Below are 115343 nucleotides of genomic sequence, written 5' to 3' on the forward strand. Positions count from 1 at the left end.
GAGATTGGACTCCCACCAAGACGGATTTCTTCTTACGCAACACCTACTATAGAGATGGGCGTCTGATCTTCTTTCAAAATCAACACATGCCCTCTGCGGGATCAGCCCTTACTACGGCGCACACGCATTCTGTTGATCACGTTCCCGCACTGCTTTGCCTTTGCCTCATACTCCGCTTCGGATATGGCCTGGGTGATAAATCCAAACTCTCCCTCCACGTCCTCTAAAACCACTGGCTGTACGGTTCCAAAGATCTCCTGAACTCTGTCCAGATCCGCACTGGGATCTCCTTTCATGCGCACAAAGAACTTTCTTCTGGAGTTGCTGATGTCCGTCAGCTCCAGCTTGCTGCTGCTCCAGAAAGACATAATGCTGCGGTGCAGATGCTTTGCCTCGTCTACAACATCGGAAACCACCGCGCTGGCTGTTGGCAGCTTGCCGGCTCCGCTTCCGTAGAACATGGCATCGCCCAGCACATTGCCGTGCACAAAGATAGCATTGAACACACCGTTTACACTGTAAAGGGGATCAGATGGCCCTAAGAGCTCGGGGGCAACCATGGCATAAAAGCTCTCCCCCACCTTGCGGCTGAATGCCAGCAGCTTGATGGTCTTGCCCATTGCCTTGGCATACTTGATATCCGTGGCTGTGATCTTTGTGATTCCCTCTGTGTAGATATCCTCAAAATCCACCTGCTGTCCAAATGCCAGGGAGGATAAAATGGCGATCTTGCGGCAAGCGTCATAGCCCTCCACGTCCGCCTCCGGGTTGCGCTCCGCGTATCCCTTTTCCTGCGCATCCTTCAGTACATCGCCAAATTCAGAGCCCTTTTCAATCATCTCTGTGAGAATGTAGTTGGTGGTACCGTTTAAGATACCGGTAATCTCATCAATCTCATCCGCAGTCAGAGAAGAGTTCAGGGGACGGATGATCGGAATACCGCCGCCGCAGCTGGCCTCAAAGAGGTAGTTGATATTTCTTTCCCTTGCGATCTGCAGAAGCTCAGCCCCATGTCTGGCAACCAGCTCCTTGTTGGATGTGCAGACACTCTTGCCTGCCAGCAGAGCTTTCTTTGTAAAGGTGTAGGCCGGTTCCACGCCTCCCATAACCTCCACCACGATCCGGATCTCCGGATCATTCAGTATCACATCAAAGTCATGAACTATCTTATCCTGGATGGGGTCTCCCGGAAAATCTCTTAAGTCCAGCACATACTTAATGTTGATCTCATCCCCCGCTTTTTTGTTAATGCTGCTGTGGTTGGTGTTGATAACCTCCACCACACCGCTTCCCACAGTGCCATAGCCTAATACTGCAATCTGAATCATTTTTCTCCTCCATTTCTATTCTCTTCCTAATATCTTCAAATACATAACGCCTTTTTTGGTCTCTATCTCCTCAATCATCTTGGATACATCACCGGTAGTCGGAAGAATATCCACGCTTAATGTCAGGGAAGCAACCCCGTTGATTGGGATACTCTGATGTATGGTCAAAATATTGGCATGATAGTCTGCTATTACATGCAGTACATCAGAAAGCAAGCCCGGCTCATCATCCATCTGAATGACAAAGGTAATGGTCTTTCCCTTTGCGTTGTCGTGAAATGGAAAGATATCATCCTTATACTTATAGAAAGAACTGCGGCTGATACCCACCCGGTCAGTGGCTTCCTGCACCGTCACCACCCGCTCGGACTCCAGAAGACGCTTGGCCTCCACTACTTTCTGCAGTACCTCAGGAACAGCTTTTTGTTTTACAACAAAGTACTGACTTTTTTCTGTCATAAGCCCCTCCTCATATCTGTTCGCACATATCCCTGATTTCCCCTCCGGTATGTACGCGTTTCAACTACATTTGTGCTCACAAGGAAGATATTAGCACATTTATCCAAAACGTGCAACTCTTTTTATCTTGTTTCCATCCACGCTTGGTGATAAGAGGTAGTAGGTTGCCACCCGGACGTCACCCGGGCGTTGGCAGCTCTCACGCAAACACGTGCAACGCTCTGGGGAACTAACCGTTAACTGCAACTAAGACGCTCAGGAAAGCCTTCGCGTCTAAGTTTCCGTAAACGGTGGATTTCCCCGCCGCTAAAAACGCACGTAAATTGTTTGCTTAGAGAGCTGCCAACGCCCGTGTGACTGCCTTCTGGAACCGTGAATTTCCCTAAAGCTTGTTTGAAATCGCCTGGCTGGCACCACCTCTCGCCTAAGAGAAACAGCTTCCTCCGGCGCAGGGCTATGCTTCGTGGACAATTGGCGTGCGTTTTTAATGGAGATGAAATCCTCTGGTTACGGAAATTTAGACGCTAAGGCTTTCCTGAGCGACTTAGTTGCAGTTACCAGATAGTTCATCGGAATGCTGCACGCGTCCACGAAGCATAGCCCTGCGCCGGAGGAAGCGTCCCCCATCTAAATTGTTACGATAAAACTCCGCGCAATAGCGCCGGGAATCATATCCCGGCGCAAAATTTTGTTAAACATAGTCTTTTTAAAAACCTCTGCCGCCTCCCCCGAAGCTGCCGCCTCCGCTGGAGGTATGTACCGTGGTGCCGCCACCTCCGCCACCTCCTCCGCTGGAGGGCGGCGGACTCTTGGGAATGTGTCTGGTTGTCACAATCTGGTTGGTAAACCGGTCATTTTTCCTGGTGAGCTTCAGGCTGCACTTTTCCTGATAGGGATATTTGTAGGTTCCCCACTTGAGCTGATACCGCCCCGCCACACCGAAGCAGACTGCTGCTGCCGCGGCAAGGGCTATGGCTGCGGCGATCCCGGCTTCCATAGGTGTAATGCTCCGGTACCGGACAATCTCACCGGTCTCCTCATTGTAGGTATACTGGTCCGCAGGAATACCCTCTTCAATCCACTGGGCAGTCCTCTCCAGCATCCTGCACACAGCCTGGTAGTAGTTTCCGGCCTTTATCTCACCGTAACCCGCGTCGATCACATCCTCCACCCTTGCATCCGTCAGGTAGTACTGCATATCACCCGCTGTGGAAATCCATACCTTCCGGTTGTCCATGTCAATGAGAAACTGGGCTCCGCCCTTCTCCTCATTGCCGTAAAAACCGTTGTCCATATAGAAGTCATCTCCATAGTCCTGTGCGTCCTTCCCCTGTGCATCGTCTGTGGTGACCACAACCATATTCATATTGTACTGCTCTCTCAGCAAATCCGTCCGTTCTCTTAAATCTGCATTCTGTGAAGAATCAAAGAGGCCCGCCTGGTCAAACACCTGGCCCTGTGCAGCCAGAACACTCAACTGACACAGCAAAGCCAGAAGAAGGATGAGCACAGCCCCTATAAAAGGTTTCCTATTTCTCATATGAAATAACCTCCCAACAGGCCCAGCATCAAGACCGGAATGAATATTGCCAGGAACAGGATAGCGATCTTCCCATAATCAATGGGAAACTTGCCGCAGACTTTTCCTGTAGCCCCGTTCATGGCATAGTAGAACAGCTTCCCGTCCTTACCTCTGTAGGTCAGGGTCCACACCGGCAGCAGAACATAATCCCACTCCTCAGAGTCCACGCTGATTCGGGCGTCCTTGGTGGTCACAGTTGCATAGCCGTGAATACTGTCGCGCAGCAACTTTTTGGCATACCCTTCAGACTCCTGAACCACCTCGCCTTGCAGATCCTTCTTCTCCAGATCTCTCTTCTCCGCCTGAAAACCGGACAGATATCCCATGGAAAACGCACAGCCATCCTGCAGCGGAAAGGGAAGTACTCCCTCCACCAGCTCGCGGTTGGCCTTCTGCAAAGCATTTCTGGTGAGCTCCTCCAAATATATATTTCCTGCGCGCTCCACATCGTAAAATTTGGTCTCCGTATACTCTATCTCTCCGGCGCGCCAGATCCGTACATTGGTAGCAGTGGCCCTCAGTTCCCCCTGCATCTCCTCCCGGCATACCCAGTAGGGAAAGTAGACACCCGTCAGTTTTTCCACCTGTTTCTGGTTAAAGAAAGCGCCCGGAACGAACTTTTTCTTTTTCACATAGTCTAAAAACTGTTTGAGGGCGGATTCCCGGTCTATTTGAAAGGGTATCACCTTCTCCGGCAGATACTCCCCTTCCAGGCGCCCCTTTAATACAACGGGGTTGTGGCAATAGTAGCAGAAGGTGGCTGCCGTGGTCTCATCCGTCACTACCTCCGCTCCGCAGCTGGGACAGGAGTACACCATGGCATGGCTCTCCTCTGCCCCTTCCTGTGCAGTCCCTGCTTTCGCCTGGGGATTGGTATCTTCCAGTTCCTCCTGGTTAAACAGGGATACGCAGAATTCACATTTGTACTTCTGAGACTGTGGATCAAAACGAAGATCCCCTCCGCAGTTTGGACATTTGTAGCTAATCACTGACATACGTTCTCTCCTGTACTAAGGGCGGGGTTGGCCGCACTCGGAACAGAATTTCCCCGTATTTACTGCTCCGCAGCCGCAGGTCCAGTTTCCCACAGGAGCCGGCTTGCCGCACTCCGAACAGAATTTCCCTGTGTTCACAGCACCGCACTGGCAGGTCCACTGTTTTGTAGGAGCCGGTTGGCCGCACTCCGAACAAAATCTCCCCGTATTCACTGCTCCGCAGCCGCAGGTCCAGTTTCCCGTCTTTACAGCCGCTTCTTTTGCCTGCTCCTTGTTGATCTGCATCTGCTTCATATTGGCAGCGGACGCATTGGCCATAAAGCCGCCGCCTGTCTGCATGCCCACGCCCATTCCCATGAACCCGGCCATGCTGCCGCTGGCATTGGAGCCGGCTGCTTCCATCCCCCTGGCTACAGAGCCCTGCACATATCCTTCTCTTACCGCGGGATCCCCCAGCATAGCTCCCTGGTTGCGCATGTTGATAAGCTTCTGGGATTCCTCGTCATAGGAGATGCTGGCAATCCCAACGGATTGAATCTCCATCCCCCTTGCCTGGCTCCACTCCTCATCCAGCACGCCCGCCATATATTTGCCCAGTTCCCTCTGTTTTGAGGACACAAAGGAAATCCTGGTGCCATCTGCAGACATCTGGTTGATGGCTGTCTGAAGAGCCTCCAGAAATTCTGACAGATATTGTTCATTGATCTCATTGATATCCACTCTGGCCCTGTTCCTGGGAACTGCCTCCATATAAAACTTTATGGGGTCTGTGATTTTGATTGAATACGTTCCATGCGCTCTCAAAAAGAGCTCTGCATTGTAAAAATTGTCAAAATAATTGATGGGGTTGCGGGTGCCGAACTTGATACCCTTGATCTCCTGAAGGTTGATATAATAAACCTTCTGGGCAGTGGGCGTGCTGCCTCCAAACTTAAACCTGCTGAAGGTCTCCCGCACCGCCTCCTCCATCTCCCCGCTGAACAAGGAGGGCATGGAAGAATTATCCACGGTATAATATCCTGGTTCCGCAGTGTAGTCAATGATCTTTCCGCCGTCCACCAGCATCATAAACTGGTTGTCGTACACATGGACTACCGAACCGTTGGAGATGGTATCCTCTGTTCCTTTTCGGTTACTTCCCTTCCGTGTTTTCACCCCGTATGTGAATACGGTCTGGTCTCCCATATCGTCTGGTTCAATGATTTCCAGCCACTGATCTGCCAAACCGCCTTTGATAGAATCTACTGCTGCTCTTATAATTCCCATTCGTAACCCTCCTTGTGGCTTCCGCATCGTAACAGTTCAGCCAAGCTGCACTGTCAGCAGACATTTTCGTTACTCCATATCTGTGCCGGTATCCCCTGCGCTCTCGCCCAGGCTCACCCACCGCAGATATGCATTCATAAACAAGTCAATGCTTCCATCCAGTACACTGTCCACATTTCCTGTCTCCGCTCCGGTCCGGTGGTCCTTGACCATAGTGTAGGGCTGAAGTACGTAAGAACGGATCTGATTTCCCCAGCCAATCTCCTTCACCTCACCGCGGATACCTGAAATCTTCTCCGCATTTTCCTGCTGCTTCAGCAGGTACAGCTTTGCCTTCAGCATCTGCATAGCCTTGTCCTTATTCTGGAACTGGGAACGCTCATTTTGACACTGCACTACGATATTGGTAGGCAGATGCGTGATCCGGATGGCGGAGGATGTCTTGTTGATATGCTGTCCTCCGGCCCCGCTGGAGCGGTAGGTGTCAATGCGCAGATCCTCGTCCCGTATCTCAATGTCAATATCATCCTCGATATCCGGCATTACATCGCAGGATACAAAGGAGGTCTGACGCTTTCCGGCTGCATTGAAGGGTGATATGCGCACCAGCCGGTGCACTCCCTTTTCGGATTTCAGATACCCGAATGCATTCTCTCCGTTTACCTGGAAGGTGACAGATTTGATTCCCGCCTCCTCGCCGTCCAGATAGTCCAGCACTTCCACGGAATATCCCTTTTTATCCGCCCAGCGGCAGTACATGCGGTACAGCATGCTGGACCAATCGCAGGATTCCGTGCCGCCTGCTCCTGCGTGCAGAGTCACTATGGCGTTGTCTTTATCATACTCTCCGGAGAGCAGAGTCTTTACACGGATGGCCTCATAACACTGGATAAACCCATCCAGGCTCTCCTGTATCTCCGGAATAAGGGAAGCGTCATTCTCCTCATCCGCCATCTCAATCAGAGTCTCGATCTCCTCATACTGCTCCTGCAGGGAGTCATAAGTTTCAATGTCGCTCTTTAAGTCTTTCAGTGTCTTCATGGAAACCTGAGATTTCTCCGGATTGTCCCAGAAGTCAGGCGCCTCCATCTCTCTCTCTAATTCCTCGATCCGCTTTGCCTTGTTAGCCAGGTCAAAGTGAATCCCTCACTTCCACTAATGGTTTATCATACGTGTGCAACGTATATTTGAACTGATCTAATTCAACCACAGTTTCACCTTCTTTCATTTTTTTAATTCAAGTACGCTTCAGCGTACTTGCTGCAATCTGCCGGAGGCTTTATCTTGGGAGTCTTATCTACTTGCAAGATATAAATACGGAGCCAGACAATTCTGAATGCACGTTCCCACCCGAAATCGTCCAGCTCCGATACTGCCTAATTTACTTTCTGCCGCAGCACTGTTTATACTTTTTGCCGCTGCCGCAAGGACACGGATCATTGGGATATACCTTATCCGCAGATCTTCTCTTTGGCTCTTTAATGCCGCTGTCATCCTTGTTTGTCCCGGTTACCTTAGCAACCTCTTCTCTCTCCACCTTCTGCTCAACCCGTACATGGTAGAGCAGACGCAGTGTATCTTCCTGAATGCTGGCTGACATGGCATCGAACATCTCGTAGCCGTTCATCTTGTACTCCACCAGCGGATCTCTCTGGCCATAAGCCTGCAGGCCAATTCCCTGGCGAAGCTGATCCATATCGTCAATGTGGTCCATCCACTTGCGGTCAATGACTTTGAGAAGGATCACACGCTCCAGCTCACGCAGCTGTTCCGGTTCTGGAAACTCTGCCTCCTTCATCTCATAGAGCTTAACAGCCTGTTCCTTCAGGTACTGCTTCAGCTCATTCTTCTTCATCTTTTCCTTGATCTGAATCTTTAAAGGAATAATGGGTACTAGCAGGCTGCTCAGCTCTACCAGGTTCCAATCCGCGCTGTCCTGGTCATCGGAGATACACATGTCTACCGTATTGTCCACTGTATCGGTGATCATCTTGTAGATGGAATCCCTCATACTCTCCCCGTCGAGAACTCTTCTTCTTTCTTTGTAGATGATCTCACGCTGCTCATTGTTCACCTGGTCATACTCAAGCAGATTCTTACGGATTCCATAGTTATTGCTCTCGATCTTCATCTGGGCCTTCTCAATGGCGCTTGAAAGCATCTTGTGCTCAATCTGCTCATTTTCAGCAACACCCAGGGACTTAAACACGTTCATCAGCCGCTCAGATCCGAACAGCCTCATCAGATCATCCTCGAGTGAGATGTAGAACCTGGACTCTCCCGGGTCTCCCTGACGTCCGGAACGGCCTCGCAGCTGGTTGTCAATACGCCTGGACTCGTGGCGCTCCGTACCGATGATCTTCAGACCTCCGGCCTCCTTGGCCTCATCGTCCAGCTTAATATCCGTACCACGGCCGGCCATGTTGGTGGCTATGGTTACTGCTCTGTGCCTTCCGGCTTCCGCCACAATCTCCGCCTCCAGCTCATGGAACTTGGCGTTCAGGACTTTATGGGTAATGCCCTGTCTCTTTAAAAGACCGCTGATCAGCTCCGAAGTCTCGATGGTGATCGTACCCACCAGAACGGGCTGTCCCTTCTCATACGCCTCCTTGATGGCTTCAATGACAGCGCTGAATTTCTCCTTTTTGGTCATATACACCGCGTCGTCCAAATCCTTGCGGATTACCGGTCTGTTGGTGGGTATCTCAATAACATCCATTCCGTAAATATCCCGGAACTCTTTCTCCTCTGTGAGGGCAGTACCCGTCATACCTGCCTTCTTTGTATATTTATTGAAAAAGTTCTGGAAGGTGATGGTAGCCAGGGTCTTGCTCTCCCTCTTTACCTTCACATGCTCCTTGGCCTCAATAGCCTGGTGAAGGCCATCGGAATATCTTCTTCCCGGCATAATACGGCCGGTAAATTCATCTACGATCAGCACCTCGTCATCTTTTACCACATAGTCCTGGTCCCTGTGCATCAGGCTGTGAGCCCGCAGCGCCAGGTTTACGTTGTGCTGGATTTCCAGGTTCTCCGGATCAGCCAGGTTCTCAATCTGGAAGAATTTCTCAACCTTCTTGACACCCTGCTCCGTCAGGTTAACCACTTTGTCCTTCTCATTTACCACATAGTCCCCGGTCTCAATAATCTCCTCGCCCATGATGGCGGACATCTTGGTGACCTCGCCGCTGGCCTCACCGCGCTCCAGCTGTTTTGCCAGAATATCGCAGACTTCATAGAGCTTTGTAGACTTGCCGCTCTGTCCGGAGATGATCAGCGGAGTACGTGCCTCATCAATCAGAACGGAGTCAACCTCATCGATGATCGCATAGTGCAGGTCTCTCTGTACCAGCTGCTCTTTGTAAATCACCATGTTGTCTCTCAGGTAGTCAAAACCCAGCTCGTTGTTTGTGACATAAGTGATATCGCAGGAGTACTGCTTGCGGCGCTCATCGTTGTCCATATCATTAAGCACACAGCCCACCGTCAGGCCCAGGAATTCGTGGATCTTTCCCATCCACTCCGCATCACGGTGTGCCAGGTAGTCGTTGACGGTCACGATGTGAACGCCTTTTCCCTCCAGGGCATTTAAGTAAGCCGGCAGAGTAGATACCAGGGTCTTACCTTCACCGGTCTTCATCTCCGCGATACGCCCCTGATGGAGAATAATACCTCCCACCAGCTGCACCCGGTAGTGCTCCATGTTCAGTACACGCTTGCCCGCTTCCCGGACTGTGGCAAAGGCTTCGGGCAGAAGATCGTCCAGAGTGGCGCCCTCTTCCAGCCTCTTTTTATATTCCTTTGTCTTGCCCCGCAGCTCCTCGTCAGACAATGCCTGCATGGTGGGTCTCAGACTCTCAATCTTGTCCACCAGAGGTGTGATCAGCTTTACCTCACGTTCACTGTGAGTTCCGAAAACTTTTTGAATCAGATTCATTTTCTTTCTCCTATACTTTCATCCGTTACTAGATGCAGAGGTTTCCATATCTCTAAATTCTCCGCATACCGCAGCCTTCTCATGCGTTTACACACATTGACCGCCAGGGATTGCCGCTTTTTCTTCGGCAAACTACTGTATATTTTACCACTTTCCACCTGGAGAAACAATAAAATTTTTATGAATAAGCTATGAACACCAAATTTTAACAAAAGCTTAACCAAGGACTGTTCTCATCCGGCCCGGTAGCTCTGGCCTTTATCTCCCTGAAGCTGCTTCTCAATATCCGGATAGGATGTCTTTACCTCCCTTATGTTTCCATAGTTGTCAGTCAGACGATTCACCACAACCACCTCACTCCCATCATGACAATCCTTAAGTACCCCTTCCAGATTGGTATAGTTCATGGATGTCCCATACATGGCGACTTCTTCCTCCGGCTCTTGGTAGGGGTTTAGATCACTGATAGAAGCCTTTAGTACTTCCTCACCGTCCACATAAACCGATACCTCACCGCTCACCGGATAATTGAGGGTAATTGGGCGCTCTGCTTCTGTTTCTCTGTATGCTGGGGTGTGCACAGTTACTGCCGTTCCCTGAATTTTATATTCCCCTTGTACTTTGGTAAAGGACAGGTCGTTTTCCTGGTTTACAGACATTACCCATTCGTTGACATTCACGCCGTCCAGCATTTGGGTCTGTGTCTCTTTGCCCTGGGTAAAGTGCACAGAAAAGTCCAGGAAGGCTTCCTCCAGCGAAACTGAAAACTCAGCCCGAAAACTACCTTTGTCAAAAACACCCAGAGCAGTATAGGTTTCCTTCCCCTCTAGTATCAGCTCCGCTTCCATCCCCTCTTTCCAGACGGCAGGTGTTACACGAGCGGACAGCTCCAGCATACCACCTCTGACGGACTCTACACTAGGTTCAATCCGGCAGTCCGCCACAAGGCTGTTCTGCTCCTTTAACTGTTCCGCGATCTCCGAGATCCTGGAATCCATATTGTCATAGATACTGCCCACCTGTCCCTCCAGCATCTGAACACTGTATTCCATATCCCGTATCCGATTAAACAGAGTCACAAACAGGACTGTGAGCAAAACCGCTGCTGTGCAAATGCACAGAATAGATACTATGTGGAGAGCTCTTTTTTTCTTGAGTCCTCTGATCTCCTCCTCATACTCTGCGATACGTTCATCCTCTGTGGCCTGTGCATCTGTGCCCAGCAGCTCCGCCATAGTAATGTCAAGGGCGTCTGCAAGATCCTGCAGCCTATCCATCCCCGGGTTGGCTGCTCCATTCTCCCACTTAGAGATCGTCTGTCTGGATACCCCCAATTTTTCCGCCAGCTTTTCCTGGGACCAGCCAGCCTTCTTTCTCAACATCTGAATCCGTTCATACAGCTTCATCTTGTCATCCCCTTTGCTCACTTAATACGTCTCCACTATAGCGCTTCCTCCCTATGACTACTATCAACTGCCGGTTGCAGAGTGTCACTTTTGCGTTGCACACCGCACACATCCTGCTTTTTAACGAAAAGACAGCCCCAGCCCGCAGGAATGCAAGCATCCCTGACCGTCTGAGACTGTCCTCTTTTCTCGCAAGGTAATGACTAAAACTCCGGTTCAATGAGTCCGTATGTATTGCCTTTGCGCTTATATACCACGTTTACTTCTCCTGTCTCCGCATTGCTGAATACAAAGAAGTTGTGTCCCAGCAGCTCCATCTGAATGCAGGCATCCTCCGGGAACATGGGCTTGATTCCAAAATGTTTTGTGCGGATGATCTTGATCTCCTCATCATCTACAACTTCTTTTTCAATAAACTCTTTCTTTAAATTTCCGCCGCCCTGATGTTTCTCAACGATCTTGTTTTTATATTTGCGAAGCTGTCTCTCAATCACTTCCTCCACCAGATCGATGGACACGTACATATCGTTGCTCACCTGCTCGGAGCGGATAATATTTCCTTTCATTGGAATGGTAACTTCAATTTTCTGTCTTTCTTTTTCCACACTCAGGGTTACGATAATCTCTGTCTCAGGAGTAAAGTACCTTTCCAGCTTTCCAAGCTTGTCCGTGATGGCGCTTCTCAAGCCTTCAGTAACCTCAATATTCTTTCCACTAATCGTAAAACGCATGATGTCCAACTCCTTTATTCTATATTTATAACACGGTTAAATATCACCTCTGTGCTATATGCTCATTATACCATATTTCGGGTGTTTTACAAGGAGCGAATTCAACTTTGCAGTGCTTAATTAAAGGTTATAGTTAAAGCACTCTCATGCTTTATTCATGTAACTGATAGGATTTTCAAAAACGTTTTGTGCAGCAATCACCCCTGCTCCAATCATAATCGGGTTATACTCTAACTGATCTAGTTCTATTGTAAGATTCTCCCACACTAGAGGGCGCACGATTTCCTTTACCTTTTGGCGTACAATTTTAAGAAGCATGGAAGGATTTACTTTCGTCAGGATATCTCCAATGATCACATCGCTGGGATTGATCTGATTGACCATATTAACTACTCCCACCGCTAATAATTCACATGCTCTTCCATACTCCTCCCGTGCCATCAAATCTCCCTGGCGAACGGCTTCCTGGAATTCCTCAAAGGTGGCATCTGGTCCCAGTATGGAGTACTCGCCTGTTTCCAGCCTGTCCCTGATACGCTGCATGATGGCAATACTGGAGCAATATTTTTCGAGACATCCCCTGTTTCCACACTCACATCTCGGCCCCATAAAGTTAATAGAGGTATGTCCTATTTCGCCTGCTATGCCAAGGCTCCCTCTTTGAAGTTCTCCGTTCAAAATCATGCCGCATCCGATACCCTGACCAGCCACAATATATGCAATATTTTGCTGATCCGTTTTCCTTTTCCGAAACCAATACTGTGCACATACCCCCGCATTAGCATCATTTTCAATGAATACCGGAATATCAAAGTCCTGTTTCATACACATGGAAATCTCTAATTCGTCCCATCCCACAAGATTAGTGACAAAAATCATTTTATCATCTTCCACCTTATAAGGCCCTGGAACGGCAAATCCAATTGCTAACACCTTACCCTCTTTTTCCTTTTCTATCATAGATCGAATATTGGACTTTATTGCCTTCAGCATTGCTTTGGCATTCATTCCCCCATTCATCCTGTGGATTTGTGTTTGATACACTTCCCCGGAGATCCCCATCATGCCAATACTATAGTACTGCCGTGTCACCATGACTCCTATGGTTCTGTATTTCTGTCCATTAATACGGATTCCTATAGACCGCCTTCCCTTTGCGCCGTCCAGGATTCCATCCTCCACTACAAGTTCATGTTCCATAAATTCATTAATAATATTCGTAATGGTAGCTCTCTTTAAGCCAGATAGATTCGCCAAATCCGCCCGGGAACACAACTTTTCCTGTCGCAGAAGATCAATCACTAGAGATCTGTTAATATGCTGTTGTTTTTCCTGGTTTACACTGGCATATTTATTATTTTCCTGCATCATTCTCCTTCTTTCGTTTATGAACTCAATTTATTTTAGCATAGCATTGTATGTTTCCTATGTCAATTTTTAACACAGGATATTATAGACTCCCCCAAACAAGGGGCTGTACATTATGATATTGGAATGTACAGCCCCCGAATTGTTATACAATTATTTTATTTTCACACTCTTTTTCTGTCCTCTTCCTTTGAATATTTTCTTGTAGGCTTTCTTCCTGCTATCAGGAACTTCAATCACTGCCTTCGATGAAATTCCTTTTAATGCCTGCTTTTCTACTTTTTTTAGCTTTTTACTCTTGACATATATCTTCTTTAGTTTCTTATCTCCCAAAAAGGCCTTTTTCCCAACAGAGGTAACATTCTTACCTATGGTTACCTTAGTCAGCTTTGTCATGTTAGAAAAGGCTCTGTCAGAAACTGCTGTCACTCTGCATTTGATCCCCTTGACTTCAATATCCGCAGCTATTTTGATTGTTCTGGCCTTTTTGCTTACCGGTGCATATGCCTCAGCCTGCCCTAAGGCTGCATTTGTCACCCGATATCTGACCCCTTCCTCATTCTTCAAATCTCCATCTTTTAAGGTCATGGAAGCTTTCAGTCTTTCTAATTCCGTATTCGCTTTGTCGGCATTCTCTTTTGCTTTTACTGCTTCTTCCCAAGCTTCTTTTTGGGCTTTTTCAGCTTCTGCTTTTGCCTGCTCCAGTTCCTCTTTTGCCGTCTTTGCTTCTTTTTTTATCTGCTCCGTCTGTGCAATGGCCTCTGCTACCTCATTTTTAAGATTTTCATTCTCCTCCTTCAAAGTATTTACTCTGTTTTGTGTCTCTGCAAGTTCGTCTTCCAAGCCGTGAACCTCATCCTGAGCGGCATTAAGTTGAGCTCCCAATTTTGCAGCCTTTTCTTCTAACTCCTGAATTTTCTCTTCTTGGTTTTGGCTGCTATTTTTTAATTCCTCAATTTTACCGTTTGCTTCCGTCAGACTCGCCGTGAGCTTTTCTACTTCTTCTTTCTTATCCTGAATTTTCTGGGATAACTCAGCCGCCTGCTCCAATGCAGCTTTCAGCTCTTTTTCTTTTCCTGCAAGCTCTGATTCTTTCGTATAAAGCTCTTCTTCTTTTTTCTTTAACTCGGCTAAAAGTGCCTGATATTCTTCTTCGCTGCGGGTCTTCTCCCTCACGGAGGTCAAAATTAATACATCCTTATCCGGCATTTCAAAGTAATAGGACCCATCTGCTCTCTTCTTGACCGTTATTATATTTATCCCTGCAATAACATTTATATCGCCCAACTCTTTTTCACTATCGTTTACAGTGACCGTAAAGGATATCGTTTCTCCTACCACTGCTTGTCCTTTATCCACAGTAACTACGGCGCCTTCTGTTTCCTGTGCGCTGATTATATGAGGCTTCATATAATCAAACTGCAGCCAATTTATGTTTATACCATCTGAAAGATAGTATAGCTTTAACTTATGTTCTCCTTTTTCCAGATAAACCTGCTTAGCATCCATCGTTTTCCATGAACTCCAGCCTCCTGTACCCCCAAGCTGCATGAAAGTAGTCAATGGTTTGGCATCCAGTTCCAAGCCAAATGAAAGCTGATACAATTCATCTCTTGCACTTGAGATACGTGGACGGATATTATAATATCCTGTCTCTTCTATATCAATAGTATAGAGCGCCCATTCCCCTGGTGCCGAATATCCCATGGACAGTCCGCCATCCTCATCGCTGCAGCTTTCTGCCTTCAGCTCTGAAGATTTATTGAAAAAGTCTTCTGCAACTTTTATCCTGCTTTGCTCATCTTTTCTTACCTTTACGACTTTTGCGGCTGCCTCCTCTTTCATGGTAAAGCGTACATAATCATAACTGGTTTTGATGGAAGGGATATCTGTTTTTCCTGTTCCATTTGCAGCTACAAGCGTATACTTAGGCTGCGAATAATTTACAGTGTATCCCTCTTTAATTGTTACATAATTCTCTCCGTCAGCACTAATATAGAAATTGTATGTCTGACCGTTTTTCATCACTTTCATATAATACGTATTATCTTTGATGCTTCCGGCAAATGTTGTATTTCGGACTATCTCCGTACTCTTTGCCGCTTTTTCTTCATTCAGGCGTACTGCTATCCCTGCATTCTTATCCAGTTGTTCCAGACGAAAGTACAGGTAATTGTCCTCATCCTGCATGATCTTAACGCCAATCTGGTGATAAATCTGACTTGGCATATTATCTAACTGAATTTTGGTAACAGATTCCCAGTCTCCCTGTGCCGGCTGACTGATGTAGTTCTTTAAGTCTTTTACATTCTGGTAGAGGTCGCCATCCTCAGTTTCAATATGAAGTGCACCGTCTGACACATAGGCCTTCGAAGTGGGGGCATGATTTGTCCAGAATTCCTTCAAAGTATCTCCATCGAATTCATCGCTCTGTGGCCCCTGTGCAAACGTGATACTGTAGGTAACTGCGTGATGTGCCGACTCAGCAAGCACCTTTGCACCGCTGTTGTCGTCCAGATACGTAATTGTAGTCTCTACCCCCTCTTTTTCAGCCACAGTAATTTCCGGTCTTGTACCAGTTACCACCTCATACTCATATATAGAACTGTAGAATCCCGGAATCGCTTCGCCGTCCAGATAGATGTTATCCAGATAAGCATAAACCGGATCTTCTACAACCGGCGTCATATCCATTCCATACTCAAAGGTAATGCGATAGATGTTGGCTACCCCGTTTTCCTCCGCCTTCACCTCAGCCACAGGTCGTTCATTCGTAGCCTGACTAATCTGGACATCCACTCCCTCCGGTGCTGTTACGGTGATCTCCGGAATGGGGTCAGAAGGTTTATGAAATACGGAATATTCCTGTACCAACGGATTGAATATTACCAGTTTCCGGCCTCCCACTTCTATAGAAGATAACCTTGCAGACTCTCCATCTACCTTATCTCCTCCTGTCACCTGAAAATAAGTTTCCGGCTTTGCATATTGATGATATTCCAAGGCATTCTCACGTGCAAATTTAGGTGTCAATAAAACACAGTTTAATATATTTTTAGCAGATCTCTGAAGTTCGCCCAGAGTCAGTCCCTTGCCAAGAGCATTTTTTATGGACGCATTAGAAAAATCGCCTGGCATATACAGATCCAACTGAGCCTGTACCCGGTATGCATTGTCCTTTACATTCTCGTTAAATGGAGATTGTGCAGACTGCATGCTCCAGTCCGTCATCAGCATCCCGTTATATCCCCATTGGTCTCTTAAAATCGTAGTCATCAGTTCATAATTGTAGCAGCACCATACACCGTTTAATTTGTTATATCCTGACATTACTGTAAATGGATCTGATGTCTTAACTGCAATCTCAAAACCCCTTAAGTAAATTTCTCTAAGCGCTCTTTCTGAGAGTCTGGAATCGGTCTTCTTTCGATTGGTCTCCTGGTTATTTCCTGCAAAATGCTTTAGGCATGCTCCTGCCCCGGATGCCTGTACGCCACGCGTTGTAGCCGCTCCCATCATTCCTGTTATAAGCGGATCCTCTGAAAAGTATTCAAAATTACGTCCGCATAGAGGATCTCTTTGAAGATTCATGCCCGGCGCGAGAAGAATATCCACCCCGTTTATAATCATTTCCTCTCCCAGCAGCGAGTAGAGATATTCCACCAGCTCATTATTCCATGTACAGGCTAACAGCGACCCGATAGGCAGCAGAGAACTGGAGTCAGTATCCCGCAGTCTCAGACCGGATGGGCCATCATGTGTGCTTACCGGAACGATACCCAAATCCCTCAGGGATGTCTCCACACCTCCAAATACGCCAGCATTTCCTCCTGACCCAAGTGAGCTCTGCATCCCCCCTGCACCGCGGGCAATTCTAGCAAGATCATCCTCAGACATCTGAGCTATAAACTCATCCATGGTAACTTTTCCCTGATAGACATCCAACAGCTGATGCCCTTTATTTCCTGTATAAGCAATTTCATCCGGAAGGTGATCCTGAATCCTTTTTTCCAAATCCACCGTTCTTGTTGACACTGGTTCTGTACTGCGCACTATGGTTCCGCCACTCCCCTCAGATGCAGTCATAATCTCAAATGACTGTTCCGGAGCCGCAGCCTCCTCCAGTTGTTCCGTCACTGCAAGTTTCTGCTGAATATATGTACCTTCTTTCCTGGCTGCTCTTACAGAATTCCCCACATAGATGGGATATTCCCCCGCTTCCAAAACAAATGCCGACTTATGTCCAGTCTTTCCGGAATCATCATAGGAGGCCATGGATGAAATCTGGAAGCTGAGAGTCATCTCCTGACTCGTTCCCGGCTCTAAAAGCGGTGTTTTTGCATATGCAGCAAGTGATTTTGCTGCTTTTCCCAACGTTCCCTGAGGTGCTCCATAGTATATCTGAACGACCTCTTTACCGGAGCGTTCCCCGGTATTCGTCACGTTTACAGTGACCTGAACCTGATCCTCATCGCTGGTAACGCCAAGGGTATCAATTTGAAAATCTGTATAACTCAAACCATATCCAAAAGGATACATCACCTTATCTTTCGCATCTTCAAAAGTTTCAAAATACCGGTATCCGACAAAGATATCCTCTGCATAATTATTATATTGGCTCTTTCCAAAATTGCTGGAAGATGGATAATCCTGATATTTTTTTGCAATCGTGGATGCCAGTTTTCCTGACGGATTGACCTCGCCGGAGAGTATGTCTGCAACGGCTTTTCCTGTCTGCATACCTCCCTGCCATATATTCAGGACGGCTTTCACGTTTTGATAGTCATTCTTCCAACTCATGTCAATCAGATTGCCAATGTTTAAAAGAACAATGACCTGCTCAAAGTTTTCATTTACCTGGCTGAGCAGTTTTTTCTCATCGTTTGTCAGATAATAGCTTCCTGCCTCTAATTTACATTCTCTGTCTTCGCCTGCTCCCCGCCCAATAATCACAATGGCTTTCTGTGATCTCTGAGAAGCTTCTGCCACCTTACTATCATCCAGCGGCATCTCCGGATGATAGTAGGGCCATTTTGCCCATCCCGCATCATTCCCTTTTGCCGGGTTCGCTTTACACCATGTTTCATAAATGTGTGCTAAATCTTCATTCACTTTGACATCCGGATTCGCCCTTAAACCGTTTAAGATATTAACTTTTTGCGATGGATACACATACCCTCCTGAACCATATCCACAAAAAAATGTGTCCACCTGAACTCTTCCAAAAACAGAAACCTCTTCCCCTTCCTTTAGAGGCAGAACCTGGTCTTGATTTTCAAGTAATACAATCCCTTCTGACGCAGCTTTTCGTGCGGCATCTCCCAGACCCGGCAGTTCCTCCGCCTGTACCTGCATAAAGTTACCAGGTAAAGTTACTGTATTAACGATCGTCAGTACAAATAACATTAACCAAGCCACCACTCTTTTTCTTTTCGAAATCCCCATAATCTCTTCCCTTTCATTAATTAGATTTATTTATTAATTAGATTAACAATTAAATTGTAGCATATTATATTTTTTTCGTCAATCCTTTTTAATTTTTAGGAGTTTTCTATATTTTTATATCTTATCCACCATAGCTTTTCGTAATTTTATGGTTATTTTGCATAAATATCACCATTAAAAAGGCATCCCCACTGAAAATATCATTCTGGCAGGACATTAATTCCAGTGGAGATGCTCTTAATTTAAATATGCAGTTGAGATCATACTAATTTTAGATCTTCAATCACGATCTGAACAACAACGCTTTAATACCTCCTTATATGGTAGATTACCTCCGAACAGATCCAGCGCGCTCCCGATGGTCACATCGATGTGTCCCTGTCCCAGTTCCCGCAGTTTTACCAGGTCTTCAAAGCTTGCCACACCCCCGGCGTAGGTGATCGGAAGCTTTCCCCACCTGCCCAATTCCGCGGCCAGTTTTTCCTCAATTCCCCTGGCTTTCCCCTCCACATCCACCGCGTGAATCAGAAATTCATCACAGTAGGAGGACAAACCATCCAGAGTCCTCTCATCCAGCATGACCTCCGTAAATTTCTGCCACCTGTCTGTGACTATGTAGTACGCTCCATCCCTCCTGCGACAGCTTAAGTCCAGCACCAAGTGTTCTCGTCCCACAGCGCTCACTATCTTTTCCAGATTGCGGTAATTAAGCTCCCCGTTTTGAAAGACAAAGCTGGTGACAATTACATGGGAGGCTCCGGCTTTTAGATACTCCCCGGCATTTTCATCATTGATTCCTCCCCCCACCTGCAGACCGCCGGGATATGCCGCAAGCGCCTGCAGCGCCTGCTCTTTCGTGGCCTCATAGAACGGGGAGGAAACCGGATTCAGGAGAATAATATGACCTCCTGCAAGCCCGTCTTTGCGGTAGAAATCTGCATAGAAGGCTGCATCCTTCTCGGATACAAAATTCTCCGCTGCCTGATCTCCCCTGTCAGATAGGGTCCCTCCAACAATCTGTTTTACTTTTCCGTTATGTATATCAATGCATGGTCTGAATCTCATGGCATTTTCTCCTCTTCCGGTACAAATGTCTATATTTTATAATGTACTCATTATAGAAGAAAACGCGGCAGGATTCAACTCTTTCCGGCGCAGCGATGGGATTTTATGCATAAATGCGCACACTGCCTGAACTGTTACGCGAAGATTGCTGTCTACCCTAAAGAGTAATGTCAGATATGGAAGAAGCGGCTCAGCCCCTGGCTGCACCGCTCCTGTATATATCATCTGTATTTTAATCTGCTCACTTACTGTGCCTTGTTTGACTCCGTGGTATTGGTTTTGTTATCCTTTGTGTTCTTATTGGCATTGTTGTCTGTGTTGTTGTCCGCATTGTTTCCATCCAGGTCATCCCCGATATCCTCAACGCCGTCTTTGATGTCATCGCCAATCTCTCCTGCCACGCCGTTGCTTTCCTGGCCAGTGGTTGCATCGTTTACATTCTTAGTGTCCTTTGTGTTGTCTGTGTTGGCTGTGCTGTTACTCTCTGTCATTGCCTCTGTTGCCTTTGTGCTCTCGGTTGTCTTTGTGCTCTCCGTAGTCTGGGTTGTATCCTTTGAGTTGGACTTATTATCGCCGCAGGCAGACAGTCCAAGGACACAGATCGCCAGGAATGCTCCCAGCATACATTTCTTCAACTGTTTCATAATAATTCTCCTTTTCTGTTTGGTGTATTTGAATAAGATTACTCTTCATCAGTAATATGCACCTTTTGTCTGCTGTTTATTCATGTTCGAAGTGAATTCTCTTGCGTAAAAGTCTTCTTGACAATTGTTTTCCGTCAAAGGGAATCAAGGGGTACAGATAACTCTTCCCGGATACCGTACGGTTGGTGGCAATAAAGAGTACGGTCAGCAGCAGTCCTCCGACAAACCCATACACGTCAAACAGCGCTGTGAGAATTAAGATGATGATTCTCATAAATTTAAAAGCATATCCCAGTTCATAGCTGGCCTGGGTATAGTTAGCGATGGCCACAAAAGCCATGTAGAGCATGGTCTCAGAGTTAAACCAACCGGAGTTAACCGCAAACTCCCCCACCACCAGTGCCGCGATGACGCTTAGCGGAGTGGTGAGCATATTGGGGGTGTTGATGGAGGCCAGCTTCAGCCCGTCAATAGCTAGTTCCAGGATCAGAAGCTGGGCCAAAATGGGAATATTCACCACATCCTTTACCTTGATAAAGTCCAGGGCCTCCGGAATCCATTGGGGATTCTGCATAAGCAGCATCCACAGTGGTGTCAAAAAGATGGTGAGCAGGCCAATGATAAACCTGGAAAGCCTCAAATACGTTCCTGTGACCGGAGGAAAGTAAAAGTCATCCGCCTCCTCCAACACGTCAAATATGGAGACAGGAAGGATCAGCGCAGACGGGGAATTATCCACCAGCACGGCAATCTTTCCTTCCAATATGCTGGCTGCTGTGGCATCCGGGCGCTCTGAATATTTAAACTTTGGAAACGGATTGTACCACTTTCTCCTGTAAAGACACTCTGCCAGGCTCTCCTGGTTCATGGTGAGGGCATCCACCTTCAGATTTGTAATCCGTTTCCTCACCTCCTGAAGAAACTCCTGATCTACCCGGTCCTCCATATAGCTCAGGACAATGTCCGAGCGGGAGCGCTCCCCGGCACTTAGCATTTCCATCACCAGCTTAGGACTTCGGATTCTTCTGCGCACCAGAGCAGTATTGAAGACCACAGTTTCCACAAAGCCGTCCCTGGACCCTCTGAGCACCTTGTCTTTCTCCGGCTCCGCCACGCTCCGCATGGGATAGGTACGGCAGTCAATGGCAAAGCACTTGTCATACCCGTCAATAAACAGACAGACCACCCCTGAGAGGATATTGGTGACAATCTTCTCCTTCTGATCCAGCAAATCCACCTCCACATAGGGCATATAGTCATGGGACAGATCTCTGCTCTCTTCCGGCAGATCTTCCGGGGCGATGGAATAGAAAAACTCCATCAGCTTTTCCATAATATCATCCTTAACAAATCCATCCACAAAATAAATGCAGGCCTGCCGGTCCGCTACCATGGTCATGCGGTAAATAATGTCAAAATTTTTCTTTACCCCCAGCTTTTCATGGAAGTATTTCATGTTTTCCATCAAATCGGCCGTTATTTTCTGGTCCATATCCATCTCCTTCTCACGTTTTTCGTGTAAATACGCCTATACGTATTCCTGACAGCTGACTGCAGACGCAATCGTTCTGTTTTATGTATTAACCTTTCCCAAAGACTGAGAAAATATGTTATACTTTTAAAAAGATGTAACTGTGAAGGTAGGAAACAGTTGCAAGAAAATAACAGGAGTGAAATATATGGAATTTTTAGAATTGCTGGCAAAAATACGAACCCCTTTTTTGGATGCTTTTTTTCAATTCTGCACTTATCTGGGACAGGATATCCCGGTGCTGGTGGTCATCTGTATTCTTTTCTGGTGTGTAAACAAAAAGCTGGGCTACCAGATCGGCCTCACCTTTTTTGCCTCCGGCCTTCTTTTGCAGAACTTAAAGATCACCTTCCGCGTTGAGCGGCCCTGGGTGCTCAACCCAGAGTTTCAGGCCGTAGAGTCCGCCATACCGGCTGCCACCGGATATTCCTTCCCCAGCGGCCACACTCAGACTGCCACTGCCCTGTACTCATCTCTGGCTCTGTACACGAAAAAAAAGAGCCTGAAGATACTGCTCTTCCTGCTCTTTCCATTGGTAGGCTTTTCCCGCATGTACCTGGGATGTCACACACCCAAAGATGTGCTGACAGCCATTGGAATCACTCTGGCTGTCTCCATCCCAGTTTATCTGTTCAGTAAAAAGTTAAAAAATACGGACAAAGAAAATGCCCTACTCTGCCTGATTCTGTCCGTGCTCTCTATGCTCACCTTCTGCTATGCCGCGGTTCTGGCCTTGCGCGGAACCATAAGCACAGAAAATGCTATGGACTGCTGTAAAGCCGGGGGCGCAGGCCTCGCTTTTGGGATCTCCTGGTATCTGGAGCACCGGTTCATAAACTTTTCCACGGACGGCAGCTTTAAGGGAAAGACACTGCGCTTCCTCTTCGGCATCGCGGTAACAGCCCTGCTCCACGCAGGTCTCAAGGTTCTTATGCCTGCGACTTTGGTCTCTGCTGCGGTGCAGTACTTTCTCCTGGTCCTGTGGATCGTATGTCTCTATCCCCTGATCATCAAGTGGAAACAGACTTAGTCATCCTCCAGCACAAATTCCATCACCACCGGATTGTGATCTGAGTACAGAAATTGGGCGTCCCTGTTCCAAGCTTTCACGGTCACATTGTCTGACACAATAAAGCCATCCACAATCACCGTGTAGGTGACGCCCTCCTCATAGGGAATATCCGCTCCCCGGCAGGTGGGCACCTGACTGGCATTCTCAGCTCTCACAAAGGACAGTCCCTGTGACAGATCCTCGTCTGAGAGCTGGTATACCCATTCGGGTATCTCCTGCTGTGACGGGAACTGTTCAATGGAGCCCGCGATATCATGGTTAAAATCTCCACCCGCAATCACATAATTTCCCTTCTTCTGTTCTTCACTGAGTACTTCATTCAGAAGCTTCAGCTGACTGGCCCTTATCTTTCCACCCTCATCATAGGCACTCAGATGCACCTGCACAAGCACCAGCTCCCTGCCGTTTTCTAAGGGGCACCTGCTCACCAGAAAGCATCTGTCCAGGTCCGTAAACTTTGTGATAAAAGCGTCCGATACCGGAAACTGACGCCGGATATTTTCTGAGATTTGGTATTTACTCAGTGTCAGCATTCCCGCCTCCACAGAACCGTGGGGCTCAGTGAAAGGGTAGAACAGGTAAGCGCTGTGAAAATTGTTGGCAAACACAGACCCATAGCCATCCATCTCCTCCAGGATCATATCCCTCTGATTCACCTGATAGCTTCTGGTAGCCTTCACATCCACCTCCTGTAAAAACACAAAGTCTGCATCCTCCTGCTTCACCAGTCCAATACTACCCTGGGTGTTTTTTTGTTCCTCCTCTTTTGACCTGGCCCTGGAATGCTTTCCCACAGTCTCAGTCCCGTCCTGCATCCTGCCGGTATCCATGAAAAAGGAATAGTCCTGGGAGTATGCCCCAAAGCCAATATTGTAAGTCATGATTCGGTAGGCTGTATTGGTCTTTAACAGCTTGTCCCGGGGGGCTGCTGTCTCGATTTTTGTGTAATCCTCAATTCGGTAATATTGGCTCTGCATGTAAATGACATAGCCCCCTGCCAGCACGATCACCAGGACTACCAGTGCAAGGACAATCTTTAAAATCTTCTTCATCGTATTCTCACCGTTCTCCTCTCCTCCCTCCGCATCCGAAAGAAATACACCGGAATCAGGGGAATCAGCGCGCTTACCCACGCCGCAGGGTCTGAAAAGCAGATCCCGGTAAAGCCAAAGGGCCCTGCCAGCAGTACAATGGCTCCCACCCTGGCAATCAGTTCAAACACTCCTCCCAGCATGGGAACCAATCCATCCCCCAGGCCCTGAAGAGCGTTGCGGAACAGGAAGATCGCCCCCAGCGGGGGATAAAACCACGCAACAATATGAAACATCTGTCTTGCAATCCCACGGATCTCCCCGGTGGGGTCCTGTACAAACAGCCGAATAAAGAAATCTCCGGCAAAATATACAAAAACTGCCGCCGCCACACTGAAAACCAGTTCCAGTACCAGGGAATGGCGCACCCCCTGGCGTATTCTCCGGTAATTTCCAGCCCCCACATTCTGTCCTACATAGGTTGCCAGCGTAACCCCCAGGGATGGAAAAAGCTGGGTGACAATATTCTGGATCTTATTGACAGCGGACACCGCTGCAATGTAGGAGGCCCCTAGCAGGTTTAGGGATGCCTGTACCACCATGGTCCCCAGACCCGTAATGGAAAACTGCAGGGCCATGGGGATTCCGATCCCCAACAGCTGTCCTGCGCTGCGAGCGGAAAATGCCCTGTCTTCCCTGGTAATACGCAGCACCTCATACCTCTTACGGATGTAACAAAAGCACAAAACCGCAGAAACGGTCTGTGCGATCACCGTGGCATATCCCGCGCCTGCAACCCCTAAAGGCAGTACCGCTACCAGAAGAAGATCCAGCAGAATATTGAGCGCTGAGGAGAGTACCAGAAAGTACAGGGGTGTCCTGCTGTCTCCCAAAGCCCTGGAGATGCCAGCCAGCATATTGTAGGCAAAGGTGGCAGCCAATCCAGCATAGATCACGCCCACGTAGGAGGCGCTGTCCCCCAGGATCTCCTGGGGCGTGTTCATCACCTGCAGTATACTCTCATTGGCAACCAAAAGGCCTCCTGTCATTACCACAGCCATAGCTGCGCAGAGATACACCGACATTACAACACAGTGGCGCAGACGCTTATCATCGCCTGCGCCAAAGCTCTGCGCAATCAAAATTGAAAAACCGCTGGTCATCCCATTGACCCAGCCCAGCACCAAAAACATCAGCGATCCGGTGCCTCCAACCGCTGCAAGGGCATTGACGCCCAGAAACTGGCCTACAATCACGGAATCCACCAGATTGTAAAAAGTCTGGAACAGATTTCCAACAAATACCGGTATGGTAAACAGTAAAATCAATCGAAAGGGGTTCCCCTTAGTCATGTCCTGAATCATGGTCTCTCCATCCTACCGGTAATCGCCCATATAAAACAGCGCGAGCGTTCCGGGGCCCGAGTGCGCTCCTATGGTGGGGCCAACAGGATTGATCAGAAATTCCTGGATGCCAAACCGCTCCCGGATCATATCCGCCATTAACTTTGCATCCTCCTCGCAGTCCCCGTGACTAATAAAAACAATGTCATTTTTATCCCGAAAGCTGCCAATCTGCTTCTCCATGTTGTCTACCAACGCTGCGATAGACTTCTTTCTTCCCCTCACCTTGGAAACAGGAATCAGATGGCCCTCATCGTCCACGTGGAGTACTGGCTTTAAATTAATCATAGTGCCTAACACAGCCGCTGCCTTAGAGACACGTCCCCCTCGATAGAGATGAAAGAGGTCATCCACTGTAAAATTGTGTACAAGATTCAGCTTATGGTCTTCCAGCCATTTTACCAGCTCCTCGTACTCCATACCCTCCTCCATGCGCTTCACCGCCTGATGTACAAAAAGTCCTTCCCCCAGAGACGCACAGAGAGAATCAATCACTGTAATCTGGCAGGAGGGATCTTCCTCCATCAACTCTTCCGCTGCAATTCGGACACTGTTGTAGCTCCCGCTTAACCCGCTTGAGAATGCAATGTGTATAATCCTTTTACACTTCTTGAGAAATTCTCTCAATTCCTCCTTGGCCTCCTCGGGATTCACCTGGGATGTGGTGGGCATGGAACCAGCTCGCATCTTTGCGTAGAACTCCTTGTAAGGAAGCTCATTCTTCTTTGTATAGCTTTTCCCATCTATCATATAAGTAAGGGACATCATCCCAAGGCCATGCTTTTCAACATATTCATTTGGTAAATCGGTCATATTGTCAGTTGTGATTACATAATCAACCATCCTCACACCTCCATCAAATTTTTAATTAATCATAGCACTTTTATAGGAAATTTGCAATGAAATAAAGATTCGTCTCAGGTTAGAGAATAACTGAATGAATTTACTATAAGAAATATCTGCCAAATTTTCTATACAGTAAAAAACAGGTCCAGGCATATATCCCGTCCCGCTGCAATACAATATAAAAAAGCCAATGGTTAGGAGGACTGCAGATGGGTTCAAAGACAAAAATAATGGTATTACGTATGAGGGAGTTGATTTACACCGGGATTTTTATTGCGCTGGGGATTGTCCTGATTATTTTACTCATATTTATGTTTAAACCTAAAAAAACTGCCGCGCCTGATACTGCTCCATCCACAAACCAGACCAGTACATCCGACGCAAAGTACATCCCGGGAGTTTACACAACACCAATCACCTTGAATAACAGTGCGCTTGATGTGGAAGTGACCGTAGATGCGGATCATATCAACTCGATCCGCCTGGTTAATCTAAGTGAGACCGTTACTACGATGTATCCTCTCGTGCAGCCCGCGCTGGAGGAGATCGCAGATCAGATATATGAGGCCCAGTCCACAGAGAACATTACATACTCCGAGGATAGCAAGTATACTTCCCAGATTCTGCTGGATGCCGTAGAGGACGCTCTTGCGCTGGCTGCAAATAATACCACTTCCGAATAAAAGAGTTCCGCTGATGCAATACAAAACTGCGCGGCATGCTGCAGCCGCGCAGTTTTATACTTTATTATATGTTTATTATTTCACCTTCACAGTCAATTTTGCCCTCTTCCCATTTACCGTCTTTATGGTGATCACTGCAGACCCTTTCTTTTTGGCCCTAACCACCCCTTTTGCGTTCACAGATGCCACCTTTTTTCTGTTGGAAGCGTACTTCAGTTTATCGTAAACAGTAGCTGGAGATACCGTGGCTTTGATCTTGTAGGTCTTCCCCTTTTTCAGAGTTATCCTCTTCTTCTTCAGGGTAACCTGTCTGGGCTTTTCCAGGTAGGAATAGTTCACATCCGTCTCCCCCTGCACGTTGCCTGCTCCACTTACTTCAGCCGAATTGGTATACTGCCACATATGATATATCCCCGAGTAAGAGGGCTTTTTCACCCCGTAATGAGCCACCCACACCTTCACATTCTTCAGCCTGCTCCATTTAAAATCTTTGCTTAGATGGCTGGAGGAGGAATAGATCATGGGGGTATAACCCGCCTTACGGATACGGTCACAGAATGCCTTCGCCATAGCAGTGGTGTTGCTCTTGCCTCCCGCAAAGTTTCCCGGCATCTCCATATCATAAGCCACCGGATATTCCAGCTTCCTGCCGTTTAGGATCTTCAGGCAATACTCCGCCTCTGCGATCGCTCCCTCCACGGTCCTGGTACAGCAGACATGGTAGACACCCCGCTTGAGGCCAACAGCACCCGCGCCTTCATAGTTGGACTCAAACTGCGCGTCCACGTCCGAATAAAAATCTTCAGGCGCCTGTCCATCCCCTGTCTTTATCATGGCGTAGGTGTAGCCCTGATTTTTCACAGATTCCCAGTCCACGATGCCGTTGTTCACGGATACATCAATTCCTTTGACTTTGGAGGCTGCCTCCGTCTTCATATGTACACCCAGGCACAGGCAGAATGCCAGCGCCAGGACTCCAATCTTCCATTTTTCTAAGTTCAAATTTCCACTCCTTTTCTGTGTTTCCCGGAATATAAGTTACAAAGTATCAGTAACAATATACCTCCAGATTGTGACAAAAATATGTGCACCGGGATATTCTAATCTGTACCCAACTTATCTAAGTCCTCAATCCACAACCGTACGCAGGCATCGCTTGGCATCCGCAGATCACCTCTCGGAGACAGGGCCACTGAGCCAACCTTGGGCCCGTCCGGAAGACAGGATCGTTTAAACTGTTGAGTGAAAAACCGCCAATAAAACTTCTTCAGCCACTTCAGAATCGTCTCGTTCTCATAGGTCCCCGCAAAAGCGATCTTGGCGATCCGGTATATTTTTCTGGGCTCATAGCCAAACCGGAGTACATAGTACAAAAAGAAATCATGGAGCTCATAAGGGCCCACCAAATCCTCTGTCTTCTGTGAAATCTCCCCGTCCCTGGGAGGAAGCAGTTCCGGACTCACAGGAGTGTCCAACACATCCAGAAGGATATCTGCCAGTCTTGCATCCCCACAGCTCTGCGCATAGTAACGGACAAGGTGGCGCACCAGGGTCTTGGGTACGGAGGCGTTTACCCCATACATAGACATGTGGTCTCCATTATAGGTGGCCCACCCAAGGGCCAGCTCAGACATGTCGCCGGTACCGATCACCATCCCCTGGGTCTGATTGGCGATGTCCATCAGGATCTGTGTCCGCTCCCTGGCCTGACTGTTCTCGTAGGTCACATCGTGGTTCCCCTCATCGTGGCCGATATCTCTGAAATGAATCCTGACTGCCTCCCTGATATCCACCTCCCGCAGGGTGGCTCCCAGTGTTTTTGTGAGTTCACAGGCATTTGTGAATGTCCGGTCTGTGGTGCCGAAGCAGGGCATGGTCACAGCAGTAATCTGCTCTCTTGGGATCTGCAGCATATCAAAGGCTTTGGCTGTCACCAGAAGCGCGAGGGTAGAATCCAATCCTCCGGAGATGCCTACCACCGCACTTGCGCATCCTGTGTGCTCAAGTCTTTTTTTCAACCCCATGGCCTGTATGGATAAGATCTCCTCACAGCGTCTGTCCCGGTCTTCTTTGATTCCGGGCACAAAGGGCGCTGGATCAAAGCTGCGTTCCAGTCTCGTGGTCACGCTCTGCAGATGAAAGGCGACCCTCTCGTAATCCTGTTTATCGCAGATATCAAAGGTGGTCATCCTTCTTCTCTCTGATGTCAGACGTTTGATATCCAAGTCCCCGTATGCTGTCTCGTTGCAAAATCGCTTTGTCTGGGACAGCAACACTCCATTTTCCGCGATCAGACTGTGGCCGCCAAACACCAGATCCGTAGTGGACTCGCCCTCCCCGGCACTTGCATAGAGGTAGGCGCAGAGGAGTCTGGCCGACTGTCCAGTTACCAGGGCTTCCCGGTAGATGTTCTTTCCGGTGGTCTCATCACTGGCAGACAGATTTACGATCACAGTGGCTCCCGCCATGGCGTGACGTGTGCTGGGCGGGTCCGGAGCCCAGACATCCTCACAGATCTCCGCCGCCACCTGAAGTCCCGGAACCTCCCTGCAGGAAAACAGCAGGTTCATGCCAAAAGGCACAGGTGTACCCTCATAGTCCACCCACTCCACCTTTGCCTCACCCGGGTGAAAGTGACGGGCTTCATAGAATTCGCCGTAGTTGGGGAGGTGGCGTTTTGGTACGATACCCAGCAGTTTCCCGTCAGACAGCACTGCCGCCACATTGTAGAGCTTGCCGTCTTTCTCCCAGGGAAGTCCCACAAACACCAGGGCATCCTTGCCCCTGCTTCGGAAAATCACCTGATGCAGCGCATGCTTTGCCTGGTCAAGCAACAGGTCCTGCCAAAACAAGTCCTCACAGGTGTAACCAGTGATACACAGTTCGGGAAACACAATAATCTTTGCGCCCAGGGCTTGGGCCTCCTCCATCCTCCCGGAAATTTCTCCGGCATTGTACTTACAATCCGCTACTTTTATTCTCGGTGTCACCACAGCCGTCTTGATAAATCCGTCTAACATGTCTTCCTCCGTTTACCTGCTTTTTTGATAGAGATCTTTTAGCTCCTCCACCGTAAACCCATAGTTTGTATTGCAGAAATGGCAGTTCACTTCAATGGTTTTTCCGTCTTCTATCATCTCTTTTAAGTCTTTCTTACCCACGCTGACCAAAGCCTTTGCCACCCGCCCTTTGTCGCAGTTGCAGTAAAACTCTGTGGGAATCCGGTCCGTAATCTCCAGACCAAACTCCCCTAAGAGTTCCTCCAGGATCTGTTCCGGTGTCATTCCGGCGTCCAGCATGGATGTCACGCTGGTCACTGTGGATAGCTTTTCCTCCAGCGCGCTTATAATCTTCTCATCCGTAAATGGCATCAGCTGTATGATAAATCCTCCTGCCTGCTTCACTGTGTTGTCATGCTCCATCAAAACCCCCAGGCCCACTGAGGAGGGCACCTGCTCTGAGGTGGCAAAATAGTAGGTCAGATCCTCCGCGATTTCGCTTGTCTGAAGTACAGTCTGCCCCACATATGGCTCTTTTAAACCCATGTCCTTGATGACATTTAAAATTCCCACACCCACTGCCCCTGCCACATCCAGCTTTCCCTTGCTGTTCGGCGGCAGCATGACTGCGGGATTGTTTACATATCCCTTTACCCTGGCCCGGCTGTCCGCTGTGACGGTCATTCCACCAAGAGGTCCCCCTGCTTTGATCTGAAGCGTCAGCAAGTCCTGCTTCCCCTTCATCATGGTTCCCATCATGGCTCCTGCACTAAGCAGGCGGCCCAGAGCGGCTGTTGCCACCGGACTGGTGTTGTGGGCAGCTCTGGCCTGTTCCACCAGATTCCTTGTGGTTGCGGCAAACGCTCTGATCTGACTGTCCGCTGCAGTTGCTCTCACAATATAATCTGACATATTCTATTCCTTTCCATGCTCTCTTGCAATCACATAAATTCTCTCACTGTCTACTCTGGCCGGCTCTCTGGTAAATGCATCATAGACGGCTTCCAATTCCATCCCCGCCTTCCGGATGAGCCCTTTAATGATATCTAAACTGTATGCCCGCTGATAGTGGGTCTCCTGATATCTTCGATAGAGGTCCCCTTCCTCCCTGACAAAGATAGTCAGGTCGTACTCATTGGCCCCTTCCTCCTCATACCAGGTATTCTCCCAGATAAAGCTGCATTCCCTGCGGTTCTCCGCAATGGTCGTATCCCCCAAAAGTTCCCGGTACTTATAGGCAGTGTTCAGATCAAAGACAAAGATTCCCCCTGGGTCCAGATAGTTATTCACCAGCTTCAGCACACAGAGAAACTCCTCCTCAGACATCAGGTAATTCATGGAGTCGCAGACGCTCACAACTGCCCTCACCGTACCGTAGAGTTCAAAGTCCCTCATATCCTGATGCAGATACAGGATGTCATGACCCGATGCCAACTTTTTCTCCTGCGCTATCTCCAGCATTTCCTCGGAAAAATCCACCCCGATCATATCATATCCCATCTCTGCCAGCTGCTCCGTCATACTCCCTGTACCGCACCCGAGGTCCAGAACCAGACCGTCTTCTATTCCATACCCTGTCAGCAGTTCCCCCAGGTAGGCGCTCCACTCTCTGTAGGGCACATTGTCCATGAAGGTGTCGTACACATAGGCAAATCCTGTGTATGCTTCCATTTCGCAGCCTCCGTTCCTTCGTTTTTATCTATCACTTTTTCATGTAGCGCCGCAAAAAGGCCAGCAGTTCATCCATCTCCTGATCCGTTCCAATGGTCACCCTCAGATAATTGTCGATCCTGGGCTTATTAAAATAGCGCACGTAAATCTTTTTTATCTTCAGCGCCTCAAAAAGCTCCCTGGCCGCAAACTCCGGGTGTGTGATAAAGAGAAAATTGGCCTGGGAATCCGCAAAGGTAAAGCCCATTCCCCGCAGCTCTCTCTTCACCCGCTCCCTGGTGGCCGTAATCTTTCCCACCGTCTCCTTAAAGTATGCCTCATCCTCCAAAGCCACCGCCGCTGCCACAAGGGTTGGGGCATTCATGGTGTAGGAATTGAAGGAATATTTTACATCATTCAGATACTTGATCAGTGTCCTGCTGCCAAAGGCGCATCCCACCCGCATTCCCGCCATGGAGCGGGATTTGGAAAAGGTCTGGACCACCAGCAGGTTCTCATATTGATCCAGCAGTTCCAGGGCAGACCTGCCTCCGAAATCAATGTAGGCTTCATCCACAATCACCACTACATCCTGGTTGTTACGAATAATATCCTCCACGTCTTCCAAATCCTGACACACCCCTGTGGGAGCGTTGGGATTTGGGAAAATCACGCCCCCATTATCCCTGTAGTAGTCCTCCTTTACAATCTCAAATTCCTCATTCAGCGGTTGGCACACATAGGGAATGCGGAACACATCGGCCCACACATCGTAAAAAGAATATGTAATGTCCGGAAACAGCACCGGCTTTCTGGAGTTGAAAAAAGTGAGAAAACACATGGCCAGCACATCGTCCGAACCCACGCCTACAAAAATCTGCTCCTTTGCCACATGATAAGTCTTTGCCAATTTGGACACCAGCGCATCCGCGGCCGGATCGGGGTATCTGCGGAGGCTGTCCGCATCCATATTCTTTAAGGCCTCCATCACGCCGGGGGCCGGCGGATAGGGGTTTTCATTAGTATTTAATTTGATCATTCCGATCTGGTTGGGCTGCTCTCCGGGCACATAGGGTACCACGGTTCTCACATTTTTTTCCCAGGCTCTCATCATTTCCTCCTCTTGTTCTTCACCTTAATCCACGCAAATATCACAGATATTGCTTCATCAATTCCTCAAACTTCGGAAGCGCCCGGCAGATGGTCTCATAGGCCACGCAATATGCCAGACGTACATATCCAGGGCATCCAAAGGAGCTGCCAGGCACCATGAGAATATGGTACTTCTTTGCCTTAGCACAGAACTGGGTTTCATCCTCCTCCGGAGATTTCACAAAAAGGTAGAAGGCTCCCTGAGGCTTAACACACTTAAGCCCCACTCTTCTTAGCCCCTGGTAGAGCGCTTCCCGGTTCCTGTCATAGTACTCCACATCCACCTTCGCATCCAGGCATCTGGCCACCACTTTTTGGAATAGGGAAGGGGCATTGACATAGCCCAGAATCCGCGTAGCCACATTGGCTGCCTCCCTGATCTGTTCTGAATCGTCCAGCTCATCCGGGAGCACCAGATAACCTATTCGCTCCCCTGGCAGAGAAAGAGATTTGCTGAAGGAGTAGCCGACAACGGTGTTCTCATAGTATTTCGTCAGGTAGGGTACCTCTATCTCATCGTACGCCAGCTCACGGTAGGGCTCGTCTGCTACCAGATAAATGCTGGTCTGAAACTCTTCCTGCTTCTCTCTCAGGATACCGGCCATTCTTTTGATTGTCTCCTCAGAATAGACCACTCCTGTGGGGTTGTTCGGCGTATTGACAATCACTGCCTTTGTCCTGGCGTTAACCATCTTTTCAAAGGCATCCAGGTTGGGCTGGAAAGTTTCAGTATCCGGCTCCACAGCCTTCAAAATCCCGTCGTAGTTTGTCACATAAGCCCGGTATTCCCCAAAATAGGGCGCAAAGGTGAGTACCTCATCCCCGGGATTCAGCAACGTCTTCATGACTACATTCAGTCCACCGGCCGCTCCCACCGTCATCACAATATTATCCATCCCAAACCGGGTACCAAAGCGGGCGTTCAGAGATTCCGCCACCGCCCTTCTCACATCCTCATACCCGGAATTGCTGGTGGTGTATCCATGTACCTGCAGAGAGTCCTCCTGGCTTAAGATGTCCAGCACCGCCTCTTTTACCTCGGCAGGCGCCGGTACATTGGGATTTCCAATGCTGAAATCAAACACATTTTCCGCACCGTAGAGGTCGCCTAAGCGTTTCCCTTCCTCAAACATAGCTCTTATGGCCGAGCTGTTTTTGACATACCCTGTCATTTTTTCCGATATCATCCCACATTCCCCTTTCTGTCCCTATCCCGTTTTCGTAACGGTTCAGTACCTCATTCTGCGTCTATTCTGGTCACGAATCCTTTCTCCACCATAAATACAGGATGATAGGAAAGCTTTGCCTGGCGCAGTCCCTCCGCCCCGGTATCCTCTTCGCGGTTGATGTATGTGTAGCCCTCCGTCTCATGTAGGACAAACTGCTGATTGATCATGGGATAAGCCCCCGGCACATCCGCATAAGCCTTCTCGATATGCACCACCATGGTGTCATCGCACACTGGCTCCCCGATGGAAAAGGCCACCACCTCTCCCGCGGCCCGCAGCAGTCCGCCCCTCATCTCCAGCTCCCGAAACAGGCGCAGGAAATTTAAGGTTACACACATCTCCGCATTTTTTTCCGGATCATCCTCACACCCGTTGATCCTTCTCCAGTTCAGAGCCATCTGAAAGCATTCCTCCGCATTCTGTTCCGTAATGCTCTCATACGTCCAGTCAGGATAGGTTTTCTTAAATTTATTGATGTGATTCTTCTTGCCATGGTATTTCTTGCCGGACAGGTTCGCCAGCTTCTCCCTCTCATACACGTAGTCCGCGCTGTCCCTGTTGTATGCGATTTGAAACTCTTCCGGATAAAGCTGGTTTAGACAGGCATACTGCCCCTCTGTTACCAGGTGCATCTGAAAAGGCTTTCCCAGTTCCCTACAGTATTCCATCAGGGCTTTTAAAGCCGGCTTTATCTTTTGGGATTCCCCGATGGGAAAGGTAAAGCTGGGCTTCTCCCCCTTTGCCATATACACCAGTGTATCCTCCACAATGGCATACTCCACGCCGTAATGCCTGGACCATAGGTAAGTATTGGCAAAAGTAAACTCACAGCTTCTCGTCTTCTGCCTGCGCAGATACTCATTTATCAGGTCTCTATCTTCTAATTCTGGTCTTTTAAATGTAATCATATGTTCCTCTCTTTTTGTATTTCTCCGTAACGGTTCTGTAACTTCACATCCAAATTTTTGTTACTATTCACGGCCGGGGCCGCCCATAGCAATAAATTTTCCTGTCTCACTGGCGGTACAGTGCGGCGTAAGCGCCGTTTCTCTCCAGCAGTTCCTTGTGTGTGCCCTCCTCTTCAATCCCCTTTTCTGTCAGCACCAGTATCCTTTGGGCGTTTCGGATGGTTGTCAGCCTGTGGGCAATCACAAAGGTGGTTCGGTTCTTTGCCAGCTCCTCTAAGGAATTTTGGACAATTTTTTCACTCTCATTGTCCAGGGCCGAGGTGGCTTCATCAAAAATTAGTATTGGCGGATTTTTCAAAAATACACGCGCAATGGAAAGACGCTGTTTCTGTCCTCCTGAGAGCTTGACGCCCCTCTGTCCGATATCTGTATAGTATCCGTCCGGCAGCACTGCGATGAAGTCGTGGGCATTGGCCCGCTTGGCTGCTTCCACCACTTCCTCATCCGTGGCATCCGGCCTGCCGTATCGAATGTTCTCCATAATATTTTCAGCAAAAAGATACACGTCCTGCTGTACAATCCCGATGTGGTCACGCAGGCTCTTTAACTGTATGCTGCGGACATCCCTGCCGTCCAGCAGAATCTGTCCCTTCGCCACATCGTAAAATCTGGGAATCAGGCTGCACATGGTGGTCTTTCCTCCTCCGGAGCTTCCCACCACAGCCAGATAATCTCCTGCACTCACCTTGAGATTGATATGGCTTAAAACCGTCTCATTTCCATCTTTATATTGAAAGGACACATCCCGAAACTCTATGTCCCCCTTTACCTCTTCAAGCTCCACAGCCCCAGGGGCATCTGCGATGTCCGGTTCCACATCCAGGATCTCCAGAAACCGCTCATACCCGGCATATCCATTTTGAAACTGCTCAGTAAAGTTGATCAGCTTTTTGACAGGCTCCGTGAAATTATTGATGTATAAAAAGAAAGTGATGAGATCCGCCACTGCCATGGTCTTATTGGTAATCATCACAGCTCCCACCGCCAGTACCGCTATGGTAACCATGGTGGTGAGGGCTCCAAGGCCTGAGTTGTACCCGCCCATATACCAGTAGCTCTTCTTCTTGCTCTCCACAAACCGGCTGTTTCCCCTGCGGAACTTATTCATCTCCACATCCTCATTGGCAAAGGATTTCACCACCCGGATGCCGGAGAGGCTGTCCTCTATCTGGCTGTTGATATCCGCGATCTTCGCCCTGTTCTCCTTAAATGCTTTTTTCATCCGCGTGTTAAAGTAGAAGGCATAGACAGCCATCACGGGCACAAAGGCAAAGGCCACAAGGGTCAGCTTTTGGTTGATGGAAAACAGAATGATAAAAGATCCGATAAACTTGATCAGAGAGATCACCAGGTCCTCCGGGCCGTGGTGAAGCAGCTCACTGATGTCAAACAGGTCCGTAGTCACGCGCGACAAAAGCTGACCTACCTTCTGGTTGTTGAAGAAGGTAAAGGACAGCTTCTGATAATGGGAAAAAATCTCGTTGCGCATATCATGTTCTATGCTAGCCCCCATGATATGTCCCTGGTAAGCAATATAGAAGTTGCATATAAACTCCAGGACAACCAGCCCCAGCATCAGAGCTCCCAGCTTTAGGATTTGATGCAGCGGCTCATTTCCCGGCAGATACACCACCTCGTTTGTAATATAGCGCACAATCAGGGGGATGACCAGCGTTACGCCGGCCCCCATGATTGCGAAAAACATGTCAGACCAAAGCAATCCCTTATAGGGTTTGTAGTAGCCAAATAATTTTCTCCATTTGTGTTCCATAATATTTAACCTATGTAACTGTTCAGTGCATTCACAGTTACTTACAGAAATCCATTTAAAATCGCCTTCGATGATGGGATTTTTGCACTCCTGAATCATTTTCTTACAGTCTGCGCAGTAGATGCGCAGACCTGTTAAATAGTTACTAATCTACAATTAAGCCCTGTGCCTGCATCACGTCCACCACCTGGTTTACGTACTTCTCACAGAGCGCATCCTCAGAGGCCTCCACCATCACGCGGATCACAGGCTCTGTACCGCTCTCACGAACCAGAATACGTCCGTCGTCGCCCAGTGTCTCTGCAACGTCTTCCACAGCCTTTACCACTTCCGGATTCTCCCTGGCCACTTTTTTGTCCGCCACCCTCACATTTTTCAGAAGCTGGGGATAAATCCGCACTTCACCTGCAAGGGTTGCCAGACTTTGTTTTTTCTCCAGAAGAACCTCCATCACCATCAGGGAGGTCAGGATACCGTCTCCCGTGGTGGCGTGCTTGCTGAAAATAATGTGTCCGGACTGTTCTCCCCCCAGGCAGTGCCCGTTGGTTACCATATTTTCATACACATACTTGTCACCCACTGCGGTCTTCTCATAGCGGATTCCCGCCCGGTCACAGGCTTTATACAGTCCCAGGTTGGACATAATGGTGGTTACAATGGTATCGTTGTTCAGCCTGCCTTCCTCCTTCAGATATTTGCCGCAGATATAGAGGATCAAGTCACCGTCTACCACATTACCGTTCTCATCCACAGCGATGCAGCGGTCCGCATCACCGTCGTAGGCAAAGCCGATGTTCAATCCGTTCTTTTTCACAAACTCCTGCAGCACTTCGATATGGGTGGAACCGCAGTTGGTGTTGATATTTGTCCCATTGGGTTCATTGTTGATCACATAGGTCTTGGCTCCCAGGGCGTCAAACACGCTCTTGGCAATTGAAGAGGCGCTGCCGTTGGAGCAGTCCAGTCCGACCTTCATATTCTTAAAGGAGCGGGTAGCCAGGGAAATCAGATAGCCGATATAGCGGTTCCGCCCAGCCACAAAATCCACTGTGCGTCCGATATTCTCCTTGACAGCCAGAGGAAGCTCCTCTATCTCTCCATCCAGATACTCTTCAATCTTATCCTCCACCTCAGCTTCCAGCTTGTGGCCCATGCCGTTGATGACTTTGATGCCATTGTCATAGAAGGGATTGTGGCTGGCTGAAATCATGATCCCGCAGTCAAATCCTTCTGTGCGCACTACATAGGAGACGCTGGGGGTAGTGGTCACATGAAGCAGATAGGCATCCGCTCCGGATGCGGTGAGTCCCGCTACCAGAGAATACTCAAACATATAGCTGCTTCTTCTGGTGTCTTTTCCTATGACAATCTTGGCCTTGTGGTCACGCCCGTAGTACCAGCCCAGAAATCTGCCCACTTTAAAGGCATGCTCTACCGTCAGATTCACATTTGCCTCTCCGCGGAAACCGTCTGTTCCAAAATACTTACCCATAATTAATGTCCTCCATGAATGGTCTTTTCTCACTTTCGCTTCTAGGTTGCATTCAATACCCGGTATTTGGGCATTTTCTATACTAGTATACTCCGCAAAATCTCAAAAAACAACTGCGGAATCGATTCTGCCTATTCCTGGTCATTCATATTCGCCAGCTTTGCCGCCTGGTCTGCCGCGATCAGACTGTCGATGATCTCTTCCAGGTCCCCGTTCATCACCGCATCCAGTCTGTGCAGTGTCAGCTTGATCCTGTGGTCCGTCACTCGTCCCTGCGGAAAATTGTAGGTGCGGATTTTCTCCGACCGGTCCCCTGTCCCCACCTGGCTTCTCCTGGCCTCGGACTCCGCATCGTGCTGCTTCTGCAGTTCCATCTCATACAGCCTGGAGCGCAGGACTTTTAACGCCTTATCTTTGTTCTTTAGCTGAGATTTCTCATCCTGGCAGGAAATCACAATTCCCGTGGGGATGTGGGTCAGACGGACTGCGGAGTCCGTGGTATTTACACACTGTCCGCCGTTTCCCGAAGCCCGGAATACATCAAACTTACAATCATTTAAGTCCAGATGGAAGTCAATTTCCTCCGCCTCAGGCATGATCGCCACAGTGATGGTGGAGGTATGGATTCTTCCTCCTGACTCTGTCTCCGGCACACGCTGAACCCGGTGCACGCCGCTCTCATATTTCAGCCTGGAGTAAGCGCCCTGACCGTTCAGCATAAAGGTGACTTCCTTAAACCCTCCTATTCCGTTTTCGTTCAGGCTCATCATCTCCGTTTTCCACCTGCGTCCCTCCGCGTATTTTACATACATGCGGTAGATCTCCGCAGCAAACAGGGCGGCTTCGTCCCCGCCGGCACCCGCGCGGATTTCCACGATAACGTTTTTGTCGTCATTGGGGTCCTTGGGCAACAGCAGAATCTTCAGCTCATGTTCCAATTCCTCGATCCTTGCCTTTGCCTCATTGAGCTCTTCCTTGAGCATCTCCCGCATCTCCTCGTCAGACTCCTCTTCCAGCATGGACAGGCTGTCTTCCACAGTCCCCTTACATGCTTTGTATTCTTTGTAGGCATCCACAATGGGCTGCAGATCGCTCTGCTCCTTCATCAATTTTTGAAAGCGGGACTGATCATTTGTCACAGTGGGTTCATTTAGCTCGCTCAAGATCTCCTCAAAGCGGATCAGCAAATCCTCTAATTTATCAAACATCTCTTTTCCTCCTAACTTTTTCGACCTTTCACTACTCTGTCCAACCCAGAAAGGTCTTTTATAATCTGAACGCCGGACAGTCCGGCACTTGTCATCATCTGAGCCACCTCAGGCCCTTGGTCATATCCGATTTCCACCATAAGCCATCCCCCCTGCTTCAAAAAGGAAACGCTCTCCTGTGTGATCTTCCGGTAAAAATAAAGCCCGTCCTCCCGGCCATCCAGCGCACCTCTGGGATCAAAGCAGCGGACCTCCTCCATCAAACGGTCGATCTCCCCTGTGGGAATATACGGCGGATTGGAGACAATCAGGTCAAAGCTTCCATCAATACAGGAGAACAGGTCTCCCTGGCGAAAATCCACGCAGACGCCCTGGCGTCTGGCATTCTCCCCGGCCACCTCCAGGGCAGTCGCAGACACATCTGAGGCAGTACCCAGAAGGCCCGGGGCATGTTTCATCAGGCTGATCACTATGCAGCCTGACCCGGTGCACAAGTCCAAAACCTGCATTCCCGCCTGACAGACCTTCAATGCCTCCTCACAGAGCAGCTCCGTATCCTGTCTGGGCACCAGCACTTTATCATTGACCAGAAAGGGGATTCCCATAAACTCCTGCTCCCCTGTGATGTGCTGCAGAGGAACACGCGTCCCCCTCTCCCTCAGCAGTGATTCATATCTGGCATACTGGGCAGGAGGTATATCCTCCTCACAGTGAAGAAGGTACCAGGTACGGTCTATCCGGTTGCCATAGCTGTCTTTTAAGGCATACTCCATCAGATACCATGCATCCACTGGCGCATCTGGAACCTGCCTCTCCCTTAAGTAGGCTTCCCCATTTGCCAAAGCCTCCCTCAGTTTCATGCTGCGCCCTCCGGTTCCTCATACTTTTTACCGTAGTTCTCCGCCAGGTAGGCCTTCCAGTCAAACACCGCTTCCACGGAAGCGATGGCAACCTCAGCCATGGATTCATCCGGCTCCCTGGTGGTGAGATTCTGCATCCACATACCCGGGCGGCTCAAAATATCCACAATCTTACTCTCGCTCCTGCCTGCCAGCCTGATAAACTCATAGGATACACCCGCGATCACCGGAACCAGAAGAAGGCGGATGACTACCCGGAGCACCGGAGAGTCCACCCGTATAAACAGGAACAGGACAACACTTATAATCATGACAATCAGAAGGAAACTGGTTCCGCATCTTTTGTGCTGTTTTGAACTCTTCATCACATTTTCCACTGTCAGATCCAGTCCATGTTCTATACAGTTGATACATTTGTGTTCCGCACCGTGATACATAAACACCCTCTGTATATCCTTCATCCTGGAGATCAGCAGGATATAACCTATAAACAGGGTCAGACGCACCACGCCCTCAGCCACGGCAATCACCATGTCCGAGTCTGTGAACCGGTGAAACAGCAGGGAAATAAAATAAGGCAAAATCATAAAAAGCCCCACTGCCAAAACCACAGAGAAGGCCACCGTTATTCCCATGAGCATAGAGTCTCTTTTTTCCTGCTTAGCCTTATCCACCGGCTTTTTTTCTCTTTTCTTTGATTCCTGTTCCGTCTCTTCCTCTTCCATAAAGAAACTGGCCGAGTAAGTCAGGGTCTTCATTCCCAAAACAAGAGAGTCTATAAAATTAAATACGCCGCGTATAACGGGCAGCGAGAGTACTTTCCTATTCTTAATAAAACTGCTGTAATCCTCTGTTTTTACCACAATTTCCTGATTTTCCTTGCGGACGGCCACGGCGTACTTGTCACCGTTTTTCATCATGACTCCCTCCATGACTGCCTGTCCTCCGATGTTGGATGACTTCATATTTTGTATCCCTTCTTTTCTGTATTCGGGTTAATCGGTATTCGCTGTCCGGGACTTTTATAGTAAAATGGGTTGAGATTTTCCAACCTCAACCCTATCTTTACACATCCTATTTGTTTGCATTAATACCATATTTTCTGTTGAACTTGTCAATACGTCCGCGTGCTGCCGCTGCTTTCTGCTGTCCTGTATAGAATGAGTGACATTTGGAGCAGATTTCTACGTGGATATCTTTCTTTGTAGAACCTGTTGTAAATGTGTTTCCGCAGTTGCAGGTTACAGTTGCCTGATGGTACTCTGGATGGATTCCTTCTTTCATGATTTTCACCTCGTTTTTCTTTTATGTGAACTGCTTACCGACACTTGCCCCGAAAGAACCATTTCCTCCGGCATGACGGCCCATTCCCGGCCAATGCTGCTCCTGTGTTTCCACAGCAAGATATCCCGGGCTACCCCTGTAAGTCCCTACAGTTTCTAAAATAGCTATTGAATTATAGCATAGCTTCCCTGAAAATGCAACTATTTTTAACAAGAATCTGCAAATGTATAATGGCTATAAGTAAGCATTCAGACGGGTCAGGCCTGTTACTTGTGTTGACGCCCGGGTGACTGTGTTCTGGAATCTAGAGCTCCCCCTCAATCTTGTGTGCAAATCGCCTGAGTACACCATCTCCCGCCTATGGGAAACAGCTTCCTGCTGAACTGTTACCCTCACTTTCTACAATCCACCTTACCATATTGCCTTTTTAATATTTTTTTGCTAAAATACAGTAAAAAAGAAAAGCCAAATGCTATTAGAAAGTGTAAAACATCATGCGTATGTGGAAGGAAAAAAAAGGATTTTTCCTTATTTTAATTGTAATTTTTATTTTGGCAGCCGCCTGCTCCATGGCTGTGTGGCAGTACCTGAACTCCGGCGCCGGAACAGTGGCTAAAATATTTCAAAACGGGGAGCTCATCCGTGAAGTGGATCTCACTCATGTTGACTCCCCCTATTCTTTTACCGTCCAGGCAGCTGACGGAGGCTTTAATACGATTCAGGTGGAACAGGGAAAGATAGGAATCATCGATGCGGACTGCCCTGATAAGATATGTCAAAACATGGGCATGGTTTCCAGTACCGCCTATCCCATCAGCTGTCTGCCTCACAGACTGATGATCCGCATTGAAAAGGACAAAAGGGAATCTAAAGGACCAGACGCTTTTACCGGCTGATCTTCACCTCCGGCTTGGGGCAGACATAAACAGACATGCCGCTGACCGGGATGCCACCGCATAGGAACAGGAGGAGTACAAAATCATTATGAATATCAAGCGTATGACTCTGCTGGCCATGTATACCACCATTGCCCTGACTATCTTTGTGGTGGAATCCGCAATCCCTCCTTTGGCCCCCATTCCGGGTATAAAGCTGGGCTTGGCCAATGTAATTACCCTGTGGCTGCTGATCTATGCAACCTGGAGGGACGCCCTGACTGCCCTGCTGATGCGGATTTTCATCGCAAGTATGGTAACCGGACAACTGGTCTCCTTTTTCTACAGCCTCTGCGGAGGCCTGCTCTGCTTTCTGGCCATGGCCCTTTTATACAGGCTGCTGGGACGCAGGTACATTGTGTTTGTGAGCATTATCGGCGCATTATTTCACAACGTGGGGCAGATTGGAATTGCCATGGTGCTTTTGGATTCTCTCAGCGCAGCCGCATATCTGCCTGTTCTTCTGATCAGTGGTGTGATTACCGGTACCTTCACAGGTCTGTGCGCTTATTTTGCTTCCAGGCGCCTGCCCCGCCATGTGGTGTGGCCCCTGCCCTGAAGGTTTGATGTTCACTGTAGTACTAAGGGATTCTCCTCCCCTCCTCAGCGGGACGGATGGTGCGGTCCACCAGAAGTTCCGGGAGATCAATGTTACCAAAGTCCATGAGGTTATTCAGAGGAAAACTCTTGGACGCTGTCTGTAAAATGCCCCCCAGGCCCTCCTCAATCAACTCTTTTCCGGGTGTTTCATCAAAAAGCACCTGTATCTCATCCAGGCTTTTGAAAATAATTTTAAGCCTGCGCCTCACCGCTTCCTCCAGAAATGCGATATCCAGCTTCAGTACCAACTGTCCATCCTCATTTTGGGCAAACGCCCCTTTTGTACTGATCAGATAGGGTTCCCTGTGAATACAGATCTGGCCTGACGCTGCTTTGTCAAAGCCAATCTCTATCTCCAAAAGGTCCTCTCCCTCCTGGAGAATCAAGAAATGCTTACCCCTCTCAGAGATAAATCCAAGCTTCTCTATGCCGTCCGTAAAATTATTGTGAAACACCTGCATGACCAGGGGGAAAATTCCTGCCCGCCTGCTTTTCAACAGATAGCTTTTCCCGCTGATCTGATCAAAGGTGCGTTCGGGTGTTCTCTGATCTTGTTTTGCAATCCGCCTCCCAGGTCTTCTCCACCCGCCTTTGCGGATAGCTGCGGGAAGTTCCCTGCTCAGTCTAAGCTTCCTGGCTGTCTCTTCCAGATACTGTTCAGCCACAGGGTCCGCCGGAAGTACATCCGCAGGTGTATAATCTCCCTCAAAGTATTTTCTCACAACACTCATCAGTACACAGTTCTGGAACAGTTCATTGCTGCCCGCGTTGGCTACAATTACCATATTCATATCCGGGTAGACCACCACATTCTGTCCCAGCATTCCGTTGAAATTAAAGCTGCCCTCTCTTCCGCCTGCCCAGATCTGGTAGCCGTACCCAAAGTATCCCATCTCCACCGGTGTCTCCACCTGTTTTTTCACAGATTCCTTTACCCAATCCTCGGGGATAATCTGCTGTTCCTTCCACTTCCCTCCCTGAAGATAGAGCTGACCCAGCTTTGCCGCGTCCTCCTGGCAGAGAAAAAGGCCCCATCCGCCTTTTGTGATCCCTTTTGGACAGCACTCCCAGAATATTCTGGTGATTCCCAAGGGTTCAAACAGTCTGGGCTTTAAATAGTCCGTCATGGTTTCCCCCGTGAGCTCCGTAACAATGGCGGAGAGCATATAGGAATTCATGCTGTTGTACTCAAACTTCTCCCCGGGTGTACCGTTTACGCCCGAGTCCAGATAGCCCTTCACCCAGTCGTCCCCGGATACAATTCCAGATTCATTGAAGGTCACTCTGCTGGTCATGGTCAAAAGATGACGGACAGTAATGTTCTTCTGACGCATATTTCCCAGAAAACTGCGTTTTGTAAAGATCTTCACAATCCGGTCATCTAAGGATAGCTTTCCCTCTGAGATCAGCAGGCCTATGGCCATTCCGGTTATACTTTTACACATGGAATGCCCAATATGCCAGACTCCTGCCTTGTAAGGCGCAAAGGCGTATTCCCCGATCACATAGCCATTTCTCAGGACCATGACCCCGTGAATGTCTGTCTCCTCCTTATTCACCAGATCCCGGATAAAGGATGCCAGGTGTCTGGAGGAAACCCCCTGCTCCTCTGGCGTGCTGCGCGCAAGAGGCTGCTGCTCCTTCTCCTCTATAGGGAAGGCAGGTTTTTGTGGTGTATAGGTAACCTTGCTGATGTGACCGGTCTTTCCCTTTATCATGTCACGCAGTAATTCGTAAACCGCTAGCTGATCTTTGAGCATACATCATCATCTCCTATCAATGGTTCAGCCATTGTCATTTCAGTCTGTTTTTCAGGACACAAAACATTTTTGCAATCCTTTTACTTTTTTCCCTCCTGTGGTCATCATCACCACCTGGAAGTTCTTTGTCTTATTCCCCAGATATTTACTAATATACAGCCAATTGCCGCAGGCCTGCACTTTGTTCAGGCCCTTACCGGTATAAATTTTCGTTACCTTGCCTGTGTTTACATTTTTCTTATATACTGCACACTTTCCCGGCATTTTATGATCCAGCCTTACCGTATAGTACAATTCAGCTCCCTGGACGCTGGCTCCGCTCACCCCGCCTGCCACAAACTCGCTGCCGTAGGAACTCATACGCTTTCTGTAAATATTAGACCCGCCTGCCACATATTTACTGTAGTACAGCCATCCGTTCTCCACTCCCAGAGGATTCACATAACCAGTGACCTCTGTTCTGAAATCACTTCCATTGTTTTTCATGGAATAGATGGTTCCGGCTTCATAGTAGTAAACCCTTCCACTATAAACAGACAACTGGCTGGCACTTGACACCTTCCGCAGCACTTTTTTCCCTGATCCGTTCAGATTCATCCTGCAGATGGCAACTGTGCTGTCACTCTGCCAGCTAGGGTTGTACTTTGTCTGAATGTAGTAGATATTGCCGTCCACCACCATACAGTTACACCCCTTCGCCAGCCTCCTTGCACCGCTGCCGCTCTGATTTATCCGGTAAATATGGTCAATGTCACCGCCTGTGCCCCGAAAACTGTTTACTGTCAGATAAATCTTTTTATTGTAGACATTAATTGCACTTAAAGAAAAGCCCTTGAACTTTTTGATGAGCTTCGCTTTCCGTTGGGATGTGTCAAAACGGTACAGCTTGTTGTACACACTGTAATAAATGTACTTGCCCGAACGGCAGGGATTTCCCACATAGGAGTTCGACAGGACATTCCCAGTGGAGTTTCCAGACTTTGCCTTTGCGGTCAGACTAAAAGAACACAACACCAGCAGCGCCAGAAAGGCCAAGCCTGTCCTTTTTAAATACTTTTTCATACTCACTCCCCGCTTTCTAGATAAATTTCTGCCTTCTCACCAACTGCACAAATTCTCTGTTGCTCTTGGTACGCACAAACATATTCAGAATATTCTCCACTGCTTCATCGGACTTCATGCTGTTTAAAGCTTTGCGCATAATGTAAACTGCCTCCTGCTCTTCCCGATCCAGCAAAAGATCCTCTCTCCTGGTTCCTGATTTTTGAATATCGATTGCTGGGAAAATGCGCCTCTCTGAGAGCTTTCGGTCCAGAACAAGCTCCATATTTCCAGTTCCCTTAAACTCCTCGTAAACCACATCATCCATCTTGCTGCCTGTGTCCACCAGCGCTGTGGCCAGCACGGTCAGGCTGCCGCCTTCACGCATATTTCTGGCCGCTCCGAAGAAACGCTTGGGCATGTGAAGAGCCGCAGGGTCCAAACCTCCGGACAGTGTCCTTCCGCTGGGGGGAACGGTAAGATTGTAAGCCCTGGCCAGACGGGTGATGCTGTCCAGAAGAATGGTCACATCCTTACGGTGCTCCACCAGACGTTTCGCCCTCTCAATCACCATCTCGGAGACGCGTTTGTGGTGTTCCGGCAGCTCGTCAAAGGTGGAGTAGATGACCTCCACATTCTCGCCTACAATGGCCTCCTTGATATCCGTCACCTCCTCCGGGCGCTCATCTATCAAAAGAATGATCAGATGCATGTCCCGGTTGTTACTGAGTATGGACTTGGCTACCTCCTTTAGAAGTGTTGTCTTTCCTGCCTTTGGAGGAGATACGATCATTCCTCTCTGCCCCTTGCCGATGGGAGAGATCATATCCACCACTCGCATGGCAATCCCTCTTGTATCCCGCTCCATGCGCATCCTCTCATTTGGAAAAATAGGAGTCATGTCCTCAAAATTATACCTTTTCACTGCTTCCGAGGGGTGGAACCCATTGATGGTCTTTAGATACAGCAGAGCGCTGAACTTCTCCTGCTGGGTCTTGATCCTGGTATTTCCTGTGATGATATCACCGGTCTTCAGATTAAAGCGCCGGATCTGGGACGGGGAGACGTACACATCATTCTCACCCGGAAGATAATTGGCACAGCGTATAAAACCATATCCATCCGGCAGCACCTCCAGGATTCCCGATGCCAGCTGACCGCTGTCCAGTTCCGCCAGGTCAGCAGACGGCCTGTCGTCTGAACTGCGGCTGTCGCTGCGAGGTGTCTGAACCGAGTCGCTGCTGCGCCCGTTATGTTGATCATTCGTTCTGGTAAAGTTGTATCTGTTATTCTCTGTTCTCTGAAAATCGTTTCTGGAAGTGTCATTCCTGGTGAACTCCTGTCTGGAATTCCCATTTCTAGCAGCAATCTGCCTGGTGCCCTCCGTCCTGCTGTTCTCCTGCCTGGAAATCCCCTCTCTGCCGTTCTGTTTCCCTGCGTCCTCCGCAGCCTCTTTTGCCTCTTCCCTGACATATGATAATTCATTGGATGCTGGACCAGACGGTTCTTCTTTTCCTGAACCCCCCTGACTTTCTGCTGTCGGAATCTTGGTTTCTGCTGTCTGAGGAGCCGTTCCCTGCTCCTTGGCATCCTCAGCCAGCATTCTCTCGATTACCTCTCTTTTCTTTAACGCAGATATATGCCTTATTCCGCGGTTCTTCGCAATCTCTTTTAAGGCTACCACTGATAATGCCTCATATTGTTCTCTTGTCATATATTTATAATCCTTTCTACTGTATCTATTTTCATTTTTCGCTTCATATTTTGGAGTTTCTTGTCGAAATGACGTGATACGTATAGACGAGTATACTATAACATATTATTTTAAAAAAATCCAGAAAATTCCTTGTCAGGACAACATTCCGCCCAGCATCCCGCCCCCTACGCATAGCAGAGCCGTGGTAACCATCTGTGCTGCCTGGGTCTGGATCCCGTGACCCGCGATCATGGAAATCAAAAGAAGCAACACAAAATAGATTGCACCGATCAACAGACCCCACAGAAACTTTCTGCTGCCACCGCCCCTGCCCGCGAGCCATCCCCCGATAAAGCTGGACAAGAGATACACCACAATTACGCCTATGGAAACCTTACTCTCATTCAGTTCGAACTTGAACAAAAGCAACGCCAAAAGCAGCAGCAGCAGAGCCGTCACTATGTATGATACAACCAAAGCTTTCAATATTACAGCCGGTTTCGATTTTCCGGCAGCTATATTTTCCATACAATCCCCTCCTTTACCAAAATATATGTAAAAGCATAGGGAAATATACCGAAATTTTTTTATTTTTTCTGATAGGCAATCCGTTCACTGCCATCCTCCACAAAAATGTTTCCACAGAGGGTAAACCCGTTTTTCTCCAACAACTTCTGCATTACCAGATTATCTCTGTGTGTATCTATTTTCAGATTCCCGCACTGTTCATAGGCCCATTGAATACACTGTGAAGCCGCTCCCTTTACCGTACCATCAGAGACAATGCGGTGGACCACCCCGTAAGGCGAACAATTCAGCCACTGGCCCCCATAGATTTTGCCATAGGTGGGATCATCGCCTGTCTGATAAAAAAAGACAGACACGATCTCCCCATCCTGTTCACCCACATAGAGATTTCCCTCCTGTATATCGCGTTCTACCAGCTCTCTGGGGGGATAGCTGTCTCCCCATTGATCCGGATTTCCATGCACGCGCATGAAGTCTCTGGCCTGCTTATACTTTTCCAGAATCTTTTCCAGTTCCGCCTGTTTTGCCCCTCTTATTTTCATTATCATTCCCCTCTCCACCTGGACTGCCACCCAAAATACAACCTCAACATAAAGAAAATCTGCCACCGGCAGAACCTCCTTCTGCAAAAGCATTAGAAAAGGTCTGCTGCAAAAACAGCGCCGCTGTTTTGTAACAGACCCAACTGGGGAGCCTTATTTATTCGTATATAACTGTTCAGTGCTAAATGCGCAGATCTGTCAAATAGTTACTTTCGTTTCTTTTTTAATACAATTGTACCTGCAAGAACCAGGAGTGCAACCACAGCTGCGACTACTAGAGGCCATACCTCTGTGGTATCTCCGGTATTTACCGCCACATTAGCCGTTGATCCCGAACTTACGGAACTGCTGTAACTGTTGTTTCCCTGTCCACTGCTTCCCGTACTGCCTGAAGAACTGCCTGAAGAACTGCCTGAACTGCTGCCTGAGCTGCTTCCCCCCGACGTACTGCCGCCGGTGGAGGTACCGCTGCCTGAACTGCCTACCCCCGAGCTTACACCCACACCTGTGATTACGGTGCTTCCTGCCACACTGAAGGGACTGAAGGAACTTGTCTCAAAGCTCATAAGGTTTCCTCTGATCACTGGCTTGATTGTCTCAACAGATCCATCTGATTTATAATGAAAGATCGTAAACTCTCCATCTATCTCCACATCCGGAATGGGCATAGTCACTGTCACACTTTCCCCTTCCGGAAGCGCATAGGCCTCATCGGTGTAAAGATTCCACAGCTTCAATTCATAGGGGACCAGAACTTTGAGTCCCTGCTCCTCGTCCGCACTCACATCCACCAGAGAAACCCGAAACTGCACATACCATGGCAGATTCCCGTACACAGTGACTCCCAACTGTGTGTGATTGTACGCTGCCGCCATCTCCTGGGCTGACTGGAGCAATTTCATTGTGTCAGGCGCAATTGCCGCCTTCTCTGCCTCGCTGAGCGCCTCATAAGCCTTGGTAACCTGTACAACGGAATCTATGTCATCTCTGGAGTGTACGCTCAGTGCAATCACTGCCCTGTCCAGTGCAATGACTTCCTGGCTCATCACAGCCATTGACGGGGATTCGCTTTGTCCGTCTTGGCTGCCCGATCCTTTTCCTGACTCCGGCTCTTTCGTGACACCGCCACCGCTCTGGGAGTTCCCGTTTCCATCCTTTCCGGTCTCCGGCTGGCTGGTCTCACTCTGATTTGTCTGCGGCTGGCCATTTCCATCTTTTCCTGTTTCCGGCTGGCTGGTCTCATTCTGCCCCATCTGGCCCTGACCGGCTCCATCTTTACCGGTCTCTGGCTGGCTGGTCTCGCTCTGACCGTTTCCGTCTTTTCCGGTCTCTGGCTGGCTGGTCTCGCTCTGATTTGTCTGCGGCTGACCGGTCTCACCTTTTCCCGTCTCAGACTGGCCGGTCTCACTCTGACTTGTCTGCGGCTGGTCATTCTCACCTTTTCCCGTCTCGGACTGGCCGGTCTCGCTCTGACCTGTCTGGGACGGATTGTCATGGTCTTTTCCGGTCTCGCTTTGACTGGTTTCACTCTGACCGTTTCCATCTTTTCCTGTCTCTGTCTGACCTGTACCGCTTTGACTGGTTTCGGACTGGCCGGTCTCATCTTTGTTGGAATCTTCACTCTCTGTCTTTGGTTTTTCCGCAGCTCCAGCCACCAGGTTTCCATCCAGATAGGTGGAACCCTGACCGCCTGTGTAGACGCATCCCACTCCCGTGGAACTTCCCTCCACCTGAAGGGACACGCTGCTGTCCAGCTTCAGAACGCCATTGTTTGAAATCAGGGTACTGTTGTGCCCCACAATTACAATATTATTAAGCGTTAGCTCTCCGCCCTGCGCAACTTCAAACACAGGGCCTTCTAAATCCTCCGCTGCTTTTAAAACAATTCCGCTGTTCAGGGAATAGCTTCTCTCCCCTGACACATAAATGGTACTGGTCACCACAATCGTACCGCCCTCCGGCAGCATGTCCTGCGCCGCGTAAAGTGAACTCAAAGGACTGGCACTGTCTCCGCTCCCCCCGCTAGTGCCGTTCCCTCCTGCAAATACCGTATTCGCAGCGCTCCCCACTGCCTGTGAAGGTACATTCGGTATGCCGGATAACACAAGAGCGCCAATCATTGCACAAGCCAACAGCCTGGATCTCTTTCTCATAATCTGTCTCCTCCTAATTTTTTTATACAACCCTTTATTCCCGCGAGGGTCAGCACCCCCGCGGCCCTTCAAATTTGATGCCTTGCTGCTTACAGCGGGGGGTGCTGACTATGTAATGCGGCAGCGATCTCCCTGCCGCTGACGCAAAATCTCCAAGTGGAATTTATTATAACACAATTCTACAAATACTGACAAGTATTTATTACAGAAATGTTAAGATTTATTTGCATTATTTTTGACTTCTTGCATTTGTACAGGAAATATTGTATATTCATCCATATATAGGATACCGGGGTCAAAATACCTTTTGACCCCAACATCACATATATCCTCAGTATACAGGAGGACACACACCAATTGATTAGGAGATGATGTATTTTTGGATTCAGGGGTCGCCATACAGTTTGGCATATTAATTATTTTGATCCTTCTGTCCGCATTTTTTTCGTCGGCAGAGACAGCACTGACAACAATAAACAAAATTAAAATAATGGGTTTGGCTGAGGAGGGCAGCAAAAGGGCAAAAACGGTTTTAAAAGTTACAGAGGACTCTGGCAAAATGTTAAGTGCCATTCTAATTGGTAACAATATTGTAAATCTTTCTGCAGCCTCTCTGACTACAACCATCGCCTTAGATATCTGGGGGAATGCTGCCATAGCCATTGCCAGTGGTGTGCTCACAGTCTTGATTCTGATTTTTGGTGAGATTACGCCCAAGACTTTGGCTACCATTCACTCAGAGAAACTCTCGCTCACCTACGCAGGTGTTATCCTCTTCTTAATGAGGGTCCTCACCCCTGTTATCTTTATCATCAACCAGCTTTCCATGCTGGTGCTCAGAGCGATGAGGGTAGATCCCTCCGCAAAGCTCAGCACCATGACAGAGCATGAGCTTCGCACCCTAGTGGATGTCAGTCACGAGGACGGAGTCATTGAGAGCGAAGAACGCCAGATGATTTACAACGTGTTTGACTTTGGCGATTCACAGGCCAGGGATATTATGGTTCCCAGAGTGGACATGGTATCTATTGATGTGAACAGTACTTATGAGAAAATCATTGACATCTTCAAACAGGAAAAGTTCACCCGGCTTCCCGTCTACGAGGGCAGCACAGACAATGTGATCGGGGTGATCAATGTGAAAGACCTGCTCTTTCACAATTCTGCTGAAGACTTTTCCGTCCGCAGCATAATGAGAGAACCTTACTTTACGTATGAATATAAAAAGACCTCCGAACTTATGGTGGAGATGCGCCAGGATTCCATCAACTTTACCATTGTCCTGGACGAATACGGCGCCACAGCCGGACTAATCACTCTGGAGGATCTTCTGGAGGAGATCGTCGGTGAGATCCGGGATGAGTATGACAAGGACGAAGAGGAACTGATCCGCCAGCTCAATGATAGGGAAGTAATTGTGGAAGGTTCCCTGAAGCTGGACGATTTAAACGATGCCCTTGGGCTGGATCTGGACTCTGAGGATTACGACTCCGTAGGTGGATATGTAATCGAACGGCTGGACCATCTGCCAAAGGCCGGGGAATTTATCGTTGATGACAACGGAATTCGCATGGTCGTGGATTCTGTAGACAAAAACCGAATCGACAAGGTACACCTCTATTTACCAGAAACCAGCGCCAAAGCTGACTCCAGCATGAAAGAGGCAGACATCTGATCCCAAAACATACCAAAACGACCGGGTCATTTTTCAAAAATGACCCGGTCGTTTTGGACATACAATATGTTACATGTGTAGTTTGGGATCTCTACAGTCCTGCAGGCTGGTTCAGTTTTTTCACGAAATCTGCCATAGCATCTGCAATTCCCAGCTGCTGAGGACAGACTGCCTCACAGCTTCTGCATCCCACACAGGCGCCGGGGCGCTTTTCTTCCTGGAGCGCATCCACTGCCATATGGGTGATCAGTCCATTTGCGAAGCGGGTTTCATTGTAGAGAGCCAGCAGGGTGGGGATATCCAGCCCCTGGGGACAGTGGGTGACACAGTAACGGCAGGCAGTACACGGCAGGATATCGAGCATACTGTCTGTTACTTCCATGAGTGCCTCCATCTCTTTGCCGTACACTGGCTTCTCCTCTGAAAACGTTGCTATATTCTCTTTCATCTGTTCAAGGTTGGACATGCCCGAGAGTACCATTGTGACACCGGGGACAGCCTGTAGAAAGCGAAATGCCCATGCCGGTATACCTTCTTCGGGACGCAGAGCTTTTAATTTCTCTTCATTCTCCTTGGAAAGTGATGCCAGGCTTCCCCCTCTCAATGGTTCCATCACCCAGATTGGAATTTTATACTCATTGAGCAGATCCACCTTTGCCCTGGCATCCTGCAGCTTCCAGTCCAGGTAATTCAGCTGAATCTGACAGAATTCCATATGCTCCCCGTAGGCTTCCAGGAATCGTTTCATAGTGTCATACCGGCCATGTGCGGAGAAGCCCAGATGACGGATTCTTCCCGCCTCTTTCTGCTTCATCAGATAGTCCATAATGCCGTACTTTTCATCCAAATAAGGATCGATGTTCTTCTCATAGACGTTGTGGAACAGATAAAAATCAAAATATTCCACTCCGCATTTCTTCAGCTGTTCCTCAAAGATCGCTTCGGCCTTATCCATATTTGACAAATCATAGCCCGGAAATTTTGTAGCCAGATAGTAGCTGTCCCTGGGATACCTGGACAACACCTTTCCGATCACAACCTCCGACTGCCCGTCATGATAACCATAGGCAGTGTCAAAGTAGTTAACTCCGTTATCCAGCGCGCAGGCAACCATCTCTGCTGTCTTCTCTTCGTCAATAAGGGCGTCCGGTCCGCTCTCCGCCAGCGGCAGGCGCATGGTTCCAAATCCCAATGCAGATAATTCTAAATCCTGAAACTTTTTATATACCATATCCGTTCCTCCTAAATACTGTCACTTTCCCAGTATGTGCGTTTTCATGGTTCCAGGATATTATATTCCTTGGAGTGAACTCCATGTCAAGTTCAATCGCTGCGCGCTGTATAAAACAAGACACACGCCCCTCCGCCTGCCGCATTTTTTATCTTTACATCCCCTCCCAGCAACTCTGCCAACTGCTTAACAATATGCAGGCCAAGTCCGGAGTGTCCGCCTTTGGTTTGCCGCGCCTCATCCCCCCGGTAAAACTTTTCAAATGCTTTTTCCATATCTTTTGCGCTGAACCCCATGCCTGTATCACAAATAGAATAATAGAGATACCTCTCATCTGACTTTACAGCAATGTCAATCCTGCCACCAGCCGGCGTATACTGCAGACTATTTTCCACAATGTTGTCAAGTATTCTTTCCACCTTATCAATATCCGTAAGAACCGGCACCGGTATACTGTCTGCTACTGAGAGAGTCACCTCTATTCCCTTTTGTTTTGCCTGCAATGCATATCCACAGGCTTTCCGCCCCAGGAATCCCTTTAAATCCACATGCTGGCGCACTACGCTGACGCTGGAATTATCCAGGTCCGTGGTATACTGCATTTGCTGAACCAGGGAGACACTTTTTTCAATATTTTCTTCTATCACAGAGAGATATTGGCGCTGTTCGTCATCCACTTGGGTATCATCCGACAGCGCTTCTGCGTATACCTTGATAATGGAAATAGGAGATTTTAAATCATGGGCCAGTGCTTCCACCATTTCAACACGCTCCTGTTCCAACCGCCATTGTGCAGACAGTGATTTCTGAAGTTCTTCCTTCATCTCCGAAAAAGCAGTGCAGAGTTCCCCCAGTTCATTGTCGGAGTGGTAATTAATCTCAAAATCAAGATTTTTCTTTTTGATCTGATGTGAACCATCCACTAAGATTTTCAGCGGATACGTGATTTTTTTCGCAAAAATATTGGAAAACAAAACCGTAAAGATGATTAAATACAGAAAGGGCGAGAGCAGTGCCGCTATAATTGCGATACTGGTCCACGTCTTTCGCCTATTTGCAGCTGACAAACTCAGCTTATAGATGAATGAAACCGCACCGGCAATTTTCTGATCCTCATCCATTACAGGCACTGCATAAACGTAATACCCTGAAATTAAAAATGTGGTATTAAATCTCTGGAGCATCTGTTCCCCGGTTTCAAATATTTTGTCTTTATATGTGCCATATAAAATATTATTTTGGCTATCCACAACCTGATAAAAAAATTCTTCTCCCTGCATCCTCTTTCTAAGTTCCGCCTCGTAAGAGGCAGATAAAACGGATGCCTTTGCTTCCCGGACAGCTCTTTCAATATGGGGAATCTGCTTTTCATAATAGTTTTCGGGATACACTTTATTCGTATTCAAGGCACGCATAAACAACACAGCAACAACAATATAGGTGATTAGCGAGGCAAGGATACTCGATAGAACGATCAAAGTCAGCATGATACGAAACTGAGTGGCCAGCGGACGATTTTTCATGTCAGTCATCTCCTCTCTTCCATTTGTATCCCACTCCCCAGACAGTGGAAATGTATTGGACACAGGGATTTACCGCTGTAAATTTGGCTCTGATTTTTTTGATGCGTTCAACCACTGTGGTATTATCCCCCGCGCCATCATATCCCCAGACTTTTTCATAGATTTGTTCTTTCGTAAACACCTGTTCCGGGTGCAGGGCAAGAAATTCTACGATATTATATTCGATTTTGGTAAGGGGAATCTCTGTCTCTCCGATTTTCACATTTCGTCCCTGTATATCCAATAACAAGTTTCCAAAATGCAGCTTCGTTCTCTTGTGCTCCAGATTGATATACTGTGAACGTTTTTCACGTCGCAGGTTCGCTTCGATTCTTGCAAGCAGCTCCCTCAGCCCAAAAGGCTTTGTGATATAATCATCGCCTCCCAGCGTAAAGCTTTTGATTTTGTCCGTTTCCGACTGCTTTGCACTCAGGAAAATAATGGGACACTGTACCTCATTCCTTATGGTACGGCACACCTCATATCCATCGGCCCCGGGCATCATAATGTCAAGCAATATTAAGTCCGGCTGTGTTTTGGATAATTCAATGCCTTTTATCCCGTCATATGCCGCCAATACATTGTGCCCCATTGATTTTAATTTTTTCTCCAGTATAGAGACCAGATCCATTTCATCGTCAATCACTAAAATGGTACTCAATTCCTACCTCCTCCGCTATTCGCTGTACTTTCCTCCTTCCCATTTATGAAACCAAAGTATGCCTCCGGTCAAAAACAGGATGAGGGTAAAGATACTCAGAAATATTTCTGTAATAAACTGTGCGGCTGTTTTCCATATTATTTCCCCGGATGAAAGAGAAAATATCATTGGAAACATCGCCATTTTGACAGGCCATGCCCAGGGGACAAACATCCATACCTTGTTGCCCAGACTGGTTGCCCCGATCAGAGCTGCCACTAAGATACCGCACATGCCGATTCCGATAGACGCCCCCATCCCCCACAGAAAGCTGGCCCATAGATGGATAGCCAATATTGGAAGTACACCCATTATCGCAAACAGAGAAGCCAATAAAAAGAGGGAACTATCCCCCCTGTCCGGCATCAGTAAACCCATTCCCAAGCTCAAAACCAGTGCCGAGATCAGGGTACAGGCAGCCATACAAAAAGTCAGCAGGAAAAACTTGCCGAAGTACAGTTTTGTCCTGGAGACTTGAGTATTCAGCAATCCATTGAAACAACCGGCCAGCTCTTCTTCATGTACCAGATATCCTGACAGCAGCCCGGCGCCTAACGGCATAATGATTGCTGTCCAGACCGTGAAAAATCCTTCGTATATAAAATCAGAAGATAAGTCCGTCCGGTACATCATATATGTAATTACGCAACATGCAATGAGTACGGGCAGAAAAAAGGTGATCCAGCGGACCGCCGTACGTTTTGTTTTCATCCACTCTGATAAGAATAACCTCATTTTACTTCCCTCCTGCGAAACCAAACTCCTGTAATGATGGTGGCGGCAAAAAACATAATGACAGATAAAATCATCCCAACAGGTACCACAGAAGTATCACGAAGCGGACTCCCCGCCCCCAGAAAAGTGCCGTTGGGGTGCACGCCTATAATTGGACACATCAGTCTGGTTGCCCAACTCCAGGGAACAGCATACCAGAAATCCGACGGTGCTGCAAGAACACCTGCCATCATTCCCGCAAACGCAAGCCCAATACTCAGGAAGACACCTTTCCATGTAGCAGCCCACAGTTGTATGGGAATAAGTGCAAGGGAAGCCAGCCAGCACACAAAACTTCCCTCAACAATCTGACGAACCGGCATTTTGCCCTTTGAAGTCAAATAGCCTGATATCACCACTGCTGCAATTAAGACCAATGCAGAAAGGAAACTGTAAATGGCCATTGCGGTTACTTTATAGACCCAGATGGTTACCGGCGATACATTATGTGCAAGCAGTGCACGGTAATCCCCTGACTTTTTTTCCTGAGCAGCAACCAAAACAGAAAAAATCCCCATACCCAGCGGTAAAAAAATAAATGGCCACCAGTTAAATACCAAGACAGTCACACCTTCCCAAGACGAAGAAAAGTCTGGTATAGCCAGTCTGATTGCCAGGGAGTACAGGACAAAAAAGAGTGGGATAAAAACAATCAAATTTTTCGTAAATGTCCTTTTATATTTTAGGAGTTCTGATTTCAGTCCATTCATATTTTTTTGCCTCCGTTCAAAATAGTACTTGTAAAAAATGCCTCTAAGTTCTCCTCCGGGGAGGGTACCCCCTGAAAGAGCAATCTCCCGCCGCTGATGATTCCGATTTCATCTATGACCTGTTCCACTTCCGATAAAATATGGCTTGACAAAATCACGGTGATTCCTCTGTCGGGGAATGAAGCGATCAAGTCCCTTAATTCCTGTATTCCAAACGGGTCCAGGCCGTTTGTGGGCTCATCGAAAATCAGCAGCTTAGGATGGTTTAAAAGCGCAATCGCAATCCCCAGCCTCTGTTTCATACCCATTGAAAATTGGGAAGCTTTCTTCTTCCCGGTATCCTTTAAACGGACTATATCCAGTACCTCTGGAATCCTGGACCTGGTAATACCTAGAAGCTTTGTGTGCACCAGCAGATTTTCTTCTGCTGTGAGGTTCCCGTAAAGAGCAGGCGCCTCAATCAGGGAGCCTATCCTTGAAAGCGATTCGCGTTTCCAGGGCTTCCCGTCAAAAAAGATCTGCCCTTCCGTGGGATAAAGCAGTCCGACAATCATTTTTAAAGTCGTTGATTTGCCCGCCCCATTAGGGCCAAGAAGTCCGTAAATGGTATTTCTTTTAATTTGAAGCGAAATATTGTCAACCGCGCGCTGCTTTCCATACTGCTTTGTCAAATTTTTTGTTTCCAAAATAAAATCTCCCATATCTGTTCATCCTCTCTAAAAACGCTAATCTATTCTTACATTGACTATCTTAGCATAAGAAAATAACCATTTCATAACAGGCAATACTATTCAAGATGAGAGTTTTTCTTGTTTTCTTCGTCCGGAAGAAATATAATTCTTAGTGAAAGGCACCAGGAGGCAAAATACCTTCTGACCCCAACATCAACTTATAGGAGTATAAAAAAGGAGTTCTAGATTGAAAAAGATATTGATAATAGAAGACGACACGTTCATCCGCGAGGAGCTGAAGACCCTTTTATCAAATGCCGGCTATTGTGTTGCGTGCATTGTGAACTATCATGATACGCTGCAGCAAATCAAGTCCGTCAGCCCGGATTTGATTCTGCTGGATATCAATCTTCCAGGCCAGGATGGCTTCCGCCTTTGTTCCTCCATCCGCAGTTTTACGTCCACACCTATACTATTCATTTCCGGGCGCAGTACGGCTATGGATGAACTGCAGGCACTGACGCTTGGAGGGGACGACTATATTGCCAAGCCCTATAACATCCCCATCCTGCTTGCCAGAATCAGCCTGCTTCTTAAGAGAAGCGCCCCCCAGTCTCCCGAATCTCTTGAATATAAAAACATTCAGATCCATCCCATCGCAGGAACCATCGCCTATGATGGGAAAGAACTTGAGCTGACCAAAACAGAACTGAAAATCATGTGTTATCTATTTAAGCATCCCGGTGTAATTGTTTCGAGAATGGATTTGATTGAGTATCTGTGGGACCAGGAAATTCATATTGATGACAATACCTTAAGTGTCCATATTATGAGAATACGTGAGAAATTACAGCAATTGGGAATTGATCAGTTGATCCAGACGAAAAGGGGCATGGGATATAAAATATGAACATCACAGACTACATTAATGAAAAAAAGAGGCTTCTGTTGATCTGCCTTTTTGGGGCGTTCTTCTTCTCAATCCTGCTGGTACTGTTTGGACTGGGGATATCGGAACTGGTTTTATTGTGGATCTTCTATGTAATCTTTGTGAGCACATTCCTGCTCTTAGATTACCTTCGCTGCCGGAAACGGATTACCTACCTGCTGTCACTATCTGAATCCTTGAATCCAAAGTATTTACTTGCAGAGGTAGCCAAAAAACCGGACTCTTTTTTGGAACAGCTTTATTTTCGCCTCATGAAAACAGCTCTGAAGTCCATGACGGACGAGGTGGCTCACTCTAATCGGCTCAATACAGAGTATCGGGAATATCTGGAGCAATGGATACACGAAATCAAAGTGCCAATTACAGGTATCAAGCTCATATGTGAGAATAACAAGACGGATGAGATAAGAAAAATCATGACACAAACCGAGCTCATAGAATCCGATGTGGAGAAGATACTTTTTTATGCCCGTCTGGGAAGCGCGGAAAAGGATTATCTGATCCGTGAAATCTCTCTGAAGGATTGTGTCAGGAACGTTTTAGCCCAGAATAAGCAGTTTCTGATTCAAAGCGGTGTTTGCATAAGCACGGAAAAGATTTCCCATGTGGTCTGCTCAGACGATAAGTGGATAGAATTTATGCTCATCCAAATAATAAGCAACAGCGTAAAGTACCGCAGCAGCCGCTCCCCTGTCATAGAAATCACATCAGAGGATAAAGGCCGTTTTGTCTCCTTGTCCGTCAAAGACAATGGCGTTGGAATCCGCCAGAGCGAAATCAGCCGAATTTTTGATAAGGGTTTTGTAGGGAGTAACGGAAGAAGCATCCAGAGCTCCACAGGAATTGGCCTGTATCTGTGCAGACAGCTGTGCGATAAGCTGGGCATGGACATTGATGCCGAATCCGTACCTGGTGAGTCCACAACCGTCATGCTTTGCTTTCCCAAGAGCGATCATCTCAACGTAGCCCATATGTAACTTATGAACATACTGGCACAGTAACGTTCATGACGTTATCTTACAAATCTGTTAGATAAAAGGAAAGGACTTCTATACAAAACCGGAGCCATATAGGATAACATTTTGTTAAATCCTATGTAAATCTTATTTAATGGAGGGACAGCTTCATGAACAGCAGAGAGAAACTTTTACTTCAGGTAGACCACGTGGATAAATACTACGGCAGTCAGGGGATTGTCACCAAGGCGCTTAACCAGGTCAGCTTTCATGTGCAGAAAGGCGAGTACATCAGTATCATGGGGGCTTCCGGCTCGGGAAAGACTACGCTGCTCAATTGCATTTCAACCATCGACAGCGCAAGCTCCGGCCATATTTTTTTGGACGGTATGGACATAACAGACATGAAAGAGGAGGAAATGGCTGACTTTCGGCGCAAAAACCTGGGGTTTGTGTTTCAGGACTTCAATCTTCTGGATACGCTGACCCTGGAAGAAAACATTGCGCTCCCCCTGACGATCAATGAACTCGCTCCAGATGAGATTGAGAAGCGGATTACGGAAATTGCGGGAAAACTGCAGATTTCCGACGCGCTCAAAAAATTTCCTTATCAGGTATCCGGAGGCCAGAGGCAGAGATGCGCATTCGCAAGAGCTGTCGTGTGCAGACCCAAATTAATCATTGCGGACGAGCCTACGGGTTCCCTGGATTCCAAGTCCGCTTTTACTCTCCTGGAAGTTATGGCAAGGATGAACGAGGGATCAGGCGCAACGATCCTGATGGTTACCCATGACGCCTTCTGCGCCAGCTACGCGGACCGCATCCTATTCCTGCAGGACGGCAGCATTTTCAATGAAATCCTGAAAGGCGAAAAGAGTAGAAGCTCTTTTTACCATGAAATTCTGGATGTGTTATCCTTGTTGGGAGGTGACAGACAATGCTGATTAAGCTATCATGGCGAAATGCAAAGCGGCAGTCAAAGGACTATCTGCTATATCTGATTACACTGATTTGCTCGGCCTCCTTCCTGTATGCCTTTAACTCACTGGTATTTTCAGATAGTGTAAAAGACATCTCTGAATTGGAAATACTACCCTATTTAATTATCGCTACCTCTCTGCTGATCATTTTCATTTTAGGGTGGATCGTCAGCTATATGATGAGTTATATGCTCAGAAAGCGCAGCAAAGAGTTAAGTATCTATATGGTATCGGGCCTTCCAAATAAAAAAATCCGCCGAATTTTTTTCTGTGAAAACAGCATAATCGGCGGGATTGCCCTGGGAATCGGAATCCTATTTGGCTTACTCCTTGCCCAGCTGCTGGAAGCCGCTCTGCTTCACGTTTTCAGAGAAACCTTTCATCTGGCATTCCGGATATCCCTGCCTGCGCTGGGTCTGACGGCTGTTTACTTCCTGGGAATTTTTCTTTTTGCACTTCTCAGAAACGGCAGATGGATTCGTAAAGCGGGCTTATATGATATGCTGTACTTTGACAAGCAAAAGGAAGGCGGTGCTGTAACAAACAAAGTACTCATCTTTTCCCTGTTTCTGCTGTCCCTGTCTGCAGGCGCGGGAGGATTTCTTACTCTAATATTAAAGCCTTTCCAATACGCATACAATATGCTGGCCGGATTGACCCTTCTTGTCCTTTTCCTGTTTGGATTCTTTATCAGCGTCCCCTCCATTCTCACGGCCTGGTTTGAAAGTAAGAATCTTTGGAAATATAAGCAAAACCGGCTTTTGGAATTTCGGGGATTCCATGCAAAGATCCGGTCCATGAGTGTGGTCATGGGAGTTCTATCCATTATCTTTATGCTCTCCATGATATTTTTTGGTACCGGAATCGCCGCAGGAAAAGTTGCCAGCCAAAGCATTGACTTGAATGTCTTTGACCTTCTCATTCTGCAGAAGGACGGTTCAGAAAATCTCTCCACATTCAGAGACAGCATAAGCCGGGAAACCCCGGTGCGTTCCAGTTACCAGTACCGGATTCTCACGGGCACTGATAAAACTTTTAAAGACATCCGCGACCTGGCTTCACTGGAATCTGGCCATGACGGTGCATCCATCTATGCGGAATATCAGACCGACACCTACATGATGCAGAGTGATTATCTCTATCTCCGCAAAATGCTTGGATATGATTCTGTTAAGCTTGATAGAAATGCCTATTATCTTCACTGTATCCCGGCACTAAAAACAACATTTGAAAGTTATTTGGAGGAAAACGACTCTCTGAAGCTTGGAGGAGAGGTATACGTTTATGGAGATACCTTTACCGAACCCTTTGGGCAGCACGATGCGTATGGCAATGGCTTTAATTATATTCTCATCGTTCCGGACCGCGCAGCTGCGCATCTGCGTGTATTGTACAGCCTGTTTGCCGTGATGACAGAGACTCCATTAAGCGAATCAAAAATTAGCAGTCTGCTTGAGCACAGTGAAAATCTGGCCATACTGAACAGGGAGCTCCTGGTTTCCGGTACTGCTTATGCAAAGGACTTTGCAACCTCTATCATTAAGCCCGATACGGCCTATATTACCGGAAAATGGGCTACCCAGAAGGAATTCTACACCCTGTATTCGTTTTTGCTCTGCTTATTTTATCTGGCCTTTATTCTGGAGATAACCGGGACAGCAATCCTCGCAACACAGGTGCTGGGAGACAGTGACAAGAAGCAGCGGCAGAACAGACTATTGAGCCAGCTTGGAATGAGCAGTAAACAGATCAAATGCCTGGAAATACGCCAGCTTTTGATTCTGTTTGTTCTGCCGGCTCTTCCTGCAATGGCCATAAGCGTCTGCATAATCCAAAACGCTGCAAATGCGATGCAAGTCTCCGGCTTTCCACTCTTCCCAAACAATCTGTGGATGGTTCAAACCGCAGGCTTTTCCATAGTCTTTTTCGTTATACTGTACAGCCTCTACTATGCGGCCGCCCTGATCACCATTCACAAACAAATTTAAGGAGCTTCTGCCCGCAGCGGGACTCCCCAGCCATGGTACAAAAGCTCCTCTATGTTTTTCCTTACAGCAGTTCTGCCCGCAGCTCCTCTGCCGTCTTCATGGATAGCAGGGCAGGCGCAATATCAAACACGGTCCTGGCGCCGGACTCTCCCCGTTTGGCCAGACGGTATGCAGCCCTGGCGTAGCATACCAGAACGCTGGATGTAAACTCCGGATTGGAATCCAGCTTCAGGGAATACTCTATCACATTCTTATTTCCGTCTCTGCCAGTCTCCCCGCTGCGGATCACAAATCCTCCGTGGGGCATACTGCTGTGCTTCTCTTTTAACTCTTCCTCTGAAATAAAGTGTACTGTTGTATCGTAGTCTGCAAAATAGTTAGGCATATTCTGAATGGTCTCTTCGATTTTTTTCTGGTCTGCGCCCTCCTTGGCTACCACATAGCACTCCCTCAGATGCTTTTCCCGTGTGGACAATTGGGGCCCGCTTCCGCTTCTGACCTCCTCCACTGCCCGATCTATGGGAACGGTATACTGGATCGCATTCTTCACGCCATCCACGCGCCGGATGGCATCGGAATGGCCCTGGCTTACGCCCTTTCCCCAGAACGTATAGGTATCCCCCTGCACCAGGATGGATTCCCCATATATTCTGTTCAGAGAGAACATCCCCGGGTCCCAGCCGACAGAGATAATTCCAATATGGCTGCCCTCTTTTGCCGCAGCGTCCACATTTGCAAAATACTCCGGAATTTTTGCATGGGTATCAAAGCTGTCAATGGTGTTAAAACTTCTGGCAACCTCAGGTCCCAGCACCGGCAGATCCGTGGCAGAACCCCCGCACAGAATCATAACATCAATCTCATCTTTCATAGTCAGCATATCATCCATAGATACCACAGGAACACCCTCTGTGGCAATCTTGACCGTCTCCGGAGCACGGCGGGTAAAAACTGCCTTTAGCTGCATGTCTTCATTTCGCTCTATGGCAAGCTCAACCCCGCGACCGATATTCCCGTAACCAACAATTCCTATTTTGATTTTATCCATTGTCTGATCCTCTCCCTTATCATTCTGTTTATAACAGGAACAGTATATCACACTCTTTTCTAATAGCGCAACACCTTAGGACGCTCAGGAAAGCCTTCGCGTCTAAGTTTCCGTAAGCAGAGGATTCCATCTTCATTAAAAACGCACGCCAATTGTCCCCAAAGCATAGCCCTGCGCCGGAGGAAGCTGCTTCTAATCAACGGCAAAGATCGAGTTGACTTTGGGCCTGCAGCCCGTCTTCTAAACTGGTTTAGGGTACTCTCATTTGCACCACCACCTGTCCAGCCGCATTTGGCTGAAGGACGTACAGTAAATTAATAACAGACAGGGTACTGTGCCGTAAATCTATCTGGGAGGTATCATAATGGATAAAATTTACGACAATTGTTGTGGTTGTTGATGTACACAAAAAACTCATTGTTGCTCATAACCTCAAAGCCACCAAGGAACAGATCGTAGACGACCTGAACGGTGTTATGAGCTCTCTCCAGCGCTGGATGATGGAGAAAGTGCTGCGGCACCTTGGCGAGCTCAACGTCCACGTGAAAGAGTTGGATCATGCAATTGACGATTTTATAATGCCGAAAGAAAAACGGGCATCCAAGGCGATTCAGGATGTGATTGGTATGGGAACCAACAGCACCCAGGCCACCATTGCGGTCATCGGGACCGACATAAGCCATTTTCCTACTGACGGGCATATTTCTTCATGGGCCGGGTCATGCCCTGGTGATAACAAGAGCGCGAAAAAGACAACGTCAGGTAAGACCAGGAAAGGGAATGCACTTTTGCGTGAAACGGTGGATTCCGCCGCTAAAAACCCACGTAAAATGTTTGCTTAGAGAGTTGCCAATGCCCGGGTGACTTTATTCTGGAACATAGAAATTCCCTAGAGCTTGTTTAGAGCTAGCCTGAGAAGTACAATCTTCCGGTAAAAAGAAACAGCTTCCTCCGGCGCAGGGCTATGCTTCGTGGACAATTGGCGTGCGTTTTTAGTGGAGATGAAATCCTCTGGTTACGGAAACTTAGAGACGAAGGTTCTCCTGAGTCTCTTAGTTGTAGTTAGCAGATAGTTCATCGGAACGCTGCACGCGTCCACGAAGCATAGCCCTGCGCCGGAGGAAGCGTCCCCCTCAATCTGAAACGCCCCCCATCTAAACTGTTACGACATAAGCATGCACATGGAATTACATTGTGACGGTTGCGTTCTTCACCAGTCTCTGTACAAACTCCGTCCTAGGGCTTTCCAGAATTGCCTCCGGCTTGTCATACTGCAGAATCTTCCCCTGGTCCATCACAAGGACCATGCTCCCCAGCTTCAAGGCCTCGGAAATATCGTGGGTTACAAACAAAATGGTAATCCCTGTCTGCTCATAGATCCTTCCAAGCTCTGTCTGCAGTTGTTCCCTGGTGATCTCATCCACTGCTCCAAAGGGCTCGTCCATCAGCAAAATCTCGGGAGATGCGGCCAGCGCCCTGGCAATTCCCACCCTCTGCTGCTGTCCTCCGGACAACTCCGAGGGATAACGGCTCCTCAATTCCCTCTCCAGGCCTACTATCTCCATCCACTTTTTCACCGCTTGCTTCGTCTTCTTCCTGTCATTCCTGTTTAGCAGATTGGGCACATAGGAAATATTTTTTTCCACTGTCATGTGGGGGAAAAGCACACTTCCCTGTATGGCGTATCCAATGCTTCTCCTCAACTGGATCATATCCTTATCGCCTATGTTTTCCCCGTTCACATACACCTCGCCCGCTGTGGGCGTGACCAGACCGTTTACCATCTTTAAGACCGTTGTCTTTCCGCAGCCCGAGGAGCCGATCATGGTTACAAACTCTCCGGCCTGGACCGACAGGCTAAAATCCTCAAGCACAGTCTTCTCTCCATAACTTTTCTTGATATTCCGAAATTCAATTGCTGTCTTCATATATCTCCCCCCTATCTGACCAGTCCGCAGGTTCTCAGAAAATCCTCCGCAACGGTTCTAGGTTCTTTGCCCTCTGTTTCCACCTGGTAATTCATCTTTGCCATCTCCTCGTCCGTAAATCTGCCCTCCAGCTTGGCAAAAACATCCCCAAGCTCCGGATGCTCCAAAAGGACATCACTGCGTATCACATTCCCGCAGAGATACGAGGGATAAAAATTCTGATCATCCCTTAAAACCTTTACATCGGAAACGCTCAGCTGCCCGTCTGTTGTGAAAATGACCATTACATCTATTTTCCCCTGGTTGACCGCCTGGTACTTCAAGCCAATGTCCAGGTCCATGGTATTCTTAAAATGCAGATCATAAGCCTTGCACAGAGCATCATATCCGTCCTCCCGCTCAAAGAAATCGTATTCCGCGCCGAATACGAGCATAGGTGCAGCCTCTTTTAAATCCGAGTAAGTCTCCAATCCGTACTGCTCGGCCACCTCATTGCGGACTGCCAGTCCATAGGTATTGTTAAACCCGTACATACCGACCCACTGCATTCCCAGGTCTTCTGTGTACTCCCCCTGCATGTCCTCAAACAAGTCCTCTGTATACAGTCCCTCTTTTTTCAGGACCATATTCCACCCTGTCCCTGTATATTCAGGATATAGGTCGAATTCTCCCTTCTCCATGGCAGGCTGAATGTTGGAGGTGCCGCCCCCCACTCCCTGGGTCAGCTCTACCTTCAGATCCGTGTCCTGCTCAATGAGTATATCCAGCATCTCTCCCAGAATATATTGTTCAGTCATGGGTTTGGTCGCAACGTGAATGGTATCCTTCCCTCCGGTGCCGGCGATGCCCACTGCTCCCAGGACAATACACCCTGCCACAGCCCCGAAAGCCCAGATGCGTCTCGTCCTTCTGCCCCTGGTCCCCATACGGCTCATGCTCTTCTCAAGGACTCCCAAAACAAAGTCTACAACAAGGGCCAGCAGGGCAATCAGAAGACTTCCCACCATGGTCATTGACGTATTGTTGGTAGTGATACCCCGGTAGATTGCAACGCCGAGGCCTCCCGCCCCGATAAAGGAGGCGATACCGGCCAGGGCTATGGTCATGGTCACCATGTTTCGGATACCCGACATAATGACCGGCAATGCCAGGGGCAGTTTTATCTTGTACAGAATCTGTACTCTCGTGCTGCCCATCCCCCTGGCAGCCTCCAATATCCCGGGGTCCACGTTTGTGATACCCGTATACGTATTACGTACCATAGGGAGAAGGGCGTAAACCGTCAGCGCAATCACTGCGGTGGCGTTTCCGACTCCGGAAAAGGGGATCAAAAAGCCCAACATGGAGATGGAAGGTATGGTGTAGAGAAAATTGATGACTCCAAGTGTGAGCTTCGCTGTGCTCTGGTACTCACTGATCAGAATGCCCACAATGCCTCCAAACACTATGGCGATCAGGATCGCGATAACAGATATCTCCAGATGTTCCAGCAGCAGTCCCAAAAAGAACCCCTTCCTCTCCCAAAACATCTGCCATATATCCTGCATACTATTCACCCATCCTTTCCACCGCACCCACAGGGCAGTTCTCATAACACAGTCCGCAGTGCAGACAGTGCACCTCGTTTATTCGGTAAGGCATTCCTTCCTTTATACACTGCTGAGGGCAGACCTGTTGGCATGTCCCGCATCCAATACAGCCGGAGCTGATCTGAAATCCCTTCCTCTGCTCAGGCGCCTGTCCCAACACATAGGATTCCCGGAAAACAGGCATTTTACCCAGATCAAAGAATTCCAGGGTACCGCTTTCAATATAAAATGCCTCCAGAATAGATCTGCTGTCCTTTGGATAAACCTCTTTCATGGATGGGTTCTCCTCAAAGATACGGTCAATCCAATACTTTTGTTCCATTACCCTCCTGGCCCTTCCCCAGAGCCTGACCATCTGATACGCAGAATTCATCCCTGTAACGGCCACCTCCTGTGTGCGGATAAGCTGCCTGTAAAAGTCCTTTCCTCTTGCTGTGCAGAAGTACACTCTGTTCTCCTCCACAAGCATGATGTCAATGATACGCACCTGAGGCTTTCCCTCTTCATCCACTGTGGCAAAGGCCACATCCTTGATATCGCGCAATATCTGTAAACATTCTGATCCTGTCACTGTACCTCACCGTCCTTTCTTTTACTCTTTCTCCCATTATAAACACTGCAGACCATTCTGTAAATCAGGCACTCAAAAGTGGGTTCGTATACAAAAGGACTATCCAACCGGCATCAAAATGCCGGATGGGCAGTCCTTTACGGTATCACTGTTCCTTCTAACTTTTCTGTCCCTGCACCTCAATCTCATCTCCAGACATGCGCAGAATATCCTTGATTTCCTCCACAGGCATCTCCAGGTAAGCAGAGAGTTCCTCCAGGGAAACCTTGTGCTCCAAATCCCTTTCCAGGTTCTTAACCGCCTCGTTCAGATGGTTTACTCGCTCCGCAATCTCCTCCGCCATGTGATGCCTATCCTGCTGTTCACTCACAGCCTCCTCCATCGCCTCAGACACAGCCCGGTAAATTCGGGTCCGGTAGGCATTTAAATCTTCCATAACGCTCAGCTGATCCACAGCCATCATAAGCGCCACATTTCCCTCCTGAATCAGATCGCCCAGGGGCAGCTCTCCCATCCGATAAGTCTGGGCCACATCGTACACCGTCTGAAGGTGCAGTTCAACAATCCGCCCCTTTGCCAGACTGTCGCCCTGAGCAGCCCTTATAAACAGGCCGAGTTCCTCATCCTCATCTGCCGGAAGGACGGCCTTTAGATCCTGCAGGTACATTTGCACATATTCGTCTCTGCCTTCCCAGGTCTCCCCGGCCTTTGTTTCCTCCGCAGGGCTCTTCTGTGCTTGGCAAACATTTTCTTTAATGCCGCTTTCTCTGGAATCTCCGGACACATATCCCTCCACCTGGATTTTCTGGCTGATGAGGTACTCGTATACCAGATTCATCTGTTCCTCATTTAAATGTGCATTGCGAAAGAAGTCCTGTACTTCCGCCACCTTAAGACGACTTCCCCGATCGTCCGCCAGCGCTTTGATTTCACTGAGCATTTCCCTGAATATGATTCTCTCCTGCATCTCTTCCTGTTCCTTTCTCTCCCGCTTATTTCCTATTTTCCATTTACCACTTCAATAGCCTTCTGCAGCTGGTTATCTTCACTCTTCTCAATGCTCACCTTCTGTTTCAGACCCTCATCCAGCTCCACCTCCACGTCCGGTTTGATCCCAACTCCGTGGATGTCATTTCCCTTGGGAGTATAGTATTTAGCAATAGTCATCTTCACAGCAGTTCCGTCATTGAGCTTCACTGTCCTCTGGACAATTCCTTTTCCATAGGTGTTTGTTCCCACCAATGTTCCGATCCCGTAATCCTTGACTGCTCCCGCAAAGATCTCGGACGCGCTTGCGCTGTTTCCGTTCACCAGCACAGCCAGAGGTTTGTCAAACGCATGCTTTCCATCGCTTCGATACTCTGTGCGGTTGCCGTCCTTATCCTCTGTATAGACAATCAGTCCCTCCGGAAGCAGCTGGTTCAGCATATTGCAGGTGGTCTGAAGCACCCCGCCCAGATTGTTTCTCAGGTCAATGACCAGCTTTTCCATTCCCTGACTGTTCAGATTCTCCAGGGCACTGATAAACTGGGCTTCGGTTACGCTGTCAAACTCTGTTATCTCTATATAGCCGATCTTTCCATCCATCATCTCGTAGTTTACAGTGGGAACCTCAATGGCCCTGCGCTCCACATCAAACTCCAGGTAATCGTCCTGCCCCTCACGCACAACGGTAACTTTGATGGTCTCCCCCTCCTCATTTCGTATCATGGAAACCACATCGCTCAGTTCCATCCCTGTGACTGCCGTGTCGTTCAGCATGTAGATCACATCTCCCGGAAGCATTCCGGCCTCCTGAGAAGGCGTTCCCTCATAGCAGCGCACAACCGTCACCAAGCCGGTATTTACATTCTCTGTGAGAACGGCACCGATCCCTTCATACTGTCCGCTGCTGGACTCGTTGCTCTTCTCCAACTCCTCCCTGGTGTAGTAGGCGGCATACCGGTCACCCAGGCCCGCAATCAGACCCTTATACATCCAGCTCTCCACCTCAGCCTCATCGATCTCATCCAGGTAATACTGATTGATCACCTCTTCAATATTTTGAAGCTTATTCTCCACTCTGCCCAGATCCAGATCCAGCATATTGTCCTTTACCTGTTCCTCTGTGCGGGCTTGTGTTTCCACCTGAGCGCCCTGTCCGGAGTTCTTCAGCATTTCCCCCTTTGCGAAGAGCACGATACCCACACAGACCAGCATTACACAGACCCCGCTCAAAAAACCTTTCAGATACTTCCCGTCATGCTCCATGACTGCCTCCTTTTTCTACTGCCCCTGCCTGTTTAGGCACTGAACAGTTACGCTAAACTTATCTATTCGTCAACAAAGGCTTTGGGTCCAGACTATGTTCCCAAAACCTTTTGCTAACGGTATATTTCGTAGACAATGTACTAACCCACATAATTGTGAGGATTTACATAAGCCCCGTTCACAGTCACGCCAAAATGCAGATGTGGTCCGGTGGAGTATCCGGTAGACCCTACAGCTGCTATGCTCTCTCCCGCGCTTACCGTCTGTCCGGCGGACACATAGAGAGCAGAAGCGTGCATATACACTGTGCTGATTCCATTCCCATGACTGATGATCACATAGTTTCCTGCTGATGTGCTGTACTGGGCAGTGACCACAGTTCCAGATGCCGCTGCCACGATAGAAGAACCTGAGGGTGCGCCGATATCGATCCCCATGTGATTGGAGGAAGCTCCTGCTGTGGGCGATTCCCTTCCACCAAATTCACTGGTGATGGTATAGCTGCTTGGACAAGGCCACACGAAACCGCCGGATGCACCGTTGGACGTATTTGCTGAATTGTCCGCCTGCTGTTGCTGCCGATCCGCCTCCTGTTTGGCCGCCTCCGCTTCCGCCTGCTTTTGCTGAGCATCCGCCTGGGCCTGGGCATCCTGGCTGGCCTGGGCTGCCGCCTGGGCCTCCGCTGCTTCCTGGGCCTTGCGCTCCGCCTCCGCCTGGGCTGCGGCCGCTGCTGCTTCCGCCGCTGCCGCTTCCTGTCTGGCTGCCTCCTCTGCCGCTGCCATGGCTGCCTCCTGAGCCTGAATCTCCGCCAAAATGCTGTTCTGGGCCTCCATCTCAGAGGCATAGGATGCCGCCAGGCTCTCCTGGTCACTGATCTGGTCATTATACTGGTCAATCTGCTCTTTCTTAGCCTGAATGACGCCCGAGACCTCCGCCTCCTGCTGGCTGACCTGCGCCTGAAGGTTCTGGCTCTCCTGGTACTGCTGCTTTAGTTCCTTATTCTTCTGGGCAATACTGTCCTTTGTCCCCTGATACTTTTCCAGCATATCCCGGTCATACTCTGATATCTTTGTCACATACTCTGCATTGTTTAAGAGTTCCGCAATGCTGCCGGATGAGAAGATCATCTCCGCATAGGCATAATTCCCGTTCTCATACATATAACGAATGCGCTTTTTCATGGCCTCGTATTGCTGGCTTTCCTCCTGCTTTGCCTGCTTTAAAAGCTTCTTTGTCTCCTTCATCCGCACTTCAGTATCTGCCAGAGTTGCGTTGAGCTCCTCCAGCTTTGCGGAAAGCTCACCCAACTGCCCATCCAGTTCCTGCACATGGCTCTCCAGATCATTTTTCTCACTTTGGAGGCCATCAATGGTGCCGTTTACCTGGTTCAGACTGTCCTCCAGCTGATTTTTCTTTGCCTCAGCCGCCTCTTTGCTCTGGGAAGATTTGGCCGCTGCCGCTCCCATCACAGGCTGTGCTGCCAGGGCTGCTGCCATACAGATACTAACTAATTTTATTTTCCCCTTATTCATCTTATCACCCTTTTCTTTCTATTTCTTACACTTCTATAGCTAAACCTTCAGATGCTTTCTCACTGTGATCACACTCCCCACAAGTCCAATCCCCATTCCAAGCGCTACTGCAATTGGCACCAAAGCGGCAAACACCTGATTTACCGGAAGAAACTGCAGAAACCCGGTGAGCAGTGAGAAATGCTCCAGCACATATCCAACTGCCTGTCTGTACAGAAAGTACAGCAGAACCAATGGAATTACAGAGCCCATCAGGCCAATCAATACCCCCTCGATCAGGAAGGGCGCTCTCACAAACCCATCCCTTGCTCCAATGAGCTTCATAATCGCAATCTCTTCCTTGCGGACTGTGATACCCACAGTCACGGTATTGCTGATCAAAAATATGGAAACCAGCAGAAGCACGCCGATGATGGCAATGGAGATATAGCCGACCAGCACATTGAAAGTAGTCAGTGCATTGGCTGCCGCCTCAGACTGGTTTACCTTTCGCACCCCGTCCAGAGTACTTATGTACTCCACTAAACTGCCCTGATCCTCTATATCCTGCACATAGACCTCATAGCTGGAAGACTGGGCCAGGGGATTGTCCTCCTCAAAGCCCTCCGCCAGCTCAGGATTGTCCTGGAAATATTTCTCTTTATAGTTTTCCCAGGCCTCCTGGGCCGATACGTACTTGACATCAGAAACCTCGGGCCGTTCCAGAATCTGACGGCCAATGGCATCGATCTGTTCCTGGCTGATACCGTCATCGAAAAAAACAGTGACCGCCACCCCCTCCTCCGCCTCTTTGACAATATACTCAAAGTTGGTCACAATGGAGTAGAACAATCCAAACAGAAAGATACAGGCTGTCATGGTTGCCACAGAAGCCAGCGAAAACCATTTATTGCGGAAAATATTTTTGATACCCTGTCTGAAGGTGTATCCTATGGAGCTAAGCCTCATTCCGGTACCCACCTTCCTTCTCGTCGCTGACAATCACACCTTGATTTACAACCACCACACGCTTTTTCATGCTGTTGACGATCTCTTTGTTGTGGGTTACCACCAGCACCGTGGTTCCCTGCTGGTTGATCTCCTCCAAAAGTTTCATAATCTCAAAAGAAGTCTTAGGGTCTAAGTTTCCCGTCGGCTCATCAGCCAACAGCAGGGCCGGTCTATTCACCAGGGCTCTGGCGATTGCCACACGCTGCTGCTCTCCTCCGGAAAGCTCATGCGGAAAAGACCGGTACTTTTCCGCCAAATTTACAAGGGAGAGCACCTCCGGCACCCTCGTCTTGATCACCCTGGCAGACACCCCGGTCACACGCTGCGCGAACGCTACATTTTCAAATACGTTTCTATCCTTCAAAAGGCGAAAATCCTGAAACACCACACCCAGCTCTCTGCGGTATTTGGGTATCTGCCTGCGCTTTACAGACGCCAGATCCTTCCCGTTAAAGCTGATGGTCCCCTCCGTGGGTTCAAATTCCTTCAAAAGGAGCTTAATCAAAGTGGACTTCCCAGATCCGCTGTTGCCGACAAGAAAGACAAACTCCCCCCTGTCAATGTGTAAATTTATCCCATGCAGGGCCGGATGCCCCTTGGAATAAGATTTACTCACTCCTAGTAAATCAATCATGCAATCCTCCTATTAATTATCTCCCCACACACTGGTACATTGTTTACGATGTACTAGTAATCCAGTGTCTCCATGTACTTCATATACTTCACTACCATCAGGGCAATCTTAAAGGTAATCGCATCTTCAAAGACCCTCAGATCCAGTCCTGTACTCTTCTGAAGCTTATCCAGCCTGTACACCAGCGTATTTCTGTGGATGTACAGCTGTCTGGATGTCTCGGATACGTTCAGGCTGTTTTCAAAAAACTTGTTGATGGTAGTCAGTGTCTCTTCGTCAAAGTCATCCGGTGATTTCCCCTCAAAAATTTCACGGATAAACATCTTGCAGAGCGGAATGGGCAGCTGGTAAATCAGACGGCCGATTCCCAAAGAGCTGTAGGCAATCACATTTCTTTCCCCAAAGAAAATCTTACCCACATCCAGAGCCATACGCGCTTCCTTGTAGGATCTGGATACCTCTTTGATCTCATCCACGATGGTGCCATAGGCGATATGGGCGGTCTCCTGCTTGTCGGACGGAAGGCACTCCAGAATCTTCCTGGCCGCCAGATCCATCTCCGGATACCCGTCTCCAGGCCCTAGTTCCTTTACCACTATGATGCTCTTCTCATCCACAGCGGTAATAAAGTCTCCGGCTTTGTTCCCCAACAGAGTCCTGACGTTCTCCAATGAAGTATTGTCCTTCTCGTGGTCTGTTTCCAGTAAAAATACCACACGCCGCACTTCTGTGTCAATATGTAATTTTTTCGCACGGTTGTAAATATCCACCAGAAGCAGATTGTCCAAAAGCAGATTCTTTATAAAATTATCCTTGTCAAACCGCTCTTTATAGGCGATTAAAAGATTCTGTATTTGAAACGCAGCCATCTTTCCCACCATATAGACATCATCGCTGCTGCCCTTGGCTAGAAGAACATATTCCAACTGGTTTTCATCAAAAACTTTAAAAAACTGATGACCTCTCACTGCCTGGCTGTCCGCCGGCGAATCCACGAAATCAGCTATTGAAATTTCTTCTTCCATATCGGGAAATGTTGTGGCCAATACATTTCCTTCCAGATCTATCACACACAGATCAATTCTGGAAATGACCTTTAAACCTTCGATTGTCGTTTGTAATATTTGGTTTGATATCATGACATTCCCTCACCTTCGCATATTCATTACACCAAAATTTAATAATCTAAATTATATTTTAATATATAATGACAAAAAAAGAAAGAAAAAATTGAATTTTTTATGCTTTTCGCTCTAAAAAGCCCTCTCCAAGCACCTCTCTGGCATCGCTCACCACAATAAAAGCCTTGGGATCAATCTCTGCGATACATTCCTTTAGAGCCACAATCTCCTTTTTAGATACCACGCAGAACAGCACATTCTTGTGCTCCTCCGAGTACATTCCCCTGGCATCCCATCCGGTAAGCCCTCTGTCCAGCTCGTCCAACACGGCTTTCGCCACCGCCTCCCTCTGTCCGGTGATAATGTAAGCCACCTTGGCAAACTTCACGCCTTCAATCAGGTAATCGGAAATATAGGAGGTGACAACAATGGCCAGTATGGAGTAGAGTGCGGTTGTGATACCGAAGGTGTAAGCCCCCACAATCACAATGGCCGCATCAATGATCTGCATAATCTGCACAATGGAGTAGTGACGGAGGTAGTGCTGGATCAAAGCGGCAACCAGGTCCGTTCCCCCTGTGGTTGCCCTGGCCATAAAAACCATACCTATGCCCACACCGAAGATTGCCCCTCCGAAAAGAGATGACAGAATCAAGTCCTCCACGCCCAAAGACACTACCGGAAGAATGTACAGCCAGGCGGACAGCATGACTGTGGCAAACAGCGTCCTCTTTAAAAACCTCATTCCCTTAATCTTAGCTCCCAGCAGGAAGACCGGTACGTTTAACATGATATTCGTCAACCAAAGAGGGATTCCACCGTCTACAATCCCGGATGTCACCTCTTTTAGTATGATCCCTGCACCGGTAAAACCTCCTGTCACCAGACTGCTTGGGTCATATACTGAGTTGATCGCCAGAGCCATTATGGCTGTACCTGCCAGAATCAGAAGATAATCCACATAGACTGGCCTCACTTTTCTGAATTCCATGTCATGCCTCTCCTTTCTCCTGTTGATACTTGCTTATTTTCTTTTTAAAGATACGTTTCTCTATCAGTTTGTCCCAAAATCCCGGCTTTAACTCCAGAGATTTCCTGCATTTTAAAGTTTTTCCTGTTCCGATCCATACCCTAGCGCTCAGTTTTGTTTTGTTGGCTGCCACAAAGTCCTCCTGCAGCGGAGTGCTCAGAGAAGCCAGAATGATCTCCGGCGCTGTTCCATTAATCCGGTTTATCAGACTGTCCGGATCTCCTGTCATATCCTCCATGGAAAAGACTCCTGCCAGATGAAGTCCCGGAAAGTTATCCAAAAGGTGTTCCTTTAAAGTCCCCGCTTCCTTTTTTGTCTCCCCCAGAACAGCCAGGGACTTTTCGTTCTGGGCACAGTATTCCAAAACTGTGGTGAGAAACCAACCGTCCTCAGCCTCCATATGGCGCTCTGCATCCTGAATCCCGGCTGCCAGCAGCACATCCCGGTCACCTACCACACTCATGTCCAGGCTCTCTACTCTCTCTCTGTAGCTCGTTTCCTTCCCCGCCTCCAGAAGAACTCCCGCATTGATGATTCCTATGGTGTTCAAAGACTCTGTCTTCAGAAACGCTTCCATCCGCTCCATGGCCTCCACCACCGTCAGATTGTCAATCTCCACTCCTAATACATTCATTTTCCTGTTCATTTTGACCCTCTCTTTTCCGCATACTTTCAATATATCAGAAATCATAGGGCTTTTCAACCATAAGTATCCTTGCGAAAACCCCTGGAACGAGTTCACATTCCAGGGGTTTTCTCTATATCACATGGATTAGCTGTTAGATTTCATCTGGAATCCTGCATAGGCTGTCTCCAGTCCATGCTCCACAGGATCCAGTCCGCCGATCTCTTCCTCGGCGGAAACCCGCAGCCCAATGGTTTTCTTAATAATGGTGAATACGATAAACATAGCAATTGCCACGAAAGCTGCCACTGAAACCACTCCAATGCACTGAATAGCCAGGCGCTCCCAGTGTCCTGTGGTAAACAAGCCGTCCTCTCTGGCAAAGAAACCTATCATGATGGTACCGAAGGCTCCACACACACCATGTACAGAAATAGCACCCACCGGATCATCAATTTTTGCAATCTTGTCAAAGAACTCTACGGAAAATACCACCAAGGCTCCTGCCAAAGCTCCGATGATGGCTGCGGCCCATGGATCCACCACACTGCATCCCGCGGTGATGGCCACCAGACCTGCCAGGGAACCGTTCAACGTCATAGACACATCCGGTTTCTTGTAGCGCATCCACGTTACAAACATGGTCACTGTGGTTGCCGCGGCTGCTGCGATGTTGGTTGTCATAAATACGTTGCTTACATCCAGTGCGTTTTCTGTGGTTGACAGGCCATAACTGGATGCCGGGTTGAATCCAAACCATCCAAACCAGAGAATGAAACATCCAAGAGCGCCCAGTGTAATGCTGTGGCCAGGGATTGCTCTGGGCTTTCCGTTTTTATCATACTTTCCAATACGAGGCCCTAGCATCCATGCTCCGATCAGAGCCGCCACACCCCCGGTCATATGTACAGCCGTGGATCCTGCATAGTCATTAAAACCTGATGAAACGCCAATGCTCAGTGTTGAGAGCCATCCTCCGCCCCAAATCCAATGTCCCTCAATGGGATAAATCAAAGCGCTGATCACAATACTGTAAATAATATAGGAAGAAAACTTTGTCCGCTCTGCCATGGCGCCGGATACAATCGTGGCTGCTGTGGCGCAGAACATGGTGTTGAAAGCAACCATCGCCCAGGATGGAATACTGCTTGAGTAATCTCCCCGGCAGAACAAATCAATGGTTCCGATAAATCCATTTCCATCTCCCATCATCAGCCCAAACCCCAGAACCCAGTAGACTACAGAGCCCAGTGCAAAATCCATTAAATTTTTCATAATAATATTACCTGCATTTTTAGCCCGCGTAAATCCGGTCTCCACCATGGCAAATCCTGCCTGCATGAAAAAGATCAGGGCTGCTCCCAGCAGGACCCATAGGGTATCCATTGTGTTAATTTCCATAATAATCTCCTCCTCAATCTGCTTACCTGATTTTAAAACGTAAAAGGCTGACTCCAAATGGGCTTACAAGCACTCCCACTTAGCTCGTTGCTCATGAAATTTAAATACGACTCAGCGTACTAGCGGTAAAGGCTTTATCTTCTTTCAAAATAAAAAACGATAACCGCATCCGGAATTTCTCCCTTACGCAAATTATCGTCCTCGATCACTATCATATTTAATTGTGGCCATACCTCTTAACACCCTTCATTTAAAGCGCATCATTTCCGCGCTCGCCTGTTCGGATACGTACTGCATCCTGAACCTCATAAATAAAGATCTTTCCATCGCCATAATTACCTGTGTTGATCTCCTTCACAACCCGGTCAATGACATTCTCACTGATTTCATCCTCCACAACCGTCTCAACCCGCACCTTGGGCAGCAGGTTGACATTGTACTCTGTTCCCCGGTAGAGCCTGCGGTAACCCTTCTGATTGCCGTAACCCATGATGTTTGATATCATCACACCGTTTGCCCTGCACTCATCCAGAATGGTTTTTAAGTCTTCCAGCTTTTCCGGTTTAATGATGATTTCCAGCTTTTTCATAATCTTGAACCTCCTTTTTATAATAACAAAAAGGACGCCCCTTTTTCAGGAACGCCCTCGTTCTTTATTGATACTCATTATACACCCTTCCCTTCATTTGTCAAACCTAAATTTATACTTTTTTTATAATTTGTCTATAGTTTACCAAATGAACGCACATTTGCATCTTTTTCCCGTCACATTCCCAAATTTTCTTATTTTGTCAAATTTAGGGGCTTTAACGTTCATAATTTATTCATTTATCATTCAAAAAAGTTTCACTGCGCCATCATTCTTTCTTCATTTCTGTTGCATATAATATAAACATCAAAAGAACACAGGACAATTTCCTAAGTATTAATATACTATTCGAATAAACTTTTTCATAATAATGCCGGGCAGAACAGCTGCCCGGCATCCTCCCTTTTAAGGGAGTTTTTTTATTACAGCCATTTCTTTTTTTTACAGAGCCAGACTCCCCCGCCGATGATCAGTATGCTGACGGCGATCAAAACCGGATAGGCGTAGGGCGCTTTGTATTCCGGCATCTGCAGATTCATTCCATACCACCCGGCCAAAAGTGTGAGTGGCATGAAGATCGTGGTCACCACAGTCAAAAACTGCATGGTGCGGTTCATCTTTAGATCCCTCTGGGCCTGATACCCTTCCTTTAGCTGCATCACTTCCTCTCGCAGCACCTGGATATCCTCCACCATTCCCAGGCTGCGGTCCTCGAGTATGGCAAACCGCTTTAGGGTGCGGCTGTCAAAGAGCTGATTGTCGTTATCCACAATGTATTCCATGGTTCGTTTTAAATGCTCGTACAGGTGTTTGAGCAAGAGCAGGTGTCTGCGGAAGCGGACGATATCACGGATATAGTCATCGGAATCCATGTCCACATCCTCCAGCTCTTCCCGCTCTCCCACTTCCTGCTCCATCTCTTCCACCCGCTTTTCCTCCCTCTCCACCAGGGATTCCAAAATACGGTAAACCAGATTTCCGGTTGTCAGCTCTCTTCCGGTATTGTGGACCGTCTCCAGAAATCCCTCAAATTCCTGTCCATCCTGCACCAAAAGGATTAGCTGCCTGCTGTCCATCATCATGTACATGGGAAATTCCAGGGGGTTTGGAGACTCCGCCAAAAAAGACGGCACACAGATCAGATCAAAGTCCACATGACTCTCAAATCTGGTGTCGGGATTTTTCAGCATCTCTATAAAAAATTCATCCGGCATCTCATGCCACTGGTCCGTAAATTCCAATCTGCGCTCTGTAAATTGACTGGATACAACCATGACCTGCGCTTCCCCGATGCGCTGAGGCGGCAGCTTTTCCAAGCTGCCGCCGTTTATTTTATACAGCATTTTTTACACCTCAAACAAAAGATCTCCGTAGGATGGCATAGGCCACTCTTCTTTGTCTACAATCATCTCCAGCTGATCTACCGGAACGCGCAGTTCCTCCATAGCTGCCGCTACCTTCTCGTGGTAGAACATGGCCTGGGCTTCCCCTTCAGGCATGGACACCGCTGTATTTGTGGCGTCCTCCAGCTTTGCCAGTGCCAGCTTCGTGGCTGAGAGCAGACTGGTAGTCTCCTTGAGTAAATTCATCGGAACCGTAACATCCGCACCCGCTGCCTTGATCTCATTTGCTGTGCCTGCCAGATTGCGCGCGAAACGCATCACAGCCGGAACGATGTGCTTGCTGGCAATGTCGATCATGGCTCTGGCCTCAATGTTGATGGCCTTTGAATAGCCCTCGTACTGGATCTCCGCCCTGGACTCCAGCTCTGCCCTGGTAAATACCCCGAACTTGCTAAACAGCTCCACTGCCTTATCGGTCACCAGTGCCGGAATCGCCTCCACCATGGAACGAATGTTGGGCAGGCCCCGGCGCTTTGCCTCCTCTACCCATTCCTCTGAGTAGCCGTTGCCGTTAAAGACTATACGCTGGTGCTCATTGGCGTACTCTTTGATCAGGTCATGTACCGCCAGTTCAAAATCCTCCGCCTTTTCCAGAATGTCACAGGCTTCTGAAAAGGCTTCTGCCACAATGGTGTTGATTACCACATTGCACTCAGCCACAGAGTCTCTGGAGCCCACCATGCGGAATTCAAACTTATTTCCAGTAAACGCAAAAGGTGATGTCCGGTTCCGGTCAGTGGCGTCTTTTGCAAAATCCGGCAGCGTCTTTACGCCTGTGTGCAGCTTTCCGCCCTTGATGCTGTGGGTAGCGGTTCCTGTACTGATGAGCTGGGCCATCACATCCTCCAGCTGTTCTCCTAAAAATACGGAGATGATGGCAGGCGGTGCCTCATTGGCACCTAGTCTGTGGTCGTTCCCCACATCTGCCGCGGACTCTCTGAGAAGGTCCGCGTGGCGGTCCACTGCTCTTAACACGCACATCATAATGAGCAGGAACTGTATATTCTCATGAGGGGTCCTGCCCGGTTCCAGAAGGTTGATCCCATCGTCCGTCACCAGAGACCAGTTGTTGTGCTTACCGGAGCCGTTCACACCTGCAAAAGGCTTTTCGTGGAGCAGGCACTGCAGGCCATGCTCCTCCGCAACCCTCTTTAAGGTTTCCATTATGATCTGGTTGTGGTCTGCCGCCACATTGCACTCCGCGTAAATGGGTGCCAGCTCGTGCTGGGCCGGGGCCACTTCATTGTGCTGGGTTTTGGCGGACACACCCAGCTTCCACAGCTCTGCGTTCACGTCCCGCATAAAGGCCGCGATCTTGGGACGGATAACGCCGAAATAGTGGTCATCCAGTTCCTGTCCCTTGGGGGGCATTGCTCCAAAAAGCGTGCGCCCGGTAAAGATCAGGTCTTTTCTCTTTAAGTATTTTTTCCTGTCCACAATAAAATATTCCTGCTCCACTCCCACGGAGGGTGCCACCCTTTTGGAGGTGGTGTTTCCGAAAAGCCGAATCAGGCGGAGCGCCTCCTTCTGAACCGCCTCCATGGATCGCAGCAGGGGGGTCTTCTGATCCAGAGCTTCTCCTGTGTAGGAACAGAACGCGGTTGGGATGCACAGGATAGCCCCTGCCTCATCCTCCCTCACAAAGGCTGGTGAGGTACAGTCCCAGGCAGTGTATCCCCTGGCCTCAAAGGTGGCTCTCAAACCTCCGGAAGGAAAGGATGAGGCATCCGGCTCGCCTTTGATCAGCTCTTTGCCGGAGAACTCCATAAGTACGGAACCATCCTTATCCGGCGCTGTGATAAAGGCGTCGTGCTTCTCCGCAGTAAATCCGGTCAGCGGCTGAAACCAGTGGGTGTAGTGGGTAGCACCCTTCTCCACCGCCCAGTCCTTCATAGCTGCTGCCACTACCTCCGCAGTCATAGGGTCCAGATCTTTTCCGTATTCTATGGTTTTGTGCAGTTCTTTATACACTTTTTTGGGCAGACGCTCCTGCATGACCTTGTCATTGAAGACATTCTGCCCGAAAATTTCTGCTGCATTCATTTTATCGCTCATCATTCTCCTCCACTATATTGATGCTCTGTGAACTTTTTTGCTGTAAATATGCTATAACGCATGATAGCGCAAATTCTTTAAAAATGCAAGGGGAAGATGAAACGGGGGTTATACCTCGTAACTATTCGTTACTGTTCACTCAGGTCTGAGCATTTACTGCTCAGACCGTGAGAAAATGATTCAAGAGTGCAAAAATCCCATCACCAAAGTGATTTTAAATAGATTTTTGCATGCAACTGTGAAGGTACTGAACAGTTACTATACCTCAAACAATAAATCTCCGTAGGATGGCATGGGCCACACTTCTTTGTCCACCAGCATTTCCAGCTTATCCACCGGTACACGCAGGGCTTCCATGGCGGGCATGATGGAGTCGTGGAAGAACTGTGCCTGCTCTGCACCCTCCGCTTTGCCGGTTCCCTCCTCGTCCAGGTCAATCAGCTTGTTGAGCGCCTCTTTTGCCTCCTCCAGAAGGCTGCCCACTTCCCCCAGGAGCTGTGCCTGCACCTTGGCTCTGCCACCTGCCGCGGTCACTGCGTTGACGGTGTCTGCCAGGGTCTTGGTATACCCCACCACAGCCGGAATTATCTGCTTTCCGGCCACGTCGATCATTGTCTTGGCCTCTATGTTGATTGCTTTGGCATAGTTCTCATATTTGATTTCCACGCGGGACTCCAGTTCCGCTTTGCTGAAAACGCCAAATCTTCCAAACAGGTCAATGGCTTTCTCCGTCACCAGACATGGGATGGCTTCTACCATAGACTTAATATTGGGAAGCCCTCTGCGCTCTGCCTCGTCAACCCACTCCTCTGAATAACCATTTCCGTTGAACACAATTCTCTGATGTTGGGATGCCATCTCCTTAATCAGATCATGCACGGCGAGCTCAAAGTCCTCTGCTTTCTCCAAAATATCGCAGGCATCTGCGAAAGCTTCCGCTGCAATGGTGTTTAACACAATATTGGGGGCTGCGATGGAGTCTCTGGAGCCCACCATGCGGAACTCAAACTTATTGCCCGTGAACGCGAAGGGGGAGGTCCTGTTTCGGTCTGTGGCGTCCTTTGCAAAACCCGGAAGAGTCTTTACACCGGTCTGAAGCACACCGCCCTTGATACTGTGGGTGGCGGTTCCTGTGCTGATCAGCTGCTCCAGTACATCCTGCAGCTGTTCGCCCAGGAAGACGGAGATGATGGCAGGCGGAGCCTCATTCGCCCCCAGTCTGTGGTCATTTCCGGGGTCTGCGGCGGCCTCCCGAAGCAGGTCCGCATGTTCATCCACAGCCTTTAAGATGCAGGTCAGCACCAGGAGAAACTGCACATTTTCATGGGGCGTCTTTCCTGGGTCCAGCAGATTGATTCCGTCATCTGTGGTGATGGACCAGTTGTTGTGTTTACCAGAGCCATTCACTCCGGCAAAGGGTTTCTCGTGGAGCAGGCACTGCAGTCCGTGCTGACAGGCCGCCTTTTTTAAAGTCTTCATAACCAACTGGTTGTGATCCACAGCAATATTGGCCTCCGCATAGATAGGCGCCAGCTCATGCTGGGCCGGAGCCACCTCATTGTGCTGGGTCTTAGCGGACACACCCAGTTTCCACAGCTCTTCGTTGACATCCTTCATGTAGGATGCAACGCGCTGCCGGATGGTTCCAAAGTAATGGTCATCCAGCTCCTGACCCTTGGGAGGCATTGCGCCAAAGAGGGTGCGCCCGGTAAAGATCAGGTCCTTTCTCTTTAAGTACTTCTGCTTATCCACCAGAAAGTATTCCTGCTCAGGACCCACGGAGGGGGTGACCTTTTTGGAGGTGGTATTTCCAAATAGTCTCAGCAGGCGCAGGGCCTGTTCATTGATTGCCTCCATGGAGCGCAGCAGAGGGGTTTTCTGATCCAGGGCCTCCCCTGTGTAGGAGCAAAACGCGGTGGGAATGCACAGAATTGCCCCCGCTGCGTCCTCCCTCACATAGGCCGGGGAGGTGCAGTCCCAGGCTGTATATCCTCTTGCTTCAAAGGTGGCTCTCAGCCCCCCTGAGGGGAAGGAGGAGGCATCCGGCTCTCCCTTGATCAGCTCTTTACCCGAAAACTCCATAAGCACAGAACCGTCCTCTTTGGGGGCTGTGATAAAAGAATCATGCTTCTCCGCCGTCATTCCCGTCAGCGGCTGGAAAATATGGGTGTAGTGGGTAGCCCCTTTTTCTACCGCCCAGTTTTTCATAGCCTCAGCCACCACCTCAGCCACCATTGGGTCCAGCTCCCTGCCCTCCTCCATGGTCTTTTTCAACGCCGTGTAGACTTTACCGGGCAGACGCTCCTGCATCACTTTATCATTAAATACGTTCTCTCCAAAAATCTCTGCCACATTCATTTTTTCACTCATTTGTTCCTCATCCTTTCTTTGTTTGTGTGAATTTGAATATATTTTTCTAAATAAAACCGCAAAAAAAGGGCGCTCCACCGTGGTGGAACGCCTTTGTTCGCTTTACATTCTTCATTCACTTCAATCTGTATACTAAAATACATTACTTCCTAAAAAAATGCAAGCAAAAATTCTAAAATTTTTTCAGTTCATTTTCCGATTGATGACGGCTATGTAGTCAAGCCTTGTCAATGGAACCGAAAATTTCCATTTTTTCTTTTACAGTTGCCTTGATGGCCTCAACTCCGGGAGCCAGGACTTTACGCGGGTCAAAGCCCTTGCCTACCAGATCCTTGCCCTCCTCAAAGTACTTGCGGGTCGCTTCCGTAAAGGAAATCTGGCACTCTGTATTTACATTGATCTTGGCAACTCCCAGATCAATGGCTTTCTTGATCATATCTACCGGAATGCCTGTCCCTCCGTGGAGAACTAGTGGCATGGTTCCTGTCTTTTCCTGGATTGCGTCCAGAGTCTCAAAGCTCAGGCCTGCCCAGTTTTCCGGGTATTTTCCATGAATGTTTCCGATACCTGCTGCCAGCATGGTAACGCCCAGCTCTGCAATAGTCTTGCACTCTTCCGGATCAGCACATTCGCCCATACCTACAACGCCGTCTTCCTCGCCGCCGATAGCACCTACCTCAGCCTCCAGGGACATTCCCTTGTCAGCACAGATCTTCACCAGCTCTTTGGTGTTTGCGATGTTCTCCTCAATGGGGCTGTGGGAGCCGTCATACATTACAGAAGAGAATCCTGCCTCAATGCATTTCAGGCAAGCGTCATAGCTGCCGTGGTCCAGATGCAGAGCTACCGGTACTGTGATGTTCATCTCCTCCAGCATACCGTTTACCATACCAACGATGGTCTTGTAGCCTCCCATGTATTTTCCTGCACCCTCAGAAACACCCAGGATAACCGGAGAATTGTTCTCCTGTGCAGTCAAAAGAACTGCTTTTGTCCACTCCAGATTGTTGATGTTAAACTGTCCCACTGCATAGTGGCCTGCCTTTGCTTTTTCTAACATGTCCTTAGCTGATACCAACATTTCGTTACCTCCACTTATAAATAAAATTAGTTAAATTGTAGTTAGCTTTTATTATAGTATATATTTCATAAAAAATAAACAATTTTTTGTGATCTATTATTCTTTTTCCACGATCTCTTCCTCTTGTACCGTCTCCAAACTCTGATTTTCCCTGACTTGCTGCAGACTTCTTGCTATGGTCTGGACACTGTGGGCTTCCTCCGGCAGCAACGCCTCCTGGTGGATGTGCTTTACCATAATGGGAATGGCTTTCTGATAATTGACAATCTCCACCCTGCTGTGCACTCCCCCAAATTCCCCGTCCAGTGTCCAGGGAATCTCCTCCAATGACTCAAACTCTACCCGTTCCGCCTTTTGATAGTAGATGTGCTTGTTGTCAATCTCCCGTAACAGAATAGCCCCCAGGATTTCCTGGAGCTCTATGGGATTTTTCGGTGTCTTTATCAAAGTGACTTCAAACACCCCGTCGTTTAAGTGAACATGTTTCCCTGTTATGTTCTTAAATCCTCCCACAGACTGGGAATTGGTTACCATTCCATAGATAAACTCGTCCTCTACAACCTCCTCGCCGATCCGGATCTTCATGTGGTAGGACTTCAGATTAAACAGCCTCTTGGCACCCTCCAGCACGTAGGCCAGATGCCCCAGCACATTTTTGACATCCTGCTTGGTCTGGTAGGACACCTCTGTAAAAGCCCCGAACGCAGCAATATACACAAAATAATCCCCGTTGAAGCCTCCGATATCACAGGGAAAGGGATGATTGAGCGCGATGCAGCGGGCTGCCTCCTTCATATTCTTGGGCAGCCCCAGACTGTTTCCAAAATCATTTGTACTTCCCGCCGGGATGTAACCCACCGGGCGCCTGCCACTCTCGGGCCTTTGCATCATGCCGGTGATCACCTCATCCAAAGTACCGTCGCCGCCACTGCACACCACAAGGTCGTATTTCCCGGCCTTTTTCTGGGTCACCCTGCAGGCATCCATAGCCCCCTGGGTGGTGTGGACCGTCACCCTCATATTGTTTTTCACAAAGATATCGATAATGTCCAACAGGTGATTTCTGATCAAGCCCTTGCCTGACTTGGGGTTAATGATAAAAAGTACTTTTCTCTTCTTCATGCATTTACACTCCTCAGTATAGGCTTATTCTACTACTTCTCTGTCTTCCTGGCAAGTGCATGCGAAAAATTAACGCCTATCCATAATCTGAAAGGTTACTGTTCACAATAGCCCTGCTGTGTCCTTCTCAAGGCTTCATGCTTTACAATAGAAAAAGAATATAAATTCTCCTCCCTCCGTCTTAAGCTCCAGTCTTCCGTCATATTTCTCCGCTATCAGCCGTACACTTTTAAGCCCCAATCCATGTCCCCACTTATCTTCCTTGGTCGTTGCCGGAAGCTCATCCCCTGAAACAACGTGCATGCAAGGATTCACCACCTTCAGCACAAACATTCCCTTGCCCAGTCTTGCCTCAAGATTGATATACCGATGCTCCTGTTCAAGCCTGCATACATACTCCACCGCATTATCCAGGGCGTTTCCAAAAACAGCGCAGATATCCGGCTTCTCCAAAGGAAGGGGCTGCTGTATTTCTGCTTTCACATAAAAATCAATCCCATACATCCCCATAGAGGAAGCTTTCGTACTTAATAGTACGTTTACAATGGTATCGTTACAATACTTTAAGGTCTGATATAGAGCAGAATTATCCAGCATTTCCCGGATATAGGCATCTTTCTGCTCCATAGAGAGGGCCGACAGTACCTGCAGATGATTTGTGAGGTCATGCTTAAGCCTCCGTATCTCCAGGTTCTGCTTCTCCATCATCGCATAATACCTGCTGTTCATCTCTGCGGTCACCTGCGTCTCCTCAAGCCTGCGCTGCCTGGAAAGAACCGTTACTGTCCACAAAAGTCCGGCGAAGGAGCAAAGTGCCAGTAAAAGCAGAAACAAATTCTGGTAGGTATCCTGCTGCTGCCCATAAAACGTAAGCAGAACCACACAAAGTATAATTCCCATGGGTGTGGCCGTAAGCAGTAAAAGCAGTCTCCACATGGCAGGGCTAAGCTCCAAATCCCTTCCCGGAGAAAAATGCCTGCATAACCAATAGAATGCTGCAGCGAATACCAGCCTTTCCATAAAAGGCTGATGACCGCCAAAAGGCCAGACAAAATTATCCATCAAAGCATTAAAGGCCAGCACAGTGCTGGCAAACATCAGGCCAACCGTTATTTTCTTTAAGCGGCTTCCCCGGCACCCCACAAGCACTGCTGCCAAAAAAATGCTGAGTGTCCAGAGAATGTTCGTCCAGTCCGCAATTTGAATGATCATGCCGCTCAAAAGGCTGCAGCTTACCAGCAAAAACGCCTTTCTTACTCTCTCACTTCTCTGTACAAAAAAACATCTCAATGCCTGATATATAAGAAGTGCTCCGGGAATCAATTTTATGCCTAAAATGATGAACCTGCTCATCGATATTCTCCCTCTAACATAGCTTTAGCTAAACTGGCTTCCGCCTCCTCCTTCATGCTTCTGCTCACAGGCAGTCTATTGCCGGCAACGCGCACCTCTCCCCGGCCCACATGCTCTACCTTATCTGCGTTTACCAGGTATCTCTGATGAATACGCACAAAGCTAACGCATGCCTGCCCCTTAAGCTGTTCTTCAACCTCATCCAGCTTTCCGTAAAAAGGATACTCCTTTTCCTCTGTAACCAGTACCACCTTACGCCTGTCGCTGTAGAGATAGGAAATCCTGTCAACAGGCATACGGAAAATGCCATCCGTGTTTTTGAAGGCAAATACCTTCTCCCTGTTCCTTCCTAACATTGTGCGCACCCTGCTGACGATATTTCGGAGACGCTTCTCCTGCGCAGGCTTCATCACATAGTCAAGGGCACCTACCTCATACCCCTCAAACACATAATCTGAGTATCCGGTAAGGAACACGATCACCAGCTCCTGGTTAAACTCTCTTATTTTCCTGGCTGTGTCCATTCCGTTAAGGCCCTCCATCTCCACGTCCAAAAACAAAAGATCTATCTCCCCCGGATGCGCCTTCAGCCATTTCACTGCACTGCTTCCGGAGGTGAACTCATAAACAATTTCCTCATCATCCTCATAGATAATCTTTTCCAACTGAAACCGGACGGCATCTCTGGCATCCGTCTCATCATCACATAATGCAACACGAAGCATAGTTACTACCTCTCTGTAATCTTTATGAAAGATGTTGGGTGCCTACGGATTTCTCCGCACTTTGTGACCCTGGCATCTTATGAAACAGTATAACATGTATTCACTAAAACGAACAATGTGGTTTTGTTCCAGAAATGACACATTGACGCTCAAAACTTTACAAGAGAGCTGCAAAACTTTACATTCCTTGCATTTGCTATCCAAAGTTTACATGAAGGGTGCCAAACTTGACAGCCTGAATTTTCCACAACGTTTTTTATGATATATATAAAGAAAAGCCGTAACTGCGAAGGTGCCTAGCTGTTACGAAAAGTCAAAGAAAGCAAAGGTGAACAAAATGTTAGATGTAAAAAATCTCCAAAAATCTTATACCATCGGAAAGAAGTCCTACCCTGTATTAAAGGGCGTTGACTTAAGTGTGGCCAAGGGCGAATTCGTAGCGGTGATGGGGCCTTCCGGTTCGGGGAAGAGCACGCTTCTCAACTGTATCTCCTGCTACATTCCTTTTGAGGAGGGCAAAATTACTCTGGGAGGCCAAGAACTGAAGGGCATGAATGAGAGTCAGCTTGCAAAAATACGCAACGAAAAGCTTGGCTTTGTATTCCAGGATTTCATGCTCCTTGACGGTCTGACGATCCGCGAAAATATTCTGGTCCCGAGAATCATCCAGGGCAGTGTGAGCCGTGATGCTGAGGAGCTGGCCGACCGCCTGATTGACCTTTTCGGCATCAGCCATATCCGTGGCAAATATCCTGCGGAGGTATCAGGAGGTGAACGTCAGCGCACTGCTGTGGCAAGAAGTCTGATCAATCATCCTCTAATCATACTGGCCGATGAACCTACCGGAAATCTTGACAGTAAATCAAGCCGGACGGTTATAGAATCCTTTGAGAATGCCAGAAGTCAGATGGATGCTACGATCTTCATGGTCACCCATGACAGTTTTTCTGCCTCCTTCTGTGACAGGGTCATCCTTCTGAAGGATGGTACTGTATACCGTCAGCTTGAAAAAACAGGACGGCGCAGCACATTCCATGATCTTCTCTTAGACGCGATTAAAGAAATGAGTGGTGATGAATCATGATGACAATGCAAACCTTAGAAAAGAAATTACAAAAGGCATCCAGAAAACAGGCAACACTATACCTTTTATGCAACTTCGTATCTATGATGCTGATTACCTCCTATGCAGCTATTCTTTTTTCTCCTACCATCTTAAATGTCCTGCCGGAGGGCGGCGACAGCAGAAAACAATTATACGCCATCTTCGTCATGGCCCTGTTTGGCTGTGTGGTCTTTACCATCTACGCAGCCAGCCTGTTCTTCCGCAAAAAATCACGGCAGCTCGGTATCCTCATGGCTCTGGGTGCGTCCAAAAAGCGCCTCTCACCCGGCCTGTTCCGGGAGGTGGCGCTTATGAGCGGAGTATCCTCCCTGGCCGGAATTGCCGCGGGTATCCCGTTTGTGATATTACTCTGGAAGATATTTCAGCTGTTTATCGTAGATACAGGTGAGATGAAGCTGGTGATTCATTTCCAATGCTTGTATGTATCCGCCGCCTTCTACCTTTTGGTATCTGCCTGCGCCTGCATTATGGCCTATCAATACCTGAGGAAAACAAATATCCTTGATGTGGTGCAGGAGGAGCACAAAAACGAACCGGTAAAGGAGCTCGGCCGATGGTGCGGTCCCCTTGGAATCGTTCTGATTTTTGTGGGAGCTGTGGCTGGTTACTATTCCGGCACTGTATATATGAAATTACTTAGTGCCTACCCTCCTGCCTGGCTGAATATCACTTATGCCCCCGTTTTTATCGGCTTGTACCTTGTGATGATACACACAGTAATCCATGGGTGGATTCCGCACAAAAAGAAACCCTACAAAAACATCATTTCCAGGAGTATGATGAAATTTCAGGGAAAGCAGACCGTCAACAGCCTAATCGTAAGTACCGTGCTTATTGCGGGCGGCTGTTTCGCAATTTTCTATGTTCCGGTTCTGGCCACAGGACAGATGATGAATATCAACAGCCACGAATATGATTATGCCTACCACTACAGAGCGGACCAGAATGTGCCGGGGAAACAGAAGGTTACTGCAATGGCGGATCATTACGGCATTGCCCTTAAGGACTGGATGGAATGCCCATATATTACCCTGGGAATGGATGGCTATGAAGAAATTCAGGATGAAAATGACTCCTTCCATGTAGAATATTCGCCGCTGCTAAGCGGAGGAAATTTTCTGTCTGAAAGCAGCTACCGCAAAATGACAGGACAGGACATCTTTGTCCCTGCGCAAAGCTACTACGCTGTTACGGGAACCCAGTCTTCCTATAATTTATTTGCCAACTCCAATGCAACCAAACTTACCAATATCGTAACCCGGGAAATAATAGACGTAACCTTCAAGGGTTATCTTCATTTTGACCTCATGGCCGGGAATAACAGCTTTTATGTGATCAATGATCAGGACTACGAAAAAATCCGCCAAGGTCTTACTCCTGTATGGCACGGATCTCTGGTATATTTTAATGCAGATGGGGAGGATAGCTATGACTTTGCCAATACCTTTTTTCACACCTTTGTGGATTCTTTTGGACCGGAATGCGAGTATCCCAAATTTTATGACCCGGTAACAAAGATTGCACAGGAGGAAAAGGGACAGATCTACTGGGGAGACACAGACCAGATGACTCCTGTGAGCTACGAGGAAGCAGATTCCTCCGATTTCCGCCTTCACTGGGAATATATGCCGCAATTTCGCATACTGGACCGCAATGATTTCATGACTACGTTTTCCGTGTATTTAATGGCATTTATATTTGTGGCTCTCATCTGCTTCGCAGCGGCAATCGTCATCGGTTATACACGCTGCCAGGCTATTGCGCTCAATAACCGTTATGTGTTCGATGATCTTAAGCGCCTGGGCGGTCCCCCTGCGTTTCTCTGCGCAGAAGTGAAACGCCAATGCCTGATCGTATTCCGAATACCGGCAATTACCGGAATGACCCTGATGACGCTGCTATACACTCTGCTTTTGTATGCCAATGACAGCCGCCTGAACTCCGGCGAACTGTATTCCCTACTTGTTTGTCTGGGGGTGCTGGCTGTGATTGCAGTCATTCTGTATTCTATTTACCGCTATACTGTACGCAGGATTGAGCGTGATCTTGGGATCGATAAAGCTCAATGATAACCAGCGCAGAAGGCCATTTTTAAAGGAGGTGTGCAATATTGCTGGCCACGGAGTGAACAGTTCCTATTTTGTGTTACTGTTCACACGTTCACAGTAACTATTTCGCGTCAATACATACCGTAGGTTTGGAAAATTTATTGTTCCGTTCCAAGAGGATGTGTTATAATAGCTCAAAGAGTCAGATATCCCCGCTATGCGGTATATCTGCCACAAAGTATGATTGACAAGAAAAGGAGACCTGCTATGAGTTACAAGACTGCCCTGATCACAGGGGCTTCCAGAGGAATCGGACGGGCCATTGCCCTGTCTATGGCTTCTGCCGGATACCATTTGATGCTGACCTGTCACCGAAACCAGGACATGCTTACTGAGCTGGCACATCAAATTGAGAGCCGCTATCCCGTCACCTGCCTGACCTATGCGGGGGATATGGGCGACTACGAGGCAGTGCAAAAGATGTATGCCTGTTTCCAGCAGCGTTTTGCCTCCCTGGATGTGATCGTAAACAATGCAGGAATTTCCCACATGGGGCTTTTGACGGATATGAACCCTGAGGAGTGGGACCGGATCATGGCAACCAACCTCTCCTCCGTGTTTTATACCTGCCGCTACGGCATCCCTATTATGCTGCGCAAAAAGACCGGAAAGATCATCAATATCTCCTCTGTGTGGGGAGTGGCCGGCGCTTCCTGTGAAGCTGCCTACTCTGCCTCCAAGGGAGGTGTCAACGCGCTCACCAAAGCACTGGCAAAGGAGCTTGGTCCCAGCAACATCCAGGTCAATGCCATCGCCTGCGGAGCCATTGATACGCAGATGAATGACTGGATGACCGAGGAGGACCTGGAATCTCTGCTGATTGAGATCCCTGCCGGACGTTTGGGGCGCCCGGAGGAGGTTGCACACCTGGTACTGAACCTGTGCTCCGGAAATGAGTATCTGACCGGGCAGGTGATTCATTTGGATGGGGGATGGATATAAAATTGAGGGCTTTTTCGTTTCATTTGACATAGTTTCCAATGGAATGAAACGCGGAAGTGTAAGCTTAAGAGGCTTATACTTCCGCTTTATTTTACTCTTCTTTTACACAGTCTATAAATGCCAGATCTCCTCATTATACTGCTTTATAGTCCGGTCAGAGGAAAAATACCCGGCTTCGCTGATGTTTACCAGCATTTTCTTGGCCCAGTCCATGCGGTCCCGGTAGTTGTCAAATGCCTGGTCCTTTGTGCGTATATAGTCCTTCACATCCAGAAGTGTCATAAACCAGTCCTTCTGTATGAGTTCTCTGTGGAGGCGTGCCAGGTTTTCTTTATCTCCCACCTGCAGCAGGGTATCGCTGACAATGAAGTCCACCATCTCCCGAATTTCCCCATCCGCTTCATAAATATTTTTAGCACAATAGTCTTTCTTTGCATAGTGTTCAATCACCTGCTGGCTGGATTCCCCGAAGATATAGATGTTCTCCTCACCCACCAACTGGTGTATCTCCACATTCGCACCGTCCTCTGTTCCCAGAGTGACCGCCCCATTCAGCATGAACTTCATGTTGCCAGTACCGCTGGCCTCCTTGGATGCCAGGGAGATCTGCTCCGATACATCACAGGCCGGGATGAGTTTCGATGCCTTAGTCACGTTGTAGTTTTCCACCATAACCACATTCAGGTGCTTCTTTACTTCCGCATCCCGGTCAATGATCGCCTGAAGGCAGAGGATCAGGTGAATGATATCTTTGGCTATCACATATGCTGGAGCAGCCTTTGCCCCAAAAATCATGGTGATTGGCGTCTTTGGAACCTTGCCTGCCTTGATCTCCAGGTATTTGTGAATGATATACAGCGCATTCATCTGCTGCCTCTTGTACTCATGAAGCCTCTTAATCTGTATATCAAAGATGGAGTTCTCATCCAAGCGGATATTCTGGGTTTCCCTCAGGTAGGCCTTCAGCGCCTGTTTGTTCTCCAGCTTGATCTGCAGCAGCTCACGCAGCACCTGCTCATCTTTTTCATAGGCGCGCAGCTTTTTTAACTCATCCGCATTCTTTTTAAATCCACTTCCGATCAATCGCTCAATCAGGCCCGTTAGCTTAGGATTGCAGTGCAGCAGCCATCGGCGGAACGTGATTCCGTTAGTCTTGTTATTAAATTTTTCCGGATACAGATCATAGAAGGGCTTCAGCTCGGATTCCTTCAGGATTTCCGTGTGCAGGGCTGCCACCCCGTTCACGCTGAATCCATAGTGAATATCCATATGAGCCATATGCACCCGTCCGCTGTCGTCTATGATGGACACCCTGGGATCTGCAAAATCCTCCCGCACCCTGGCATTCAGCTCCCGGATGATCGGCAGCAGATGGGGCACCACCTGCTCCAGATAGGAGATTGGCCACTTTTCCAGGGCTTCCGCCAAAATGGTGTGGTTTGTGTAAGCACAGGTCCTGCTTACCACCTCAATAGCCCTGCGCTGGGACATCCCCTCCTGCTGCAGAAGGCGGATCAACTCCGGAATCACCATGGAAGGGTGGGTATCATTGATCTGGACAACTACGTGTTCATCCAGCTTATACAAGTCATATCCCTTTTCTTTACACTCTTTCAAAATCAGTTGTGCGGCATTGCTCACCATAAAATACTGCTGATAGATGCGAAGCAGCTGTCCCTTCTCATCACTGTCGTCCGGATAGAGGAAGAGGGTCAGGTTCCGCCTGATATCCTCCTTATCAAAACAGATGCCCTCTTTTACGATGCCCTCATCCACGGAGTCCACATCGAACAGGTGCAGTTTGTTGGTGCAGCTGTCATATCCCGTCACGTCAATATCATACAGACTGGAGGTGAGGCTGAAGTCCTTAAACGGTATCTCAAAGTGAATATCCGTCTTCTCCAGCCAGCTCTCTTTCTCAATCCAGGGATTGGGCACTTCCTTCTGCTTGTGATCCGAAAATTCCTGTTTAAACAGGCCGCAGTGATAGTTCAGGCCCACTCCGTCCCCATTCAACCCCAGTGTTGCGATAGAGTCTAAAAAACAGGCAGCCAGTCTTCCCAAACCTCCATTTCCCAGAGACGGCTCCGGTTCCAGCTCTTCAATCGCACTGAGTTCTTTTCCATTTCTCCGCAGCACCTGCTCTGCCTCCCCGTACAGTCCCAGATTGATCAGGTTGTTGGAGAGCAGCTTTCCTATCAAAAATTCTGCGGATATATAATAAAGCTTCTTGCTGCCTTTGTTCCTTCCTAACGCCTTTGCCTTCTCCTTTGTGAGTTCCAGCAGGGCGCGGTATATCTCCTCATTGGATGCCTTTGCCACATCTTTGCCAAAACTGGTTTCCAGAATTTTATTCAACTCTTTTTCCAACATTTCAATTTCCTCCTCATTATAGAGAGCGCAGATTTGTTTCGAAAATTTTCGAAATTACATTGCGATCTTACCATTCCTGTGCTATATTGTCAATATAGTATTTCTCCTTTTAGGAAAAAAATGTGTTACTGTTCACACGCACAGTAACATGCATAAATCCATGCAAAATCGCCTTCGGCGATGGGATTTATGCACCCTTGAATCATTTTCTCACGGTCTGAGCAGTAAATGCTCAGACCTGGGTGACAATAACAAAAAAGTACATCAGGAGGAAAATTTATGGCTACAATCCGAGATATTGCCAGACAACTGGGTATTTCTCCGGGTACGGTGTCAAAGGGACTCAACGGCGCCAGTGATATCAGCGAATCCACCAGGCAGGCAGTACTGGATACCGCGGTGGAGCTGGGATACAAGCCCAAGAGCATGCAGGGAAAAACACCCGGGAAAATCTGTATTTTGGTGGAAAATATGAATTATGATAATGTAGATCAATTTGGATATGAAATCATTGCCGGCTTTGAACAGACTGCAGCTCTAAAAGGCTGCCAGGTGGATATCATCCCGGCCGGCCTTTCCATGCAGACCGGTGAGCCCTATGATACCTTTATGCTGAAAAATAAATACGTGGGTGCGTTCCTGCTGGGCTTTGAGCTGCACGATGACTATCTCAGACAGCTGCACAACACCAAAGTCCCCACTGTTCTCTTGGACAATTACATTGAAAATAACCCCAGGGTCGGCTATGTGGGAACTGACAACTTTGAGGGAATGAAACATATTGTCAATCACCTGGCTGCCCTGGGGCACAGAGAAATTGCGGTGCTCTGCGGAAACCCGGATTCGCTGATCACGGTCCGCCGTTTTGACGCCTTTAAGCATTTTATGTGGTGCAACCAGCTCAAATGGCGGGATGAGCTGATTGCCTACGGGGATTTTCACCGGGACACTGCCCCAGAATACGTTTCGCGCTTTCTGGAGCAGGGTGCCACGGCAATCGTCTGCGCCAGTGACTACATTGCCTCAGGCGTGATCCGTGCCCTCACCGCCGCCAGAGTGCGGGTGCCGGAGGATGTGAGCGTCACTGGCTTTGATGATCTGCCACTTGCCCGGTATCTGGCGCCACCGCTGACCACTGTGCGGCAAAACCGCCTGGACCTGGGAAAAAGCGCATTTTTGTTGCTGGACGGCCTGATGCACGGTGTGTCCATCAGCCGCCTGGAGCTACGCCCCACCTTTATCGCGCGTCAGTCCACGGGACCCGTCAGCTTACAATCTTATAATAGGTCTTAGCTGTCATGGAGTAGATCAAGGTATACCCCAGCGCAAATACAACGATGGTTCCGCCTGTACAGGCCATAAAGAGCTTAGTGTTGTAGAGGTTAAATATCATGAGCAGCCGGTTGATGATATTGAAGGCAAAGGCAATGTGTACACCCGCCATCAAGAGCGGCAGGAAAAATACACTCAGTACCTGGCTGCGGATGGACTGGCGCACTTCCTTTTTGCTCATTCCTACCTTCTTCATGATCTGGTACCTCTCCCGGTCATCATACCCCTCTGAAATCTGTTTATAGTAGATGATCAGTATGGTCGCCATCACAAACAGCAGTCCCAGGAAGATCCCCAGGAAGAGAAGTCCCCCGTCCATAATATAGAAGCTGTTTTTTCCGGCAGCCACACCATCCGCGTATCCTGTCAGGCCCTCCTGCTCCATTCTGGCAGACAACTCTTTTTGGAGACGGATCTGCGTGTCTTCATCTGCAGTAGTATCAAACCCATAGTAATAACTCATCTCACTGAGCCGGTCCTTTAACTCCCCCGGGACTTCGATCTGCTTAGTAACCCTTTCCAAAAATGCCTGGTCCGGCACTACAATACAGTAGGCATCTGTAAGCAGGGTGCCCATCCCCATGGGGATGACCTCCTCACTCAGGTTCTCTTTAATCTTGCAGGATGTGTCCTGAATCTGGATCTCTCCATTCAGTGTCTCCCCCTTTGCACAGTAGACCAGCACCTCATCCGGGGCCAACTGCTCCTCCCTGCCCTCCAGACGGTTATAGTCCTCCAGAAGGATGAAGGTGAGGGACGTGGGCATTTCATCGCCCAAATCCATTCCGGTGTAGGACTGATTCACACCGTAGAAATGGTTTCCATCCTGCGCCAGGGTAAATCCCTGGCTGCGGTAATTGATGACATTCTCTGTCTCAATCCCGTATTCGCTGATCACATCATTGACCATGGAATCAATGGCCTTCCTGGACTCATCCGTTACATTATACTGGTTTACGCCAATATTTCTCGGATAACGCCATCGCAACGAATCCTCCAGTCCCAGATACAGGCTGAGTGTGGTTGATATCAGGATCAATACGCCTGTGGAGAGCACACAGATACTGGCCAATCCGGCCGCATTCTGTTTCATTCGGTACATCATACCGGAGATGGTAGTAAAATGCTTTGGCTGGTAATAGTATCTCTTGTTTTTGCGCAATATCTTTAAAATCAGTATACTTCCCGCTGTAAAGAGACAATAGGTGCCAATGATCACCAGAATGACCGCCCCGAAGAAAAGCAGCATGGCATCCAGCGGAGAGGTTACGGTTGCTGCTATATAATAACCCACTCCCAGACACAGAAAACCCACAAGTGCTATGATCCACTTTGTCTTAGGTTCTTTCTCACCCACATTGGAACCCTTGAGAAGTTCAATGGGGTTAGAGAGGTGAATCTGCCTCAAAGTGTTCAGATAGTTCAGCAGAAAAATCCCTGCAAACAGGAACAGGCACTCCCCTATGGCCTTGGGTGCTATCTCAAACCCCAGACTCACCGGAAACCTCAGCATTTTCATCAAGAGCAGATATACCAGATGTGAAAAAAGGATACCTGAGGCAATTCCCGCCAGAAGGCTGAAACCGCCGGAGAATAAAGTCTCCCAGAAAACCACTCTACCCAGGTGGCGTTTTTCCATACCCAGGATATTGAACAGTCCAAATTCCTTTTTTCTCCTCTTGATCAGAAAGCTGTTGGTGTAAAACAAAAAGATAACAGAAAATATTATGATAACCCAGCTTCCAAGACCCATAATCATAATGATATCCTGGCCTCCGTGCATCTCCTCCACAGAGCTGTTCATTCCCAGGCCCCGTATGATATAGTACATCATTATGGTCAGGGTACAGGTCAAAATGTAGGGAACATATGTCTTGGCATTTTTCTTTATATTGCTGGCGGCCAGCTTGGGATAAAAGACTTTACTCATTCTGATCACCACCTGTCGCAATCACGGTCAGGGTATCGGAAATCTTCTGGTACATCTCCTCTTCCGTCATATTTGCCCGGTAGATCTGGTGGAAGACTTCCCCATCCTTGATAAACAGTACGCGTCCCGCGTGACTGGCTGCCTTTACACTGTGGGTTACCATGAGAATGGTCTGCCCTTCCGCGTTCACTTCATTGAAGACCCGAAGCAGACCTTCTGTAGCCCTGGAGTCCAAAGCTCCTGTGGGCTCATCCGCCAGCACCAGTTTGGGGTCTGTGATCAGGGCTCTGGCCACTGCCGCCCTCTGCTTCTGCCCGCCCGAAACCTCATAGGGATATTTTGCCAGGATATCCCCGATGCCCAGCTTGCGGGCCAGCGGCTCCAGCTTGGCGTTCATTTGCTCATATTTTTCTCCGGCCAGCACAAGCGGAAGAAAGATGTTGTCCTTCAGTGAAAAGGTGTCCAGCAGATTGAAATCCTGAAACACAAATCCCAGATTATCTCTGCGGAATGCGGAGATTTCCTTTTCCTTAATTGAGACAATGCTCTTTCCGTTTAAGAGCACCTCCCCGCTGGTGGGTTTGTCCAGAGCAGCCAGAATATTCAGGAGAGTGGTTTTACCAGAACCCGACTCTCCCATGATGGCCACATACTCTCCATCCTCCACGGAGAAGGATACGTTGGTCAGTGCCTGGACGTGGTTTCCTCCGAATCTCGTGATGTATACCTTTTTCAAGTTGTGAACTTCCAATATAGACATTTTCACTGCCTCCTCATACTTAATCTTCACCCTGGGAATCTTTTTTACTTCCCTGTTTGTGAGATAAGTATAACAGATCTTATCCCTTTACTTCCATGGGTACTGCTTACAATATTCTGTTATAACCTTACAAAAACGTCACAATTGTTTCAATCCTCGCTCGGTAATCTAACAGAGTACAGCCACCTTCAGAGATGTGAAAATGCTCACTATCGGATCTTGTCGAATTTCTCTTTATAATACAGTTTTAGATTTTCATTTCTTATGTTCTCACAAAACTCTTCTAGCCACTCTTCATACAGGGCTGCTTTTTCCTCCGGATAACCGTCCGGCTCCCCCTGCACAATATTTTCAATCAATTCCGCCTCCTGCAGTTCAAACCGCTTGTGCATCTCATAAGATAGTTTTTCTAATCCTACCTTTGTCACCAGATAATGAATGCGCTCAAAGTCCTTCCATGTCATCTCCTCCATATTCAGGATCTTTTTCGCATCCTTCTCGGAACAAAGAGAGAGAAATAAAATTTTTTCTTTCTCTGCCTCTTGCCATCCTATACTTTGCATTTACTCACCTCCTTTTGTATATTACTATTATAGCCAGATATCCGGTAATGTTCAATTGCCAATTTTTTCCTATAATTGCTTTGAGAGGATGTGATTTCCATTATTAGCTATAAACCATTTTGGAATACTCTGGAAAGCAAAGGAATAACCCAGTATCAACTGATCAATGATTATCATTTTTCAACCGGGACACTGGACAGTTTAAGAAAAAACAACAGTATTACTCTGAATACACTACATGATATCTGCATTATGCTGGATTGTAATATTGGAGATGTAGTAGAGTTTATCCTTATAGAGGATGTGTAACCGTTATAGAAAAGAATTATTTTCTCATACGACTGTATGCTTCTGATAACTTTTTATTGCTTTGCGGGTATGTTTTGAGACCTTGCCTGTTACCAGACAAGGTCTCTTTTTCCATTTCTTATATCCTATTTCCGTTCCAAATACACTTTTAATGCAGTTCCGATGAATTTGGCAGCGCCAACCCCATACTTCTTATCCATCACTTCAATATATATGGGGTTGGAGAGATAATTGTCAGCCATGACTCCCCAGTAATTTTCTCCCATATCAATGCCCCTGTTGCATTCGTTGGCAAATGATACCATCTCATCAACCAGCTCCTGCACACTCAGGCACGAGGGATCTCTGGACAGATCGGATGTGAGCCTTCTCGTGATATCCTCTGTCCTTTCCATCAGGCCGCCCACCTCTGAAGGGGAGATGGGAGAGCCCTTATCCAAAAAATCACCCAGATTGTTCTTCATAGCTTCTACAAAACGCCCCACACTGCCAAACTGCTTCAGAGCCATCCGGGCAATTTCCTGTTCCTGCCCTTTCAGCTGTGTGATCATCTCCTCAAAGCTTTCCATGCTTCCCAGTTGTTTCACAATCTCATCCCTGTGTGTACTTTTAAATTGTTCCAGGGCCTGAATATACTCTTCCACGTCAAAGTCTTTCTCTTCCATACTGTTCTCTCCTCCGATCTCTTTGTCCAATCTTTCCAACAATTCATTCAACCGGTCACGCTTTCGCATGATCTGTTCACGCTGTCTTGTCAATGCTGCCATCCGGTCAATTTGAGGATTGTCTAAAATCTCTTTTATCTCTCTTAAGGTAAAGTCCAGCTCCTTGTAAAATAAAATCTCCTGAAGCGATGCTACCGCCTGCTCATCATACATCCGGTATCCGGCCTCTGTCGTCTTTGTGGGCTTGAGCAAACCGATATTGTCATAGAACTGCAGGGCCCGCACGCTTGCCCCTGTCAGTATGGATACTTGTTTTACAGTCATCACGACCATTCACCTTCCTTCAATGTTGAGTTCAGATTTTCTTTTCTCTGCCGGCGTAGGAGTTCTCTAAAACCTGATCTCTGATACTTATACTACACTATTACCATGCGTAAGAGTCAACACTTTTATGAAAGGCTTTTTTTCTGCTGTTGTTACTGTGAACGTGTGAACCGTAACTCTGCTGTCTTAGTCAACCTGCAGTTTTGCAGATTTGAGATCCAGATAGACCCTGGTTCCCTCTCCGGGTTCTGACTCAATCCAAATGGAGTGATTCAGCTTCGTCACAATGGATTTACAAAGGTAAAGTCCAATGCCCGTGGACTTTTTGTCTGTCCTTCCGTTGTAACCTGTGTATCCCTTTTCAAAGATTCTGGGCAGGTCCTCCCCCTGGATACCGATCCCTGTATCCTCAATCACCAGGGTCTTCTCTCTTCTGGGCGCCATATAGATGGATATTTTGCCGGACCTGGTATATTTGATTGCATTGGAAAGAAGCTGCTCTATGACAAAGACCAGCCATTTTTCATCTGTGATGACACGGCACCTCAGTTCCTCATAGTCCAGGCTGATTTTTCTTCGTATAAACGACTTTGCATATTTGCGCACAGCCTGCTTTACGATCTTGTCCAGTGAGTACTGGCGGATCAGCAGGTCTGAGTTCATGTTGTCCATTCTCAAATACTGCAAAACCATTTCCACATACTGTTCAATCTTAAAGAGCTGTTCCCCCAGTTCCTCGCTCTGAAGCGTATTTTCTGTCTGGAGCAGCAGGCGCATGGCCGCGATGGGCGTCTTGATCTGATGTGCCCACATGGTGTAGTAGTCCAGCATTTCTGTATAGCGAACCGCCACCTCATTGTCTGCCTCACATTTTGCCTTGTACAAAATCTCCATCAGCTCCTGGTAGGACTCCTCCACCTGATTATCCGCCTCAGGCAGATTTTCCATAGTCAGCTGTACCCTTTCTCTCATCTCCCGGAGGGCTTTCACCCTTGCGCGAAACTTCAGATAGCCGGGAATTCCAATCATTCCAGCTGCCACGGCACTTAACAGGCTGGCATACAGTATGATTTCCCCCGGCAGATTATATAAATAAAAGACCACCCCGAAAATGACGCAGCAGAGCATTCCCGCTGCCAGGTGCCTCCTGTTCTTCCTGAGATACTGAACAATCATAGCGCTCACGCCTCCACCATATACCCAATTCCCTTTTTGGTCACAATAAAGCCTGACAGCCCTGCCTCCTCCAGCTTTCTGCGAAGCCGTGTCACATTGACGGTCAGGGTGTTGTCGTCCACAAAGCTGTCTGTCTCCCACAGTCTGGTCATTATCAGATCCCTGCTCACCGCAGTCCCCTTATTCTCCATCAAAATCTGCAGGATTTTATATTCATTTTTTGTAAGTTCCACCTTCTGGCCCTGATAGGTCATAGTGGCGTCCGATGTGTTCAGTATGGCGCCTCTGTGCTCCATCAGATGGGTCTGTCCCGCAAAGTCGTAGGTTCTGCGCAGCATGGCCTGAACCTTGGCCATGAGCACATTCAGGTCAAAGGGTTTTGCTATAAAGTCATCCCCTCCCATATTGACAGCCATTACGATATTCATATTGTCGGAAGTGGATGAGATAAAAATCACCGGAACCTTGGATATCTGGCGAATCTGCGTACACCAGTGATATCCGTTAAAGAAGGGGAGTGAGATATCCATCAGCACCATCTGAGGGTCAAACTCTCCAAACTCACTCATGACATTTTTAAAGTCTTCCACGCATCTGGCCTCATACCCCCAGTTCTCCATCTGCTGCCTCACCGTCCCGGCAATGACCTCGTCATCCTCCACAATCAGTATCCGGTACATCTTTTCTCCCCCCTCACTACTTTTCTGCTATGTGCAGTCTCACCTTCCGGATGCGTTTGTCCTTCACCTCCAGTAAAGTAAACTCGCTGTTCCCCACCAGTATAGGCTCCACCTTCTCGTCCGCCGGAATGTAGTCCAGTTTCTCAATCAGATATCCGGACAGGGTGTCATAGTTCTCTGTCTGAAGCTTCAGGTGCAGTTTCTCATTTAAGTCCTCCACCAGAACGCTGCCGTCCAGCTGATACGTGTGCTCATCCAGCTTGACAATCTCCTCCACCACAGGCTCGTGTTCGTCGGTCAGCTCTCCCATGATCTCCTCCACCAAGTCTTCGATGGTAACAATTCCGGAAAATCCGCCGTATTCATCAATCAAAATAGCCATCCTGTTTCTTGTGCGCTGCATTTCCCGAAACAGCTCATCCGTGTTTTTGCTGTCCGGTACACAGTAGGGCTCTTTGATCATCTTTCTCAGATCCATCTGGGAATATGCGGTTTTCCGCATCTCAATAAGGAAGTCCTTCATATGCAGGACTCCGATGATATTGTCAATGCTGCCCTCATACACTGGCACCCTGGAATGCCTGGATTCCAATATCCCATCGATCTGGTCCCCGAAAGGCTCCTCAATGTCCACCGCAAAAACCTCCCTGCGGGGCACCATAATGTCTCTTGCAATCTTATCATCAAAGGAGAAAATAGAATTGATCATCTCCTTCTCAATATCATTAAACACGCCGGCCTCGCTGCCGGTCTCCAGCATTGCCTTGATCTCCTCCTCCGTAACCGCTTCCTCCAGATTCTCCGTCTTCATGCCGATGAGATGCAGAAATCCGTTGGTAGATAGGGAAAGCAGCTTGATAAAGGGGGACAGCACCTTTGAAATCCCATAGATGGGCGTCACAACAAAAAGGCTGAATTGCTCCGCCTTCTGCAAAGCCACACGCTTGGGTACCAGTTCGCCGAATACCAGGGTAAAATAAGATAAGATAATCGTCACCACCACCACTGCAATCGTATTGCTGTAAGGAATGGAATACTTGCCCATCCACGCTCCGAAAACCTGAGAGATACCCGTCGCCGCTGAGGCACTGGAGAAAAATCCCGCCAGAGTGATGGCCACCTGAATGGTGGATAAAAATTTTGTAGAATCCTCAAATAAACTCAGAATCAGAATCGCCTTCTTGTTTCCGTCATCTGCAAGCTTCTTAATCTTGTTCTTGTTAACAGAAACCACGGCCATTTCTGCTCCCGCAAAAAAAGCGTTTATTAAGGTAAGAAAAACTAAGAAAAGTAATTGAAATAAAATCTGATTCCCGCCAGGGTCACCTGCGTCCATTGTAGTAATATCCTCCTCAAATTTAAATATGATAAAGAAGTATACCACTATACGCCTTTGTCCTTCAATCCACTTTATAGAAATTTAAGAATTTTCCCCATTTCGACCGGGTCATTTTTGAAAAATGACCCGGTCGAAATGGGAAATTATAGGATATCGGGCAGTTCTCCCAGGTTGAGTATCACATGATCCGCCCCAGCCTTCCGATAGATGTTTTCAACCCTCTCTATCTCAACCAGCCGTGCCTCTTCTGTCAACGCCTCATACTCCTTGCACGTCATCCCCATCTCTGAACTTCCCTCAACAACACCGATGGTACGCACCCCCGCATTTTTCCCTTCCCGGATATCGGAAACCGTGTCCCCAACCTTTACTACGCTCTCCACTGCACTGACTTTCAGCACTTCCATATTTTTAAAAATCATATAAGGGTACGGCCTCCCCATCTTTCCAGTGGAATCCGGGCTGAACCAGGCATCCGGTTCATATCCCGCTTTTTTGGCATTTCTGGTAACGATCTGCATCATATCATCCGTATATCCTGTGGTGGAACCAATCTTTACGCCCCGGTTTCTCAGCTCCTCCACCGTTTCCAGCACGTGCGGTTTGGGATCGGCATACTGGTCCAGGATTCCCATCAGCTTTACCTCAAACATCTGGTACATGGCAAGAACGTCCTCCTCGCCGGAATTCCTGCCCCATTGTTTTCTCCACAACTCCTGTATCCGTTCCATCTGCAGCATGGTCCGTATATGGTCAATCTTCAGCATCCCCATTGGCTTTCGCACTTCTTCCATTGTGGGGACAATCCCAAAGTGCTTAAACACCTCGGCAAAGGCCTGCACCGGCGCAAAACATCCGTAGTCAACCGTGGTTCCTGCCCAATCAAAAATGACAGCCTCTGTCTTTCTCATTTCCTGTTTTCCTCCAAAATTCTCTCATAATCTCACATAGCTTCTCAATGTCCTCCCGGTATATCTCCCCGATATTGCCCACCCGAAAGGTATCGGAAGTCGTAACCTTACCAGGATAAATGGCATATCCCCTCTCTTTTATGTACTGGTACATCTTCTGAAAGGAGAAGCTGTGCTGCTTTGGATAGTAAAAGGTGGTAATGATTGGTCCCTGATTCTTTAAAGGAATATACGTCTGGATACCCATCTCCTGCATTTTGGCGATCAACAACCGGTTATTGTCAAAATATCTTCTGCTCCTGGCAGAAATGCCCCCCTCTGCCTTAAGCTCCTCCATGGCTTTTGAAAACGCCAATACCACATGGGTGGGGGAGGTAAACCTCCATTTCCCGTCCACCTCCATAGTCTTCCACTGATCATACAGGTCCAGTGCCAGACTTCTGGCTTTTCCGGCGCTTTCCTCCAGTTTATCCCTCCTTGCTATGATAAAGGAGAAACCAGGCACACCCTGGATGCACTTGTTGGCGCTGCTGATAATAAAGTCAATTCCCCAGTCTTCCACCGGAATTTCCACACCGCCAAAGCTGCTCATAGCATCCACAATAAAAGTACACCCTGCTTCCTTCACCACTCTTCCAACACTTTCAATGTCATTTAGTATGCCGGAAGTCGTCTCGCTGTGCACCATGGCCACATGAGTAATTGCGGTGTCCCCTTTTAAGATTTCAGCCACTTTCTCCGGATCAGGAATCTGATCATACACCTGGTTATACACCACATAATTCAGCTTGGCATGCTCTGCAATGTCCGCCATCCGCTCACCGTAAGCTCCGTTTGCCACAATCAACAGCCTGTCCTTCTCACCTACCACGCTTGTGAGTACAGACTCCACCCCAAAGCTGCCGCTCCCCTGCATCAGCACTGCTGTGTAGGTTTCACTGCTGACTTTTGCCAATTCTAAAAGTTCTCTGCGTATCTTCTGTGTAATCTGCTTGTAATCATCATCCCAGGTACAGTGATCAAACATCATCTCCTGTTTTACTGTATCGGTTGTTGTCAATGGGCCTGGGGTTAAAAGTTTATAGTTGTTCATTCTCTGTTTCGCCTCCAATTTGTTTTATTCCATATTTCATTGTGGTTTGCAGCTCTCCGACAGCTCCTGGTGTTTTTTCAAAAGCTCTGCTGTGAGCGGCTCTGGAAATACTTTTGGATTTGCTGACTGATTGGCCTCATCCGCATTTTCACCTTCATAGATGGGGATTGGATAGGTACTCAGCAGCTCCTCTCTCCCGTTCTCAATGATGCACTCTGCCATGCGCATTGCCAGCTCATTTGTCTTTGCGCCTTTGTCCACCACTGCCACTGACTCAGTGAGCGTAAAATTCCCCTCTGCAGGGTCCACATAATCAATAGGAATCCCCTCAGCCTTGTCTGCCACAGCCTGATGTCTCAGTCCAAAACCAATGGCAACCTCACCGGCGCGCACCTTTTTAATGGGGCCGGAACCGGAATCCTCGATGTGGGGGCCTGCATTCTCATAGATACGGGACAGAATATTCTTTGCCTCATCCTCCCCGTACTCACTCACAAGAGCCTGTATAAGCAGCCATGCAGTTGAGGATGAGGATATATCTGTCACTGAAATCATGTCCTTATACTCCGGCTTCGCTAAATCCTGGATGGAACCGGGCATGGGCAGATTCTTCTCAGCCATCAGCTCCGTATTTACAATAATTGCCCCCTCCTGAGCAGTGATAGGCGTATAATAGGCCGGATACCCAGCAAGTGTCTTCGGAGAAAAATCCAGATCCAAAAACATCGTATTTTGTTCCTGGGCGCTTTCTATATAAAAAGAACTCATGGTAATCAGATCCGCCTCAACATTCGTTCCCTCCGCCATGAGTTTGCCGCCCAGCTCCGAGGTGCCAAAGGACTGGAGAAGATACTGATCTTTATAGCCATTTTGATCCAGCGCATTCTTCATGGCAGTCATGGCCTCGTCATCCGCATTGGAGTAGATTACAACCTGGTCCTTTTTTCCTTGACATCCGGTGAGTACAAGACTCCCCGTAAGCAGTATTCCGATTGCCAGTAACATAATTGTTTTTCTCATCTTTTTTTCTCCTTTTTTGCTTTCTTATTTGTGAAAAGGCCAAACAAAGCCTTTGCTGCCAGATTTGTAAATAATATCAGCAGAGACAGCACAAAAATCTCATTAAACTTGGCATAGTGCTGTAATTCCTTTATTTTTGTTGTGATTACCATAGTTCTGGCACCTGCAATAAAGATTACTGCGCTGATTGTCACCATAGCGTTCACGAAATAGTAACTGAACACCTCCAGAATGCTCGACACCGCATTGGGCGTCACCACTCTTACAATGGTCTTGATCCAGCTGTCCCCCATGAGCATAGCCGTTGTCTCCCAGGATGAATTCATCTTTGAGAGGGAATTCTTCATCATGAGATACGGGGTTGAAAAGAAGTGTACGATATTGCATATAATAATGAGGAAAAAGGTGTTTTGAAAATCAGTACCCGAAAAGGCAAACAAAAATGCCAGTCCGATCACCATTCCGGGGATCGTATTTGTCACCAGGGCAATTGCGTCCACCATCCCTTTCCCCTTATCCCCCAGTGTACTTCTGGCTGTAACCAGGGCTGCTCCATAGGCCGCCAAAGTTCCAAGTCCAGCTGTTAAAAAAGCTACGAGAAGGGAATTTTCATACACTGCCAGCAGCCCTCCATCGCTGAACACATTTTTTATGTTGTCCCAGGTAAAGTGCAGGTCATAAGGCCATTCTGAAACAAAGGGGATGACAAATATCACCGCAAATATGGAGAGCATCCCCAAAATTAGCAACACGCTGAAACTAGCGCAGCTGATATCCCGCACAGGACTTTTCTTCAGTTCCACCGTTGTTATTTTGGTGTATCGGATATTGTAGCGCTCCAAATAGCGGAGCACGCCGATGCTTACAACAGAGGGAATCAGCATGGTCACAGCCACTACTGAACCGCGTCCAAAGTCAGGCACACTGCCCAGCATCTCGTTGTACAGCACAGAGGCAACCACTTCATATTCCCCTCCCACAGAGGCTGGAATGCCAAAATCCGTAAAGCTCAGAAAAAAGCACTGTACAAAGGATGCCGCCAGAGTTCCCAAAAGAGGACGCACTACTGTAGTCAAAAATCCTCTGACTGCTCCATCCCCCATCACTCTGGACACAATCATATACTTCTTGTCAATATAGAGCATGGTATTGTGAATCAGCATAAAAGAGATGGGCAGGGTATAAATCACATATCCCAGCAGCAGTCCATTAAAACCGTAAATCTCAAATGGCTGTCCCCCCAGCAGCCGGGTCAGCAGACCCTGCTTTCCAAAAGAGTAGATAATGGCAAAGCCGTATGTAATCGTTGGCAAAAGCATGGGGATAAGAGCCGCCCCCCGTATAAATCTCTTCAAAGCTTTGGGCGCATTTGTATAGTGGATGGTGTAAGACAGCAAAAAGGCTGCTGCTGTGGTTACCAGAGAGCTGATTCCCGCTATACAGAAACTGTTCCTGAGCGCCTTAGCGAATCCCCTGCTTTGGTACACATCCAAGTAATTCTTCAGTGAAACGCCTGCCTCCCCCTGGAATGACTTAAATAGCAGCTGCACCACAGGCATTGCCAGAAAAACGGCAAATACTACCAGGATTATTGTGAAAATCACCTTTATCTCCGTATTTTTAATTTTCCACTTCATCCTTTCACACCGCCTGTGCCATAAAAAGAGAATAGATATTGTTTCTCTTGATCTCCAGCTGATTTAAAATAAACTGTCTCACAAACTCATTTCCCGGCGCTGTAATGATTTCCTCCGGCCTTCCGTACTGGGAAATGCTGCCCTCATTCACAATCAGCACCTTATCCGACAAGGTGAGGGCCTCCTCCGGATCATGGGTAACGATAATGGTGGTGAGATGGTATTCCCTCGCAATGGTTTTAATCCGCTCCTTGATGGATTCTTTAATCACACCATCCAGGGCGCTCAGGGGTTCATCCAAAAGCAAAATTCTGGGCTTCATCACCAGGGTTCTGGCCAGAGCCACCCTCTGCTTTTGACCGCCGGAGAGCTGTTCAATCTTTTTCTCCAGGTGTTCCTCCAGACCCAAAAGCCCAATCATCTCCTCAACTTCCTCCTTTGATGAGATCAGAGGTTTATTTTTCAGTCCATAGGTGATATTCTTATAGACATTCAGATTTGGAAAAAGAGCGTAGTCCTGAAAAACAATGTTAAAGCCTCTCTCCTCCATAGGAAGGAAGGTAATATCCGTATCATTGTAAATAATTCTGCCGTCATCCGCGCCGGTCAGCCCCAAAATCAAATTCAGCAGGGTTGTCTTGCCGCACCCTGACGGCCCCAGTATAGACACAATCTCTCCGTCCTCAATCTCCAGACTGATGTCTTTAAGCACAGTGGTGTTTCCAAAAGACTTTCTGATATGTTCCAGTCTCAGCATGTGTCTGACTCCTTTCATTCAATCAATTCATTTCCCCGAAACACCGCCATTATAGCAACTGCGTTTTTAAATAACAATAAAATCCATTTCAAAAGTGTGTAAACTCCTTGTAAAACAAGCACAAAAAACAGGAGGTAAACCTGTAGTTTTTCTACATTTTTACCTCCTGCATTCACAGTACCCTATTTATTCTCTTTCCCGTATGCCTTATCCCGTATAATACGGCTGTTTTCGTCCAGCCGCGCTGCGTACCGGTCGTAGTCGCTGGTCAGAACCCCCATGTAGATCATGTCCACGATCGCTGTCTGCGAAGTCCGGGAAAAAATCGCGTCCCCGTGCATAAACTGTTCATGGGTTGTGCAAAGGGAGAAATCCGCATACTTCCCAATCAGGGAGTCCCTGAAGTTCGTGATTACAATCGTGGCGGCCCCCCTCTGTCTGGCGATTCTCATCACATCCACCGTATCCCTTGAACATCCGGAGTAGGAGATTCCGATTGCCACATCCTCCTCTGTCAAACTGCCAGCGCAGATCCGCTGCAGATAGTAGTCTCCATAGTACCGGCAGTCCAGCCCCAGATAGAGCAGCTTGGTTGCCAGATCACTGGCCGGAGAGCCGGAGTTTTCCACCCCATAGACATCTATTCTCCTTCCTCCTTTGATCGCAGCTACCACCTGGGCAAACACATCGGTTGAGATGCACTTTAATGTACTCTCCAGCATCTCCATGCAGGTGGCAATGGCCTTGGCCGGAATGTCCTCCACTGTATCCTCCGAAAGAAGCGGAAAACCATACAGGCCGAAGTGGAACCGCCCCTCCTGCATGGCTTCCTGTGCGGCAATGGCATATTTAAACTCCTTCATTCCCCGGAATCCAATGGCGCGGATAAAGCGCAGCACCGTTGGCTGGCTTACTCCCGCCTGTTTCGCCAGCTCATCCAACGGCAGGTGCCCTGACTCCCTCATATGATTCAATACAAAATCCGCTGTTTTTTTCTCAGATGAGCGCAGAGACGCATATTTGCTCTTAATAACAAAAGAAAGTTCTTCTGACCGGTCCATTTTTCCTCCTGTAGTAAAACTACAAAAAATTGATTTCCTTTTTTTCTTCATTTTACACACATAAAAAATAATTGTAGTCAGGCAATTGTAAAATCTTTGTAAAACCAATTTCGACCGGGTCATTTTTCAATTTTGACCGGGTCATTTTTGAAAAATGACCCGGTCAAAATTTAAACTTTTGCCATAATCTTCTTAAACTTCCATGCAAACATTCCAAAAGTGGTGGTTGCCGCCAATATATCCGCCACCGGCTCTGCCAGAAATACCGCGAACACTTTATCCCCAAAGAAGTTCGGCAGTATAAAGATCAATGGAATCAGCAGTATAATCTTCCGCAGAAAAGCCAAAAACAGGGAAATCTTTGCCTCCCCCAGCGCGATGAAGGTCTGCTGGCAGGAAAACTGGACACCCAGCATAAACGCCCCGCCCATGTATATGCGGTTTGCCCATCCCGATATCTCTTTCAGCTCTGCATTCCCAGCAAAAATAGATGGAATCAGGGTAGGGATCAGCATATTCAGCGCCCAAAATCCGGTAGACACCACCACCGATATCCAGAACAACCTGAAAAATGCCTGCTTCACCCTGTCCAGCTTCCCAGCTCCATAGTTGAAGCTGACTATGGGCTGCGCCCCCTGGGCCAGTCCTTGAATAGGCAGTGACATCATTTGCATCACACTGCTCATGATGGTCATGGCACCCACAGCCATATCTCCCCCGAATTTCTGAAGGGATGTGTTAAAGCAGATATTCAGCAGACTCTCTGTGCTGGTCATGATAAATGGTGATACACCCAAAGCTAGCACTGGCAAAATCACGGATGCCCTCAGACGGATATTCCTTTTTTTCAGCCTCAAAACCGTCTTCCTTCCGGTTAAAAAATACATCACCCAGACCGCGGACACGCACTGGGACAAAATAGTGGCCAGTGCAGCCCCCTGAACGCCCATCCCCAGCACAAAGATAAAGACGGGGTCCAGCACAATGTTCACAATAGCGCCGATCAGTGTGGTCAGCATGCTGATTGTGGAGAATCCCTGGGCTGTGATAAATGGATTCATTCCCAAAGCGATCATCACAAAAAGAGTTCCCATCACATAGATGTTCATATACCCCTGGGCATATCCAATGGTATTCTCACTTGCACCGAAGAGATACAGCAGCGGCTTACCACAAATCAGAAATGCCGCTGTCAGCACCACAGCCAGCACAAGCAGCGCAGCAAAGCAGCCTCCCATGACGGTTTCTGCCCCTTCGTTTTCCTTTTTTCCCAGTTTCATGGATACCCTGGGAGCTCCACCCATACCGATCAGACTGCTGAATGCGGTTATAATCATGAGTATTGGAAAACATAGTCCCACCCCCGTCAGAGCCATTGCCCCGATGTCCGGTATATGGCCGATGTAAATCCGGTCTACAATATTGTAAAGCATATTGACCACCTGCGCGGTAATGGCTGGAAGAGCCATCTGGGCCAGCAGGGGTCCGATCTTTTTAGTCCCTAATAATTCATTCTGATTCATCACTTCTCCATCTCTTCTAAAAATTCTTTTACTTGCAAAAGACTGGGAAAACAGCCATACAGCATTGCTTTCACCGCATCATCGGGTTTGATCATATCCGGTACCATTATGGTTTTAAGCCCTGCCTCCCAGGCCGAACGGATGCCGTTTGGGGAGTCTTCAATGGCAATGGTTTTCCCCGGAGGCGCTCCCATCTGGCTGCATGCCAGTTGATAAATTTCTGGGTGGGGCTTGCTGTGCTTCACCATATCCCCGGTCACGATTTTCTGAAAATAGTCAATCAGCCCTGTCCTCTCCATATGTGAGCGCACGCTGCTCTCCTTCGTGGAGCTGGCAAGCCCGACTCGAAATCCCGCCTCTTGCAGAAAGTCCATCAGCTCATACACTCCCGGCTTTACCGGTATCCCGTCCCGGTCCGCAATCTCCCAGAAAATTCTGGAGGAATCACAACGGAAAGCTTCATATGGAAAATACATCCCATACTTTTTCATAAAATAAGCCCTGGTATCCCCCTCATTGAGCCCAATGCACTCCCTGATGGTTACCTGTATGTCCGATACCTGATGCAGCCTACCGCTCTCCTGCCACGCCTGTGCGCAGATCCGCTCTGTATCAATTAGCACCCCATCCATATCAAAAATCACGGTACTGACCATTCTTCTCAAAACCTTTCTTATACTATATTGTTAAGGGAATCACACTGTAAATCACCGCAAATACCAATGCTGGCAGCATATTCCCCACCCTGAACTTCTTATCAAAAGCCAGGTTTACACCCACGCAGAAAATGAGAACAGAACCCACAAGGGACAGGCTGGATATAGTCTGATCCGTCAAAACCGGTGCCAGCGCTCCGGCAAACATGGTGACGCTCCCCTGTAAGATCCCTACCGGAATTGCGGAGAAGATCGCACCTTTCCCCAGCGTTGACGCAAAAACCAAGACCAGAACACCGTCCAGCACTGCTTTGGAAAACAGCATGGAGGCATCTCCCGTAAGCCCGTCCTGCAATGCCCCTACAATGGCCATAGCCCCTACACAGATCACCAGCGAGGTAGTGACAAATCCCTCTACAAATCTGGGGTCATCCTTTCCCTTCACCTTACTTTTTATCCAAACACCAAACCGCTCCATCCACAGCTCAATGTTGATCCACTCTCCGGCCAAAGACCCCAAAACCAGGGAAAAAATCAGCATCATAGTTCCACCCGTCTCCAGGCCGCCCCCTGCCACTGAAAAAATCTCCTTCAAAGCCCCCGCTGCACCAATAAAAATAGTGGCAGCACCCAGGGCCTGCATCAGTATTTCCTGATACCGTGTCTTAAGCCCTTCTTTCAAAAACATGCCAACACCGCCGCCCAAAATAACGGCAGCCACATTCACAATGGTTCCCAGTCCTTTCATTTTTCTCCGCCCTTTCAAACCCATGTTAATAACTATATCATAAGGCCTTTTTCCTTTCAATAATGATTGTCATTTCTATATTTTGTAAAGTTATCTTAATATTTTCTTATTATCTCGTAATAAAATTGACATATTTTACGGAGTGCGTTACAATAAAACAGTACAAATTAAGAAGATTGGAGGGCAACACAATGAAGAGATATAGAAAGTTCATGGCTGCTATGGCTCTGGGACTGGTCTGCATCCTCTCCCTCTCGGCCTGCAAAGGAAAAGGGAGCGAGACGGAAAAGAAGACAGAGGCTTCCACTGAGCAAACAGAAACAAAACAAACCGAGGCGAAACAGACCGAGACAAAGCAGACAGAAACACAGAAGCAGACAGAGACCCAGAAACCGTCCGAAGCACAGTCTGAGTCCCAGAAGGATACACAATCTGACTCCTCACAGGGTACCTCCAGCGCCGGGGAAGAGCGGTATTTTTACGATTCGTCGGGAAACACCATAACAACCACACAGAACAGCAGCGGTGACTGGGTAGATAAGAATGGAACGGTCTACACTTTCTACGAAAACGGCGTAAAAGACAGCAATGGGACGGATTTCTTCTATGATCCTCCCGCTTCGGGACAGGGCACAGATGACGGCAGCGTTGTGGAGCTTTACCGTAACGATGGCACCCTGGTAAAGCTGACCCAGAATGCAAACGGAAGCTGGGCAGATGAAAACGGTATTACCTATACTTTATCAGATGACGGCGCTACCGATTCCAACGGCGCATTCCATCCCTGGTAATACTATGAACGCCAGCTGCTCCGTGCTAATGGTACTCTCGCAGCTGCCGCCAGTATTCGCACCCCAATGATTTCATTGCAAAGAGCTGAATGTGACAGCCCCGTCACTGATTCAGCTCTTTTTTATATATCATAGGAAAGTCCTCTGAACTTTCCTATGATACCAAAAAACGCTCCGCTGGGATCGCACAGCGGCGGAAAGGAATTATGTCGCTAAAGCGACCCGCCGCAGGCGGAGAATCCTGCAAGCGGGATTCTTTTTTATTCCTTATGATTGACTGCTCTTTCTTTTTCCCGTCAGCCAAACGATCATCCCCAGAAACGCCACTGCAATGGCCATCCAGATTCCAAGCATCACATTTCCCTTATCCCTAAACATATCATAGTACCCTTTCAGGTAAATCACCACCACAATCCAGGGCAGAATATAAGTCATATAAAAACGCACCTTTTGCGGAAAGGAGATTCCATGACCGGTATTTGCCTCCTGCATAAAATTTTGCCAGCCCCATCCATTCCTATGAGTACAAAACAGCAGATAAACTACAGAACCCAGGGGAAGAATGTTGTTGGACACCAGGAAATCCTCCAGATCCATGATATTCGTTCCTGTTCCCAGAGGCTGTACGCCTGAAATCACATTAAAGCCCAGTATACATGGAATACTCAGTACTGCAATAGCCGCAATATTGACGCATACCGTCTTTTTTCTGCTCCATCCGAACATATCCATGCCAAAGGATACGATATTTTCAAATACCCCTACAATGGTGGACAGGGCAGCAAAGAAGAGGAATAGAAAGAAAAGAGATCCCCAAACTCTTCCCCCAGCCATGCGGCTGAAGATGTTGGGCAAAGTCAGAAACACCAGCCCCGGTCCGGCATCGGGCTCCACCTGATAGGCAAAGCAGGCCGGAATGACAATCAGTCCGGCCATCAGGGCCACAAAGGTGTCCAGTAACACCACGCTGAGTCCCTCCCCGGTGAGAGAACGTTTTTTATCCAGATAGCTTCCAAAGATCGCCATACCGCCCATACCGATGCTCAGTGTGAAGAAGGCCTGGCTCATGGCCCCAAAGACCACATTTCCAATCCCATTCTCCGCCATGCGTTTAAAATCCGGTATTAGATAAAAACGGATTCCCTCTGATGAACCGCTTAAAGTCACCGAGCGCACAGCCAGCACAACCATGATCCCCAAAAGGCAGAGCATGGTAACCTTCATGATTTTTTCCACTCCCTTCTGC

Annotated in this window: 96 protein-coding genes and 1 pseudogene (1 of these 97 only partly in view); 16 read left to right on the plus strand and 81 right to left on the minus strand. The window is 48.2% G+C overall.

Features of this window, described 5'->3' with window-relative positions; translation table 11 throughout:
- Positions 1 to 101 precede the first annotated feature (101 nt).
- The 14 genes from AC0THY_RS18985 to AC0THY_RS19050 form a co-directional block, all read right to left on the minus strand.
- Positions 102 to 1328, minus strand: a complete 1227-nt coding sequence (locus AC0THY_RS18985; RefSeq protein ID WP_489992147.1) for a homoserine dehydrogenase — start codon at positions 1326 to 1328, stop codon at positions 102 to 104.
- 15 nt (positions 1329 to 1343) lie between these two features.
- A complete protein-coding gene (locus tag AC0THY_RS18990; RefSeq protein ID WP_489992148.1) occupies positions 1344 to 1787 on the minus strand; it encodes an ACT domain-containing protein in 444 nt (147 codons plus the stop codon).
- A gap of 706 nt (positions 1788 to 2493) precedes the next feature.
- Positions 2494 to 3327, minus strand: a complete 834-nt coding sequence (locus AC0THY_RS18995) for a TPM domain-containing protein (RefSeq protein ID WP_489992149.1) — start codon at positions 3325 to 3327, stop codon at positions 2494 to 2496.
- Positions 3324 to 4364, minus strand: a complete 1041-nt coding sequence (locus AC0THY_RS19000; protein ID WP_489992150.1) for a TFIIB-type zinc ribbon-containing protein — start codon at positions 4362 to 4364, stop codon at positions 3324 to 3326. Before AC0THY_RS19000 ends, AC0THY_RS18995 begins: the two co-directional genes overlap by 4 nt.
- 15 nt (positions 4365 to 4379) lie before the next feature.
- A complete protein-coding gene (locus tag AC0THY_RS19005; protein ID WP_489992151.1) occupies positions 4380 to 5630 on the minus strand; it encodes an SPFH domain-containing protein in 1251 nt (416 codons plus the stop codon).
- Between the two features lie 69 nt (positions 5631 to 5699).
- A protein-coding gene (gene prfB / locus AC0THY_RS19010; protein WP_489992152.1) for a peptide chain release factor 2 occupies positions 5700 to 6840 on the minus strand; the annotation gives its coding sequence in 2 pieces (ribosomal slippage) (positions 5700 to 6764 and positions 6766 to 6840; 1140 coding nt in all).
- A gap of 171 nt (positions 6841 to 7011) precedes the next feature.
- On the minus strand, positions 7012 to 9567 hold the full coding sequence (secA, locus tag AC0THY_RS19015; protein WP_489992153.1) for a preprotein translocase subunit SecA: 2556 nt from the start codon (positions 9565 to 9567) through the stop codon (positions 7012 to 7014).
- 233 nt (positions 9568 to 9800) lie between these two features.
- Complete coding sequence (locus AC0THY_RS19020) at positions 9801 to 10973, minus strand: helix-turn-helix domain-containing protein (protein WP_489992154.1); 1173 nt, start codon at positions 10971 to 10973, stop codon at positions 9801 to 9803.
- 203 nt (positions 10974 to 11176) lie between these two features.
- Entirely contained in the window at positions 11177 to 11704 is a 528-nt protein-coding gene (gene hpf, locus AC0THY_RS19025) for a ribosome hibernation-promoting factor, HPF/YfiA family (protein WP_489992155.1), read from the minus strand.
- 144 nt (positions 11705 to 11848) lie between these two features.
- On the minus strand, positions 11849 to 13075 hold the full coding sequence (locus AC0THY_RS19030; RefSeq protein WP_489992156.1) for an ROK family protein: 1227 nt from the start codon (positions 13073 to 13075) through the stop codon (positions 11849 to 11851).
- 150 nt (positions 13076 to 13225) lie between these two features.
- Positions 13226 to 18478, minus strand: coding sequence for a glycoside hydrolase family 3 C-terminal domain-containing protein (locus tag AC0THY_RS19035; RefSeq protein ID WP_489992157.1), 5253 nt, complete (start codon positions 18476 to 18478; stop codon positions 13226 to 13228).
- A 318-nt stretch (positions 18479 to 18796) separates the two neighbouring features.
- Positions 18797 to 19582 carry a phosphoribosylformimino-5-aminoimidazole carboxamide ribotide isomerase gene (gene hisA, locus AC0THY_RS19040; protein ID WP_489992158.1) on the minus strand — a complete coding sequence of 262 codons (786 nt, stop codon included), beginning with the start codon at positions 19580 to 19582 and terminating at the stop codon, positions 18797 to 18799.
- 245 nt (positions 19583 to 19827) lie between these two features.
- A complete protein-coding gene (locus AC0THY_RS19045) occupies positions 19828 to 20226 on the minus strand; it encodes a hypothetical protein (RefSeq protein ID WP_489992159.1) in 399 nt (132 codons plus the stop codon).
- Between the two features lie 76 nt (positions 20227 to 20302).
- Entirely contained in the window at positions 20303 to 21718 is a 1416-nt protein-coding gene (locus AC0THY_RS19050; RefSeq protein WP_489992160.1) for a spore germination protein, read from the minus strand.
- 187 nt (positions 21719 to 21905) lie between these two features.
- On the opposite strand from AC0THY_RS19050, the gene AC0THY_RS19055 reads away from it, so the two are divergent.
- Positions 21906 to 22787 carry a phosphatase PAP2 family protein gene (locus AC0THY_RS19055; RefSeq protein WP_489992161.1) on the plus strand — a complete coding sequence of 294 codons (882 nt, stop codon included), beginning with the start codon at positions 21906 to 21908 and terminating at the stop codon, positions 22785 to 22787.
- On the opposite strand, the gene AC0THY_RS19060 is transcribed toward AC0THY_RS19055, so the two are convergent.
- Genes AC0THY_RS19060 through AC0THY_RS19070 form a run of 3 tightly spaced genes read right to left on the minus strand, consistent with a single transcriptional unit; the run spans position 22784 to position 26106 of the window.
- Entirely contained in the window at positions 22784 to 23881 is a 1098-nt protein-coding gene (locus AC0THY_RS19060; RefSeq protein ID WP_489992162.1) for an endonuclease/exonuclease/phosphatase family protein, read from the minus strand. The two genes, AC0THY_RS19055 and AC0THY_RS19060, sit on opposite strands and share 4 nt — an antisense overlap.
- Complete coding sequence (locus AC0THY_RS19065; protein ID WP_489992163.1) at positions 23878 to 25224, minus strand: MATE family efflux transporter; 1347 nt, start codon at positions 25222 to 25224, stop codon at positions 23878 to 23880. The genes AC0THY_RS19060 and AC0THY_RS19065 overlap by 4 nt, the downstream gene beginning before the upstream one ends.
- A gap of 12 nt (positions 25225 to 25236) precedes the next feature.
- Positions 25237 to 26106, minus strand: coding sequence for a DegV family protein (locus AC0THY_RS19070; RefSeq protein ID WP_489992164.1), 870 nt, complete (start codon positions 26104 to 26106; stop codon positions 25237 to 25239).
- A 212-nt stretch (positions 26107 to 26318) separates the two neighbouring features.
- Here AC0THY_RS19070 and AC0THY_RS19075 point away from each other — a divergent pair, with 212 nt between their 5' ends.
- Positions 26319 to 26792, plus strand: coding sequence for an FMN-binding protein (locus AC0THY_RS19075; RefSeq protein ID WP_489992165.1), 474 nt, complete (start codon positions 26319 to 26321; stop codon positions 26790 to 26792).
- A gap of 75 nt (positions 26793 to 26867) precedes the next feature.
- On the opposite strand, the gene AC0THY_RS19080 is transcribed toward AC0THY_RS19075, so the two are convergent.
- The 13 genes from AC0THY_RS19080 to rpmE all read right to left on the minus strand — a co-directional run bounded on the left by AC0THY_RS19080 (position 26868) and on the right by rpmE (position 41405).
- Positions 26868 to 27794 (minus strand): GH25 family lysozyme, encoded by a 927-nt coding sequence (locus tag AC0THY_RS19080; protein ID WP_489992166.1) that lies wholly within the window; start codon positions 27792 to 27794, stop codon positions 26868 to 26870.
- Between the two features lie 98 nt (positions 27795 to 27892).
- Entirely contained in the window at positions 27893 to 29812 is a 1920-nt protein-coding gene (locus AC0THY_RS19085; protein WP_489992167.1) for an NAD(+) synthase, read from the minus strand.
- A gap of 12 nt (positions 29813 to 29824) precedes the next feature.
- The gene (gene hslO, locus AC0THY_RS19090; protein ID WP_489992168.1) at positions 29825 to 30703 is read right to left on the minus strand and encodes an Hsp33 family molecular chaperone HslO; all 879 of its coding nucleotides are present in this window, start codon (positions 30701 to 30703) and stop codon (positions 29825 to 29827) included.
- Between the two features lie 3 nt (positions 30704 to 30706).
- Positions 30707 to 31462, minus strand: a complete 756-nt coding sequence (locus AC0THY_RS19095; protein WP_489992169.1) for a class I SAM-dependent DNA methyltransferase — start codon at positions 31460 to 31462, stop codon at positions 30707 to 30709.
- Positions 31463 to 31493: 31 nt separating this feature from the next.
- Positions 31494 to 32552: a histidinol-phosphate transaminase gene (gene hisC, locus AC0THY_RS19100; protein ID WP_489994221.1), complete on the minus strand. Its 1059-nt coding sequence runs from the start codon at positions 32550 to 32552 to the stop codon at positions 31494 to 31496.
- 40 nt (positions 32553 to 32592) lie between these two features.
- Positions 32593 to 33780 (minus strand): pyridoxal phosphate-dependent aminotransferase, encoded by a 1188-nt coding sequence (locus AC0THY_RS19105; RefSeq protein WP_489992170.1) that lies wholly within the window; start codon positions 33778 to 33780, stop codon positions 32593 to 32595.
- A gap of 50 nt (positions 33781 to 33830) precedes the next feature.
- A complete protein-coding gene (locus AC0THY_RS19110) occupies positions 33831 to 34730 on the minus strand; it encodes a DUF2156 domain-containing protein (protein WP_489992171.1) in 900 nt (299 codons plus the stop codon).
- Positions 34731 to 34836: 106 nt separating this feature from the next.
- Positions 34837 to 36561, minus strand: coding sequence for an ABC transporter ATP-binding protein (locus tag AC0THY_RS19115; protein ID WP_489992172.1), 1725 nt, complete (start codon positions 36559 to 36561; stop codon positions 34837 to 34839).
- A gap of 145 nt (positions 36562 to 36706) precedes the next feature.
- Positions 36707 to 38053 (minus strand): phosphoglucosamine mutase, encoded by a 1347-nt coding sequence (glmM, locus tag AC0THY_RS19120; RefSeq protein WP_489992173.1) that lies wholly within the window; start codon positions 38051 to 38053, stop codon positions 36707 to 36709.
- A gap of 131 nt (positions 38054 to 38184) precedes the next feature.
- The gene (gene prfA, locus AC0THY_RS19125) at positions 38185 to 39261 is read right to left on the minus strand and encodes a peptide chain release factor 1 (RefSeq protein WP_489992174.1); all 1077 of its coding nucleotides are present in this window, start codon (positions 39259 to 39261) and stop codon (positions 38185 to 38187) included.
- A gap of 11 nt (positions 39262 to 39272) precedes the next feature.
- Positions 39273 to 40121, minus strand: a complete 849-nt coding sequence (prmC, locus tag AC0THY_RS19130) for a peptide chain release factor N(5)-glutamine methyltransferase (RefSeq protein ID WP_489992175.1) — start codon at positions 40119 to 40121, stop codon at positions 39273 to 39275.
- Positions 40118 to 41086, minus strand: coding sequence for a DUF1385 domain-containing protein (locus tag AC0THY_RS19135; RefSeq protein WP_489992176.1), 969 nt, complete (start codon positions 41084 to 41086; stop codon positions 40118 to 40120). The genes prmC and AC0THY_RS19135 overlap by 4 nt, the downstream gene beginning before the upstream one ends.
- 109 nt (positions 41087 to 41195) lie before the next feature.
- The gene (gene rpmE / locus AC0THY_RS19140) at positions 41196 to 41405 is read right to left on the minus strand and encodes a 50S ribosomal protein L31 (protein WP_489992177.1); all 210 of its coding nucleotides are present in this window, start codon (positions 41403 to 41405) and stop codon (positions 41196 to 41198) included.
- Between the two features lie 494 nt (positions 41406 to 41899).
- Here rpmE and AC0THY_RS19145 point away from each other — a divergent pair, with 494 nt between their 5' ends.
- Positions 41900 to 42301 (plus strand): NusG domain II-containing protein, encoded by a 402-nt coding sequence (locus tag AC0THY_RS19145; protein ID WP_489992178.1) that lies wholly within the window; start codon positions 41900 to 41902, stop codon positions 42299 to 42301.
- A gap of 88 nt (positions 42302 to 42389) precedes the next feature.
- A complete protein-coding gene (locus tag AC0THY_RS19150; protein ID WP_489992179.1) occupies positions 42390 to 42899 on the plus strand; it encodes a Gx transporter family protein in 510 nt (169 codons plus the stop codon).
- Between the two features lie 22 nt (positions 42900 to 42921).
- Here the strand turns inward: AC0THY_RS19150 and AC0THY_RS19155 are convergent, their stop codons facing one another.
- The 6 genes from AC0THY_RS19155 to AC0THY_RS19180 all read right to left on the minus strand — a co-directional run bounded on the left by AC0THY_RS19155 (position 42922) and on the right by AC0THY_RS19180 (position 50660).
- A complete protein-coding gene (locus AC0THY_RS19155; RefSeq protein WP_489992180.1) occupies positions 42922 to 44700 on the minus strand; it encodes a serine hydrolase domain-containing protein in 1779 nt (592 codons plus the stop codon).
- 51 nt (positions 44701 to 44751) lie between these two features.
- Positions 44752 to 45762: a DUF5050 domain-containing protein gene (locus tag AC0THY_RS19160; protein ID WP_489992181.1), complete on the minus strand. Its 1011-nt coding sequence runs from the start codon at positions 45760 to 45762 to the stop codon at positions 44752 to 44754.
- A 16-nt stretch (positions 45763 to 45778) separates the two neighbouring features.
- Positions 45779 to 47455, minus strand: coding sequence for a transcription termination factor Rho (gene rho / locus AC0THY_RS19165; RefSeq protein ID WP_489992182.1), 1677 nt, complete (start codon positions 47453 to 47455; stop codon positions 45779 to 45781).
- A gap of 135 nt (positions 47456 to 47590) precedes the next feature.
- On the minus strand, positions 47591 to 47965 hold the full coding sequence (locus tag AC0THY_RS19170) for a TIGR04086 family membrane protein (protein ID WP_489992183.1): 375 nt from the start codon (positions 47963 to 47965) through the stop codon (positions 47591 to 47593).
- Between the two features lie 59 nt (positions 47966 to 48024).
- On the minus strand, positions 48025 to 48573 hold the full coding sequence (locus AC0THY_RS19175; protein ID WP_489992184.1) for a GNAT family N-acetyltransferase: 549 nt from the start codon (positions 48571 to 48573) through the stop codon (positions 48025 to 48027).
- Between the two features lie 140 nt (positions 48574 to 48713).
- On the minus strand, positions 48714 to 50660 hold the full coding sequence (locus AC0THY_RS19180; protein WP_489992185.1) for an LPXTG cell wall anchor domain-containing protein: 1947 nt from the start codon (positions 50658 to 50660) through the stop codon (positions 48714 to 48716).
- A 379-nt stretch (positions 50661 to 51039) separates the two neighbouring features.
- Here AC0THY_RS19180 and AC0THY_RS19185 point away from each other — a divergent pair, with 379 nt between their 5' ends.
- Entirely contained in the window at positions 51040 to 52335 is a 1296-nt protein-coding gene (locus tag AC0THY_RS19185) for an HlyC/CorC family transporter (RefSeq protein WP_489992186.1), read from the plus strand.
- A 91-nt stretch (positions 52336 to 52426) separates the two neighbouring features.
- On the opposite strand, the gene AC0THY_RS19190 is transcribed toward AC0THY_RS19185, so the two are convergent.
- From AC0THY_RS19190 to AC0THY_RS19215, 6 genes are all read right to left on the minus strand, one after another.
- Positions 52427 to 53566 carry an aldo/keto reductase gene (locus tag AC0THY_RS19190; RefSeq protein ID WP_489992187.1) on the minus strand — a complete coding sequence of 380 codons (1140 nt, stop codon included), beginning with the start codon at positions 53564 to 53566 and terminating at the stop codon, positions 52427 to 52429.
- A 92-nt stretch (positions 53567 to 53658) separates the two neighbouring features.
- Positions 53659 to 55089 carry a HAMP domain-containing sensor histidine kinase gene (locus tag AC0THY_RS19195; protein ID WP_489992188.1) on the minus strand — a complete coding sequence of 477 codons (1431 nt, stop codon included), beginning with the start codon at positions 55087 to 55089 and terminating at the stop codon, positions 53659 to 53661.
- A 1-nt stretch (position 55090) separates the two neighbouring features.
- Entirely contained in the window at positions 55091 to 55789 is a 699-nt protein-coding gene (locus AC0THY_RS19200; RefSeq protein ID WP_489992189.1) for a response regulator transcription factor, read from the minus strand.
- A 15-nt stretch (positions 55790 to 55804) separates the two neighbouring features.
- Positions 55805 to 56563, minus strand: coding sequence for a lantibiotic immunity ABC transporter MutG family permease subunit (locus tag AC0THY_RS19205; RefSeq protein WP_489992190.1), 759 nt, complete (start codon positions 56561 to 56563; stop codon positions 55805 to 55807).
- Entirely contained in the window at positions 56560 to 57312 is a 753-nt protein-coding gene (locus AC0THY_RS19210) for a lantibiotic immunity ABC transporter MutE/EpiE family permease subunit (protein WP_489992191.1), read from the minus strand. The genes AC0THY_RS19205 and AC0THY_RS19210 overlap by 4 nt, the downstream gene beginning before the upstream one ends.
- Positions 57309 to 58013, minus strand: coding sequence for a lantibiotic protection ABC transporter ATP-binding protein (locus AC0THY_RS19215; RefSeq protein ID WP_489992192.1), 705 nt, complete (start codon positions 58011 to 58013; stop codon positions 57309 to 57311). The genes AC0THY_RS19210 and AC0THY_RS19215 overlap by 4 nt, the downstream gene beginning before the upstream one ends.
- 217 nt (positions 58014 to 58230) lie before the next feature.
- On the opposite strand from AC0THY_RS19215, the gene AC0THY_RS19220 reads away from it, so the two are divergent.
- From AC0THY_RS19220 to AC0THY_RS19235, 4 genes are all read left to right on the plus strand, one after another.
- Positions 58231 to 58893, plus strand: a complete 663-nt coding sequence (locus tag AC0THY_RS19220; RefSeq protein ID WP_489992193.1) for a response regulator transcription factor — start codon at positions 58231 to 58233, stop codon at positions 58891 to 58893.
- Positions 58890 to 59909: a sensor histidine kinase gene (locus AC0THY_RS19225; RefSeq protein WP_489992194.1), complete on the plus strand. Its 1020-nt coding sequence runs from the start codon at positions 58890 to 58892 to the stop codon at positions 59907 to 59909. Before AC0THY_RS19220 ends, AC0THY_RS19225 begins: the two co-directional genes overlap by 4 nt.
- Before the next feature lie 149 nt (positions 59910 to 60058).
- Entirely contained in the window at positions 60059 to 60832 is a 774-nt protein-coding gene (locus AC0THY_RS19230; protein ID WP_489992195.1) for an ABC transporter ATP-binding protein, read from the plus strand.
- Positions 60826 to 62856 carry an FtsX-like permease family protein gene (locus AC0THY_RS19235; RefSeq protein ID WP_489992196.1) on the plus strand — a complete coding sequence of 677 codons (2031 nt, stop codon included), beginning with the start codon at positions 60826 to 60828 and terminating at the stop codon, positions 62854 to 62856. The genes AC0THY_RS19230 and AC0THY_RS19235 overlap by 7 nt, the downstream gene beginning before the upstream one ends.
- A gap of 61 nt (positions 62857 to 62917) precedes the next feature.
- On the opposite strand, the gene AC0THY_RS19240 is transcribed toward AC0THY_RS19235, so the two are convergent.
- Positions 62918 to 63904, minus strand: coding sequence for a diaminopimelate dehydrogenase (locus AC0THY_RS19240; protein ID WP_489992197.1), 987 nt, complete (start codon positions 63902 to 63904; stop codon positions 62918 to 62920).
- Positions 63905 to 64293: 389 nt separating this feature from the next.
- Here AC0THY_RS19240 and AC0THY_RS19245 point away from each other — a divergent pair, with 389 nt between their 5' ends.
- Positions 64294 to 64746, plus strand: a complete 453-nt coding sequence (locus tag AC0THY_RS19245) for a transposase (RefSeq protein ID WP_489992198.1) — start codon at positions 64294 to 64296, stop codon at positions 64744 to 64746.
- 345 nt (positions 64747 to 65091) lie between these two features.
- Here the strand turns inward: AC0THY_RS19245 and AC0THY_RS19250 are convergent, their stop codons facing one another.
- The 20 genes and pseudogenes from AC0THY_RS19250 to AC0THY_RS19345 form a co-directional block, all read right to left on the minus strand.
- On the minus strand, positions 65092 to 65832 hold the full coding sequence (locus AC0THY_RS19250; protein WP_489992199.1) for an ATP-binding cassette domain-containing protein: 741 nt from the start codon (positions 65830 to 65832) through the stop codon (positions 65092 to 65094).
- An 11-nt stretch (positions 65833 to 65843) separates the two neighbouring features.
- Positions 65844 to 67379, minus strand: a complete 1536-nt coding sequence (locus AC0THY_RS19255; protein ID WP_489992200.1) for an ABC transporter permease/substrate-binding protein — start codon at positions 67377 to 67379, stop codon at positions 65844 to 65846.
- Position 67380: 1 nt separating this feature from the next.
- Positions 67381 to 67992 (minus strand): pyridoxamine 5'-phosphate oxidase family protein, encoded by a 612-nt coding sequence (locus AC0THY_RS19260; protein ID WP_489992201.1) that lies wholly within the window; start codon positions 67990 to 67992, stop codon positions 67381 to 67383.
- Between the two features lie 157 nt (positions 67993 to 68149).
- Positions 68150 to 68959, minus strand: coding sequence for a sigma-70 family RNA polymerase sigma factor (locus AC0THY_RS19265; RefSeq protein WP_489992202.1), 810 nt, complete (start codon positions 68957 to 68959; stop codon positions 68150 to 68152).
- Between the two features lie 32 nt (positions 68960 to 68991).
- A complete protein-coding gene (locus AC0THY_RS19270) occupies positions 68992 to 70242 on the minus strand; it encodes a S41 family peptidase (protein WP_489992203.1) in 1251 nt (416 codons plus the stop codon).
- Positions 70243 to 70382: 140 nt separating this feature from the next.
- Positions 70383 to 71774, minus strand: a complete 1392-nt coding sequence (locus AC0THY_RS19275) for a murein hydrolase activator EnvC family protein (protein ID WP_489992204.1) — start codon at positions 71772 to 71774, stop codon at positions 70383 to 70385.
- A gap of 39 nt (positions 71775 to 71813) precedes the next feature.
- Positions 71814 to 72722 (minus strand): permease-like cell division protein FtsX, encoded by a 909-nt coding sequence (ftsX, locus tag AC0THY_RS19280; RefSeq protein ID WP_489992205.1) that lies wholly within the window; start codon positions 72720 to 72722, stop codon positions 71814 to 71816.
- Positions 72712 to 73398, minus strand: a complete 687-nt coding sequence (gene ftsE, locus AC0THY_RS19285) for a cell division ATP-binding protein FtsE (RefSeq protein WP_489992206.1) — start codon at positions 73396 to 73398, stop codon at positions 72712 to 72714. Before ftsE ends, ftsX begins: the two co-directional genes overlap by 11 nt.
- 53 nt (positions 73399 to 73451) lie before the next feature.
- Positions 73452 to 74537, minus strand: a complete 1086-nt coding sequence (locus AC0THY_RS19290; RefSeq protein ID WP_489992207.1) for a PucR family transcriptional regulator — start codon at positions 74535 to 74537, stop codon at positions 73452 to 73454.
- A gap of 100 nt (positions 74538 to 74637) precedes the next feature.
- Positions 74638 to 75510, minus strand: coding sequence for a YitT family protein (locus AC0THY_RS19295; protein WP_489992208.1), 873 nt, complete (start codon positions 75508 to 75510; stop codon positions 74638 to 74640).
- A gap of 1 nt (position 75511) precedes the next feature.
- Positions 75512 to 76195, minus strand: a complete 684-nt coding sequence (locus AC0THY_RS19300) for a WecB/TagA/CpsF family glycosyltransferase (RefSeq protein WP_489992209.1) — start codon at positions 76193 to 76195, stop codon at positions 75512 to 75514.
- Positions 76196 to 76342: 147 nt separating this feature from the next.
- A pseudogene (locus AC0THY_RS19305) lies at positions 76343 to 77575 on the minus strand (ammonium transporter); the annotation flags it as partial.
- 250 nt (positions 77576 to 77825) lie between these two features.
- A complete protein-coding gene (locus AC0THY_RS19310) occupies positions 77826 to 78164 on the minus strand; it encodes a P-II family nitrogen regulator (RefSeq protein WP_489992210.1) in 339 nt (112 codons plus the stop codon).
- Between the two features lie 422 nt (positions 78165 to 78586).
- The gene (locus AC0THY_RS19315) at positions 78587 to 79507 is read right to left on the minus strand and encodes a CorA family divalent cation transporter (protein ID WP_489992211.1); all 921 of its coding nucleotides are present in this window, start codon (positions 79505 to 79507) and stop codon (positions 78587 to 78589) included.
- 3 nt (positions 79508 to 79510) lie between these two features.
- A complete protein-coding gene (locus AC0THY_RS19320) occupies positions 79511 to 81622 on the minus strand; it encodes a glutamine synthetase III family protein (RefSeq protein ID WP_489994222.1) in 2112 nt (703 codons plus the stop codon).
- A gap of 258 nt (positions 81623 to 81880) precedes the next feature.
- The gene (locus AC0THY_RS19325; protein WP_489992212.1) at positions 81881 to 83992 is read right to left on the minus strand and encodes a glutamine synthetase III family protein; all 2112 of its coding nucleotides are present in this window, start codon (positions 83990 to 83992) and stop codon (positions 81881 to 81883) included.
- A gap of 217 nt (positions 83993 to 84209) precedes the next feature.
- Entirely contained in the window at positions 84210 to 85073 is an 864-nt protein-coding gene (fba, locus tag AC0THY_RS19330; protein ID WP_489992213.1) for a class II fructose-1,6-bisphosphate aldolase, read from the minus strand.
- 96 nt (positions 85074 to 85169) lie between these two features.
- The gene (locus tag AC0THY_RS19335) at positions 85170 to 86195 is read right to left on the minus strand and encodes a diacylglycerol/lipid kinase family protein (protein WP_489992214.1); all 1026 of its coding nucleotides are present in this window, start codon (positions 86193 to 86195) and stop codon (positions 85170 to 85172) included.
- A gap of 135 nt (positions 86196 to 86330) precedes the next feature.
- The gene (locus AC0THY_RS19340) at positions 86331 to 87548 is read right to left on the minus strand and encodes a sensor histidine kinase (RefSeq protein WP_489992215.1); all 1218 of its coding nucleotides are present in this window, start codon (positions 87546 to 87548) and stop codon (positions 86331 to 86333) included.
- The gene (locus AC0THY_RS19345) at positions 87545 to 88273 is read right to left on the minus strand and encodes a LytR/AlgR family response regulator transcription factor (RefSeq protein WP_489992216.1); all 729 of its coding nucleotides are present in this window, start codon (positions 88271 to 88273) and stop codon (positions 87545 to 87547) included. The genes AC0THY_RS19340 and AC0THY_RS19345 overlap by 4 nt, the downstream gene beginning before the upstream one ends.
- A gap of 337 nt (positions 88274 to 88610) precedes the next feature.
- Here AC0THY_RS19345 and AC0THY_RS19350 point away from each other — a divergent pair, with 337 nt between their 5' ends.
- From AC0THY_RS19350 to ymfI, 3 genes are all read left to right on the plus strand, one after another.
- A complete protein-coding gene (locus AC0THY_RS19350; protein WP_489992217.1) occupies positions 88611 to 89357 on the plus strand; it encodes an ABC transporter ATP-binding protein in 747 nt (248 codons plus the stop codon).
- Positions 89354 to 91468, plus strand: coding sequence for an FtsX-like permease family protein (locus AC0THY_RS19355; protein WP_489992218.1), 2115 nt, complete (start codon positions 89354 to 89356; stop codon positions 91466 to 91468). Before AC0THY_RS19350 ends, AC0THY_RS19355 begins: the two co-directional genes overlap by 4 nt.
- A gap of 246 nt (positions 91469 to 91714) precedes the next feature.
- Positions 91715 to 92449: an elongation factor P 5-aminopentanone reductase gene (ymfI, locus tag AC0THY_RS19360; RefSeq protein WP_489992219.1), complete on the plus strand. Its 735-nt coding sequence runs from the start codon at positions 91715 to 91717 to the stop codon at positions 92447 to 92449.
- Positions 92450 to 92560: 111 nt separating this feature from the next.
- On the opposite strand, the gene AC0THY_RS19365 is transcribed toward ymfI, so the two are convergent.
- Entirely contained in the window at positions 92561 to 94822 is a 2262-nt protein-coding gene (locus AC0THY_RS19365; RefSeq protein ID WP_489992220.1) for a glycogen/starch/alpha-glucan phosphorylase, read from the minus strand.
- Between the two features lie 279 nt (positions 94823 to 95101).
- On the opposite strand from AC0THY_RS19365, the gene AC0THY_RS19370 reads away from it, so the two are divergent.
- A complete protein-coding gene (locus tag AC0THY_RS19370; RefSeq protein ID WP_489992221.1) occupies positions 95102 to 96115 on the plus strand; it encodes a LacI family DNA-binding transcriptional regulator in 1014 nt (337 codons plus the stop codon).
- Here AC0THY_RS19370 and AC0THY_RS19375 read toward each other — a convergent pair.
- From AC0THY_RS19375 to AC0THY_RS19385, 3 genes are all read right to left on the minus strand, one after another.
- A complete protein-coding gene (locus AC0THY_RS19375) occupies positions 96087 to 98084 on the minus strand; it encodes an FtsX-like permease family protein (protein ID WP_489992222.1) in 1998 nt (665 codons plus the stop codon). The genes AC0THY_RS19370 and AC0THY_RS19375 overlap by 29 nt on opposite strands.
- A complete protein-coding gene (locus AC0THY_RS19380) occupies positions 98077 to 98844 on the minus strand; it encodes an ABC transporter ATP-binding protein (RefSeq protein WP_489992223.1) in 768 nt (255 codons plus the stop codon). The genes AC0THY_RS19375 and AC0THY_RS19380 overlap by 8 nt, the downstream gene beginning before the upstream one ends.
- A 209-nt stretch (positions 98845 to 99053) precedes the next feature.
- Positions 99054 to 99407: a hypothetical protein gene (locus tag AC0THY_RS19385; RefSeq protein WP_489992224.1), complete on the minus strand. Its 354-nt coding sequence runs from the start codon at positions 99405 to 99407 to the stop codon at positions 99054 to 99056.
- 90 nt (positions 99408 to 99497) lie between these two features.
- On the opposite strand from AC0THY_RS19385, the gene AC0THY_RS19390 reads away from it, so the two are divergent.
- Positions 99498 to 99716 (plus strand): helix-turn-helix domain-containing protein, encoded by a 219-nt coding sequence (locus tag AC0THY_RS19390; protein WP_489992225.1) that lies wholly within the window; start codon positions 99498 to 99500, stop codon positions 99714 to 99716.
- Positions 99717 to 99841: 125 nt separating this feature from the next.
- On the opposite strand, the gene AC0THY_RS19395 is transcribed toward AC0THY_RS19390, so the two are convergent.
- The 13 genes from AC0THY_RS19395 to AC0THY_RS19455 all read right to left on the minus strand — a co-directional run bounded on the left by AC0THY_RS19395 (position 99842) and on the right by AC0THY_RS19455 (position 113306).
- The gene (locus AC0THY_RS19395) at positions 99842 to 100705 is read right to left on the minus strand and encodes a MerR family transcriptional regulator (RefSeq protein WP_489992226.1); all 864 of its coding nucleotides are present in this window, start codon (positions 100703 to 100705) and stop codon (positions 99842 to 99844) included.
- A gap of 186 nt (positions 100706 to 100891) precedes the next feature.
- Positions 100892 to 101881 (minus strand): ATP-binding protein, encoded by a 990-nt coding sequence (locus AC0THY_RS19400; RefSeq protein ID WP_489992227.1) that lies wholly within the window; start codon positions 101879 to 101881, stop codon positions 100892 to 100894.
- 5 nt (positions 101882 to 101886) lie between these two features.
- Positions 101887 to 102561, minus strand: coding sequence for a response regulator transcription factor (locus AC0THY_RS19405; RefSeq protein ID WP_489992228.1), 675 nt, complete (start codon positions 102559 to 102561; stop codon positions 101887 to 101889).
- Positions 102562 to 102577: 16 nt separating this feature from the next.
- Positions 102578 to 103897 (minus strand): hemolysin family protein, encoded by a 1320-nt coding sequence (locus AC0THY_RS19410; protein ID WP_489992229.1) that lies wholly within the window; start codon positions 103895 to 103897, stop codon positions 102578 to 102580.
- 146 nt (positions 103898 to 104043) lie between these two features.
- Complete coding sequence (gene phnX / locus AC0THY_RS19415) at positions 104044 to 104811, minus strand: phosphonoacetaldehyde hydrolase (RefSeq protein ID WP_489992230.1); 768 nt, start codon at positions 104809 to 104811, stop codon at positions 104044 to 104046.
- Complete coding sequence (locus AC0THY_RS19420; protein ID WP_489992231.1) at positions 104783 to 105904, minus strand: 2-aminoethylphosphonate--pyruvate transaminase; 1122 nt, start codon at positions 105902 to 105904, stop codon at positions 104783 to 104785. Before AC0THY_RS19420 ends, phnX begins: the two co-directional genes overlap by 29 nt.
- Before the next feature lie 36 nt (positions 105905 to 105940).
- Positions 105941 to 106924, minus strand: coding sequence for an extracellular solute-binding protein (locus AC0THY_RS19425; protein WP_489992232.1), 984 nt, complete (start codon positions 106922 to 106924; stop codon positions 105941 to 105943).
- On the minus strand, positions 106921 to 108561 hold the full coding sequence (locus AC0THY_RS19430; protein WP_489992233.1) for an ABC transporter permease subunit: 1641 nt from the start codon (positions 108559 to 108561) through the stop codon (positions 106921 to 106923). Before AC0THY_RS19430 ends, AC0THY_RS19425 begins: the two co-directional genes overlap by 4 nt.
- A 4-nt stretch (positions 108562 to 108565) precedes the next feature.
- Positions 108566 to 109318, minus strand: coding sequence for an ABC transporter ATP-binding protein (locus AC0THY_RS19435; protein ID WP_489992234.1), 753 nt, complete (start codon positions 109316 to 109318; stop codon positions 108566 to 108568).
- 182 nt (positions 109319 to 109500) lie between these two features.
- Complete coding sequence (locus AC0THY_RS19440) at positions 109501 to 110379, minus strand: MurR/RpiR family transcriptional regulator (RefSeq protein WP_489992235.1); 879 nt, start codon at positions 110377 to 110379, stop codon at positions 109501 to 109503.
- Between the two features lie 170 nt (positions 110380 to 110549).
- Complete coding sequence (locus AC0THY_RS19445) at positions 110550 to 111902, minus strand: MATE family efflux transporter (protein ID WP_489992236.1); 1353 nt, start codon at positions 111900 to 111902, stop codon at positions 110550 to 110552.
- Positions 111902 to 112558, minus strand: a complete 657-nt coding sequence (locus AC0THY_RS19450; protein ID WP_489994223.1) for an HAD family hydrolase — start codon at positions 112556 to 112558, stop codon at positions 111902 to 111904. Before AC0THY_RS19450 ends, AC0THY_RS19445 begins: the two co-directional genes overlap by 1 nt.
- Before the next feature lie 22 nt (positions 112559 to 112580).
- Positions 112581 to 113306 (minus strand): DUF554 domain-containing protein, encoded by a 726-nt coding sequence (locus tag AC0THY_RS19455; RefSeq protein ID WP_489992237.1) that lies wholly within the window; start codon positions 113304 to 113306, stop codon positions 112581 to 112583.
- 191 nt (positions 113307 to 113497) lie between these two features.
- Between AC0THY_RS19455 and AC0THY_RS19460 the strand changes: the two genes are divergently transcribed.
- Positions 113498 to 114097 carry a hypothetical protein gene (locus AC0THY_RS19460; protein ID WP_489992238.1) on the plus strand — a complete coding sequence of 200 codons (600 nt, stop codon included), beginning with the start codon at positions 113498 to 113500 and terminating at the stop codon, positions 114095 to 114097.
- A 267-nt stretch (positions 114098 to 114364) separates the two neighbouring features.
- On the opposite strand, the gene AC0THY_RS19465 is transcribed toward AC0THY_RS19460, so the two are convergent.
- Positions 114365 to 115343 carry the 3' portion of a sodium-dependent transporter gene (locus tag AC0THY_RS19465; protein ID WP_489992239.1) on the minus strand. 488 nt of this gene lie beyond the right edge of the window, so the window shows 979 of its 1467 coding nt (coding positions 489–1467); the start codon falls outside the window, past its right edge; its stop codon occupies positions 114365 to 114367.

It is taken from the genome of Ruminococcus sp. 8Y-12 (genome assembly GCF_058119865.1).

Coding starts and splice junctions, on each gene's coding strand:
- AC0THY_RS19460 (WP_489992238.1), top strand. CDS start 113,498: ATGAAGAGATATAGAAAGTTCATGGCTGCTATGGCTCTGGGACTGGTC.
- AC0THY_RS19290 (WP_489992207.1), bottom strand. CDS start 74,537: ATGATATCAAACCAAATATTACAAACGACAATCGAAGGTTTAAAGGTC.
- AC0THY_RS19115 (WP_489992172.1), bottom strand. CDS start 36,561: ATGGAACACAAATGGAGAAAATTATTTGGCTACTACAAACCCTATAAG.
- AC0THY_RS19135 (WP_489992176.1), bottom strand. CDS start 41,086: ATGAAGTCATCCAACATCGGAGGACAGGCAGTCATGGAGGGAGTCATG.
- AC0THY_RS19255 (WP_489992200.1), bottom strand. CDS start 67,379: ATGCAGGATATATGGCAGATGTTTTGGGAGAGGAAGGGGTTCTTTTTG.
- AC0THY_RS19030 (WP_489992156.1), bottom strand. CDS start 13,075: ATGATGCAGGAAAATAATAAATATGCCAGTGTAAACCAGGAAAAACAA.
- AC0THY_RS19320 (WP_489994222.1), bottom strand. CDS start 81,622: ATGAGCGATAAAATGAATGCAGCAGAAATTTTCGGGCAGAATGTCTTC.
- AC0THY_RS19190 (WP_489992187.1), bottom strand. CDS start 53,566: ATGGTATATAAAAAGTTTCAGGATTTAGAATTATCTGCATTGGGATTT.
- AC0THY_RS19335 (WP_489992214.1), bottom strand. CDS start 86,195: ATGAAGAAGAGAAAAGTACTTTTTATCATTAACCCCAAGTCAGGCAAG.
- AC0THY_RS19085 (WP_489992167.1), bottom strand. CDS start 29,812: ATGTTAGACGGATTTATCAAGACGGCTGTGGTGACACCGAGAATAAAA.
- hisC (WP_489994221.1), bottom strand. CDS start 32,552: ATGAGAGCCTGGGAAAAAAATGTGAGAACCGTGGTACCCTATGTGCCC.
- phnX (WP_489992230.1), bottom strand. CDS start 104,811: ATGAGAAAGACAGAGGCTGTCATTTTTGATTGGGCAGGAACCACGGTT.
- AC0THY_RS19240 (WP_489992197.1), bottom strand. CDS start 63,904: ATGGATAAAATCAAAATAGGAATTGTTGGTTACGGGAATATCGGTCGC.
- AC0THY_RS19035 (WP_489992157.1), bottom strand. CDS start 18,478: ATGTTATTTGTACTGACGATCGTTAATACAGTAACTTTACCTGGTAAC.
- AC0THY_RS19160 (WP_489992181.1), bottom strand. CDS start 45,762: ATGAAAAAGTATTTAAAAAGGACAGGCTTGGCCTTTCTGGCGCTGCTG.
- AC0THY_RS19315 (WP_489992211.1), bottom strand. CDS start 79,507: ATGCTGTATAAAATAAACGGCGGCAGCTTGGAAAAGCTGCCGCCTCAG.
- AC0THY_RS19000 (WP_489992150.1), bottom strand. CDS start 4,364: ATGTCAGTGATTAGCTACAAATGTCCAAACTGCGGAGGGGATCTTCGT.
- AC0THY_RS19435 (WP_489992234.1), bottom strand. CDS start 109,318: ATGCTGAGACTGGAACATATCAGAAAGTCTTTTGGAAACACCACTGTG.
- AC0THY_RS19050 (WP_489992160.1), bottom strand. CDS start 21,718: ATGGACCAGAAAATAACGGCCGATTTGATGGAAAACATGAAATACTTC.
- AC0THY_RS19195 (WP_489992188.1), bottom strand. CDS start 55,089: ATGAAAAATCGTCCGCTGGCCACTCAGTTTCGTATCATGCTGACTTTG.
- AC0THY_RS19180 (WP_489992185.1), bottom strand. CDS start 50,660: ATGAGAAAGAGATCCAGGCTGTTGGCTTGTGCAATGATTGGCGCTCTT.
- AC0THY_RS19400 (WP_489992227.1), bottom strand. CDS start 101,881: ATGATTGTTCAGTATCTCAGGAAGAACAGGAGGCACCTGGCAGCGGGA.
- prmC (WP_489992175.1), bottom strand. CDS start 40,121: ATGAAACTGAGGGAGGCTTTGGCAAATGGGGAAGCCTACTTAAGGGAG.
- prfA (WP_489992174.1), bottom strand. CDS start 39,261: ATGTTTGATAAATTAGAGGATTTGCTGATCCGCTTTGAGGAGATCTTG.
- AC0THY_RS19105 (WP_489992170.1), bottom strand. CDS start 33,780: ATGATATCGGAAAAAATGACAGGGTATGTCAAAAACAGCTCGGCCATA.
- AC0THY_RS19365 (WP_489992220.1), bottom strand. CDS start 94,822: ATGTTGGAAAAAGAGTTGAATAAAATTCTGGAAACCAGTTTTGGCAAA.
- AC0THY_RS19230 (WP_489992195.1), top strand. CDS start 60,059: ATGAACAGCAGAGAGAAACTTTTACTTCAGGTAGACCACGTGGATAAA.
- AC0THY_RS19150 (WP_489992179.1), top strand. CDS start 42,390: ATGAATATCAAGCGTATGACTCTGCTGGCCATGTATACCACCATTGCC.
- AC0THY_RS19420 (WP_489992231.1), bottom strand. CDS start 105,904: ATGAACAACTATAAACTTTTAACCCCAGGCCCATTGACAACAACCGAT.
- AC0THY_RS19075 (WP_489992165.1), top strand. CDS start 26,319: ATGGGTTCAAAGACAAAAATAATGGTATTACGTATGAGGGAGTTGATT.
- AC0THY_RS18995 (WP_489992149.1), bottom strand. CDS start 3,327: ATGAGAAATAGGAAACCTTTTATAGGGGCTGTGCTCATCCTTCTTCTG.
- AC0THY_RS19205 (WP_489992190.1), bottom strand. CDS start 56,563: ATGAGGTTATTCTTATCAGAGTGGATGAAAACAAAACGTACGGCGGTC.
- AC0THY_RS19070 (WP_489992164.1), bottom strand. CDS start 26,106: ATGGTTGATTATGTAATCACAACTGACAATATGACCGATTTACCAAAT.
- AC0THY_RS19250 (WP_489992199.1), bottom strand. CDS start 65,832: ATGAAGACAGCAATTGAATTTCGGAATATCAAGAAAAGTTATGGAGAG.
- AC0THY_RS19155 (WP_489992180.1), bottom strand. CDS start 44,700: ATGCTCAAAGATCAGCTAGCGGTTTACGAATTACTGCGTGACATGATA.
- ftsX (WP_489992205.1), bottom strand. CDS start 72,722: ATGAGGCTTAGCTCCATAGGATACACCTTCAGACAGGGTATCAAAAAT.
- AC0THY_RS19455 (WP_489992237.1), bottom strand. CDS start 113,306: ATGAAAGGACTGGGAACCATTGTGAATGTGGCTGCCGTTATTTTGGGC.
- AC0THY_RS19430 (WP_489992233.1), bottom strand. CDS start 108,561: ATGAAGTGGAAAATTAAAAATACGGAGATAAAGGTGATTTTCACAATA.
- AC0THY_RS18990 (WP_489992148.1), bottom strand. CDS start 1,787: ATGACAGAAAAAAGTCAGTACTTTGTTGTAAAACAAAAAGCTGTTCCT.
- rho (WP_489992182.1), bottom strand. CDS start 47,455: ATGACAAGAGAACAATATGAGGCATTATCAGTGGTAGCCTTAAAAGAG.
- AC0THY_RS19395 (WP_489992226.1), bottom strand. CDS start 100,705: ATGACTGTAAAACAAGTATCCATACTGACAGGGGCAAGCGTGCGGGCC.
- AC0THY_RS19210 (WP_489992191.1), bottom strand. CDS start 57,312: ATGAATGGACTGAAATCAGAACTCCTAAAATATAAAAGGACATTTACG.
- AC0THY_RS19170 (WP_489992183.1), bottom strand. CDS start 47,965: ATGGAAAATATAGCTGCCGGAAAATCGAAACCGGCTGTAATATTGAAA.
- hisA (WP_489992158.1), bottom strand. CDS start 19,582: ATGAGATTCAGACCATGCATTGATATACATAACGGAAAAGTAAAACAG.
- rpmE (WP_489992177.1), bottom strand. CDS start 41,405: ATGAAAGAAGGAATCCATCCAGAGTACCATCAGGCAACTGTAACCTGC.
- AC0THY_RS19275 (WP_489992204.1), bottom strand. CDS start 71,774: ATGAATAAGGGGAAAATAAAATTAGTTAGTATCTGTATGGCAGCAGCC.
- AC0THY_RS19060 (WP_489992162.1), bottom strand. CDS start 23,881: ATGAAGAAGATTTTAAAGATTGTCCTTGCACTGGTAGTCCTGGTGATC.
- AC0THY_RS19005 (WP_489992151.1), bottom strand. CDS start 5,630: ATGGGAATTATAAGAGCAGCAGTAGATTCTATCAAAGGCGGTTTGGCA.
- AC0THY_RS19055 (WP_489992161.1), top strand. CDS start 21,906: ATGGAATTTTTAGAATTGCTGGCAAAAATACGAACCCCTTTTTTGGAT.
- AC0THY_RS19325 (WP_489992212.1), bottom strand. CDS start 83,992: ATGAGTGAAAAAATGAATGTGGCAGAGATTTTTGGAGAGAACGTATTT.
- AC0THY_RS19270 (WP_489992203.1), bottom strand. CDS start 70,242: ATGGAGCATGACGGGAAGTATCTGAAAGGTTTTTTGAGCGGGGTCTGT.
- AC0THY_RS19310 (WP_489992210.1), bottom strand. CDS start 78,164: ATGAAAAAGCTGGAAATCATCATTAAACCGGAAAAGCTGGAAGACTTA.
- AC0THY_RS19235 (WP_489992196.1), top strand. CDS start 60,826: ATGCTGATTAAGCTATCATGGCGAAATGCAAAGCGGCAGTCAAAGGAC.
- AC0THY_RS19440 (WP_489992235.1), bottom strand. CDS start 110,379: ATGGACCGGTCAGAAGAACTTTCTTTTGTTATTAAGAGCAAATATGCG.
- AC0THY_RS19345 (WP_489992216.1), bottom strand. CDS start 88,273: ATGCTTCGTGTTGCATTATGTGATGATGAGACGGATGCCAGAGATGCC.
- fba (WP_489992213.1), bottom strand. CDS start 85,073: ATGTTGGTATCAGCTAAGGACATGTTAGAAAAAGCAAAGGCAGGCCAC.
- AC0THY_RS19425 (WP_489992232.1), bottom strand. CDS start 106,924: ATGAGAAAAACAATTATGTTACTGGCAATCGGAATACTGCTTACGGGG.
- AC0THY_RS19380 (WP_489992223.1), bottom strand. CDS start 98,844: ATGTCTATATTGGAAGTTCACAACTTGAAAAAGGTATACATCACGAGA.
- AC0THY_RS19355 (WP_489992218.1), top strand. CDS start 89,354: ATGATGACAATGCAAACCTTAGAAAAGAAATTACAAAAGGCATCCAGA.
- ymfI (WP_489992219.1), top strand. CDS start 91,715: ATGAGTTACAAGACTGCCCTGATCACAGGGGCTTCCAGAGGAATCGGA.
- AC0THY_RS19375 (WP_489992222.1), bottom strand. CDS start 98,084: ATGAGTAAAGTCTTTTATCCCAAGCTGGCCGCCAGCAATATAAAGAAA.
- AC0THY_RS19020 (WP_489992154.1), bottom strand. CDS start 10,973: ATGAAGCTGTATGAACGGATTCAGATGTTGAGAAAGAAGGCTGGCTGG.
- AC0THY_RS19145 (WP_489992178.1), top strand. CDS start 41,900: ATGCGTATGTGGAAGGAAAAAAAAGGATTTTTCCTTATTTTAATTGTA.
- AC0THY_RS19300 (WP_489992209.1), bottom strand. CDS start 76,195: ATGAACAGGAAAATGAATGTATTAGGAGTGGAGATTGACAATCTGACG.
- AC0THY_RS19350 (WP_489992217.1), top strand. CDS start 88,611: ATGTTAGATGTAAAAAATCTCCAAAAATCTTATACCATCGGAAAGAAG.
- secA (WP_489992153.1), bottom strand. CDS start 9,567: ATGAATCTGATTCAAAAAGTTTTCGGAACTCACAGTGAACGTGAGGTA.
- AC0THY_RS19045 (WP_489992159.1), bottom strand. CDS start 20,226: ATGAAACAGTTGAAGAAATGTATGCTGGGAGCATTCCTGGCGATCTGT.
- AC0THY_RS19065 (WP_489992163.1), bottom strand. CDS start 25,224: ATGATTCAGGACATGACTAAGGGGAACCCCTTTCGATTGATTTTACTG.
- AC0THY_RS19215 (WP_489992192.1), bottom strand. CDS start 58,013: ATGGGAGATTTTATTTTGGAAACAAAAAATTTGACAAAGCAGTATGGA.
- AC0THY_RS19385 (WP_489992224.1), bottom strand. CDS start 99,407: ATGCAAAGTATAGGATGGCAAGAGGCAGAGAAAGAAAAAATTTTATTT.
- AC0THY_RS19405 (WP_489992228.1), bottom strand. CDS start 102,561: ATGTACCGGATACTGATTGTGGAGGATGACGAGGTCATTGCCGGGACG.
- AC0THY_RS19095 (WP_489992169.1), bottom strand. CDS start 31,462: ATGGAAGCATACACAGGATTTGCCTATGTGTACGACACCTTCATGGAC.
- AC0THY_RS19445 (WP_489992236.1), bottom strand. CDS start 111,902: ATGAATCAGAATGAATTATTAGGGACTAAAAAGATCGGACCCCTGCTG.
- AC0THY_RS18985 (WP_489992147.1), bottom strand. CDS start 1,328: ATGATTCAGATTGCAGTATTAGGCTATGGCACTGTGGGAAGCGGTGTG.
- AC0THY_RS19295 (WP_489992208.1), bottom strand. CDS start 75,510: ATGGAATTCAGAAAAGTGAGGCCAGTCTATGTGGATTATCTTCTGATT.
- AC0THY_RS19450 (WP_489994223.1), bottom strand. CDS start 112,558: ATGGTCAGTACCGTGATTTTTGATATGGATGGGGTGCTAATTGATACA.
- AC0THY_RS19370 (WP_489992221.1), top strand. CDS start 95,102: ATGGCTACAATCCGAGATATTGCCAGACAACTGGGTATTTCTCCGGGT.
- hslO (WP_489992168.1), bottom strand. CDS start 30,703: ATGTCAGATTATATTGTGAGAGCAACTGCAGCGGACAGTCAGATCAGA.
- AC0THY_RS19225 (WP_489992194.1), top strand. CDS start 58,890: ATGAACATCACAGACTACATTAATGAAAAAAAGAGGCTTCTGTTGATC.
- hpf (WP_489992155.1), bottom strand. CDS start 11,704: ATGCGTTTTACGATTAGTGGAAAGAATATTGAGGTTACTGAAGGCTTG.
- AC0THY_RS19265 (WP_489992202.1), bottom strand. CDS start 68,959: ATGCAGGAGAGAATCATATTCAGGGAAATGCTCAGTGAAATCAAAGCG.
- AC0THY_RS19110 (WP_489992171.1), bottom strand. CDS start 34,730: ATGATTACATTTAAAAGACCAGAATTAGAAGATAGAGACCTGATAAAT.
- AC0THY_RS19410 (WP_489992229.1), bottom strand. CDS start 103,897: ATGGACGCAGGTGACCCTGGCGGGAATCAGATTTTATTTCAATTACTT.
- glmM (WP_489992173.1), bottom strand. CDS start 38,053: ATGGGTAAGTATTTTGGAACAGACGGTTTCCGCGGAGAGGCAAATGTG.
- ftsE (WP_489992206.1), bottom strand. CDS start 73,398: ATGATTGATTTACTAGGAGTGAGTAAATCTTATTCCAAGGGGCATCCG.
- AC0THY_RS19340 (WP_489992215.1), bottom strand. CDS start 87,548: ATGAGCAGGTTCATCATTTTAGGCATAAAATTGATTCCCGGAGCACTT.